At 39.9% G+C, this 115343-nt stretch carries 96 protein-coding genes and 1 pseudogene (1 of these 97 only partly in view); 11 read left to right on the forward strand and 86 right to left on the reverse strand.

Going from position 1 to position 115343, the window contains the following annotated elements; all coding sequences use genetic code 11:
- Positions 1 to 154: 154 nt before the first annotated feature.
- The 10 genes from tpiA to DW005_RS04540 form a co-directional block, all read right to left on the reverse strand.
- The gene (gene tpiA / locus DW005_RS04495) at positions 155 to 901 is read right to left on the reverse strand and encodes a triose-phosphate isomerase (protein WP_117478336.1); all 747 of its coding nucleotides are present in this window, start codon (positions 899 to 901) and stop codon (positions 155 to 157) included.
- A gap of 123 nt (positions 902 to 1024) precedes the next feature.
- Positions 1025 to 2221, reverse strand: a complete 1197-nt coding sequence (locus DW005_RS04500; protein ID WP_022378099.1) for a phosphoglycerate kinase — start codon at positions 2219 to 2221, stop codon at positions 1025 to 1027.
- 98 nt (positions 2222 to 2319) lie between these two features.
- Positions 2320 to 3336 carry a type I glyceraldehyde-3-phosphate dehydrogenase gene (gene gap, locus DW005_RS04505; RefSeq protein WP_117478337.1) on the reverse strand — a complete coding sequence of 339 codons (1017 nt, stop codon included), beginning with the start codon at positions 3334 to 3336 and terminating at the stop codon, positions 2320 to 2322.
- Between the two features lie 121 nt (positions 3337 to 3457).
- Positions 3458 to 4894 (reverse strand): glycogen synthase GlgA, encoded by a 1437-nt coding sequence (gene glgA, locus DW005_RS04510; protein WP_117478338.1) that lies wholly within the window; start codon positions 4892 to 4894, stop codon positions 3458 to 3460.
- Between the two features lie 80 nt (positions 4895 to 4974).
- Positions 4975 to 5769, reverse strand: a complete 795-nt coding sequence (gene spo0A, locus DW005_RS04515; protein ID WP_117478339.1) for a sporulation transcription factor Spo0A — start codon at positions 5767 to 5769, stop codon at positions 4975 to 4977.
- 185 nt (positions 5770 to 5954) lie between these two features.
- On the reverse strand, positions 5955 to 7181 hold the full coding sequence (spoIVB, locus tag DW005_RS04520; protein ID WP_181974941.1) for a SpoIVB peptidase: 1227 nt from the start codon (positions 7179 to 7181) through the stop codon (positions 5955 to 5957).
- Positions 7182 to 7277: 96 nt separating this feature from the next.
- Entirely contained in the window at positions 7278 to 8960 is a 1683-nt protein-coding gene (gene recN, locus DW005_RS04525; RefSeq protein WP_117478341.1) for a DNA repair protein RecN, read from the reverse strand.
- An 18-nt stretch (positions 8961 to 8978) separates the two neighbouring features.
- The gene (locus DW005_RS04530; RefSeq protein WP_181974942.1) at positions 8979 to 12938 is read right to left on the reverse strand and encodes an Ig-like domain-containing protein; all 3960 of its coding nucleotides are present in this window, start codon (positions 12936 to 12938) and stop codon (positions 8979 to 8981) included.
- Between the two features lie 93 nt (positions 12939 to 13031).
- The gene (locus tag DW005_RS04535) at positions 13032 to 13562 is read right to left on the reverse strand and encodes a GtrA family protein (RefSeq protein ID WP_242989366.1); all 531 of its coding nucleotides are present in this window, start codon (positions 13560 to 13562) and stop codon (positions 13032 to 13034) included.
- Between the two features lie 21 nt (positions 13563 to 13583).
- Positions 13584 to 15656, reverse strand: coding sequence for a CotH kinase family protein (locus DW005_RS04540; protein WP_117478343.1), 2073 nt, complete (start codon positions 15654 to 15656; stop codon positions 13584 to 13586).
- Positions 15657 to 15811: 155 nt separating this feature from the next.
- Here DW005_RS04540 and typA point away from each other — a divergent pair, with 155 nt between their 5' ends.
- Positions 15812 to 17659 carry a translational GTPase TypA gene (typA, locus tag DW005_RS04545; RefSeq protein ID WP_117478344.1) on the forward strand — a complete coding sequence of 616 codons (1848 nt, stop codon included), beginning with the start codon at positions 15812 to 15814 and terminating at the stop codon, positions 17657 to 17659.
- 99 nt (positions 17660 to 17758) lie between these two features.
- Entirely contained in the window at positions 17759 to 18847 is a 1089-nt protein-coding gene (locus DW005_RS04550) for a bifunctional glycosyltransferase family 2/GtrA family protein (RefSeq protein ID WP_207658726.1), read from the forward strand.
- A gap of 89 nt (positions 18848 to 18936) precedes the next feature.
- Here DW005_RS04550 and DW005_RS04555 read toward each other — a convergent pair whose 3' ends face one another.
- Together DW005_RS04555 and DW005_RS04560 are read right to left on the reverse strand one after the other, a co-directional pair.
- A complete protein-coding gene (locus DW005_RS04555; protein ID WP_117478345.1) occupies positions 18937 to 20502 on the reverse strand; it encodes a hypothetical protein in 1566 nt (521 codons plus the stop codon).
- Between the two features lie 52 nt (positions 20503 to 20554).
- The gene (locus DW005_RS04560) at positions 20555 to 21523 is read right to left on the reverse strand and encodes a glycosyltransferase family 2 protein (protein WP_022378111.1); all 969 of its coding nucleotides are present in this window, start codon (positions 21521 to 21523) and stop codon (positions 20555 to 20557) included.
- A gap of 140 nt (positions 21524 to 21663) precedes the next feature.
- Here DW005_RS04560 and DW005_RS04565 point away from each other — a divergent pair, with 140 nt between their 5' ends.
- The 5 genes from DW005_RS04565 (at position 21664) to DW005_RS04585 (ending at position 28440) form a co-directional block, all read left to right on the forward strand.
- The gene (locus DW005_RS04565; RefSeq protein ID WP_117478346.1) at positions 21664 to 23736 is read left to right on the forward strand and encodes a CDP-glycerol glycerophosphotransferase family protein; all 2073 of its coding nucleotides are present in this window, start codon (positions 21664 to 21666) and stop codon (positions 23734 to 23736) included.
- The gene (gene kdsB, locus DW005_RS04570) at positions 23733 to 24473 is read left to right on the forward strand and encodes a 3-deoxy-manno-octulosonate cytidylyltransferase (RefSeq protein WP_117478347.1); all 741 of its coding nucleotides are present in this window, start codon (positions 23733 to 23735) and stop codon (positions 24471 to 24473) included. The genes DW005_RS04565 and kdsB overlap by 4 nt, the downstream gene beginning before the upstream one ends.
- A gap of 70 nt (positions 24474 to 24543) precedes the next feature.
- Positions 24544 to 26268, forward strand: a complete 1725-nt coding sequence (locus tag DW005_RS04575; RefSeq protein WP_117478348.1) for an Ig-like domain-containing protein — start codon at positions 24544 to 24546, stop codon at positions 26266 to 26268.
- 25 nt (positions 26269 to 26293) lie between these two features.
- A complete protein-coding gene (locus tag DW005_RS04580; RefSeq protein ID WP_181974943.1) occupies positions 26294 to 27910 on the forward strand; it encodes an aldolase catalytic domain-containing protein in 1617 nt (538 codons plus the stop codon).
- Between the two features lie 23 nt (positions 27911 to 27933).
- Complete coding sequence (locus tag DW005_RS04585; protein ID WP_022378116.1) at positions 27934 to 28440, forward strand: HAD-IIIA family hydrolase; 507 nt, start codon at positions 27934 to 27936, stop codon at positions 28438 to 28440.
- On the opposite strand, the gene DW005_RS04590 is transcribed toward DW005_RS04585, so the two are convergent.
- The 16 genes from DW005_RS04590 to DW005_RS04665 all read right to left on the reverse strand — a co-directional run bounded on the left by DW005_RS04590 (position 28412) and on the right by DW005_RS04665 (position 47889).
- A complete protein-coding gene (locus DW005_RS04590; protein ID WP_117478350.1) occupies positions 28412 to 29518 on the reverse strand; it encodes an acyltransferase in 1107 nt (368 codons plus the stop codon). The two genes, DW005_RS04585 and DW005_RS04590, sit on opposite strands and share 29 nt — an antisense overlap.
- Positions 29515 to 31047: a glycosyltransferase family 39 protein gene (locus tag DW005_RS04595; RefSeq protein WP_117478351.1), complete on the reverse strand. Its 1533-nt coding sequence runs from the start codon at positions 31045 to 31047 to the stop codon at positions 29515 to 29517. Before DW005_RS04595 ends, DW005_RS04590 begins: the two co-directional genes overlap by 4 nt.
- Entirely contained in the window at positions 31004 to 32446 is a 1443-nt protein-coding gene (locus DW005_RS04600) for a glycosyltransferase family 2 protein (RefSeq protein WP_181974944.1), read from the reverse strand. Before DW005_RS04600 ends, DW005_RS04595 begins: the two co-directional genes overlap by 44 nt.
- Before the next feature lie 8 nt (positions 32447 to 32454).
- The gene (locus tag DW005_RS04605; RefSeq protein WP_022378120.1) at positions 32455 to 33480 is read right to left on the reverse strand and encodes a ribitol-5-phosphate dehydrogenase; all 1026 of its coding nucleotides are present in this window, start codon (positions 33478 to 33480) and stop codon (positions 32455 to 32457) included.
- 6 nt (positions 33481 to 33486) lie between these two features.
- Positions 33487 to 34200, reverse strand: coding sequence for a 2-C-methyl-D-erythritol 4-phosphate cytidylyltransferase (locus DW005_RS04610; protein WP_117478353.1), 714 nt, complete (start codon positions 34198 to 34200; stop codon positions 33487 to 33489).
- A 56-nt stretch (positions 34201 to 34256) separates the two neighbouring features.
- On the reverse strand, positions 34257 to 35267 hold the full coding sequence (locus DW005_RS04615) for an acyltransferase family protein (RefSeq protein ID WP_181974945.1): 1011 nt from the start codon (positions 35265 to 35267) through the stop codon (positions 34257 to 34259).
- Between the two features lie 20 nt (positions 35268 to 35287).
- The gene (locus DW005_RS04620) at positions 35288 to 36322 is read right to left on the reverse strand and encodes a CDP-glycerol glycerophosphotransferase family protein (protein WP_117478355.1); all 1035 of its coding nucleotides are present in this window, start codon (positions 36320 to 36322) and stop codon (positions 35288 to 35290) included.
- Entirely contained in the window at positions 36315 to 39146 is a 2832-nt protein-coding gene (locus DW005_RS04625) for a CDP-glycerol glycerophosphotransferase family protein (RefSeq protein WP_117478356.1), read from the reverse strand. Before DW005_RS04625 ends, DW005_RS04620 begins: the two co-directional genes overlap by 8 nt.
- Positions 39143 to 40105, reverse strand: a complete 963-nt coding sequence (locus DW005_RS04630) for a glycosyltransferase family 2 protein (protein ID WP_022378125.1) — start codon at positions 40103 to 40105, stop codon at positions 39143 to 39145. Before DW005_RS04630 ends, DW005_RS04625 begins: the two co-directional genes overlap by 4 nt.
- A gap of 22 nt (positions 40106 to 40127) precedes the next feature.
- Complete coding sequence (locus DW005_RS04635) at positions 40128 to 41615, reverse strand: DUF6056 family protein (protein WP_117478357.1); 1488 nt, start codon at positions 41613 to 41615, stop codon at positions 40128 to 40130.
- Positions 41616 to 41675: 60 nt separating this feature from the next.
- Entirely contained in the window at positions 41676 to 43148 is a 1473-nt protein-coding gene (locus DW005_RS04640) for a hypothetical protein (protein WP_117478358.1), read from the reverse strand.
- Between the two features lie 66 nt (positions 43149 to 43214).
- Positions 43215 to 44717, reverse strand: coding sequence for an LCP family protein (locus tag DW005_RS04645; RefSeq protein WP_117478359.1), 1503 nt, complete (start codon positions 44715 to 44717; stop codon positions 43215 to 43217).
- Positions 44718 to 44770: 53 nt separating this feature from the next.
- Complete coding sequence (locus DW005_RS04650; RefSeq protein ID WP_022378129.1) at positions 44771 to 45889, reverse strand: CDP-glycerol glycerophosphotransferase family protein; 1119 nt, start codon at positions 45887 to 45889, stop codon at positions 44771 to 44773.
- Positions 45890 to 45893: 4 nt separating this feature from the next.
- A complete protein-coding gene (gene tagD, locus DW005_RS04655) occupies positions 45894 to 46286 on the reverse strand; it encodes a glycerol-3-phosphate cytidylyltransferase (protein ID WP_022378130.1) in 393 nt (130 codons plus the stop codon).
- 12 nt (positions 46287 to 46298) lie between these two features.
- Positions 46299 to 47051 carry an ABC transporter ATP-binding protein gene (locus DW005_RS04660; protein ID WP_022378131.1) on the reverse strand — a complete coding sequence of 251 codons (753 nt, stop codon included), beginning with the start codon at positions 47049 to 47051 and terminating at the stop codon, positions 46299 to 46301.
- Positions 47052 to 47076: 25 nt separating this feature from the next.
- Positions 47077 to 47889, reverse strand: a complete 813-nt coding sequence (locus DW005_RS04665; protein ID WP_117478360.1) for an ABC transporter permease — start codon at positions 47887 to 47889, stop codon at positions 47077 to 47079.
- 173 nt (positions 47890 to 48062) lie between these two features.
- Between DW005_RS04665 and DW005_RS04670 the strand changes: the two genes are divergently transcribed.
- On the forward strand, positions 48063 to 49577 hold the full coding sequence (locus DW005_RS04670; RefSeq protein ID WP_117478361.1) for an acyl-CoA carboxylase subunit beta: 1515 nt from the start codon (positions 48063 to 48065) through the stop codon (positions 49575 to 49577).
- A 60-nt stretch (positions 49578 to 49637) separates the two neighbouring features.
- Here the strand turns inward: DW005_RS04670 and DW005_RS04675 are convergent, their stop codons facing one another.
- The 52 genes and pseudogenes from DW005_RS04675 to DW005_RS04925 form a co-directional block, all read right to left on the reverse strand.
- The gene (locus DW005_RS04675) at positions 49638 to 50909 is read right to left on the reverse strand and encodes a CdaR family protein (RefSeq protein ID WP_117478362.1); all 1272 of its coding nucleotides are present in this window, start codon (positions 50907 to 50909) and stop codon (positions 49638 to 49640) included.
- Positions 50887 to 51765, reverse strand: a complete 879-nt coding sequence (gene cdaA, locus DW005_RS04680) for a diadenylate cyclase CdaA (protein ID WP_022378135.1) — start codon at positions 51763 to 51765, stop codon at positions 50887 to 50889. Before cdaA ends, DW005_RS04675 begins: the two co-directional genes overlap by 23 nt.
- Positions 51766 to 51782: 17 nt before the next feature.
- Positions 51783 to 52787, reverse strand: a complete 1005-nt coding sequence (locus DW005_RS04685; RefSeq protein ID WP_117478363.1) for a hypothetical protein — start codon at positions 52785 to 52787, stop codon at positions 51783 to 51785.
- Positions 52784 to 53191 (reverse strand): hypothetical protein, encoded by a 408-nt coding sequence (locus tag DW005_RS04690; protein ID WP_117478364.1) that lies wholly within the window; start codon positions 53189 to 53191, stop codon positions 52784 to 52786. The genes DW005_RS04685 and DW005_RS04690 overlap by 4 nt, the downstream gene beginning before the upstream one ends.
- 132 nt (positions 53192 to 53323) lie before the next feature.
- A complete protein-coding gene (locus DW005_RS04695; protein ID WP_117478365.1) occupies positions 53324 to 55039 on the reverse strand; it encodes a methyl-accepting chemotaxis protein in 1716 nt (571 codons plus the stop codon).
- A 594-nt stretch (positions 55040 to 55633) separates the two neighbouring features.
- Entirely contained in the window at positions 55634 to 56068 is a 435-nt protein-coding gene (locus DW005_RS04700) for an Rrf2 family transcriptional regulator (protein ID WP_117478366.1), read from the reverse strand.
- Positions 56069 to 56083: 15 nt separating this feature from the next.
- A complete protein-coding gene (gene trxB, locus DW005_RS04705; protein WP_117478367.1) occupies positions 56084 to 57004 on the reverse strand; it encodes a thioredoxin-disulfide reductase in 921 nt (306 codons plus the stop codon).
- Between the two features lie 15 nt (positions 57005 to 57019).
- Positions 57020 to 58291, reverse strand: a complete 1272-nt coding sequence (gene hemL / locus DW005_RS04710) for a glutamate-1-semialdehyde 2,1-aminomutase (protein ID WP_022378141.1) — start codon at positions 58289 to 58291, stop codon at positions 57020 to 57022.
- A 17-nt stretch (positions 58292 to 58308) separates the two neighbouring features.
- A complete protein-coding gene (gene cobA, locus DW005_RS04715) occupies positions 58309 to 59799 on the reverse strand; it encodes a uroporphyrinogen-III C-methyltransferase (protein ID WP_117478368.1) in 1491 nt (496 codons plus the stop codon).
- Between the two features lies 1 nt (position 59800).
- Positions 59801 to 61249: a hydroxymethylbilane synthase gene (gene hemC, locus DW005_RS04720; RefSeq protein ID WP_117478369.1), complete on the reverse strand. Its 1449-nt coding sequence runs from the start codon at positions 61247 to 61249 to the stop codon at positions 59801 to 59803.
- Between the two features lie 55 nt (positions 61250 to 61304).
- Positions 61305 to 61718 carry a M67 family metallopeptidase gene (locus tag DW005_RS04725; protein WP_117478370.1) on the reverse strand — a complete coding sequence of 138 codons (414 nt, stop codon included), beginning with the start codon at positions 61716 to 61718 and terminating at the stop codon, positions 61305 to 61307.
- 20 nt (positions 61719 to 61738) lie between these two features.
- Positions 61739 to 62545 (reverse strand): thiazole biosynthesis adenylyltransferase ThiF, encoded by an 807-nt coding sequence (gene thiF, locus DW005_RS04730; RefSeq protein ID WP_022378145.1) that lies wholly within the window; start codon positions 62543 to 62545, stop codon positions 61739 to 61741.
- Positions 62545 to 62754 (reverse strand): sulfur carrier protein ThiS, encoded by a 210-nt coding sequence (gene thiS / locus DW005_RS04735; RefSeq protein WP_022378146.1) that lies wholly within the window; start codon positions 62752 to 62754, stop codon positions 62545 to 62547. Before thiS ends, thiF begins: the two co-directional genes overlap by 1 nt.
- A gap of 14 nt (positions 62755 to 62768) precedes the next feature.
- Positions 62769 to 63086 (reverse strand): thioredoxin domain-containing protein, encoded by a 318-nt coding sequence (locus tag DW005_RS04740; protein WP_117478371.1) that lies wholly within the window; start codon positions 63084 to 63086, stop codon positions 62769 to 62771.
- 10 nt (positions 63087 to 63096) lie between these two features.
- The gene (locus DW005_RS04745; protein WP_022378148.1) at positions 63097 to 63342 is read right to left on the reverse strand and encodes a sulfurtransferase TusA family protein; all 246 of its coding nucleotides are present in this window, start codon (positions 63340 to 63342) and stop codon (positions 63097 to 63099) included.
- Entirely contained in the window at positions 63335 to 64195 is an 861-nt protein-coding gene (locus DW005_RS04750) for a 4Fe-4S binding protein (RefSeq protein ID WP_117478372.1), read from the reverse strand. Before DW005_RS04750 ends, DW005_RS04745 begins: the two co-directional genes overlap by 8 nt.
- 21 nt (positions 64196 to 64216) lie before the next feature.
- A complete protein-coding gene (locus DW005_RS04755; protein WP_117478373.1) occupies positions 64217 to 65437 on the reverse strand; it encodes an aminotransferase class I/II-fold pyridoxal phosphate-dependent enzyme in 1221 nt (406 codons plus the stop codon).
- 11 nt (positions 65438 to 65448) lie between these two features.
- Positions 65449 to 67089 (reverse strand): GTP-binding protein, encoded by a 1641-nt coding sequence (locus tag DW005_RS04760; RefSeq protein WP_117478374.1) that lies wholly within the window; start codon positions 67087 to 67089, stop codon positions 65449 to 65451.
- A gap of 1 nt (position 67090) precedes the next feature.
- Positions 67091 to 67990: a sulfate adenylyltransferase subunit CysD gene (gene cysD / locus DW005_RS04765; protein ID WP_117478375.1), complete on the reverse strand. Its 900-nt coding sequence runs from the start codon at positions 67988 to 67990 to the stop codon at positions 67091 to 67093.
- A gap of 29 nt (positions 67991 to 68019) precedes the next feature.
- A complete protein-coding gene (locus tag DW005_RS04770) occupies positions 68020 to 68334 on the reverse strand; it encodes a ferredoxin family protein (protein WP_022378154.1) in 315 nt (104 codons plus the stop codon).
- Positions 68303 to 70021 (reverse strand): adenylyl-sulfate reductase subunit alpha, encoded by a 1719-nt coding sequence (locus DW005_RS04775; RefSeq protein ID WP_117478376.1) that lies wholly within the window; start codon positions 70019 to 70021, stop codon positions 68303 to 68305. Before DW005_RS04775 ends, DW005_RS04770 begins: the two co-directional genes overlap by 32 nt.
- A 15-nt stretch (positions 70022 to 70036) precedes the next feature.
- Positions 70037 to 71101, reverse strand: coding sequence for an ABC transporter ATP-binding protein (locus DW005_RS04780; protein ID WP_117478377.1), 1065 nt, complete (start codon positions 71099 to 71101; stop codon positions 70037 to 70039).
- Entirely contained in the window at positions 71092 to 71940 is an 849-nt protein-coding gene (locus DW005_RS04785) for a sulfate ABC transporter permease subunit (protein WP_117478378.1), read from the reverse strand. The genes DW005_RS04780 and DW005_RS04785 overlap by 10 nt, the downstream gene beginning before the upstream one ends.
- A gap of 13 nt (positions 71941 to 71953) precedes the next feature.
- Positions 71954 to 72808: a sulfate ABC transporter permease subunit CysT gene (gene cysT, locus DW005_RS04790; protein ID WP_117478379.1), complete on the reverse strand. Its 855-nt coding sequence runs from the start codon at positions 72806 to 72808 to the stop codon at positions 71954 to 71956.
- A 16-nt stretch (positions 72809 to 72824) separates the two neighbouring features.
- Positions 72825 to 73826: a sulfate ABC transporter substrate-binding protein gene (locus tag DW005_RS04795; RefSeq protein ID WP_117478380.1), complete on the reverse strand. Its 1002-nt coding sequence runs from the start codon at positions 73824 to 73826 to the stop codon at positions 72825 to 72827.
- 11 nt (positions 73827 to 73837) lie between these two features.
- Positions 73838 to 74776 (reverse strand): cysteine synthase A, encoded by a 939-nt coding sequence (gene cysK / locus DW005_RS04800; RefSeq protein WP_117478381.1) that lies wholly within the window; start codon positions 74774 to 74776, stop codon positions 73838 to 73840.
- A gap of 335 nt (positions 74777 to 75111) precedes the next feature.
- Positions 75112 to 76233 (reverse strand): leucine-rich repeat protein, encoded by a 1122-nt coding sequence (locus tag DW005_RS04805; RefSeq protein ID WP_117478382.1) that lies wholly within the window; start codon positions 76231 to 76233, stop codon positions 75112 to 75114.
- 46 nt (positions 76234 to 76279) lie between these two features.
- Positions 76280 to 77470 carry a leucine-rich repeat protein gene (locus DW005_RS04810; RefSeq protein WP_117478383.1) on the reverse strand — a complete coding sequence of 397 codons (1191 nt, stop codon included), beginning with the start codon at positions 77468 to 77470 and terminating at the stop codon, positions 76280 to 76282.
- A gap of 16 nt (positions 77471 to 77486) precedes the next feature.
- Entirely contained in the window at positions 77487 to 78596 is a 1110-nt protein-coding gene (locus DW005_RS04815) for a leucine-rich repeat protein (protein WP_117478384.1), read from the reverse strand.
- Between the two features lie 91 nt (positions 78597 to 78687).
- Positions 78688 to 79641, reverse strand: a complete 954-nt coding sequence (locus DW005_RS04820; RefSeq protein WP_117478385.1) for a hypothetical protein — start codon at positions 79639 to 79641, stop codon at positions 78688 to 78690.
- Complete coding sequence (locus tag DW005_RS04825) at positions 79638 to 80435, reverse strand: hypothetical protein (RefSeq protein ID WP_117478386.1); 798 nt, start codon at positions 80433 to 80435, stop codon at positions 79638 to 79640. The genes DW005_RS04820 and DW005_RS04825 overlap by 4 nt, the downstream gene beginning before the upstream one ends.
- A 48-nt stretch (positions 80436 to 80483) precedes the next feature.
- Complete coding sequence (locus DW005_RS04830) at positions 80484 to 81674, reverse strand: leucine-rich repeat protein (protein ID WP_117478387.1); 1191 nt, start codon at positions 81672 to 81674, stop codon at positions 80484 to 80486.
- 82 nt (positions 81675 to 81756) lie between these two features.
- Positions 81757 to 83904, reverse strand: a complete 2148-nt coding sequence (locus tag DW005_RS04835) for a S8 family serine peptidase (RefSeq protein ID WP_117478388.1) — start codon at positions 83902 to 83904, stop codon at positions 81757 to 81759.
- A 3-nt stretch (positions 83905 to 83907) separates the two neighbouring features.
- Positions 83908 to 85089, reverse strand: coding sequence for a hypothetical protein (locus DW005_RS04840; protein ID WP_117478389.1), 1182 nt, complete (start codon positions 85087 to 85089; stop codon positions 83908 to 83910).
- A gap of 3 nt (positions 85090 to 85092) precedes the next feature.
- Positions 85093 to 85347, reverse strand: a complete 255-nt coding sequence (locus tag DW005_RS04845) for an acyl carrier protein (protein WP_181974946.1) — start codon at positions 85345 to 85347, stop codon at positions 85093 to 85095.
- Complete coding sequence (locus DW005_RS04850) at positions 85328 to 86737, reverse strand: AMP-binding protein (RefSeq protein ID WP_278286504.1); 1410 nt, start codon at positions 86735 to 86737, stop codon at positions 85328 to 85330. Before DW005_RS04850 ends, DW005_RS04845 begins: the two co-directional genes overlap by 20 nt.
- A 110-nt stretch (positions 86738 to 86847) precedes the next feature.
- Positions 86848 to 87711, reverse strand: a complete 864-nt coding sequence (locus DW005_RS04855) for an EamA family transporter (RefSeq protein ID WP_117478432.1) — start codon at positions 87709 to 87711, stop codon at positions 86848 to 86850.
- A 4-nt stretch (positions 87712 to 87715) separates the two neighbouring features.
- Positions 87716 to 89074: an MATE family efflux transporter gene (locus tag DW005_RS04860; protein ID WP_117478392.1), complete on the reverse strand. Its 1359-nt coding sequence runs from the start codon at positions 89072 to 89074 to the stop codon at positions 87716 to 87718.
- Positions 89071 to 89634 carry a histidine phosphatase family protein gene (locus DW005_RS04865; RefSeq protein ID WP_117478393.1) on the reverse strand — a complete coding sequence of 188 codons (564 nt, stop codon included), beginning with the start codon at positions 89632 to 89634 and terminating at the stop codon, positions 89071 to 89073. The genes DW005_RS04860 and DW005_RS04865 overlap by 4 nt, the downstream gene beginning before the upstream one ends.
- 69 nt (positions 89635 to 89703) lie before the next feature.
- Entirely contained in the window at positions 89704 to 90909 is a 1206-nt protein-coding gene (locus DW005_RS04870) for a cation:proton antiporter (RefSeq protein ID WP_117478394.1), read from the reverse strand.
- A gap of 471 nt (positions 90910 to 91380) precedes the next feature.
- Entirely contained in the window at positions 91381 to 92214 is an 834-nt protein-coding gene (locus tag DW005_RS04875; RefSeq protein WP_117478395.1) for a Cof-type HAD-IIB family hydrolase, read from the reverse strand.
- A 157-nt stretch (positions 92215 to 92371) separates the two neighbouring features.
- Entirely contained in the window at positions 92372 to 95614 is a 3243-nt protein-coding gene (locus DW005_RS04880) for a glycoside hydrolase family 43 protein (RefSeq protein WP_117478396.1), read from the reverse strand.
- 108 nt (positions 95615 to 95722) lie between these two features.
- Positions 95723 to 97483 carry a 1-deoxy-D-xylulose-5-phosphate synthase gene (locus tag DW005_RS04885; protein ID WP_117478397.1) on the reverse strand — a complete coding sequence of 587 codons (1761 nt, stop codon included), beginning with the start codon at positions 97481 to 97483 and terminating at the stop codon, positions 95723 to 95725.
- A gap of 14 nt (positions 97484 to 97497) precedes the next feature.
- On the reverse strand, positions 97498 to 98118 hold the full coding sequence (locus DW005_RS04890; protein ID WP_117478398.1) for a TetR family transcriptional regulator: 621 nt from the start codon (positions 98116 to 98118) through the stop codon (positions 97498 to 97500).
- 16 nt (positions 98119 to 98134) lie between these two features.
- Positions 98135 to 99139, reverse strand: a complete 1005-nt coding sequence (locus tag DW005_RS04895) for an aldo/keto reductase (protein WP_117478399.1) — start codon at positions 99137 to 99139, stop codon at positions 98135 to 98137.
- A 124-nt stretch (positions 99140 to 99263) separates the two neighbouring features.
- Complete coding sequence (locus tag DW005_RS04900) at positions 99264 to 99566, reverse strand: Dabb family protein (RefSeq protein WP_117478400.1); 303 nt, start codon at positions 99564 to 99566, stop codon at positions 99264 to 99266.
- Positions 99567 to 99613: 47 nt separating this feature from the next.
- Entirely contained in the window at positions 99614 to 100573 is a 960-nt protein-coding gene (locus DW005_RS04905; RefSeq protein WP_117478401.1) for an Rpn family recombination-promoting nuclease/putative transposase, read from the reverse strand.
- 138 nt (positions 100574 to 100711) lie between these two features.
- Entirely contained in the window at positions 100712 to 101359 is a 648-nt protein-coding gene (locus DW005_RS04910) for an Ig-like domain-containing protein (RefSeq protein WP_181974947.1), read from the reverse strand.
- Positions 101360 to 101457: 98 nt separating this feature from the next.
- A pseudogene (locus DW005_RS14150) lies at positions 101458 to 101768 on the reverse strand (hypothetical protein); the annotation flags it as partial.
- 16 nt (positions 101769 to 101784) lie between these two features.
- Positions 101785 to 102084: a metallophosphoesterase gene (locus tag DW005_RS14155; protein WP_207663913.1), complete on the reverse strand. Its 300-nt coding sequence runs from the start codon at positions 102082 to 102084 to the stop codon at positions 101785 to 101787.
- A 1-nt stretch (position 102085) separates the two neighbouring features.
- On the reverse strand, positions 102086 to 102388 hold the full coding sequence (locus DW005_RS14160) for a hypothetical protein (protein WP_242989367.1): 303 nt from the start codon (positions 102386 to 102388) through the stop codon (positions 102086 to 102088).
- 309 nt (positions 102389 to 102697) lie between these two features.
- Positions 102698 to 104056: an MATE family efflux transporter gene (locus DW005_RS04925; RefSeq protein WP_117478404.1), complete on the reverse strand. Its 1359-nt coding sequence runs from the start codon at positions 104054 to 104056 to the stop codon at positions 102698 to 102700.
- A 412-nt stretch (positions 104057 to 104468) separates the two neighbouring features.
- On the opposite strand from DW005_RS04925, the gene DW005_RS04930 reads away from it, so the two are divergent.
- Both DW005_RS04930 and DW005_RS04935 read left to right on the forward strand, forming a co-directional pair.
- Positions 104469 to 106130, forward strand: a complete 1662-nt coding sequence (locus DW005_RS04930) for an aryl-sulfate sulfotransferase (RefSeq protein ID WP_117478405.1) — start codon at positions 104469 to 104471, stop codon at positions 106128 to 106130.
- On the forward strand, positions 106127 to 107707 hold the full coding sequence (locus DW005_RS04935) for an aryl-sulfate sulfotransferase (RefSeq protein ID WP_117478406.1): 1581 nt from the start codon (positions 106127 to 106129) through the stop codon (positions 107705 to 107707). Before DW005_RS04930 ends, DW005_RS04935 begins: the two co-directional genes overlap by 4 nt.
- Positions 107708 to 107847: 140 nt before the next feature.
- Here DW005_RS04935 and DW005_RS13775 read toward each other — a convergent pair whose 3' ends face one another.
- Positions 107848 to 108009, reverse strand: a complete 162-nt coding sequence (locus DW005_RS13775; protein WP_181974948.1) for a hypothetical protein — start codon at positions 108007 to 108009, stop codon at positions 107848 to 107850.
- Positions 108010 to 108113: 104 nt separating this feature from the next.
- Between DW005_RS13775 and hcp the strand changes: the two genes are divergently transcribed.
- Positions 108114 to 109706, forward strand: a complete 1593-nt coding sequence (gene hcp / locus DW005_RS04940; protein WP_181974949.1) for a hydroxylamine reductase — start codon at positions 108114 to 108116, stop codon at positions 109704 to 109706.
- Between the two features lie 4 nt (positions 109707 to 109710).
- On the opposite strand, the gene DW005_RS04945 is transcribed toward hcp, so the two are convergent.
- The 5 genes in view from DW005_RS04945 to DW005_RS04965 are tightly spaced (at most 26 nt apart) and all read right to left on the reverse strand, a layout consistent with a single transcriptional unit that may run on beyond the window.
- On the reverse strand, positions 109711 to 110241 hold the full coding sequence (locus DW005_RS04945) for an isochorismatase family cysteine hydrolase (RefSeq protein WP_022378189.1): 531 nt from the start codon (positions 110239 to 110241) through the stop codon (positions 109711 to 109713).
- Positions 110219 to 110677 carry a hypothetical protein gene (locus DW005_RS04950; RefSeq protein WP_117478407.1) on the reverse strand — a complete coding sequence of 153 codons (459 nt, stop codon included), beginning with the start codon at positions 110675 to 110677 and terminating at the stop codon, positions 110219 to 110221. Before DW005_RS04950 ends, DW005_RS04945 begins: the two co-directional genes overlap by 23 nt.
- 26 nt (positions 110678 to 110703) lie before the next feature.
- Positions 110704 to 112242, reverse strand: a complete 1539-nt coding sequence (locus tag DW005_RS04955; protein ID WP_117478408.1) for a DNA methylase — start codon at positions 112240 to 112242, stop codon at positions 110704 to 110706.
- The gene (locus tag DW005_RS04960) at positions 112217 to 113575 is read right to left on the reverse strand and encodes a diguanylate cyclase (protein WP_117478409.1); all 1359 of its coding nucleotides are present in this window, start codon (positions 113573 to 113575) and stop codon (positions 112217 to 112219) included. Before DW005_RS04960 ends, DW005_RS04955 begins: the two co-directional genes overlap by 26 nt.
- Positions 113576 to 113596: 21 nt before the next feature.
- A protein-coding gene (locus DW005_RS04965; protein WP_117478410.1) for a DegV family protein crosses the window boundary here: on the reverse strand, positions 113597 to 115343 show its 3' portion. Its footprint extends 929 nt past the window's final position; 1747 of the gene's 2676 nt are visible here — the last part of the coding sequence; its start codon lies beyond the right edge, outside the window; the stop codon is at positions 113597 to 113599.

Here is a 115343-nt window from a genome sequence, read left to right on the forward strand (position 1 = left end):
CCGCGGCCCCAACCTTGGCAAGGTTGTGCTCTACCAACTGAGCCACTCGCGCATATATCTCATGTCCGTCTTTCTGACAGACACAAGATATATTATACATATATACATATCACTTGTCAATAGCGAATTTTATTTTTACGAATTTTTTACGAATTTATGCATTCACAATCTGACCAAAATCCGGTTTCAAAGAAGCGCCGCCAATCAGTCCGCCGTCAATATCCGGTTTTGCCAAAAGCTCTGCGGCATTCTTGGCATTCATAGAACCGCCGTACTGAATACGAATTGCATCTGCAGTAGCTGCATCATAAATCTCACCGATACAAGCACGAATTGCTGCACATACTTCTTCTGCCTGGTCTGCTGTTGCCGTCTCACCGGTTCCGATTGCCCAGATTGGCTCATAAGCAATAACTGCTTTTTTTGCCTGATCTGCCGTTACATTCTGGAATGCAATTTTAATCTGCATACGAATCCAATCCACATAAATACCCTGTTTTCTCTGAGTCAATGTCTCACCACAGCAGATAATCGGGGTAATGTCATGTTCAAATGCTTTCAAAACCTTTTTATTTACCGTCTCGTCAGTTTCTGCAAAATACTCTCTGCGCTCCGAATGTCCGATAATGACATATTTAACTCCGGCATCTACAAGCATGTTCGGAGAAATTTCACCGGTATAAGCACCGCTTTCTTCAAAATAAAGATTTTCTGCCCCAACATTTACATTACTTCCCTTTACCGCCTCAACAACCGGTACAATGTCAATTGCCGGTACACAAAATACAACATCAACATCATCATTTTTCACCAACGGAAGTAATTCATTTACAAGGGCAACTGCCTCACTTGGTGTTTTATTCATTTTCCAGTTTCCTGCGATAATTCTTCTTCTTGACATAAAAATCACTCCTTATACAAAATATCTTCTCAATCTGCTCATAATGTGTAATTATTGTTTTTTTCTCCAAAAATTTCTGTGGTGGCATACAAAACACCACCACAGAATCAAAATCTTATATTATTATTTGTCGTTTGCTGCTGCAACACCAGGAAGTTCTTTTCCTTCCAAGAACTCAAGTGAAGCACCACCACCGGTAGAAATATGTGTCATCTTGTCACCAAATCCAAGGTTGTTGCAAGCAGAAGCACTATCACCACCACCGATAATCGTTGTAGCGTCTTTCAAATCTGCCATTGCCTGAGCAACTGCAATCGTTCCTTTTGCAAAGTTTGGCATTTCAAAACATCCCATCGGTCCATTCCAAACAACTGTCTTTGCGCCTTTGATGGCATCTGCAAACAATTTGCATGTCTTAGGTCCGATATCCAGACCTTCCATGTCATCCGGAATACCACCGCGCTCAACAACTTTGAAGTTTGCGTCGTTTGAGAAATCATCCGCTACTATATTATCTACAGGAATCAAAAGTTTAACACCTTTTTCTTCTGCTTTCTTCTCCATGTCAAGTGCATACTGTTTGTAATCCTCTTCCAAAAGAGATTTACCAACCGGCTCACCATGAGCAGCCATAAATGTATATGCCATTCCACCACCGATAATCAAAGTATCTACTTTATCCAAAAGGTTCTCAATTACCGGAATCTTGGAAGAAACTTTGGCACCACCGAGGATTGCAACAAATGGTCTCTCCGGATTATTTACTGCATTTCCAAGGAAATCAATTTCTTTCTGCATCAAGTAACCAACAACAGCAGTATCTACATATTTGGTAACACCTACATTTGAGCAGTGTGCTCTATGAGCAGTACCAAATGCGTCGTTTACGAAAACATCAGCCAAAGAAGCAAGTTCTTTGGAGAAATTATCTTCGTTCTTTGTCTCTTCTGCACGATAACGTGTATTCTCAAGAAGAATTACATCGCCATCTTTCATAGCAGCAACAGCAGCTTTTGCATTTTCACCAACTACGTTATCATCTGCTGCAAATTTTACTTCCTGTCCCAAAAGCTCAGAAAGACGAACAGCAACCGGTGCTAAAGAAAGTTCCGGTTTCGGCTCTCCTTTTGGCTTACCAAGGTGGGAGCAAAGAATAATTTTACCGCCATCGGCAATCAACTTCTTAATTGTAGGAAGTGCTGCTACCAGACGGTTTTCATCTGTAATCTTACCATCCTGAAGTGGTACGTTAAAGTCACAGCGTACTAACACGCGCTGACCTTTTACATTAATATCATCTACTGATTTTTTATTTAACATAACAAACCTCCATTTTAATTATTTCTATGAAAAAGGGTCCGGTCCAACCGACCGGACCCTTTTTGGGATCAATTTCAAACCTTGTCCTAAATCAAGACTTATGCTAACTCGCTGAAGTATTTGATTGTACGAACCATCTGGCTTGTATAAGAGTTCTCGTTATCATACCAAGATACAACCTGTACTTCGTATGTGTCATCGTCAACTTTGCAAACCATTGTCTGAGTTGCATCGAAGAGAGAACCAAATCTCATTCCTACGATATCAGAAGAAACGATTTCGTCTTCATTGTATCCGAAGGACTCTGTAGCTGCTGCTTTCATAGCGGCATTGATACCATCTACTGTGATGTCTTTTCCTTTAACTACAGCTGTCAAAATTGTTGTAGAACCTGTAGGTGTAGGAACACGCTGAGCAGAACCAATCAATTTACCATTCAACTCAGGAATTACAAGACCGATAGCTTTTGCAGCACCTGTGCTGTTAGGAACGATGTTTACTGCTGCTGCACGAGATCTTCTGAGGTCACCCTTTCTCTGAGGACCATCAAGAGTCATCTGATCACCTGTGTAAGCATGGATTGTAACCATGATACCAGACTGGATTGCAGCATATTTGTTCAATGCATCTGCCATAGGAGCAAGGCAGTTTGTTGTACAAGAAGCTGCGGAGATGATTGTATCATCTGCTTTCAATGTCTCGTGGTTTGTGTTATATACGATAGTAGGAAGGTCATTTCCTGCTGGAGCAGAGATAACAACTTTTCTAGCACCTGCATTGATATGAGCCTGTGCTTTTTCTTTGGATGTATAGAATCCGGAGCACTCCAAAACTACGTCTACACCAAGCTCACCCCATGGGCAGTTGTTTGCATCCGGGAAAGCATAGATTTTAATCTCTTTACCATCTACTGTGATGGAATCATCACTTGCAGAAACAGTATCTGCTTTCTCATATTTACCCTGAGAAGAATCATACTTCAAAAGGTGTGCAAGCATCTTAGGGCTTGTCAAATCGTTAATTGCTACTACTTCATAACCTTCTGCACCAAACATCTGTCTGAATGCAAGACGTCCGATACGTCCAAATCCGTTAATCGCTACTTTTACTGACATGATATTTCCTCCTAAAAATAGTTAAAATTTTGGTTTGTTAAAAAATATACAAACTTCTAGAACCTATTCTACCCAATTCCGTAATAAAATTCAAGAGTAAATTCAAATAATTTGTATTTTTTTACATTCTGTCATACAACTGCTCATATTTTTTCGCTGAATTCTTCCATGAAAAATCCATTGCCATCCCGCGGTCGATAATCTTATTCCACTCTCTCTTTCTATTATAATAGACATCTTTTGCATAGCGGATGGTATTAAGCATCTCATGTGCATTGTAATTGCTGAATGAGAAACCGGTTCCTTTGCTCTCATATTCATTATAAGGCTCTACCGTATCTTTAAGTCCGCCGGTCTCTCTTACAATCGGAACCGTGCCATATCGAAGACTCATCAGCTGGCTTAATCCGCACGGTTCAAAGAGTGATGGCATCAAAAAGGCATCGCAGGCTGCATAAATTTTGTGCGAACGCTCATTGGAATAGTAAATGTTCGCCGATACACGGTCCGGATATTTCCAAGCAAAATGACGGAACAGATTTTCGTACTTTTCCTCTCCGGTACCAAGTACCACAAGCTGTGTATCTTCTGCACAGATTTCTTCGATTACATAGTCAATCAAATCAAAGCCCTTTTGGTCGGTCAGTCTTGACACAATACCAATCATAAACTTCTTATCATCCTGCGAAAGACCAAGTTCTTTCTGAAGGCCGCGCTTATTTTTAATTTTTTCTTTGCGGAATGTTCTTGCATCATAATTTGCATAAATAAGTGGATCCTTTGCCGGATTATACTCATCGTAGTCAAGGCCATTCACAATTCCGGTCAAACACCCTGACTTCGCATTAATCAGACCATCTAATTTTTCTCCATAAAACGGTGTCTTAATCTCTTCTGCATAGGTATCACTTACAGTCGTAATCTGATCTGCGTAAACGAGACCACCCTTTAGATAATTGGCATCCCCAAAGGCTTCCAATTTATCAGGTGTAAAATAGTATGCATCCAGCCCTGCCGTATCCATAACTGTCTTTTTATCCCAGACACCCTGAAATTTCAAGTTATGTATCGTCATAATTGACTGAATTCCACGGTAAAATTCGCTCTGCTGGAATGCATCATGCAGATATACCGGAATCAGCCCCGTCTGCCAGTCATGGCAGTGAATAATATCCGGGCGGAAATCAATCACAGGCAGTGTTGATAACGCCGCTTTGTCAAAAAAGGCAAATTTTTCAATATCCTGATAAATTTCTCCATAAGGCTTGCTGCCGCTAAAATAAAATTCATTATCAAGAAAATAGAATTTAACACCGTTTAATTCCATTTCAAACACACCGACATACTGCTTACGCCATGCAAGTTCCAGATAAAAATGCGTGATATAATGCATCTGGTTTTTATACTCTTCCGGTATCGCAGTGTATTTTGGAATCATAACCCGTACATCATATTTACTCTTATCAAAATACTTTGGAAGTGAACCGACAACGTCTGCCAATCCACCGGTTTTTATAAAAGGAACACATTCAGAAGCAACAAATAATACTTTCTTCAATATCCTTCTCCCCTTTCTTTTTGACACAAAATCATATTGGTATTATTATACACTAAAAAGGGAGCGGTGAAAAGATTTTTTTAGGCTTTCATTTTCTGTTCTAACCGTATCTTGTCCGCAATTAGCGCTACAAACTCCGAATTTGTCGGTTTTCCTTTTCCATTATGAACCGTATATCCGAATAATTCATCAATTGTATCCACTTTTCCGCGGCTCCACGCCACTTCAATTGCGTGTCGTATTGCTCGTTCTACTCTGCTTGGTGTTGTCCCATGTTGTTTGGCTATAGAAGGATAGAGAATTTTTGTAATAGAATTTAACATTTCTTTATCGTCAACTGACATCATAATTGCATCCCGCAAATACTGATACCCTTTTATATGTGCCGGCACCCCGATTTCATGAATGATATTGGTAACATCCGATTCAAGATTATATTTCGCCATTTTTTCATTTCTTCGGTTCTCATTTCCCGTAGCAATGAGTTTTGCCCTCGCACCCGGTTTAAATTTCTGTACATGAGAAAGAAGTGTTTCCGACTCGAATGGTTTTAATAAGTAATATGAAGCTCCCAAGGCAAATGCCGTATCCGTAATTCGTTCCTGCGAAATACCGGACACCACAATAATCTCCGGCACCTTTTTCATCTTCTGCTTTTCCTGCAGCCGCTCCATCACACCAAGACCATCTAATTTCGGCATAATCAAATCCAGCAAAAGCAAATCCGGCTCCGTTTCCTCAATCATTCCCAGTGTTTCTACTCCATCTTCTGCCGTTCCCACGACCTGAATCTCATCATCATCCATAAGAATATTCTGAATCATGGATGCCATTCTTGGATTATCATCTGCAATTAACACTTTTAATTTCTGCACAACTAGTACCCCCTTGAAATAATTATAAATTTTTTATAAACTCAATGTAATTAAAAGTATATACCTCTTTTCTCCATATTACAAGAGCAAATTCTAAATTATTTTAATTTTTTATTTATATTCTTTTTATATTTCATCATCTTTCGACTCCTAGCTTCGGTTTTTGACAGCAAATGCGGTTCTTTTTACTGCACCAACATCTCCTCAATAAAAATTCCATAACCTCTTGTCGGGTCATCAACAAAAACATGCGTAACAGCCCCAACAATTTTATCGTTTTGTATAATCGGCGAACCACTCATCCCCTGTACAATCCCGCCTGTCAGTTTTAAAAGCTTTTTATCCGTCACCCTGATTTCCATACTCTTATTATCCCTTGCATTAATTTTTATATCTTCAATTTCAATTTCATACATCCTCGCCCTGCCTTCAAGATTCGCATACAGATACGCCTTTCCGGCTTCAATCTCTTGTTTTCTGCCAACTTCATACGCCTTTCCGGAATAGGCGGACACACGCTCCTGTTTCATCTCACCAAACACCCCCTGCTCCGTGTTCTTTTTAATTTTTCCTATCGTATTTTTTGCAATCATATTGATATATCCCTGCAGTTCTCCCGGATTTCCTTTCTCCCCCTTCATAATATCGACTATCTGCGTCTGAAACAATTCACCCCCGTGTAAATTCAACAGCGTCCCGGTATCAACATCTGTAATTCCATGTCCAAGTGTACCAAATTCACCGGTCTTCGTTACATAAGTAAGCGTGCCGATTCCCTGTGTATCCTCCCGTACCCATGTTCCGATTTTATATGTGCCATCTGATGAAAGCACCGGACGCATGGCGATTTTTATCTTTTCTCCGTTTCGGCGTATTAAAACCGTAACCTTTTTATCTTTTGTCCCCTGAATTTCACGGTTTAAACTTTGAATCGTAGCAACCTTTTTCTGATTCCACTCCAAAATATAATCCCCCGGCTTTAACAAATTTTCACCGGGCGCATAAGTAAGCCCATCTTTTGCCGGGACCTCAGTCGTATCCAGCACTAGCAGCCCATTAGTCTCCACATAAATACCAATTGGCTCTCCACTCGGAAAAATCTTTTTCCTTTTCACCACTTTAACGTCCATCCTCTTTACCGGCAGCACACCAAATAAGCGGACCGATACCTCATAACTTCCTAACCGGTTTGACTTCATAGAAAAACTGCCACCCTGATTTTGCACATGCAGAGCCGGAACACTTTGCTCGGTCTTAAAAAACGCCGGCAGGTCCAGTTCCTGTTTTTCCCCGACGTAAGTCAAAACAGAATCAGGAATTTTATTTTGAATATAATCATACATCAAATATCCAATCAATAATACATCAGCCACTAATAATCCAGCCAGCAAAAAACGAACTTTTTTTCTCATACTCATTCCTCCCATAATTGGCAAAATAAAAACAGAAGGTACAAAACTTACTATTGTTTTGGTTCCTTCTGTTTAGTATAGCCAACTTCTATTTTTCTAATTCTGAAAACTATCTGAACTTTTTTGGTTTGCTAACGCTTTCATCTCTCTCGCATTTTCAAGTACCGACTCTGTAATCTCAACACCGCCAAGAATACGTGCCAATTCCTGTTCACTCTGCGACTTATCCAACGGACGAATCACTGTCTCCGAATGATTTTCATCAACCATCTTTTCAATCAAAAAATGGGTATCTGCCATTGCCGCAATCTGTGCCAGATGAGTAATGCATAGAATCTGGTGGCTTTTACTTAAAAGTTTCAGTTTTTCCGAAACCTTCTGTGCCGTACGTCCACTGATTCCGGCATCAATTTCATCAAAAATCAAGGTCTCAATATGGTCTTTTTCGGCAAAAACCGATTTAATTGCCAGCATAATACGGGACAACTCACCGCCGGATGCGATTTTTCCGAGGCTTTTCTTTGGCTCGCCCGGATTCGTTGCAATCAAAAATTCAGCTTCATCCCATCCATCCGCACCAAATGTATCTTTGCGGCTCCATGAAATTTCAAAATCTACATAGGCAAAATTTAAATCTGATAAAGCAGCTTTAATCTTTTCCTGAAGAATGGAAGCGGTTTCTTTCCTTTCTTTTGATAACTGCTCACATTTCTTTGTCAAATCCGACTCATATTCCTTTATTTTAGCAAGAAGTTTCTCCTTATACTGTTCAAAATCTGCAAGTTTTTGCAGTTTATCCTCTACTTCTTCCAAATGCGAAAGTATTTCTTCATAGGTACTTCCGTATTTCGCCTGCAAATTGTGAATCGTATCGAGTCTTTTCTCTAATTCCGAAAACTCATTGGCATCGAAAGAAAAGTCCTGCATATAATCCGCTGTTTCATGATTAAAATCATCTAAAAGTCCTTCAATCTGCAAAAGTTCTTCCTGCAAGTTCCGAATTTCATCACCAAAGCCTGTAATCCGCTGCATACTCTGTAACGCATGGCTCACAGCTCCCGCGGCCGTATCACTTGTCAAACGGTGTACCAGACCAAGCGATTCCACAATTGTCTCAGCGCCGGATGCTCTGCGGTATGCTTCTTCCACTTCTTCGATTTCACCGGCTTGTAAAGATGCCTGCTCAATTTCCTGTTTTTCGTATTCCAGAAAACTAAGTTCTCTCGCACGCTCCTCATCCGACACATCTTCATCCTGCCACTGTTTTTTCAGCGCTGTATATTCACGGTATAAAGCAGCAATCTCTTGTTTCAGAGCGACACACTGCTTGGTGGCAAACTCATCTACAATTGCTAAATGTTTATCCTTCTGCAATAATGACTGGTTTTCATGCTGTCCATGAATGTCAATGCAGAGGGCAGCCACCTGGCGAATCACACTGACCGATACATTTTCACCATTAATTCGGTTTACACTCCGGCTTCCCGTAATACGGCGGGAAATGACAATCTGTCCTTCGTCCGGGTCTACACCTAATCTTGATAATTTCTCTTTTGTCTCTTCATCTTCAATCTGGAAAACAATCTCTACCATCGCAGAGTTGCCATGCTTTCCTATGATTTCCTGCGAAACTCTTGCACCGAGCGCGATGCTGATAGAGCCAATCAAAATCGATTTGCCGGCTCCCGTCTCTCCGGTAAGAATATTTAACCCGGAAGAAAAATCAACATCAATCTCGTCTATTATCGCAAAGTTTTTTACATGTAAATTTACTAACAATAGTCTCCTCCCATTCCACTACTTTAATTTTGTAACGTTCACGCGGCATCCGAGTTTTACACCGTTGACAACCGCATAAATCGTTGTTATACCTCTCTTACGTCCGGTAACAAGTCCGGTCGATGATACGGTTGCAATGTTAATATCTCTTGAATACCATGTTACACCGGTACTAATCTCGTTTACATGAAGCTGTTCGGTATCGTATGGACGAAGAGTTACTGCCTTGCGGTTTAAATCTACAACCAATACATCACAATAACCATACAGTCCGGTCGAAGTCGTTCCGTAAATCGTAGCCTCTCCGGCACGTTTGGTCTTAATCTTACCATATTTATTTACGGTTGCCACTCTCGGATTATCGGAGTGATATTTAATCTTCGTCGTCGAATTGACCGGATTTAAGGTAATGCCGGACTGGGCAATCTTTCCTTTCGCCACGGTAATCTGGCTGTTTGCCACAGTAATTCCCGTTGCCTCAATCGGCTCAACAACATGAAGTATGCAAGTTGCTGACTTACCGGAACCATCTTTTGCCGAAGCTTTAATCTTTACAATACCCTCGCCGGTTCCCAATACTCGTCCGGTACTGCTGACTGTTGCAATCGATTTTTTATTCGTCGTCCACTTCACGGACTTAATCGTCGCATTTTTCGGAAGAACAGTTGCTTTCAGTTTCAACGTACTTCCAACAAGCAGTCTGCCCGAATAGCGGTTCAGTTTAATTTTTTTCACTTTACGAACAACACGCACTTTACATCTGGCGTACGCACCGGAACCATCCTTCGCTGTCGCTTTAATATAAGTCGTTCCTAATTTCTTTGCCTTTACCTTACCGCCGGAAGTCACGGTTGCAACTGATTTTTTGCTGCTCGTCCATTTTACCTTTTTATTACTTGAGCCGGTAACTGTGGCTGTCACATAGAATGACTTGCCTTTAGCCAAATATTTGGTTTTCGGCGATACCGTCACCTTCGTATCATTTTCTTTCTGTTTTGGCAGAATCGTAATCAGACAGGATACAGAAAATCCACCATCTGTCGTCGTACCGGTTACCATCGCCGTACCGGCTTTTACACCGGTTACTTTCAGATTGGAAACTCCTGCCGCCTCAATTTTAACATTACTATTTGAAGCCTTCCACGTCATCGCCTTATTAAATGCCGACGCTGGATTAAAAATAGGTATCAGTGTAACGGAACTGTCCACACGAACCGTCTTTTCTGATGAGTCTAAGGAAACTCCTTTCACACCATCCTGCACAGTAACCATAATAACAGTCATTGGTCCTGCTGTTTTTCCATTGTAGGCTCTGGCCTCAATAAATGTTGTTCCTGCCTTTGCTCCTGTAACACGTCCATTCACATCTACCGTTGCCACACTATTATTGTAACTTTTCCATATAATAGTGTCTGTCGAATTTGCCGGTGTAAATACTGCCTTTAAATCAGCACTGTCACCCGTTCTTACCGTTAACTCCTTTGGTGTCACACTCAATGCTGTCGAAGGCTGTTTCACTGTAATCTTTAACACTTCCGTTCCGGTCTGCGGAGATGTAATGTTAAAATAGACTACTCCCGGTGATTTTGCCTGGAACGAAGCAATTCTTCGTTCTTCATCATAGGGAAGCATCGTAACACAATCTTTATACTCACCCGTTGGCGTCCATGTTAACTCTGCTGTCGTATTAATAGGCTCAAAATCAAGTTTCACATCTTTTGTATCCCCTACATTCATTGTAAGTTCATTCTCGCTTAAAATAACCTTATCTGCTGAACCTAATATCGTTAACAAGCAGGAAGCCATAACACCATTTGGATTATTTACCGGTCTGACGGTAATCAACGTCACCCCGGCATTTACAAAAGTAATATATCCATCATCATCCACGGTAGCAATTCCCGGGTCCGAACTAGTCCATACAAGTTCTGTATCCGTTGCATTTGCCGGCGTGTATGACACATCGTTTTTCCCCATATTATAGCCATCTTTATAACGTGGCACAGTCAATTCTGTCTGTTTCAGGGAAATTGCCTGTATTGCTGATCGGACTGTAATACGGATCGTCTTCTTATCACTTGGATTCACAGTGTTTGTGACTTCTAAATCTGCCACACCCGTTCCCACTGCTGTAATAACCGCACTCTTTCTATCATCTGACGGCATCACCGTAAAAATCTTCGAATTTACAGTAGAACAGGTCCATGACAACGGCGGATTCTTAATTGACTGGTTGATAATCGCCTTAATTGTCTGTACATCTCCTACATTCATTGTCATTTCCGTCACATTTGGTTCAAGTGTAAATGATTTCAATGCAGCCTGTACCACAACAAGACACTCTGCGCGAATAGTCTTACCAACTGAGTTTGTCAAAGATGCTATTATCTTAACATCGCCTTTTGTATTCTTTACTGCCGTCACTAAACCATTATCATCAACTTTAACACAAGACGGATCCGTACTTTCAAATTTTACAGTTCCATCATAAGCACCATTATATGTAGCAACCAGCAAAAATTCTTCTTTTTCGGAAAGTGTAAGTTCCGTACGATTTAAATGCATGCGATCCTGTAATGTGATTGTTACCTTAAATGTCATTGGCATATTAGCAAGAACATCTTTATCCTCGCCGTCCAGCCCAAGCAGCTCTGCCACTTGCTTTTTATACGCCGGTTTCACATTTACAGAATCAATTAATACACCTTCGGAAACTGTAGTTTTTACCTGAAGCTCGCTTGTTGCACTATCGTAAGTTGCATAATTATAAATTGAGCCACCATCTTTCGTCCAGTTATTGGATACAAAATACTTAACAAAATCCTCTCGCGTCATGCCAAAAGCATCTGCCAGGTTTATGGAATCTCCCGGTCCTAATGTTTCTTCTTTGTCACCAATTCCGGCGGTAAGTGTAAACGTAATAACCGTTGGATCATATGCATCCGTATGATTGCTCTCACTCAAGTAGGTTCCATTTGTATAAAATTCAATTACGTACTTTCCTGCCGTTCCTTGAATCTTCAGCTCGTTTTCATACATACCGGAAGGAATAACCTGAATAACATCCGATTCTCGTCCAAGTGAGTCTGCCAATACCTGAGGATTACCTTTACCATCATCTTTCTTCACCACCCAGATAATCTTGTTTCGTATTGCCTGTGTGTTACTGGTAAATACTGTATCCGTGTAAATATTCGTTCCGGAAGAAATCTTCTGATTAACCAATGAATTTGTATACCCACTGCCTTTAGTAAGCGAAATTTTAGGTTTTACATACACATTCAATAGTGCCGTATAGGTATCACTTTCACCTTTCGGCGTATAGCTGGCTGTAATCTGTGTTCGTCCGGCACCAACCGGAGTCACAATACCGGTGTTCTTTTCTACCTTAACCACTTCATCATTCGAACTAATCCACTGAGCATCCTTCGCATCGCCAAAACTTAAGCCTAACTGAACCGGGCTGTCATCCGCATACATAACAAGAGAACGCTCTGTATCTGATTCATTCACAAAACGGTATAAATTTGCATCTTTCGATGTATCAATAGCAAACATAACATTAATGTTACACGTAGCACTTCCAAGAACTGCATTACCATTCATGCTGTCTTTCACCGTTGCGATAACCGTTACAAGTCCGGGTGAAACTGCTCGTACTGTCGCTACCATCTTATTAGTAGAACTTTGTTCAAGTGTTGCAAATCTAGTTGCCGCACTATCTGAAAAAGACCACTCAACAATATACTTATCCTCATCATAGGCGGTTCCTGTTGTTTTTAATACAAGCGGAATACTTCCTGAAGTCATCTGCAGTGTTTCCTCAGGGTTTAACTGCTGGTCATTATAGGTAATAAATATTTCATCTGCTGCATGGCTATACTGCTTGCTGTATAAAAAGACGGCAAAAATAACCACCGTCACAAAAACAGCCGCTGCTGATATACCAATTCTTTTTTTTACTCGTCTCATATCCATAACCATACCTTTCTATATCATCTATCTAAAATCTGATTCTAAAATAAACATTCGCATCCGTAATCTGTATATCGGACAAATTCAAATTAAAATTTAGTCTTGATTTTCAAAAGGTGCCTCTTTTGTTCCCTTAAACACAAATAATTTGCTGATAAAATAATTAATTATAATAACCAAAACCTGAGTCAAAAGTTTCGCCACAAACAAAAGTGTGTTAGAATCAGGGAACAATATTACAGCAAGCTGAACACCGCCAAGTTCGATAATTAAAGTGGATACACGGCCACCAACAAACTTAATAAATTCAACCAAAAGTTCTTTCATTCCTGTTGTTTTCGACGCAAATACAAACTTTTTATTTGTCACGTAGGCAAACAAAATAGCAGACACAATTCCAATTAAATTTCCAAGGAACGTGCCCAGTGCAAATTTCCCGGCATACCACTGTTCCCACTTCAGGCCATACCACAATCCATATGTAATCACAAGATTAACAAGTGTTGTACATCCTCCAAAAAACAAATATAAAAGTTTGTCCTTATTTTTTTTATAAAAAGGCCACATAAATCGAAGCAACTTCCAATTCATAATACGGTCAAAAATATCTGTAATTTCCGGTTCCATCCTTGTTCTCCATTCTTTTTATTATTTTACTGTAATTGAAAGGGATTCCTGAATATGCTTTTTTATCTGGCTTTTTCGATTTGCCATAAAACTCTTCATATCCCTTACCCGGCTGTCCACATCACCGTTGCCAAAACGCTTTTTATACTGCTCCATCAACGGGCGGTAGACGGCTGCCATGGCATCTAATTTCTTTGCAGCATCGGCTGACTTAAAGTTTTTATCTGCCAAATCCATCAGCGTATCGGCAAGTGACTGTTTAAAGGAGTCATTTTTACAGAGTGCATCAAATAATGCATCCTTATTTCTTGCTTCCTGCAGACGATTCGTATTTCCGTTATTATCCTGTCCCCACAAATTCATCGAGTATTCGGTGTCGTAGAGCATATAACGCCACTTCGTATCGCCATAATCACTGCCGTCATCCTCTCTGGTCCGCCATAACTGCACATTATTATCCGGCCAGTCCTTGTTACCAATATAAATCTCAGTCGCATAATAGTCAAGATAACTCTGTATATCCACCATTTTCTTAAATTTCTCATAATTATCGGTCAAAGACATGTCAAGGTCTGCCATTGCCTGCAGTTGTTCATAGAGAGCGAAATCTTCTTCTTTTCCCTCATCAAGTTCATCATTTTTTATCACAACCACATTATCTTTATCAACGCCAAACTCTTCCTCCAAATAATTATCGGAATAGCGTTCCATTAGATTATAAAGTCCCCAGTACTCACCGTTTAAGAATAAAACGCATGGGCGTGAACTCTGCGTCGTAAATGCACGGTCACTCACAAGACTCTGGATAAAGACATCCTGCATTTTACTGTAGGCATATTCGTTACCGCCATTTCTCAAGATAAAACGTTTATACTTTTTCGTCGGCTTTCCGTCCGCATTGACAGCTCCCGGAATCAACTGATAGCCTTTGAGATTTTTCAGTCCTAATTCTTCACGGAAATAAAACCGCAGACTCTTCTGCCCCCAGCGGCGTGTATAATTGCCATGAATCCGCATCCCCATCGTCGTCTCAAACGGTATCGTGCCATCTTCCTCAAAATACGTCACTGCCGCCGGTCTCTCCCATTCAGCACCACTGTTTTCCCAGTTGCCATAACGGTAGATTCCTCTTTCTTTACTAAGAAGATTATCCGGATCCGTGACAACGGAAATCACAGAAGCATTCTTATAAACCTCTGCCAAATCCTTATCTACAAAATAAGTTTTTGTCACCGTCTTACTCGTATTACCCTTTTCATCCACTGCCATTGCGCGAATGATGGTTGCTTTCGGAACTGCACTGACTTCCGGATAAAATGGCCCATTATTATAATAATCTGTTGGGTCATACATATATGGAATATTGACTTTCGAGCAAAGCCTGTTTTCATCATTATCCCGATTTTTCACTGTAATTGCCTGCTTATACTCATTGGTCGGAAGTTTTGCCGGTACGGTATCTTTTACACTGCCGCCCACACTACTGACATCCGGCTCACTGCCATCTGTCGTATAATAGATTTTGCTTCCCTTTGGCGCATGCAAAGATAGTTCAAATGATTTATCATAACTTCCGCTTTCTTTTGAAAATACCGGTTCCGGTTTTGAAGTATCAACCGGTGTTGGCGTTGGCGCAGCGGTTGGCGTCACTACCGGCTCTATCGCAGGGGAAGCAGAAGGCTTATCGGTTCCTCCCGGCGTCTGCGTCACCTGTGGTGCAGGTTTCTTTTCTCCCTGTGGTGTTGCCTCTGCCGTAGTAATAACTCTTTTTTTCTTCGCCTTCACAGTCAGTCTGCAGACAAGTTTCTTTCCTTTTACTTTTGCCGTAATCTTTGTCTTACCGGCACGTTTTCCCTTAACAACTCCTTTTTTTGAAACTGTCGCAATCTTTTTCTCCTTTGAAGACCACTTCACCTTTTTCTTTGTTCCCTTTACTTTTAGGCGAAGTTGACCGCCAACATAAATCACGGCTTTTTTCTTATTTAGAATAATCTTTTTCTTAGCCTCAGCTTCTCCACCGGCACTTCCCATCATGCCAATAACAAGAGAAAAAATCAAAATTCCCAGTAACCGCTTCTTCCTTTTCAGCCCCACAAGAGCACCTCCTTTTTTATATGAATTCTATTTTACCATAAAAAAACAAAAAAACCTAGCATTTTGTTAAGCGTTTTACGCCCGAACTTGCCACGCAAAAAAAATCGTGCTATAATACGATTTTGTGGTTTTTGCATGAATGAATGGAGGTTTCTATGAAAACAACAAGAGACGATATCAGAAACATCGCCATCATCGCACACGTCGATCATGGCAAGACAACCTTAGTGGATGAATTATTGAAACAAAGCGGCGTATTCCGCGCCAATCAGGAAGTTGCCGAACGTGTCATGGACTCAAATGATATTGAGCGTGAACGAGGCATTACTATTTTATCAAAAAATACAGCCATTACCTATGAAGGTGTGAAAATTAATATCATCGACACACCGGGACATGCCGATTTCGGTGGTGAAGTAGAACGCGTTCTTAAAATGGTAAATGGTGTCATTTTAGTCGTTGACGCTTTTGAGGGTGCAATGCCTCAGACAAAATTTGTGTTAAAGAAAGCACTGGAGCTGTCTTTGCCGGTTGTTGTCTGTGTCAACAAAATCGACCGTCCGGAAGCTCGTCCGGAAGAAGTTGTCGATGAAATTTTAGAGCTGTTTATCGATTTAGATGCGGATGAATCCCAGTTAGACTGCCCATTTATCTTTGCCTCGGCAAAAGAAGGTGTAGCATCCTGCGATGTCAACAAAAAAGGCACCGACATGAAGCCGCTCTTTGATGCGATTTTAAATTATATTCCGGCACCGGAAGGTGACCCGGACGCCGACACACAGGTCTTAATCAGCACCATTGATTACAATGAATACGTTGGCCGAATCGGCATCGGAAAAGTCGATAACGGAACCATCCGCGTCAATCAGGATGCCGTTATCGTCAACCATCATGACCCGGATAAAAATGAAAAAGTTAAAATTTCCAAATTGTATGAATTTGAAGGACTCAACCGTGTGGAAGTCGAAGAAGCAACGATTGGCTCAATTGTAGCCATTTCAGGTATTGCAGACATTCACATTGGAGATACTCTGTGTAGTCCGGAAAATCCACAGGCAATTCCGTTCCAGAAAATTTCGGAGCCAACGATTGCCATGCATTTTATGGTAAATGACAGTCCGCTTGCCGGTCAGGAAGGAAAATATGTGACAAGCCGCCATTTGCGTGACCGTTTATACCGCATGTTAAATACCGACGTATCCCTCCGTGTGGAAGATACCGACACAACCGAAGCTTATAAAGTGTCCGGCCGCGGGGAACTGCATTTATCCGTTTTAATTGAAAATATGCGCCGTGAGGGATATGAATTTGCGGTTAGCAAAGCGGAGGTTCTTTATAAAGAAGATGAAAATGGCAAAAAATTAGAACCGATGGAACGTGCTTATGTCGATGTGCCGGATGAATTTACCGGAAATGTCATTGACCGCCTCAGCCAGCGTAAAGGGGAATTACAGGCAATGACCCCATTAAATGCAGGCACGACACGCCTGGAATTTATCATTCCAGCCCGTGGACTGATTGGATACCGCGGCGAATTTATGACAGACACCAAAGGAAACGGTGTTATTAATACAGAATTTGAAGGCTATGGTCCATTTAAAGGAGAAATCCCTTATCGTAAACAAGGCTCTCTCATTGCTTTTGAATCCGGCGAAACAATTACCTACGGTCTTTTTAATGCACAGGAACGAGGCACTTTGTTTGTTGGTCCCGGTGAAAAGGTTTACGGCGGCATGATTGTCGGCGAACACGCAAAAAGCGATGACATTGAGGTCAATGTATGTAAAAAGAAAAACCTGACGAATACCCGTTCTTCCGGTGCGGATGAAGCACTGCGTCTTACACCGCCGAAAGAATTAAGTTTAGAGCAGGCACTGGATTACATTGACACTGACGAATTACTCGAAGTTACACCGGAAAATCTTCGTATCCGTAAAAAAATTCTCGATGGAACGGAGCGTTACCGTGCCAAACGAAATGCGGCAAACGCAGCAAAAAGCTAATGTAAAAAAAGAATGTCAATCACGAATGCTTGATTCTGAAACGATATAGGCTTATACTTACAGTATTATTTCGATTTCAGAATTACAGGGGGAAATGTTTTGGGTAATTATAAAGAAAGTATTGCCATCATCATTCCGGCACTGGACCCGGATGAGCGCATGGTATCACTCGTTGGACAATTGCACGACGATGGCTTTTCCAATATCATTTTGGTCGATGATGGAAGTCTTATTGCCAATCGAAAGTATTTTAAAACATGCAAAGAGACTTGCCACTGCAAAATAATCCGCCACGTCGTAAATTTCGGAAAAGGAATTGCACTAAAGTCTGCGTTTAACTATATTTTAGAGCAGCGCCCGGATATCAAAGGTGCTGTAACCGTGGACTGTGACGGTCAGCATGTACTTCCGGACATTAACACTTGCGCAAAACTAACCTATGAGCATCCGGATTCTTTGATTCTTGGCTGCCGTCAGTTTAACGACAAGGAAATTCCTCTGAGAAGCCGTTTTGGAAACAAGTTGACTCGGCAGATGATCCGGCTTTTATGCGGCATACATGTTTCTGACACGCAGACCGGACTCAGAGGACTTCCAACCCCTCTCATAAGAGAGCATTTTGCAAATGTAAAGGGAGAACGGTTCGAATATGAAATGAATATGCTGATTGCTGCGAAGGAATACCAGATTCCAATTGAAGAATTTCCGATTCAGACAATTTATCTGGCAAATAATGAAAGCTCGCATTTTAATCCGTTCATTGATTCGATTCGGATTTACAAAGTGTTTTTGAAGTTTATGCTAAGCTCTTTATCCAGTTTTATTATCGACATTGCTTTGTACTGGCTGCTTGGCTATCTGCTTCGTCCGATCATCTCCGACAAATGGATGCTTCCGTTTTTCGATTTGTCCGTGCTTATATTAATGCGGACTGTGATTTCACGTTTTGCCAGTTCGCTATTTAACTTTTTTGTGAACAAAAATCAGGTGTTTAAAAATGACTCAAGCTCGCCATTTCTTTTCGTAAGATATTACACATTGGCAATTGTTCAGCTTTTGTTGTCTGCTGTTTTAGTCAATCATCTGCTGACATTTATTACTTATTCGACACTTCGCAAATGCATTATCGATACCCTGCTTTTTGCAATCAGTTTCCAGATTCAAAGAGAATGGGTGTTCAAGAAATAAAAAAAAGAAGGATTAGTAAATCAACTCGAAACAAAGGATTCGCTTTGCGAATAAAGTTTCTCACTGATTTATTAATCCTTCTCTTCTATCTATTGCAAATGACATTTTCTATCTTTTATCATCTTGACTTTTTCCTGCATATAGAAAAGGCCAAGCATAGCCGCTGTAATATAAAACGGAACAAATACAAACAAATATCTGGCACGCACTTCAAATATCATAAGGAACAAATTAATCCCAGTCAATGTCATCGCAATGAAAAGTGCTCTTTTATTCCTATTATCAAAAAATATTGCAAAGAAACAAACCAAAATCTGTATAGAAACCCATATACTCTGCAAAATATTATAAATCATCTTATTATCCTGTGCATAATAAAAAGATTGTAATTTTTGTGCAAATTCACTGTGCAGTCCACGATATTCACCAAAGAAATTTCCTTCCCAGCCCCATGCAAATGAGCCATCATCATTTGCAATTATCAATTTCTGCATATAAAACTTTATTGTGCCCCAAATGCCTTTCTCACTTATACGTTGTCTCCACACCTCAATTTGCATTTCCTTTCTCTTCTCCGAATCGGATATTCCCCATGAACGCTCCCTGTCAACGCCAAAATAAGAGCCATATGTTTCCTCATTTGCCCCCATCATCAGATAATGCTGCCATGTCATTTGTGCATCTGCATTCCGCTGGTCATACACAGCATCACTCAAACTATTTATCAGACCCAAAACAATTATGGTTCCTCCTGCAACAATTAAACATTTTGCGGCAATTTCCTTAATTTGGCACTTTCGCAAAAAAAATATTTCTGCCAGAACAATTGCAAGCAAAGCAATCACCACCGTCGGCTTGATTTTTATCCCCAGCGAAGCCGCTATCACAATTCCTATCCATGATGCATAACCCTTTTTCTCATCTTTCATGGAACAATAAAAATACAAAACCGCACTCAAAAAAGGAAGTACATATGTATCTGAATAAGGGATTATAATCCATGGGTTGAATCCTAAAAAAACTGTGCAAATGATTATAGACAGGAAAGTCACTTTTCGACTATGCGTTAATTTCCAAACAGTCATCACAGTAAACACAATGGCAGCATCTGTGGAAATCACCCCTGCAACAATCGTAGGAAAATAATTATCTACACATCCAAATAAAGATGACAGATATTTTATTCCGGCAAAAATAATCGTCAAAAAAATATTATTCGGATAAGCATTAAAATAATTCTGAGAAAACGAATCTCCTCTTTGGCTGATCCAATCCTGAATTGTTCCACCATGTGTCACAATATCTGCTGCCGACTGCAGTATACCGACATCCCACGTCGTATAAAAATAGATACATTTACACAGATACATCTGCATCACAAATATAATTACCGCATAAAATACGCAAAACATAACAACTCTGTTTTTTTTGCAAACACAACTTGCTATTTTTCTCGTGCAGCATATAAAAAAAAGGAGGGAAATTGCTGTCAACCCAATCAATGCCAGCAAAGCATTCAACAATTGATAATGTAACGGAAACACATCACCTGCAAGTCTTCCGAACTCAAGCAAAATCATAACCACAATAAAAATGTGTAAGCAAAGAAATATCTTTTTCGCTGCCACACACAAAAAATTTTGTATTTTTTCCACTATCACTTTCTCTTTGCATTCCTTTCCCCGTCAAAACAAAATCTCTGAACTCTTACTCGGCCCGGTCTACATCATTTAGAATATCCTGTATAGCAAATCTCGGACGGCCTTTCGTCTCTAGATACATCTTTCCAATATATTCACCGACAATACCTATCGCAAGAAGCTGCAAACCGCCAAGCGCCCAGATAGAAACCATAAGACTGCTCCAGCCAAGTACCGTTGCACCCATTGCATGGCGCACAATCGAATAGATCAGGATTCCAAGGCTTGCCAAGAAGATGACAAGACCAAGGCTTAATATAAAGCGGATTGGTTTGACACTAAATGAAGTGATGCCGTCAAATGCAAACGACAACATTTTCTTCAGCGGATATTTGCTCTCTCCTGCAAAGCGCTCCTGTCTTTCATAGTATACGTTGTCTGCCGGATATCCGATTAACGGTACAATTCCGCGTAAAAAAAGATTGACTTCCTTGTAATTTTCCATCTGCATTAAAACACGCTTACTCATCAAGCGGAAATCTGCATGATTAAAGACAATGTCAACCCCCATCCATTTCATGATTTTATAAAATCCTTCTGCCGTAAATTTCTTAAAAAACGTGTCTTTTTTTCGGCTGCTGCGCACACCGTAAACAACATCAATTCCATGATTAAATTTATCTACCATCTCATCAATAGCATGAATATCATCCTGTAAGTCAGCATCCATTGAAATCGCTGCATCACAATGATCCTTCGCATACATAAGGCCGGCAAGCACAGCATTCTGATGTCCGCGGTTTCTGGAAAGATTCAATCCACTGACAAGTGTATATTCTTCATGCAGACGGCAGATAATCGGCCATGTCTGATCTTTTGAACCATCATTCACATAAAGAATCCGGCTTTTTTCACTAATCTCACCTGCATCGATCAATTTTTGCAATTTATCACTTAACTGTTTTGTCGTCTCATCAAGCACCTCTTCTTCATTATAACAAGGTACAACCATATAAATTATTTTACCCTTTGACATACCTGTCCTCCTATATTATCACATTATTATGGGCATTATACCACAGTTTTCATATATTTGCAAAACATTTGACTTTTTACCTATAAATCGTTATAGTATATGAGGTATCTATTAACACTTGGGGAAAGGAACATACAACCATGAACAAGCAGTCTCGTTACATGCTAAGACAAAATTTGTCCTACTATAAAAATCGGATAAAATACGGTATTACAAAACTGCACTCGACAGTCTCTGACAACTATATTGTCTTTGAATCCTATGGCGGAAAAAAAGCCACTGACAGCGTGCGTGCCATATATGACGAGCTGCAAAAGGATGAAAAATTCCGCTCGTTTTATTTTGTGTGGGCATTCACTGACCCTGCAGCGCATTTTGATTTACTGGAAAACCATCATACCATACTGGTGAAGAAGGGAACTTCTGCCTACCGCAGATATTATGCCAGTGCTCGTTACTGGATTAACAATATCACAGTTGCTGATTATCTAAAACCACGAAAAACCCAAATCTATATCGAGACTTGGCATGGTACACCATTAAAGAGACTCGGCTGTGATATCGAAACAGATTCCGATCCTCGTCAGACACGTTCTCATATGCACAGACGATACCGGGCAAAAGGGAAAAAAGTAACCTTTTTTCCATCTCCGTCTCCTTATTATAGTGAAAAAATAGCTTCTGCTTTTGCAATCGGAGATCCTTCTGTAAAATTTGTCGCAAGTGGATATCCTCGCAATGATAAACTTTTTCATTATACAAGTGAGGAAATCCAAAAGAAAAAGGAAGCATTACATATTCCGGAAGGGAAAAAGGTTCTTCTCTATACACCAACCTGGCGTGACTCATCACTGGATGAAAATGGGGCATTTTCCTTGCCGGATGGTTTTGATGTCAATGTACTGATGGACATGCTCGGCAGCGATTATATTCTTTTATTTCGCGCCCATCACCAAATTGGAGCGGCAAAAATAAAAGATAACCCTGTCATATATGACGTAAGTGACGTAGAGTCGGTCAATGATTTGTATTTAGTCAGTGATTTAATGATTACGGACTACTCTTCCACCATGTTTGACTATGCAAATTTAATGCGTCCGATGGTTTTTCATATGTACGACGCAGATTCCTACGAACAAGATGTGCGTGGTCTTTACCTGTCGCCGGAAGAATTACCGGGACCAATCACAAAAACGGAACAGGAACTGGTTGATGCCATCCACCGTCAGGAATGCGAATTTCCTTATCGAGACAAGCAATTGGAATTTAACCAAAAATTTAATCCATATGAAGATGGGAATTCCGGCAAACGAGTGATTGATATGTGTCTTAGGGCACTGCCTCATAAGAGAACCCTCTACGAACGTTTTGTACGCTATACAAAAAAAACGCTCAACCGAATGCGCATTTTATGGCTGTTACTGCGTTATAATGTTCTCGGATTTTTCCGCTCTCACGGAATGTTCCATAACAATAATAGTTTACGCCTCGAGCGTTTGAAGGACAGTCACAAAGGAGAACGGTGTTTTCTCATTGGAAACGGTCCCAGTCTGACCGGTGAAGATTTACATTTATTGAAAGATGAATACACCTTCGGTACAAACATGGTATACAAAATTTTTGACAAAACCGACTGGCGTCCGTCATTTCACTGTGTATCTGACACAATTTACGCATCCAAGCTTGGCATCGAACTTTCCAAAATGGTAAAGGCTCCTCTGTTTACAACAGAGCGCACCTATCGCCGCATGCGCAAAAAACCGGTCGATACCACTTACGTCCATACCATTCCAACCGAACGCTACAAAGTCCGCGGAAACATTCAGGCATACTGCATGATTAAGGCAACCGTACTTTCTCTAGCTGCCGAAATGGCGTTTCATATGGGCTTTAAAGAAATTTATCTGCTCGGTGTGGATTGTACAAACCCTCATGATAAAGGTGGACATTTTACAGATAATTACACAACAAAAGAGGTAGCAGAAACCGATATTAACCGAATCAAGACAAGAATGCATGCAGATACTTTAACAACCAGGCAAATTGGGGAGCACATCATAGACCGCTCCATGGAAGTATATGCACTTCTTGATTCATATGCAAAGAAACATAATATTCATATCTATAATGCCACACGCGGTGGAAATCTTGAAATCTTTCCACGCGTAAAACTTGAAGATGTTTTGAGTAAAGAAATGGAGGAATCAAAATGAAGATAATCGGTGTTATTCCGGCACGTTATAAATCCAGCCGTTTTCCGGGAAAACCATTGGTTGAAATCTGCGGAAAACCAATGATATACTGGGTCTATCATCAGGCTATGAAAGTCAAGGAACTTAACGAAATTTATGTTGCCACAGATGACGAAAGAATTCGTGCAGTATGCGAAAAATACGACATGAATGTAAAAATGACAAAAGATACCCATCAGACAGGCTCCGACCGCGTAGCAGAGGTTGCCGAACACACGGATGGTGATTTGTATATCAACATTCAGGGCGATGAACCTGTCATTAACCCGGAAATGATCCGAGAAGTGATTTCCATTTTTACGGAAGATGAATCGGTTTATTTTGGCAGTTTAAAAAAGGAAATCACAGATCCTGATGAAATCCGTGCCACAAGCACAGTAAAGGTAGTAACAAACGACACGGGAGATGCAATGTATTTCTCCCGCTCTGTTATTCCGTCCAATATAAAAGACGGTCAGTTAGCACGAGTTTTTCGCCATGTCGGAATCTATGCTTATAAAAAAGATTTTTTGTTGAAATTTGCAAATATGGAGCAGACAGAATTGGAAAAAGGTGAAGGTATTGAACCACTGCGTGCCTTGCAAAAAGGATATCACATGCGTTTAAAAGAAACAACCTATACCTCCATTGGCGTGGACTTACCGGAACACGTTGCCTTGGTTGAAAACATAATAAGAAAAAACAATGTGTCCATTTGACATATTTTCTTCACATATCTTTTTTATTTTATAAACCAAAGGATTTTTAACAAAAGGAGATGCTATTATTATGACTATAACAAAAAAAGCCTTATTTTTCTTGGGTGCTGCATTTTTTTTAACATGCAGCAGTACTTATATCAAAGTACAGGCAGCTCAGGATATGCCTGATAAATCCGTACAAATCGGAAAAAAAACTACAATGCAAGTGAAAGATTCAACACTTTCAACGCAAAACAAAGCCGCTTGGATATGGAAAAGCAGTGATTCCAGCATTGCTTCCGTAAACAAACATGGAACCGTCACCGGAAAGAAAAAGGGAACCGTTACAATTTCTCTCAAAATTCCCGGTAAACCAAACGATATTACAGCTTCTGTACGTGTCGTTTCCTATTTTCGTACCAAATCAATCAAAATAACAAACAAACCAAAAGAAGCCATGGCAACCGGCGATAGACTGGAATTGAAAACATTGGTAAAACCCCATAATGCGCGTTTTAAGAAAGTAATTTTCACCTCCTCAAATAAAAAAGTTGCGTCTGTTTCAAAAAAAGGCATTGTAAAAGCCAAAAAAAAAGGTTCTACAACCATAACCGCTTCGGTAAAAGGAACAGAAAAGCACACTTCATTTAAATTAAAAGTAAAAAAACGCATCAAGATAAAAAAAATCACACTTTCCGGAAAAAATACCGCACTTGTTGGTGAACAAATGGCACTGACAACTACTCTTTCTCCAAAAAACACAACGGATGATACCCTTGTTTTTTCGTCAAGCAATCCAAGTGTTGCCACAGTCAATGAGGATGGTGTTGTCACATCCCACCATGCAGGAAAGGTTACTATAACAGTTCGCGTGAAAGAAAGCAAAAAAAAGGCAAAACATCATATTACTATTGAGGATATACCATATACCTCAATAGAATTTGCAAAGAACAATCCTGTTTCGTTAGAATCCGGAACATCACATAAAATGCAGTTAGTCACAGGTCCGGCCAACGCAACGGATCATCGAATCAAATGGACATCCAGCAACAAAACCGCTGCAACCGTTGATGAAAATGGTACAGTAACTGCCCTTCGTCCAATTGAAACTGTTACTATTACTGCAGTATATAAGACAAATCCAGCTCTTACATGCAGCTGGAATCTTAAAATCACTCGTACAAAAGGCTACATTACGAAACAAATGTTAGATAACCTTGACTTAACTGCCATAAAAAAAGTGATGATTACCGCACATCCGGATGATGAGACACTTTGGGGCGGCGGACATCTTATAGAAGGTGAATATCTCGTTGTCTGCATGACGCATGGCTGGAATCCAAAACGAAGAACAGCCTTTGAGCAAACAATGCGTACAACAAATGACAAATACCTGATTTTGGATTACCCGGACGTCCGAAAAACATTTAGTAACGGAAAATATGAAACCGATATGCTTTCCACATGTAAAAATGCTATGCAGGAAGATATTAATCTTATCTTATCCTACAAAAAATGGGATTTGATTGCCACTCATAATCCTTTTGGTGAATATGGAAAGTTTTTACACAAAACGATTTCCCAAATGGTAACACAATGTTATAATAAGATGACCAATAAATCTGCTACACTATATTATTTTGGACGCTATTACAATTCAAGCAACAAAATTCCGGGAGAACAGATTGCCCTGGAACTTCTTGCAATTAAAAATAGCATGGTAGACCGCTACTATCCAACAGCGAAAGGGGCCATTGTCGCATTTGGACATATGATACCATATGAGAATTGGCTTCTTCCATCAGAATGGTAGTATCAATTTTAACAGGGAGGTTTTTATGAAACGAGTAAATATATTAGATTGTACACTGCGCGATGGTGCATACCTGATTGACAGTCAATTTGGCAATACCGCAATAAAAGGAATTATTGAAGGTTTAACAGAAAGCGGCATAGATGTTATTGAATGCGGATTTCTGAAAGACGAACCACATCGGGAGGGCACAACCATCTTTAATAATGCTACACAGCTCCGCTCATTTTTACCTACAGACAAAAGGCATTCATCTTATGTCTGCCTTGCCGATTACAGCCGATACCATATTGATAACTTAGAGCCTTATGATGGCACTTCGATTGATGGTGTACGTGCCTGCTTTTTTAAAAACGAACGTTTTGAGGTTATTGATTTTTGCAAAGCAATCGTCAATAAAGGATACAAACTTTATGTGCAGCCTGTTGACATATTAGGATATACAGATGCTGAACTTTTAGACTTGATTGAAAAAATAAATGAATTGGAACCATATGCTTTTTCCATCGTCGATACCTTCGGTTCTCTGTATCGTGAGGATTTACAGCGTGTATTTTATCTGGTTCATCATAATTTATGGGCAAATGCTAAAATTGGATTCCACTCACATAATAACCTGCAGATGTCCTTTGCTCTATCTCAGGATTTTATCGATATGAGCCAGGGACTCCGCGATATTGTTGTAGACAGCACAATGGCAGGCATGGGACGTGGCGCAGGAAATACAAATACAGAACTTGTCATGCAGTATATGAACCGTAAGTTTAATAGTGGTTATGATATTGATATTGTTTTAGATCTTATAGACAATTATATCGACGGTTTCCATAACAGTTATGAATGGGGCTACTCCATCCCATATTTTCTTGCCGGTTCGCACAGTGCGCATGTAAACAACATCTCCTACCTTTCGGCAAAGGCAGGAATTGCAAGCCGCGATATTAACTTTTTACTAAACCGTTTGGACCCGGTGGAGCGAAAACGGTACGACTACTCGCTTCTCGAAAAGACCTATTTGGATTATCAAAATACACACTGCGAGGATGATTCTGCCATTGCATCACTTCAAAATGCACTCAGTGGGAAAGATATTTTGGTTCTTCTTCCCGGTCACACGATTAAAACATGCCAGGGACAAATTCAGCATTTTTATAAAGAGAAGAATCCTATTGTAATTAGCGTTAATCTTCTCACCGATTGTTATCCGATTGATTTTGCATATTTCAGCAACAAAAACCGGTACCAGTATTGGCGTAATGAAGCGGCTTTTAATAAATGTAAAAAAATTGTGACATCAAATGTAACGACAAGGAAAGATGATAATCTCTTTATTATCGATTTTCTGCGATTGGTAAAATGCGGTTGGGAGCAGCTCGATAATTCTGGCGTGCTTCTTCTTCGTCTGCTAGACCTGATGAATGTGAATAGCATTTCCATCGCAGGTTTTGATGGTTACAGCCATAATAGTGAAAATCCGAATTACGTTGAAAAAGCCATGGAAAAAACCAGAAATACATTAAATGCTGAAGAAGCAAATAAAGATATAAAAAGCATGCTTGTTGATTATAAAAATACGAGAAAATCAAGTTGCCCTATCTCATTCATTACACCATCTTACTTTGAAACGGTAATGGATGAATAATTACTAATACCGGAGGTACTCACATGAAAAAAGATTTTTCAAATATTAAATTGTTTGCAATGGACGTCGACGGAACATTAACCGATGGAAAAATTTATATTGGTAATGACGGTGAGGTAATGAAAGCATTTAACGCAAAAGATGGATTAGGTATTAAACTCTTAATAAAAAAGGGTATTGTTCCTATTATCATCACCGGCCGCCGTTCAAAAATTGTCACCAGACGATGCGAAGAAATAGGGATTACCGTGCTTTATCAGGGTGTTCGCGATAAAGCTGATATCTTGAAAAATGTAATGGCGAAATATGACTGCACTCCTGAACAAACGGTATATATTGGTGATGATATGAATGATCTGTCTGCAATGCAAACAGCCGGCATTACCTTTGCACCGGCTGACTGCGCTGCCGCATTGCTTCCATATGTTGATTTTGTTCTGACTCAAAAATCCGGCGACGCTCCTGTACGTGAGGCCATTGATATAATTTTGGAAAACAGACTTACACTGTCCGATTATGAAAGCATCTGATTTTCTTGACTCCTTTGGATAATCCGGTAAAAAGCCAGTAAACAGCTGCTGCTGAAGCAAAAGAAACCACTGTCAGCACGATAAAAATTAATATCGGATTTCCGAAGGAATATATAAATTTCTGTCCAAATTGAAACACGTAAAAACTATGAATCAACCAAACAAAAGTAATATATCTTCCTGCCTTTTTTGACACCCAGATAACTCCCGGAATTTTCTTAATAAGCATAACACACGCATAAATCATAGGTCCAACCAGGAAAAAGTCATAAGAAGATCCAATTTTATAACGCATATAAAAACCTGCAGCCGCAACAAATAATAATACAGGGTAACTTAATATTCCTTTCGGTAATATCTGATGATAATACGAGAATACCTGATACTTTGCAAAAATCATACCAAATAGATAAATTGGAAGTAGGTAAACAACGTTGCAAAGCAGAATTCCCCATACTGTCCCTTTAAAGTCAATCAACATATCATAACTCATCAACCTAGGGATACCATACAAAGAAAACAAAGCAATCCCCAAAACAACGAGAAAATCTGTAAAGAAATCAGCTTTTTTTCTCTTTAAAAACCGAAGCATAAGCGGCGTCATCATAAGTAAAAATATGTATGGCATAACAAACCACCACTCACCATTATACTTTTCAAATCCAAGCATGCTAAGAATAATGCTTTCAAAATCATATTGAATTGTCCATGAGGATGTAAGATTTACCTTTGTCACACCTAATATAAAATCAATTGGAACAAAAATAATCATAACCTGCCATATGTATTTTAAAAACCGAAATATACGATTTGCAATCATTTTCGAAATTGATTTACTTTTACGCATACTCAGATATGTTCCATATCCACTAAGGAACAAAAAGAACGCAACACACACCTTAAAAGAAGCACAGATTGCTGCTTCTATAGGCTGCCCGCGAAACATATATAAACTCTGGTACATATTCTCAGGCAAAATCCGATCCGTAAATCCAAATAAGTGATGCAAAAGCATCAAACTAATAGCAATTAATTTCGCAATTGATGTGTCGGATTTTGAAAAATGATAGTGTTTCACTTTATCCTCTCCCCTCTAAGGTAATCTCTCCATGCAAAAAAGCCATCGGCAGCTAACAAAATCATAATAGGAATAAATACAACTAAATATCTTGAATTACATTCCCAAATAGTCTGAAACAATGCTATTCCAAGCATCGTAATACTTGAAGCAAAAATCGGCATATCCACCGCTTTTGCATCAGATTTTCTTTTTACTGCAAATCGTGCCGATAAAAACATCCCAACAAGTATTAAGCCATAATATAGCGTCATATACAAAAGAGCTATCCAGTATTTGCTTCCTTTTAATGTCACAAATTGTTTTAATATATTGTCAGGCTCCTGTGGGCCTTCAGCTAAATATACACAGCTGGCAAGTGTAGCATCTCCCCATGTTCTAACTTGTTTATCATAACCAAAAAATTTAAAACTTTCATGGAAAGAACGTGCCTTCAATCGTTTCTTAATCTCTTTTATATTAGCTTCTTTTTTCTTTTCATATGAATTAAATGAAATGGTAAAATCGACATCCTCCTGCTGATATCCCCCATATCCAAGTGCCATCATAATCCAATGGGTCAGCGGAAATTCATAGGCATCGCAATACGATTCTTCTAACGGAATTACAGAAGACTTTACATAATTACACAATCCATGACCGACTCCAAACGAAATTGCTACAATGACAATACCGGCAATAATCTTTTTCCATGATTTTTTTTGAAGTAATAAGCAGGCGAAAACTGCAATAAAGAGAATAAACACAGTAACTTTAACTGAAAATGCAGCAGATGCAGCCACTCCAAATAAGCACAACCAGCAAAAAACTTTCCAGCCGGGTTCACTCAAAACAGCCTTCGTGTAGCAATACAGCATAACTACCAGCAAAAGCATTCCTGCTATATCCGTATAAGCATACATAGCCCATAACCACAACGGCATACAAAACCATGTCATTAAACCAACAAAAAATGCCTTCTTTTCATTCCAAATAAGAACCGCTATGTGATGAAGCAACAAGATAGATGCCACTGTCATAACACATCCAAGTGCTATAGACGCTAAATAAAATTCATTTAGCCCCGTCTCCGGCCATATAAAATGAACCATTCTGAAAAAGAATGTCAAAATACAATACCAAAACTGATTATTCGGATATCTTGCAAAGTACGTAGTATCTGTCAACTTATCTGTTAATGTATACTCACTTGCAGAACGAATTACTTTTCCCCAATCCCATGAAAAAATCTGCACACGCACGGAATAAGCAACAAAAAACATAAACACAGCAAAAACAATGCTTATGACATAAAAAACAATCTGATAATTTATCTCTTTAAAGGCAATTCGTTCTCTCATAAAAAAATGATATATTCCATAAACAACAATTGGCAGTAAAATCATCGCAAAAAAAGATTTTTGTATCAAACTGCTAAAGGCAATCAAAGCAATGCCGTACACAAACACAAACCAAAACCATTGCCCCGCTTTAAAAAAATGATCTTTACATGTCTTTTTCATCATCTCTGTCGATTTCGAATTCATCATGTTCTTCTGTTTCCCCTTCAAAATAAATCAGCCTTACCTCATTAAATACAATCTCATTCATCAAAATATCCGCATCTGCTTCTGCAATATGAATTCCAAACACAGCACGATCCCATTCTTTCGGAATCGCAATGGCAAACCCTGCATGATAGTAGCATCGCAGACGTTTTCCAAGAATATAAATTTGTTTACGGCAAATAAATTCTTCTGAATTAATCCGTACACCGTTATGCTCGGCAAAGATATAATCTTCTTTTTTCATAGCGTAAATCGGTGTGCAGAAACGCCCTCTCCACATACCGTTAAACTCCGATTCCTCATCTTCTATGATATGGAACAATTTAACGGAACGCTCAGACATTCTGGCTAATTCAACGCCCTTATACATAAGTACACAGTCATTGTCCTTGTAGACACGTTTGGCACGCACCTGTTTTCCGGCACGCATTGAGAGCATTCCCTCAATAATCGGAAGTGACGTCGGAATCTGTAAAATGTATTTCACTTTTATCTTTTTTAATACCTTCTGCACATCATCTCTGAGTGCCGCCAACTCTTCTTCCGATAAAATTTCTTCGATAATGCTCTGCTTACTTTTCATCATCATAAGCCGCATATGATACGCTACCATGTACTGCACATAAGGAATAATACGATGGTGCTTTTTCCTTGAGTAGGCAAATAACTGTCCATAACCGGACGATAACAGCGTTGTATAACGCTCTTTTTTATGCCATGCCGTATCGACAAGAGAGGATTCATCTTCTCTCTTTCTATAGTAATAATGCGTTCCGGCAATCAATCCGTATTTTCCCTGAGAAACAATCACCTGATTCACAGCCAGCGCATCTTCCCAAAAACTCAGCGACTCATCAAAATGCAGTTCATCAAGTACCGCATGCCTTAAAAACACGCCGCCTACATAATAATGAGGATACGTATAATCCTTTTTAATATCAACAACATCCGTCTTTTCAAAACGCCAGTTTAATCGCTGCTCACCTTCATAAGCATCAAAATAACGAATTCCTATAGCCGCCACAAAGACATCTTCATGTGCATCAAAATACTGCACCGCTTTTTCCATTGCATCATCCGCTAACTTGTCATCCGAATCTAAAAAAGTAATAAGTTCGTCACCCATCTCTCCCGCAATCCGTACGCCTTCATTGCGAAGTGCAGAAACACCCTGGTTTGTGTCATAGTGCTTTACTAAAATCTGCTTTGGATACTGCTTCTGATACTGCTCACAAATGGCAAATGAGCCATCTGTACTGGCATCATCTAACAAAATCAACCGGATATGCTCTGCAAAAGACAGTGTCTGGCAAATGACACTGTCTATTGTTTCCCGTAAATATTTTTCTGTATTATAAATTGGTACAATCACTGCTATCATAAGATACCTCATTTCTCCCAAAGCATAATCGTCTTTCCAAAGGACTTCTGAATGTCCATCTCAAATGCTTTTTTCATATCAGCTATCGAACGAACCGGAATTACCGCACCTACAATATTAGACAGGTAATTGATAATTTCCGGATGCTCTCTATATAATTCAACCGTCTTTTCAAAATCCACTCTTCCGCTTCGGCTGCTTCCGAATACTCTCAATCCTTTTTCCAAAATCATGCGGGTATTAATCGGTACCGGATACTCCGATACTCCTAATATAGAGATCGTTCCCTCAGGCTTAATAAAATCAATAATCTGGTCGATTGCCTTTCCGGAACCGGCTCCACCCACACACTCAAAAGCATGATCTAATTCCATATTCTCCGGAATGTCACTTACCTGATACGTTGCGTCAGCAAATGTAAAATCAGAAAGCTTGTCTTTGCTGACACCAAAAATATACAGTTTTGTATCCGGGAACATTGTTTTGAAAAATACAGCCGTAATATAACCTAAATTACCATCGCCCCAGATACCTACCACATTTCTTCTACCATGTGCAAAACGGTCAAAGCGTGAAATCGCATGAACACTGACACTGACAATTTCCGTAAATGCCGCTACTTCTTTGTTGATTCCCTGTGGCAGACGAACTAATCTGTCCTTGCGGATTTTAACATATTCCTGCATAAATCCATTAAATCCGCTGGCACGGAATTTACTCGAACGGAGATAGTTCTCCGCAATAAACTCATCTTCTTCTACCGGTGTATTCGGTATCATCACAACTTCTTCCCCCGGCTCAAACTCGCCACTTGGGTCACGAAGTACAACACCAATCCCTTCATGAATCAATGCCATCGGCAGTTTCTGACGAAGTACATGTTCTTCCCTAAGCCCCTGATAATATCTCTGGTCTGCATTACAAATCGAAAGATGTGTCGGCCGAACGATAATGTCATCATCCTGCAATCCGATGTTTTCATAAGTGACCTCGAATTTACGAGGAGCCACCAACTGGTATACTGTATTAAGCATTCGCTCTTAATCCTCCTGCTCCGACTGAATCAATGTTTCTGCCACACGCAAATCATAAGGATAAGTTATCTTAATGTTTGATACTTCTCCTTCTACGAGATATACGTCTTCGCCCTTCATAACAAAAATCTTCGCTGCATCCGTAAGAATTTTCTTTTCCTCATCGGTCAAAGATTCATACAGCGATTTCAGTTTCTTTAAGCGGAATGTCTGCGGCGTCTGTCCCTGATACATCTTACTGCGGTCCGGCACAGATGAAATCACCTTGCCATCTTCACTCTGTACAATCGTATCAGTCGCAGCTACCGCCGTATCGCAGGCACCATACTCCAGTGCATAACGAATATTTTCCTCAATAATTCTATGTGTCACAAATGGACGGACAGAATCATGAGTCAAAATAATCGTATCATCATCCACTTCATAGTTTTCTTCAATATAAGAAATGGCATTCATAATCGTCTCATTTCTTGTTGTACCACCTGCCATCACAGCAATACGGTTTGTCTCCCCCAAATATTTTTTTATAAGATTCTTGGTGTGTGAAATCCACTGTTCCGGACACAAAACAAGGATTTTTTCAAATTTATCATTCACAAAGAACTTTTCAATTGTGTGAATAATAATCGGTCTGTCACCAATATTCATATACTGTTTCGGTTTCTCTACATTTCCCATGCGGCTTCCAACACCGCCTGCTAACAATACTCCAAATATCATAATCTGCTAAAACCTCCAAAAAAATTCGTTGTTTTTATCATATCACAGATAGTTTGTCATTTCAACTCATCATCGAGGCGAAGTTTCCATTTACCGGACAAAATCGCACGGCAGCATGCATCAAATGGTTTCAAGCAGCAAATCAAGGTCACCACAATTCCAAGTAAAACAAGTATAATTTCCCATGTATTTGGGAAATTATGATATAGTGCCTTGTACCAACAAGAATGCACAAAAAGGTTAATGAAATTATAATGAAATACATAAACACCCAAAGTTCTCGTTCCTAATTGAGAAAAAATATTCTTTCCTTTTGGAATAATGCATAAAAAAGCGAACACAAGCCCAAAGGATAACACATACGTAAACAACCGTAAAATACCACCATAAAATGCACCATGCGTAAGTGCCTCATAACTTCTTCCCGTCAACAGAAATCTCGCCCAAAATAATTTATCAATTCCGACATAGCAGACTAAAAAATATATCAGGATAACTGCCACAGAAACTATTTTCAACTTTCTATTTTCTGTCCATTTCGTAATTGTATCCATTGACAATGCATATCCAGCATAAAAAAATGGATAAAAAATTGCAATCCTCAACCAGCAGAAAAGATTCGTATCTATATTGGAGTAACCTGCTGCCATTGAAACAAAAACAGATACAATCAAAACATAAGCAGGTCGAAATTGTTTGGTATAAAACGTAATTAAATACATGAAAAATAACGCAAGAATAAACCAAGCGGCACCCGGTTCCCTGAAGAAATCAACCGATATAAATGTTCCTCCATTCATAATACCGGATACAAAATAACCAAACATTTTCATAAACAAATAAACCAGCAGATATGGTACTACTTTTACAATTTTTCTTTCCTTCACAGTTTTCTTGGAAAACATACCGGAAATCAGAAAAAAAGCCGGCATGTGAAACGTATAAACGGAGAAGAACAAGGAATTTACCAATTTAGAACTTCCTAAATAATTTTCGTAAAAATGGCAAATAACAACCAATATTATTAACACAAATTTTGCATTATCCCATTTTGCAATTCGATTCATCTTTTTCCTCTCTTTCTCATTCAATCTAACAAGCATTTCAACGTTTGATCATATACATTTTTCTCAATACCATATGACATACTTGCGTTAAAATCCGCCTGTGCTCTATTGCACACATCCACCTGATATGCTGCCTCACACAACCTCCCGGCATTTTCAAAATACATTTCCGGATATTTTAAACTAACATATTTTTCAAAATAATTTTTGTTGTAGTGGCAAACATATAAAGGCTTTTCTAAAATTGAAAATGCAGAAGCCAAACGTCCGTTATTTGTCACCAAAACATCTGTAACATACAACAAATCCGGAACCGGGAGAATCCGGTTTACATAGCCAAAGCTTCTTTTGTATTGATTTCCCATAGAAAATGCATTTTCCATCAAAATTTCACTGTTTGTAAAAACAAACCATTCTTCCCCAAGCTCTTTCATCCATTGCTTTACATCAATAGTTTCCCAATCCTTCCTTTTCATCTCTTCATCACCATATACAATAACAGAAAGAATCTTTTTGTCTCTTGCATGCGGAAAGTAATAATAAATCAGTTCCGAGACATTCTCTCTTCTTTTAGCATCCCCTATATCATAGGCAAACGGCAGGGAAACACCCTCGATTATTTCTTTATCTTCTAAACGGTACGCCCGTTTTAACAAATCTGCCGTAAATGGAGAGCCAGGAATGATGTGCGTAAATCTTGCAAAGGTATTTAAATTAAATTCTTTTCCTTTTGACTCCATTAAAAACATATTCTTAAACTGGTAATCATACGGAACACCCAGTAAAATCCGACTGCCTTCCGGTGCTAAGTTATTAATTTTAGTTGATAGAGAAGCATCCACACAGACAACATTTGTCATACCCTCCATAAAATCCTTTTTCGCACGGCGGTAACCATGTGCTGCCAGTGGATTTTTATGTCTTTCATTATTCAAATAATAGCGGAGCTTTACATCCTCTCCGGATTGTTTCGCAAGATAATCTTTCAAAAGCGCAAGGTCATTACTCAGCCCACGTCCGCGGCTGCTCAAAAATGTAATTTCTGTCTCATTCATGTTTCGCTTCCTCCATATACTGATTAATCATAGCGGCAATCCGCTCACTGCTGTGTCCGTCACACGCTCCCATATATTTTTCAATGAACTGGTCATATTTTTCTGTCAATGTATCTTTTTCCGGTGACTTTAGATACGCTGTAAGTGCCTGCTGCGTCTCATAAACATCCCCCGGCAAATCATCCGGATAATTCAGATAAAAGCCCCGGTTATAATTGAGTAAATCATAACAGTAAAATGCTATTGGTTTTCGCAAAAGCGCATATTCAAAAATAACAGAAGAATAATCCGTTACCAGCAAATCCGATACCAACATCATATCATTTGTGGAGAAATCTCTGATAACTTCGATATTGTCATAAGACTTCTCTACAATTTTATTTTTCATGACCGGATGCGGGCAGATTACAAATATCTGATTTGGCAGTAAGTCTTTTGATAATTTATCAAAATCCAAATCCGGTTTAAACTGCGTTCTGTCATCCCCTATATCACGAAATGTCGGTGCATATACAATAACATAGCGGTCTTTGAATTCCGGATGTGCGGCATATACTTTCTGCTTTGTCTCATCCATCAGCTTTTCATCATAAAATGCATCCGTTCTCGGACATCCCAACGCCTTTACCTTGTGCACATCGATATCAAAGGCATCCGCATAAATACTTCTTATTCTGTCACTGCTTACCGTCACCATATTGTACTGCACATGATAAGCATGATCCGCAGCAATCGACATGTTGGTTCCCCGCTGTCCGAATTTCTTAAACGCACCGCAGGCATGCCACAACTGTACAACACGCTGGCTCTGACGCAGCTGGAAGTGACGCAGATAACGGTTATAGTCATCCGTCACAATAACACGGCTTGTAATGTTTTTATAGTACATATAAAGTTTCGTAAAAGGATTATGTGGCAGACGCTTGGCACAAATCACTTTCTTTCCTTTGACATACGGATATAGTGCTTTTGCATTACCCTCTAGTTCACCGTCTTTTCGCACCGTAAAAAACAGCACCTGCTCTTTTACCGGATAGCGTCGCAGGAAATTTACCATCTTACGGAACAAAATCTGACCGATGTTTTCAGACGGGAAACGAAGCATCTTCGGCATAATCTCATTTAAATCCGGAACAATCTCCGGGCTGTTCAAATCTGCTTTTCTATCTACCAAATATTCCTTCATCATCGGAATGGTTTCCTTCGTTCCAACATAATCCACATATGTTGCTTCCAAATCCTCATAGAATACAATACGGTCATTCATAAACGTAAAATATCCTCTATGGTACCACTTTGTCAGATGTGACAGCAGACTTTTTGACTTATCTAGGGTTTGATTTTTCAAAAATTCCGTCTTGAAAAATTTATTGGCAAGTGTGTAATCCATACCCATGTATGGGTTATTTTCATAGCCTGTCTTTACGGAATTCAATGCCACCGTGCTGAAAAGTACCGCCTGCATATCTCCAAAATTGCGGTGATATATCAATTCTGACATAAAATCTGCCGGTGATTTGATAAAGTTCTTAACCACATACTTAAATGCATTATTCGCATAACTGACTTTGGCATCCGCAAAAGTAATGTATGGCGTCTGTGCCTGTTCCAATGCCTGATAATACAGTTCATCTCTTGTTTTTACATCAAAAAACTCCATATTATCCTGTAAAAATCCGGCTTTTTCCACTGTCTCTTTCCAGAAAAGCGGCATTATAATCCGAATGGCAATCAGATTTTGCAGTGTCAGACTCTGAATACTTAACAAAAATTTTTCTTCCTGTTCTTTCTCCCCATAAAGGGCAATGGTAAACCACGCATGAGAAAGCAAATCCTCTTTGTCTACCGCCAGATTGTCAAGTGCAAATTCCGGGTGAGAATCTTTTAACATCGAAATATCACGCATATCCAATGTTGAAATTTTATCATTCATTTCTGAAACCAGATGCGTAATTGTCTCCTTTGGCAGTGTCCAGTATTTCGCATAAAACTGATCCAACAGAATCTGCACTTCTTTTCGGCTGATTTCATTTAAATATTTGTGAATATCGTCATTATTCTCTTTTACTTCCTCAATATCTTTGTACTGTGGGAAATCAATTAAAATACTTTCTTTTGCCGACTCCAAAATCAGCCGGTGTGCCTCAATGTAGTCTTTGATTTTCCAAGAAGAAATCGAAGCCGTAATCGACTCCGCCTCACCATCAAACATTCTGCGGTAATGGAAAATCACACGGTCAAGTCCGGTAATTCGGTTCGTACGGTATACATAACGCATCAAAAATGCCCCATCCTCCGAATAGGAAATCGGTGGAAGACGCAGTTCATACTGCTCAATAATTGAGCGTTTAAATAATTTATTACACAGCGAAAACGTCCACAGAATCTGCGGCTCATATTTGTCTATTTTTTCCATCCGCACCAAATCATTGATTCCATTGACTGCAAAAGTCTGAAAACGATTAAAAATATCATACTTAGCAATAACTAAATCTGCCTTTTTTTCTTTTGCACGCTCATACAGTGCCTCTAAGGCGTCTAACTCTAAGACATCATCTGCATCAAAGAAGTATACATACTCTCCTTTTGCCAAATCCAGTCCGCGGTTTCTCGCCGAAGAAGGTCCACCATTCTCTTTGTCCACAACTGTTATGTTGTCATAACGGCTTTCATAATCCCTCAAAATGTCAATCGTGTGGTCTTTGGAACCATCATTGACTACAATAATTTCATAATCGTCGATACTTTGATTGGCGAGACTTTCCATCGTCTCTGTTACATATTTCTCTGCATTATAAGCAGCAACAATTACCGAAACTTTCACTCTTTCTCTCCTCCATGAGTCTCTTTCTCTTCCTGATAAATATCTCTGACAATATATATCGGTCGATCCTTAATTTCCGCAAACAAAACGGCGATATATTCTCCTATAATTCCAATTACCATAAGAACAACCGCAAACATAAAACATAAAACTACAATGATTGTAGAATACCCCGCCGGTGCTCCATTGACAATTTTGTTTATAATAGTGAAAATCATCAATATAAAACCACACAGAGCCACAAATACACCTGAATACATTCCCAGTTTCAATGGCAAATCCGAAAAGCTGCACAGTGCATTAATGGAAAAATGCAGCAGTTTTCGAATGCTGTACTTACTTTCCCCTGCCTCTCTCTTCTGTGCCTCGAACTCCAATGTTGTTTTTCGGAATCCAACACTCTGCACATATCCTCTCAAATAGCGGATTTTTTCTCTATAGTCCTTTCGCAGAACGCCTGCTACATTTTTGCTGATAGCAAAAAAGTCAGAAGAATTATTTTCAAATTTAACCGGCGACATAAGATTCAAAACTTTATAAAAGGCACCTGACGTAATTCGCTTAATAATTCCGGCATCGGCATTCTTCGTTCGAATCATCGAAATCACTTCATAACCATCCTCAAACTTAGCAATTATGTCCGGAATACATGCCGGCGGATGCTGCAAATCTGCGTCCATGCACACAACTCCATCCCCTTGTGCATGATCAATACCGGCAATCATCGCTGCCTCATGTCCAAAATTACGTGAAAAATCGACCACCTTAACTTTGGCATTTTCCTTTGCAAAACCTTTTAACAATTCAATACTGCCATCTTGGCTGCCATCATTTACGAAAATAAGTTCATAGTCCCAAACACACTTGTCCAAAACACTTACTGTTGTCTTATAAAATTGGTTCAAAGACAATTCCTCATTATATACGGACACGACAACTGAAATTTTTTTTCTTTCCATAAAACATTCCTCCGTAATCTTGTTATTTTTTCTTACTGTATTCCCATACTGCTTTTATTTCCAAATCCTCAGGCAAACCATAAAACAGTTTGTAACGCTCAATCCATGGCTCCCATTCAGGAGTGGCTGTCCATAAATAAGATTCGTATGGCAAGTGCCGAATTTCCACGGACGTTTTACCTGCCTCTACCTGTCTCTCAATTCTAGCCAATCGTTCTTTATCCACCTGATAGATTGAGGAAAAAATATTAAGATAAAAGCCTAATCCGAAAATGGACACAACTGCGCATGTCTTACAAAATGTCTTTGTAAAAATCCGGCTTTCTTTCTCTTCTCCGTCTAAAAGGATAAGCAGTTCCAAAAGGAGCATCAAAAACAGTATATACGTGGCAAAAAAGCATCTCTCACCAATCGGATTTACAACAAGCAACGGCGCGGCAACACAAACAATTCCCGCATTCCAAAACAAAACTTTCCATAAACATTTTTTTTGACTGCCAATAATAATACAATAAATAATAAGTGCAATCATGTAAGCTGCCACAAAAGCCGCTTCAAAATATAATAACCGGTTCTGTTTTGCAAATGTACTGATGCCAAAGGACGACAACAAAGACCATGTCGTAAATCCTGCCATAACTATCAGACAAATTTTTGCTAATAACGCACTTCTGTTTTTATTTACGTCAGAATAGATTTTTTTATAAATCATGGCACATACAATAACGATTGCTAAATTCATCCAACAATTATTCAGGCAAAGATGCTTTGCAATTTCATTGACATAATTGTCAAATGCACGACTGATTACTCCTCCCTCTGCCATTTGACGATACTGATCCTGATTATTTGCGATCGTATGATATGCCGAATTTGAAAACATATAAGCAGCCCCTGCCACACTTCCAATTAAATATGCCACATGAGAAGCAACCACCTTGCGATGAACACAAATTGTATACACAAGCACACCACAAGCCAAAACCACATTATAAATTGTCAAATGCTCTACAATTAATGCATTTATTACCGCTAACACAAAGAGCGGCAGACAATGCCAAACTTTTCTTCGTGGCATTGTCTCCTGAAAAATAGGATAAACATACGCTATAAATAACAATGTGAAAAACATTGAGGTTACGTAGTTTGCATAACCTGCCGTCCATACAACGGCCTGACGAAAAATCAATTTAGGTATCAAAACAAGTGCAACACAACTTACATAAAAAACCCATTTTCTTTTAAATATATACTCGCAAAGTGCTACAATTCCTGTTAAGCAAAATGACATAATAACTGCCTTTAAAAGGTTTGAGCGCGTCATTGCCAAAACGATAAGATTTCCCACATATCGTCCGTTGTAATTTTCAAACCAGTTGTTTAATCTGTCGATACCGATTTTACTTCCCCATGCCCAGTCATCTCCGGTATATGGAAACAAGTAGCATAGAATGGCAATCAGCCCAAAACATATGATATAACGCAACCATATTTTATTATTTTCCTTCATGTTTTTCTCCTATCCTTCAATCATTTTTTTATACTAAGACGTTTACATGTCAAAATTATATCATGCCTCGTCCTCTAATTCCTGTAAAAATTTATTATTTGGTACTTTTTTCACAAATAAATCACCAAATGCAAACCAGTACGCAAATGCCGGAAATACTTCAAACGGCAGAAACAAACATTCCGTCAGTGTAGCAATAACAAATCCGATACAGATTGCCGGTATCAAAAAAGCATATGTTGCATTTTTTCTTCTCTGTGTCAGGTAAAATTTCAAAGAAAACGCTACCCCTAATAACGTAATCACACCATAGAAAAACATACTGAGAAGTCCATAGGTGTAACCAAACTGAATCCAGTTGTTATGCGAATGGTTTTTCTTTTCCCCATCCACTACCATTGAGGTGCTGGCATGTCCTTTAAAATTCATTTTATCCCAATAGGCAAGATAAATATCAATTCTTCCATTCGTAATGGCATTCAAGCCCTTTGAATACTTGATGTTATACCAAATGCGTTCCCACATATTGCGTGGTGCAATCGTATCTTTCTTGTTTTGTGTCTCCTCCACATCTTTATACTGTGGCACCACAACATCGTCCGGCTCATCCGCTTTTTCTTTATTCCCCTGAAATTCACTTGTATAATACAAAGGTTTTCCTTCAAACACAATCGGATGTCCAACAATATTTGGCAGATGCAAAAGGCAGATTAAAAACAGAGGATACAGCACTACGGTGAATACTGCCATACAGCCTAAGTTTCCTAAAAAGGTCCGGTAATTTTTTGTCTTTTTGGCCAAATAAAACCGCAGTACAATCCAAAGCAGCACAATTGCTGCAACCGCAATCAGTGAAGTTCTCGCCTGACTTTTTTCCAGATAGAAAAAGCATAAGGCAAGCGAAACATACGTTACAATGTTTTTCCGGCAAGACCGGCCGGTCTCCACACACCAGTCCAAATCCGACAAAAATACAGCGATAATAATATACAAATACAATCCAAACGTATTCGGATTTGTAAAAATGCCGGCATACCTGCCTCCCTCATACAGAGGACGGAACAAAAAGGAAATCACCGACATAACGGCAAACGACCATTTTATGGCATTCTTGAAGCACTGCCACAACAAATCTTTTCTCGTATGATTCTGCCACACAAAAAATACAGCGGTAAAGACAAAAGCTAAAATCAGACCCAGTCCACACATTTTTTTCGGCACCAGAATATCCGAAACGGTAAAGGAAATGCACATACCAAACCAAGCAATCCAAAGAGAACGTCTCCAGTGGATATGAACCAATGTCCGGTCAAGCGATAATATGGCAATGGCAAACATAACAAAAATACCACAAACCGTATTATAAAAATAGCTTTCCTTATGAAGTCCGTAGCGGACGATACAAAACAAAACAAGGTCAATTACAAAGCACAGCGTAATCAGCCGGTACCTTACCTTGTCTTTTATTCTTCCCACAATCGGAATCCATGGATCAAGGAGAAGAATAAACAAATCCTGTAATTTCGTAATCAATTTTATTCCCCACTTATTCACGACAAACGACCGCTAAAAAGCGGCCGTTTTATCTCGTGTAATGTCTTACTTAATAACGTCATTCTTATCGGAAGCCGAGCTCTCGTTTTCTTTCGTTTCCTTCATTACTTTTTTCATTCTCTTTGTAATCTTCTTCACGGAATTGTAGTTTGGCTCACAAACATACAGCGCCGTTGAGCGAATCGAGAAGGTCGTCTTCTTAGCTCCTGTACCCTCGGCATTCGCATAAGCAATCTTCCATTTTGCCATATCATTCAACTGCATATTGCAGAGCGATACAATCTTGTCCTTTGACATACTTGTCTGGAACATGGACTTCGATTCTTTCAACAAACTTGAGAAATTTGGCAGTACGGAAGGTGACATCACCTTGTTCAAAATTGCCTCAATCATATGCTGATGGTCACGTCCACGCTGGTAGTCACCATTTGCGAAGTGGTGTCGCTCACGGCAGAATGCCAATGCTTTCTTACCATTTACTTTGTTATAACCTTTTTTGAACTTATAATGTGTACCGGCACCGTGTGGACCCCAGTCAGAAATGAAGTCATAATCCGAATACACTTCTACACCGCCAAGCAAATCAACAATCTTTTTCAGACTGGTGAAATTGACACGTACGTAGTAATCAATGTCAATGTTATACAATTTTTCCAGTGTATTAATCGAGCAGTCAACACCATAAATACCGGCATGAGTCAGTTTATCCGGCATACCTCCGGAATACGATTTACCGCCCTTACTGTACAGCGGTACATAGTAATCACGAGGTGTAGATGTCAGTAATACTTTCTTTGTAACTGGATTAACCGTCGCAATAATATTTACATCACTTCGGCTTGTCTGTCCAATCTTACCATATACATCAATACCACTGATATAAACATTAAATGGTTTTGTTGTTACATCGGTATCAACCAATTCTTCTACTTCTGACTCAATCTTGCTTGTATCCAGCTCTCTGGTGTCCGTAGAAAATGTCTTATACTGGCTCTTAACCGTATCTACAAAACTTTTATTCATGATAATTGCCTGCACTTCTTTTGCGTACAAGGCATCTACCATTGTCAACGGATCATCATACTCAACCGTGTTCAATGTCTTGTTCAGTTTCTTACTTGCATCCTGAACTGCTTTGTCCGTATTCTCACGGTCCTGCTGTCTTAGAATACCAAAAGAGTAATTTTTAGCATCTGCTAATGTCTTTGCTGCATCGTCCTTCATGACGTAGAAAGAAATAACATCAACCTTTTTGGTTGCACCACCGACATTCTGGAATGCTGCCATACTCTCTCTCACATAGTTCGCACCAACAAGGAACACGGCACAAAACAGAACGGCTAACACACGTCCAAATATATAACTGGAGTTTGTCAGCTGGCTCATCACCTGATAGACAAGCAATACAACCATAATGACTGCAATCGCAACCATGTACTTAACCGGTACAAGCCCTGTTGTTCCAAAATAAATACAAACTAACAAGGAAACTAAAAACTGCAAAATAATTACTACTAAACTAATCTTTCTCTCTAATAATGTTTTCACTCGTAACCCTCCGTTCTCAAATTAGCCTAATAATACGCTCACAACATTATATCTTATTTCTTGTCAAAAATCAAACATAAAAGTCGATTTACGGCATTTTTATCCTGATACTTGAAAATGCGCCTGCAAAACTGCTCTCGTTGTGAGTCATCCTCGTAAGCCGTATGCCAGTTTTTTTCCAGCTCCGGCTGCGTATATACAATCATTCCCGGCACAAATTTCTCATAGTCCTCGTAAAAATTTCTACCATCTTTCTGAAATACTTCATAGTCATACGCATAAAAAATCATTTTTCTTTCCAAAAGGCAGTACTCATAAATAATGGATGAATAATCCGTAATCAATTGGTCTGCCACAGATAACAGCGTAGCCACTCCCGGATAATCGGAAACATTTCTTATTTTATCCGGATACATATCCCATATACCGACAGGACAATGCTCTGCCACGTGCGGATGCAGACGGATAAGAAGCACCTCATTCTCTTCCATACATTGATTAAGGGAATCAAAATCCAAACAAATTTCCGGATTTTCAACCTGTGAATCTCGGAAGGTAGGTGCGTATAACGTAATTTTCTTTCCCCTCAAATCAGGATATTGCTCAAAAAAACGCTCCTGCATCTTCTGCCTCTTAGAATCATCTAACATCAAATCGGTGCGCGGCAGTCCAATCGGGAAAATTTTTTCATCGTCTACACCAAACGCACTTTTATACCATTTTGCCGTACATTCGGAACTGACAATCAAGTGCGTAATATTTTCATTTGCTTTTTTTGCTAGTCTTTTTACTTCCCCGGTATCCGAATCCAAGCCGAATTTCTTAATCGTACCGGTTCCATGCCACAACTGCACCACTTTCACATTTTTATTAAATTTCATATACGCCATCGGCATGAACTCATTATCGAGAAAAATCACCGATGCCGTTGCCATATGAAACGCTTTTCCAAAGAAAAACGAAAATGGTCTTCGTATGCCGTCTTTTTTTGTCAGATACACCATTTTCATGGATGGAAACTGATTTTTTATAGCATCTGCCACAATGCCGATATTTCCCTCTTCGCTGTCATCATGCGTTGCGACAAAAAATACTTTCTGCCGATTTATGGGTAATAGGCGGAACAGATAGAAAAAGAAAGCAAACAGCACATAGCCTGTTTTTTTAATCATTTTCTCAGTCTTTCATATTCAAATCATTTTTAATTTTTGTTGTGGAAATTCCTTCGGTACGCGGCAGGTAAACAACCTCGCAGTAGTCTTTGAGGAAATCAAACTTGCCCTTCCAGTCATCTCCCATAACAAAAACATCGACATTATTATTTACTACATCATCAATCTTCTGTTCCCATGTATATTCCGGCAGCACTTCATCCACATAACGGATTGCTTCAAGAATTTTTTTGCGGTCTTCAAAAGAATGATACGCTTTTTTGCCCTTGCCGGCGTTAAATTCATCTGAGGAAACAACAACAATCAGATAATCCCCCAATGCTTTCGCGCGGCGAAGTAAATTAATGTGACCTACATGAAGTAAGTCAAACGTTCCATAAGTAATCACTTTTTTCATTTTCTTTTCCTCCTATTCGTTCTCACTCATCTTTGCTTCGTATACACTTACTACGTCTTCAACATCCCCCTGTGCAATCAGACGGCCCTGCTCCAAAAGAATGCCCTTGTTGCACATTCTTAAGACCTGACTGGTTGAATGTGATACGAAAATGACGGTAACACCTTTATCAAACATGCTCTGAATACGATTTTCACATTTTTTACGGAATTTCGCATCTCCAACACTAAGCACCTCATCCAGAATCAAAATATCCGGCTCAACAATTGTTGCCACGGAAAAACCGAGTCTGGCACGCATACCGGAAGAATAATTCTTTACCGGCACATCGATAAAACTGCCAAGTTCCGAGAACTCTACAATTTCGTCGTAACGTGCTTCCAAAAACTCTTTACTGTAACCAAGCATCGCACCATACAGATAAATGTTCTCAGCACCGGTATACTGTCTGTCAAATCCGGCTCCCAGTTCAAGAAGCGGTGCAATCTTGCCATTTGTTGTAACCGTTCCCTGTGTGGCTTTTAACACACCGGAAATTACTTTTAAAAGAGTACTTTTTCCGGCACCATTCAATCCCATAATACCAACACGGTCACCTTTCTGAACTTCAAAGCTGATATCTCTGAGTGCCCAAAACTCCTGAAACATCAATTCCTTTTTTATCATTTTAATAACATATTCTTTGATGTTATCAACTTTTTCAGAACTGAGATTGAACTTCATACTCACATTCTCTATTTTCATTGCTAATGACTTCTTCGCCATAATAACCTCCAATTTGCCTTACACCTTAAATATTCAGGATAAAGGAATCCTGTTTCCGATAAAATACAATCATACCAATAACCAATGTTCCAACCGCAAAAACGGATGTATACAGCAATAATCTCATATCAAAAGGCTGTCCAAAAAAGGCGCGGCGGAAATTGTCAATCACGCCAAATAATGGATTCAATTTTACCAGTTTTTGTGTATCACCACTCATGTTGCTTGCGAAATAGAAAATCGCACTGCAATACATGATGAGCATTAACATAACGCTCCACAAATACTCAATATCACGGAAGAATACACATAAGGTCGATAATATCATGCCGACTCCCGTTGATAGGATAAACAAATTTAAGAGCGGAATCACCGTCATAACCATATAACCGTTAATCGGTGCATGGTACTGACCGGTTGCTAAGAAAAATACCATTACACCAACCAGTACAACAAGCGAAATCAAAAATATAATGAAGTTTGCCAAAATGCCGGAAAACGGATAAATGTATTTTGGTACGTACACTTTCTTAATCATAGCGCCGTTTGTACGAATAGAACGCATCGCACTGTTGGTTGCTGATGAAAAGAACGAATACAGCAAACGTCCGGTCAAGACATAAATCGGGAATGGCACGCCTGCAAATGCAGCATCGGTACTGTTTCTTCCTAACAAACTGCCAAACACAACCGACAATACAATCATTGTAAGCAGCGGCTCAATCAGTGTCCATAACATTCCTAAATAAGAACGACGGTAACGAAGCTTGATATTTTTCTTCACAAGCTGTCCCATAAGATACTTGTACTTTAGGAAATTATTAAAAAATTGAATCATTCTCTAGTCCATCCTTTTTATTTTTTCAATCATTTGATTATAGCACCCAAATACGCATTTCGTCAACTATTCTACAAAAAAAGCCAACATAGGATTGACATTTTTTCTTTTTATGGTATATGATAGGTTTCGTAGTTTCAAGTGATATTTTAAGAAAGAATGGAGAATGAACAATGTCAACTTACAATATGGAGAAGCAGCACAAGCTTGGCAAACTTCACGCTTTAGAGCGTATTTGCATGCTGCTAGATGAAGATTCATTTCGTGAAATTGGCTCGAACATTACGAACTTAGAAGATGCTTTTAACATTAAAAAGGGACAATTTCCTTATGATGGCGTAATCACCGGTTACGGTACCATCGGCGGACAAAAAGTCGTGATTTACTCTGAGGATTTCACCGTTATCGGCGGTACTCTTGGTAAACAGCACGGTTTCAAAATTGCCAATGCAATTAAAATGGCAATCGAGAGCCGCTGTCCGGTTATCGGCATCAACGATTCCGGCGGAGCCCGTATTCAGGAAGGTGTAAATGCCTTAGCCGGATATGGTGAGATTTTCTACTATAATACAATGGCATCCGGATACATTCCGCAGATTTCGATTATTGCCGGTAACTGTGCCGGTGGTGCGGTTTACTCACCGGGTATTACCGATTTTATCTTTGTCATTGATGAAATCAGCCAGATGTTTGTTACCGGACCAAAAGTTATCAAAAGCGTAACAAATGAAGATATTACAGCAAAAGAATTAGGTGGTGCCAATGTGCACGCATCCAAAAGCGGTGTCGCTCATTTTCATATGCCAAACGAAAAGGAATGTTTCCGCCGCGTGAAGGAATTGATTTCAATTATTCCTCCGTGCTATGAGGATGGCTACCTGCACACAAACCGTCCGGCACTTCCTAAATACAACGAAAATGTTACTTTTAATGAGAATTTAGCAAATATCATTCCAAAAGAAAGCAATCACAGTTACGACATCCACGATGTCATTAACGGAATTGTAGATACAGACTCCTTTATCGAAGTTCAGGAAGAATTTGCAAGAAATGTAGTCGTTGGATTCGGACGCATTAAAGGAGTTGTCATCGGTATCATTGCTGACCAGCCAAAATTTATGGCAGGCGTCCTTGACTGTGACTCTTCTGATAAAGCAGCACGATTCATCCGCTACTGTGATGCTTTTAATATTCCGATTCTTACATTAACGGATGTGCCGGGATTTTTACCTGGTAAAGACCAGGAATATAAAGGAATCATCCGCCACGGAGCAAAATTACTATATGCCTACTCTGAGGCCACAACAATTAAAATTAATGTTATCCTTCGTAAAGCTTACGGTGGTGCTTACATCGCAATGAGCAGTAAACACCTGCGTGCTGATTTTGTTTATGCATGGCCAACCGCTGAGATTGCTGTTATGGGTGCCGATGGTGCCGCTGATATTTTGTATGGTAAACAGATGAAGAATATGAACCCTGCAGAAAAAGCAGCTTTCCGCAGCGAAAAGATTGATGAATACAATGAAAAATTCATGAATCCAAGTATTGCTTCCATGCACGGTTATGTGGATGAAATCATTAAACCGGAGGCAACAAGAGAACGTGTTTATGCCGACATCTTAATGCTTGCAGATAAACGCTCGATTGATGTAATTCATAAAAAACACGGAAATATCCCATTGTAAAAAATATCAAAAAAATCCCGGCAGCTGCTCCTTGGCAGTCCACCGGGATTTTTTTAGTTTCTACTCCACTGTCGGAGTTGGTGTGCTTGGTGCATCTGTCACCTCACCTTCCTGACGTTTTAGTTTGACTTTAATCTTGATTTTATTTTTCACCTGCACGCCGGTCGGCAGACTATATTTTAATTCAAGCGTATGCGAGCCATCCGATAATCCGTTCAAATCCACATAAGCTCCTAAATCTCCTACATTTACATCCGCTAACGTCGCATCTTCGCCTAACAATTCTACGGAATACTTTCCGTTTTCCGGCTCAAAATTCATTGTATAATTTTTCGGCAGATTTCTCACGGCAATATCCGAAGATGTAAGTCCCAGCACACGCTGTCCATTCTTCTCAATATCACAACGGACGGAAACCGTCGTCGTCTCCCCTACAATCGACAGCCCTGATGGCAGGTACTCCCTTAAATCAATTTCCTTTTCGATGTCCTTTTTTGCTCTCGCAATCGATATTGGCACCTTAATTGAGACTTCTTTCTCCAGTGCTTCTTTCGTTCCCGAAACCTGGATACTCTCGGGTTTATAATCAGTCTGAACCAGACGATAGCCGGATGCCGGTGCACCTTCTGTCTCCACATAAACCGGTATTTCCTTGGTCGATAAGACCTGGGTTGACACCTTAATTGTATCATTGCTAAAGCTGACATTTGCATCATTTAAAGCATCCCCATTCGCGTCATATAATACCGGCGAATATTCAGAATCAAAGTCTTCGCTTTGACCTTTTAAGCTGACCATAACACCTACATGATCAATTTTCTTGAATTTCGATTCTCCGCAGGATACTTCAATCATATTTGGCTTTGCTGTCATCTCACCGAGTACGTAATTCTCACTCAATTCACCCTCGTAATCCACCTCAACTTTGAAACTCTTTGTGATGCGCTTTTCAAGGGCCACTTTAAGAACAGCATTATTCCAATCCACATCAACACTGGAAGTTGATTCCTTATTTAGCTTTACATTAATACTGACTGCATTTACTTTTGACAATTCGCTCAAATCAGCCGTTGCTGTAAAATCAGACTCCTTTAATGTCTCTACAAAACTTCGTTTTCCTTTTACCGTAACCTTAACCGTATCACCATCCACAATATCATAGACTTGATTTGCCGATGTGATTACATTTTCATTTAATATTTGTACCGGTATGTCATAAAATGTTTTTGATGTCGTCGGGTCCGTTATATTAATGATAACCAGCCAAAACAAAAAAGCGACAATCACCGATACAATTTTAAGCATTAATTTACTGGTCAGTTTCTTTTTCATCTTTTTTGCGCCCCTTCCACCATTTCATTTTTCCTTCATCCGGATTTCTTTTAGCAGCTTCCTGCAAACGTATCATCAGTGTGTCCGCATCCACTTTCCGATAAAGTTTACCATCACAAGCCAATGAAACAAAACCTGTTTCCTCCGAAACAATAATAGTAAGAGAATCCGACACTTCGCTGATGCCAAGACCGGCACGGTGTCTCGTTCCCAATTCCTTGCTTACTGCCAGATTGTTAGACAGTGGCAAATAACACGTCGCTGACACAATCCGGTTATCGCGTAAAATCACTGCTCCATCATGAAGCGGTGTATTATGCTCAAAAATATTTACTAATAACTGACTGCTGATTTTTGCACCAATCGGAATTCCGGTTCTCTCATACTCGCGGCACTGGATTTCTTTCTCCACAACAATCAATGCGCCCGTTTTCACACGTGCCATATCATAAACAGCCTTTATCACGGCTTCAATGCTTTCTGCCGAATATCTCTCATTTTTCGACTTTTGATTATCAAAGGTCAGTGAGCTTAAAATCTTTTTTCTTCCAAGCTGCTCCAGAGCATTTCTAAGTTCCGGCTGAAAAATGACAACAAGTGCCATAATTCCGACTACCATCGCATTCTGGAATACCCAGAGCACAACATTCATTTCCAACACAAGTGCCACTAAGAAAATAATTCCAAGAATCACCATACCTTTTAGCAAAACCCATGCTCTCGTATCTTTTATCCACAAAATAATGTGATAAAAGGCAAAGGCTATGATGGCAATTTCAAGTACATCTGTAATCGTAAAGTCGGGAATCGTAAGCCACGCCACATAATCCCTAAAAAAACTAATGATTGTGTTCATCCGCCACACGCTCCAATCTATTCAAAATTATTAAAATCATTTTCCAATTCTTTCTCCAATTCACTTCTTAAATCCTGATTTTCATCATCCTCGTCCGGGACAATTCTTGTCACTGTCTTATCAACGGCGGCAACTTTAATCTTCGGAACTGCTGTCACATAATAATAATATTCATCATCTTCAAACTGTAGCTTACGTGTTCCATGGTAATCCAGTGTCAATCGAAAAAACTGTATCATGTAAGCAACCAGCATACAGACGACAATAGATACAACCATCGGCAGTAAATCCACATTTAATTCTAAAAATATATTAGCAAAAAGCAAAATGGATAAGTTTAATATGGCTCCTACCAAAATTGCTATCTGCGAAGCATACTGTATCTTACTTCTCCGAATCAGATACACACAAATAAATGTCAGCACAAATGCCGCTAACAATGTGTACAAAAGTAAATTTCCCCGCAAATAATCCAAAAGATACTTCAGCGGTTCAAAAAAAGTACTCTCCTGCGTCATACGTGATGCCGCCAGTGCATATTCCTGCACACCGCACAGTACAAAATAGAAAAATACGCTGGATATCAATGCCGGAATCATCACCGGTGAAAAGAACAAGCCGCCCACAATCGGAACCAAATAGCTAATCTGAAGGACACTCAGCACCGGAACCGATGCCAGCACTACACTCTGGCGATTTGCAAGCCGTCCAAACAACAAATAGTAAATCAGTAAAATCAGTAAAATGGCAACCGCAATCAGTTCAGAAACCTGAAATACTTCTATTTCCGTCACGAGGAAAACACACAGAGGCGATACCATATCCGGTGTAACCGCACAAATCACGGCAAGAAGAAGCACAATCCAGTGATTGGCAAGAAACGCCTGATAATTCAACTGACTGGTGATAATCATCAAAGTTATAATCATTAAAACAGCCTTTCCAAAGCACCTCAAAATCCGGTAATGCTTTTCGAAAAACCCCTTTAACCTGCTTTTCAGGGTAAGCAAAGCCATCATCATAACGTTTCCTCCTCTCCCTCTTTTTCATATAGTTCCTCTAATTCCATCAACGTAACATAATATTCTTTTACTCTTGCACGCGATTCATCATACGCACGCCCGGCAATTCTGGCAGTAAAAATCACAAAAAGAATCTCCGCCGCCACAAATACAATACCGCCATAAATAAGTATCGTCCGGTAAGGAAGCTCCCAGACATGCTGCATAACGTAATCCATGTGGTATAAAACTGATAAAAGAATACCCAAAACAAAAGCAACGAATACTGCCAATATTGTCTTCAATATCTGCATACGCACATAATCCATCCGCCAATAGTGGGTTCGCTTCAAATCAGAGCTGCCTATTCCCTTTTCATAATCCGCCAATCGTATCATTTTACGAATTCTTTCTTCACTTAGCAAATAAACACCTCCTGATTCATATTTTATCACAAAAAATAGTGATAGAAAAGTGTCATTTTAATGGAAAAACAAAAAAACAAGGAAGCCGCAAAGGTTTCCCTGTTTTTCGTTTTTATTTCATCTTTTTCGCGTTTAAAGGTCAAAATGTTTTGTATTTTCAGCCAATTCTTCTGACAGTTTGCGAAGTTCTCCGGTCGCTTTATTGCACACCGAAAGAATTTCATTAAACTCAAGCATGGATGCTGAGGTTTCTTCCGTGCTGGCTGCATTTTCTTCTGCAATTGCTGCCAATCCATCAACAATTGATGTAACCTTATTTTTCTTATCTTCTAGAGCTTCTGCCTGCTTACGAATCTGCACAATGGCATCTGCCACTGTGCCAATCTCATTATGTAACAGATTGAACATCTGGCTTGTTTCCGAAAGCTTGTCATTTTGAACACCAATCTTATCCATTACCTTACTCATCGTCTGAACGCTTGTATCAGAATTCACCAAAAGTGTATCCACAATTTCAACAATCTTTTCTGCCGACTGGCGGGACTGCTCAGAAAGGGCACGAATTTCATCTGCCACAACAGCAAATCCTTTACCGTGTTCACCTGCTCTCGCCGCCTCGATACTCGCATTTAAGGACAATAGATTCGTCTGAGCAGCAATATCCGTAATCAATTCAGTTGCTTCTTTAATCTGTTTTGCCGACTGGTTCGTTAAATCGGTCTGCTTCTGTACTTCAATAACTGACTGCTTCGTCTGCTCACTAATCGCATTTAATTCTTCCAGATTACTGCCGGCGGTCTCATTATATTCTTCCATCTTCTCAGAACTAGCATGAAGGTTCTCCACATTTGCCGAAGTCTCCTCCAACGCCTGTCCCATCTCAGCAACCTGCTGGTTCGCACTCATCGTTTCATCCGCCTGGCTGGTCGCACCGGAAGCAATTTCCTCAACTGCCGTATTTACACTGTCAACCGAATCCGTAATATTCGCAAAGGATTCCGCAAACTGATTTGAAAAACCATCCAGTGCTTTCGCAGAAGATGTAATGTTTGTAAGAATCTCGCGGAGCGAATGAATCAAACTCTGAATCGCTCTTGCAATATCACCAACCTCGTCGCCTCGTTCCAAAAGTACCGGCTTCATCTCAAACTGAAGGGCACCTTTTGCCACATTACCAAGATTTGACACGGCACCATCAATACTCTTTACAATACGTTTCACCATAAAAAGTACAATAATAAATGCCGCCAAAAAAATTGTCAACATAACAACCGCCATTGATATAATGGTATTTCTGAGACTCTGTGTCACCTGATTCTGGGTACGTCCGCAGAATACACTACCGGCAACCTCTTTCGTACCCGGCTGGTAGAGTGGCACATAATAGCCATAATAATCTGTTCCCAGCACATCTATATTTGTTGCAAAATACTCTTCACCTTTTTTCAAGGTATCATAAACCTCGGATGACATTTTTGTATTAATTTCACGTTTTCCGGATTCATCTTTTAATGTTGTCACTTCTCTGACATCACCAAAAAACAATGATACTTCAACTTCCTGCTCATTTTTTAGCTGGTCGACCAGTTTATAATTTCCACTCAACATCGTATTGCCCTTATAGAGATTATCCCCCTTCATGACAAACTTTTCATTCCCCTCAGTTGCCAAATATGTCTGTCGTAAACTTCTGGCAATACCGCTTATCTCTCGTTTTACTAAATCTTCAGATAAATCACTTTGTTTATATGCACTCAGCAAAATTCCGGCAATCGTTATCAGAAAAATCGGAATAACCACCGTCAGACTTAATTTTAACGCAAGACGTGCACCTTTTTTTTGATTCACAAGAAATTCCCCCTTTTAATAAAATAAAACTATAATATATAAATATTATGCTATATTATTATAACATCTTTCTCCTTTTGGTACAAGAGATAAGTTGTTATTGTTGCGTTTTGAATAATCAAAGTACGCAGGAAAAGTTGTTTGTGTCAAGTGTTCGTTGGCACTTTTTTGTTTTCCGTAATTCCGTAGAAAAGCGTTGCGTCTCGTGGGCGCTCCCGCTAATTGAGTGCGTAGCGGTATGGGCACTGAAATTACCAGTGCCACATACCGACGTACTCAAACCCACGAGTCACAAAGTTTTTCTACGAAATTACTGGAATTCAAAGCAACTGACCGCGAACATTTACCACAAGCCAACCATCCATCCCCCACAATTGGTCTATAGCAAAAGTTTTCCTACATTATCTAAAAGGATGATTTTTTTCAGCACACCACAATCGGCAGGGAAAAGTTTTGAGTGGAATGCGTTATATGTGCGTGGGTATCTGATATGCGTATTGTGCATATCGATACCCCTACGCACATATCAGCGGGAGCGGCGCATGACACTCAAACTTTTCCCTGCCGACTGTGAAGTCCTGAAAAAATCTCCTCCTAAATAATGTAGGAAAACGTCTCTCTCTCATGATACTGCCGCACCAATTCAGCGAGTGTAACTCTCTCAAGCACATCATCTACAGCATGATCCACTTCCTGACCCAAATCGCGAACCAGTGCATTCATCGTGCGGTTGTTTTCACTTTCTCTGTAGCCATCCAAATCCACGGCATTTCGCTGTCCCTCAATGGCACCGACCACATCTTTAGCGGTACATCGTCTGGTTTCTTCCGGAAGATAATAGCCGCCCTTGCTGCCGCGAATCACGCGCACAATCCCGGCGTGACGCAGTTTAGAAGCTACCTGTTCCATATATTTCTCTGACAAATCGTATTCCTTAGCCACCTGTTTGACCGTCACCGTACTGCCATCATGCAGTGCAAGGTCAATCAGAAAAAATAATGCATACTGGCCCTTTCTCGTAATATACATAACAACCCCTCTTTCCTAATTTCTATCCTGCTCCAAAGAAGCAATTGCCACGGCACCATCGGAAACCGCTGTAATAACCTGACGAAGCGGTTTGGTTCTCACATCGCCTGCCACATAAATTCCCGGCACATTCGTCCGGCAGTCCTCCCCGGCACAAATATAGCCGGCATCGTTTCTCTCGACTACATCCTTCACAAATGCTGTCTGCGGCTCCATGCCAACAGCAATGAAAATACCGGATAACTCAATTTCTTTTTCCTCCCCGGTCTGGTTCTGTGTAAGAATCACTTTCTGTACCATACCGTCTCCGGCAATTTCTTTCACTTCATAATAAGGAAGAAATTCGATATTTTCCGCTGCCATCACTTTTTCGGAAAGTTCCTTAGCCGCGCGAAGACCTTCCCTGCGGTGAATCAAATACACTTTTTCACAAAGATTTGCCAGATACAGCGCATCCTCTAACGCCACATCACCACCGCCGACAACCGCCGTCGTTTTATTCTTAAAAAATGCACCATCGCAGGTTGCACAGTACGAAACGCCTGCACCGGTCAATTCTTCTTCCCCTTTTACGGAAAGTTTTTTATGCCCTGCACCGGTTGCCACTAACACATTTTTTGTGCGGATGGTTTCACCGTCTTCTAAATGCACTTTTTTATATTCGGATTCATTTTCCACGGAACTCACTTCTGCGTCTATAAACGGAACAGAAAGTGCATCCGCATGTTCTCTGAATTTCATTGCCAGCGAATATCCGGATTCTCCGTAAAGTCCCAGATAATTGTCCACGCGTTCCGTCGTCACAATCTGTCCGCCGCTAAATCCTGCCTTCTCAATGACAACAACATCTAACATTGCACGTTTTGCATAAACGGCCGCTGACAAGCCCGCCGGTCCGCTTCCTATAATTACCAAATCTTTTACCTGTTCTGCCATCGTATCCCTCCTAATCTACTTCTGATTGGCAAACTTTCTAATCTGCTCACATGTCTTTTCGATATCCTTATCCGTATGTGCCGCTGACACAAACATAGCCTCAAACTGAGACGGTGCCAAATAAATGCCCTCTTTCAGCATCGCCTTAAAATAAGCCGAATAGCGATTTGTATCCGAGGTCTGCACCGTATCATAATCAACCACTTTTTCACCGGTAAAAAACAAACTCATAAGAGAGCCCACCTGATTTACACAGACCGTTTCTCCAAATGTTTCACGCATCACTGCTGCCAGTTTTTCTGCCTTTTTCTCAATGGTTTCATAAATCGTATCCGAATCACGCAGAATTTTCAATGTCTCAATTCCTGCAGTCATTGCAATCGGATTTCCCGAAAGCGTTCCTGCCTGATACACTTCCCCAAGCGGTGCAACGCACGACATAATTTCTTTTCTGCCTCCATATGCGCCTACCGGCATACCGCCGCCAATGATTTTTCCAAGTGTCGTCAAATCCGGTGTCACGCCGTAATACTCCTGCGCACCTCCTTTTGCTAGACGAAAGCCTGTAATGACCTCATCGAAAATCAAAAGAGATTGATACTTTTTTGTAATCTCCCGTAAAAAAGGCAGAAAACCTTTTTCCGGACAAACCACACCCATATTGGCTGCCACCGGCTCCACAATAACCGCCGCAATGTTATCACCATATTTTTCAAACAATGCTTTTACCGATTCCGGTTTATTATACTCAGCAATCAATGTTGTCTCTGTATAACCCTTTGGCACACCGGCACTGTCCGGCACAGCCTGCAAAAGTGCCGCAGAACCTGCCTTTACCAAAAGTCCGTCTGAGTGACCATGATAACAACCCTTAAATTTTACAATGTAATCTTTGCCGGTATATCCTCTCGCCACACGGATGGCGCTCATCACCGCTTCCGTTCCAGAATTTACCATACGCATCATTTCCATCGATGGCATCATGTCATGAATTAACGACGCAATTTCATATTCTTTTTTCGTCGGCGCCCCAAAGGTAAGTCCCTGTTCACATGCCTGTTTCACCGCTTCAATCACAGCCGGATATGCATGTCCCAAAATTCCCGGACCATACGAACAAACATAATCAATATAATCATTCCCATCCTCATCCAAAATATGAGAACCTTTTCCACTTTTTACAAATACCGGCGTCCCGCCCACATTGCGGAATGCACGAACCGGCGAATTTACACCACCGGGCAGAAAGTGTTCGGATTTTTCAAATAACTGTTCCGACTGTGTCATAGCCTTACTTCCTTTCTCTATTGATAAAACTGCTCAAGCGCCCTGTCTAAATGTTCTAAATCGCATTGCTCTGGAACCACATCCACATCGATTCCATACGCCTGCAGTCTTTTTTTCGTCACTTCACCAATCGCCGCAACCGCAACATGCTCTTTTTTGCGGTCACGCTCCCATTCTCCTATCTTGTCCTTACCCATCCGGGAAACAAACGCCTCAACGCCGGATGCGCTGAAAAATGCAGCCACGTCCATATTCTTCCACATGGACAAATCCTCTGAAAAAGTCCCCTCGACATCATAAAAAGGGATTTCCGTAATCGTAACAGACTTCTTTTGCAGTTCTAAAACAAGTTCTTCACTTGCCTGCAAAGCCCTTGGAAGAAGCAGATGTTCTCCCGGTTTCACGACATCTGTAAGCCCTTTGGCAAGTGCCTCTGTCGTAAACTGTTTTGGCATATAATCCGCATAAAATCCATACGTTTCCAGTGCCTTTTTCGTTCCGCTGCCAACGACAGCAAAACGAACCTTCGCAAACTCCCGTCTGTCAATTTGTTTCTTATCTGTCTCAGCAAAAAATAAATGAACCGCATTCTGGCTTGTGAAAACAATCCAGTCATATTTTTTTATCTGAGATAATTCATCCAAAAGTTTCTCTGTGCCATCCGTACGGACAACTTTCATTTCACAAAGAGGAAAAACAAAAGCCCCTTTATCTTCCATCATTTCACGCAGTTTATTATGCAGTTTCTGCGTTGCTGTTGTACCGATTTTTTTCCCGGCAAGCACACCAAAATCCTCACTGATAAAATGATATTTTGCCGTCTGTCCCACAACAAAAACCGCCGGGGAAGTAATTTTATTTTTAATTACTTTATCCGCAATATCAAAAAGTGTTCCATAGACACGTTTCTCATCCGGCATCGTTCCGTGGGAAATCACCGCAACAGGTGTAGATGCATCCTGTCCCTGTTCCATCAGCCGGTCTGCAATCGTACGGATATTTGCGACACTCATCAAAAATACACTCGTGCCATCCTGTTTCGTAATATGGGAAAAAGATTGCTCTGCCCCCTCTTTTGTGTGACCGGTAAACACATGAAAACTGCGGCTTTCCTTACGATGAGTCAAAGGAATTCCGGCGAGCTCACTCACTGCCACTGCACTTGTCACCCCGGGAACCAAAGCAAATGGAATTTTCTCTTTCTGCAGTGCTAAAACCTCCTCGCCGCCGCGTCCAAAAACAAACGGGTCACCGCCTTTTAAGCGGACAACATTTTTATACTGTTTTGCCGTCTGAATCAGAATCTCATTAATCTCTTCCTGCTTCTTTGCGTGGCTCATCGGTTTCTTTCCCACATAAATTTTATGGCAGTTTTCAGGAACCACAGAAAGCAGTTCCTCCGACAAAAGCCTGTCATATATGACCGCATCGCATTTTTGCAGCAGACGAAGTCCTTTTACCGTAATTAACTCCGGATTTCCGGGACCCGCTCCGATTAAATAAACCATACTATGATTTCCTCTCCTGACACAATTTTTCTACAAGATTTTGCCAATCTCCTCTGTCCCCCTGCACCGACCGCCGGATTACTTCTCCCTCTTTTTCTTCCATCAGAGAAAGATTCATCCTATGTCCATCGAGGGTACACAAAACACCAATTGGCTCATGGCATCCGGCATTTAATTTCGTGAGGACCGCGCGCTCTGTCCGCAGACACTCTGCTGTATGAACATCCGAAATTTTTTCGGCAAGTTCATTAGCAAGCGTTCCTTTTTTTGTCTCCATCGCAATCACTGCCTGACCTGCCGCCGGAAGCATCTCCTTTACAGAAAGATACTCGTAAACAAAATCCGAATCGTTATCAATACCCTGCCGCCTAATTCCGGCAGCCGCCAACACAATCGCATCGTACTCGCCTGCCCGCAGTTTATTGAGCCTTGTGCCGATATTTCCTCGAAGACTTTTGCAGACGGCATTCGGATACATCTTTTTAATCTGGCACTGTCTGCGCAGACTCCCTGTTCCAATGGTAAAAACAGAATCCTTTGTAAAGGAAGTTTCCTTTTTGTAAATGAGTACATCCTGCACACAGGCACGCTCCAAAACACCGGCAACCATAAGTCCGTCTTTACACGGGTTTGGCATATCTTTTGCACTGTGCACCGCCAAATCAATCGTATCGTCTAAAAGCGCCTGTTCAAATTCTTCAACAAACACAGCTTTTCCACCAAAGGAAGGAATCGGCGACTCCTTTTCCTTGTCGCCCCTGGTCGTCATATACACAATCTCATATTCGTACTCCGGAAATGCCTCCTGCAATTTTGAAACAACCAGTCCGGTCTGAATTTTTGCCAGTTCACTTTTTCTTGTACCAATCCGAATGACTGATTTTTTCCACTCTTTTTTTACCATGTCCAACATAATCTCTTTCCGTTTTTCTTCCTCCGGCTCTGTTTTCAAAACCTCATTTCTTTTTTCAAGAAGCGTCTTTGCCATATCTCCGCAGTTATCCGGCAGATGGCTCTTAATACTCTTTTTTATCTGAGAAGCTAACGCCGGAGCACTGCCACCGGTCGAAACCGAAACTACGACGTCCTCCTGCTTTATAATTGCCGGAAAATAAAAACCGCAGTCTTTTTTGACATCCACTACATTGACAAGAATCCGTTTGTCCTTACAAATGGCAGCGATATGGGAATTGACTTCACTGTCATTCGTCGCCATAATCACCACATCGGCTCCTTCGATATCACCATCCTCAAATGGTCTTTGAACCAATAAAAGGGCATCTTGTTTCGATTCAATTTTCTGCAATTCATCGCAAATTTTTGGTGCAATCACCGTAACACGTGCCCCAAACGACAGCATCATAGAAACTTTTCGGTATGCCACTTTGCCACCGCCGCCGATAACACATAACTTATCCTGCATCTGAATCATAAATGGGAAAAATGCCATTTCGACCTCCTCGATATAGAAGAAAGAAGGCAGACGCTACCTTCTTTCCTTTTTATTACGAAATTACTAATTCCTCTTTTGTCACCTGTTTTTCCTCATCGACACGGAACGCATTCAATACCGGATTGTCTGCTTCCATCAACGATAAAATCAGATAATTTGCCTTGGAATCATAGGCAAGCCGTTTGTCCTCCTCCGATGGTCTCGATGGAGACTCCGGATGAGAATGGAAATTGCCAAGCGGCACATAGCCATTTTTACGCATATCTTTGACTGCCGCAAGCTGCTCTTTCGGATCCATGGAAAAATGCTCGTTGCTCTCATCCATGTTTGTCAGAAGATAAACCTTTTTCACATACTGTTTTTCCCCTTCCACAACACCGCCAATCAAACCACAGGCTTCATTCGGAAGACCTTCTTTGCAGTGAGCTAACATTTTCTCATAATCACTTTTTGTCAAAAATAACATATCCTTTTCTTCCTTTCCGCCTACTTTCCGTCACACTCTACCTGCTCGTAATCAATTAACTCCGTAATTGTCGGATGATCACCGCAGACTGCGCAGGTGCCATTTGCCTTTGGCAGTTTAATCGTGTGAAATTCCATCTTAAGGGCATCATAAGTCAAAAGTTTTCCGGTCAGCAAATCACCAACACCAATCAGATACTTAATTGCTTCCATCGCCTGCAAACTTCCGATAACACCGCCCATAGCACCGATAACACCGGCCTGTTTACAGGTTGGAACAGCATCCTTCGGAGGCGGATCCTTGAAGACACAGCGGTAGCATGGTCCTTCTCCCGGAACATAGGTCATAAGCTGACCCTTAAAGCGGATGATTCCTGCATGGGAAAATGGTTTCTTTGCCATTACGCAGGCATCGTTAATCAAAAATTTCGCCGGGAAGTTATCTGTACCATCAATGATAAAATCATAATCCGCAATCAAATCCATAATATTTTCCGATGTTACAAACTCGCGGTATGTATTTACTACCACATCACTGTTCATCGCATTCATCGTCTCTTTTGCCGATTTTACTTTTGCTTTGCCTACATCTGCCGTGCCATGAATAATCTGACGCTGCAAGTTCGACAAATCTACCTCATCCGCATCGACAATACCAATGGTTCCAACACCGGCTGCTGCCAGATACATTGCTGCCGGAGCACCAAGTCCACCGGCTCCGATAATAAGGACTTTGCCGTTTAACAGCTTTTTCTGTCCTTTCACGCCTACTTCCTGCAAAATAATATGCCGGGAATAGCGCTCCATCTGCTCATTTGTAAACGCCATTAATTTGCGCCTCCTCCCATGAAATAAAGAAATTCTACGACATCATTTTCTTTGAGTGCCGTTGTAGCAAAATCTGTGCTTTCCACAAATTCATCGTTCACTGTTACGGTTACATAATCCGGGTTTTCCACTTTCTCAACCTCAATGAGTTTTGCGATTGTCAAACCCTCATCGTATGTTTTCTTTTCTCCAGCTACGGTTACTACCATTTTCATATCCTCCTTTATAAAACTTCCTCTACAGCTTCTTCTAACTCTTTCCGCTTTACAAGACCTCGGATTCGGTTTACTTCTTTTCCCTCTTTGAAAAACAAAAGGGTTGGGGAAGCTGCTACTTCATATTTTTGTGCCAGTTCGGCATCAAAATTCACATTTACTTTGACGACGATAAGTTTATCCTCATAGTCATCTTCAATTCCGCCTAAAACCGGCGATAATTGTTTACATGGAATACAGCTATCCGAATAAAATTCAACGATAACCGGAAGAGACGCCTTAAGAACTTCGGCTTCAAACTCTTCTGCATTCACTCGCTTTGCCATGTCCTGCCTCCTATTCTTCTACCTTTTTAACAATCAAATCATAGGTGCCATTTTCATTGTCAATCAATTTCAGAACCTGCTGTCCTTCTTCCTTAAAACTTCTTGGCACATTCTGAACCGGTTCTCCATCATTCATCGTAACCGCTAACACCTGTCCGATTTCCAACTCTTCCATTGCCACTTTTGCCTTTACAAATGTCATCGGGCAGACAACATCCGTAATATCTACTCTTTCATCTACTTCAAACTCAGCCATGATATGCCTCCTTCATCTTTTCTATAAATTTATCTTCGCCAACTCTCTCGATTGTGAATCGGAAACGTTCGCTTGGATTTGCGTTATCATCAAAAAACTGAATTGCTGCGTCCGTTACACGGAACAAATCTTCCTCAGATTCAATCACCGGCAAAATTTCCTCGCCCTTGTAAATTCGGTTACCAAACAATCCGCCAAACGATACGAGATAACCGCTTTTTGCATCCCATGCATCCGTCGGACAGGCTTTCACACAGCGTCCACAGTAATTACATTTACTCTCATCCACTTTAATTTTATTATCCTCAAGAGTAATCGCACCGGTACGGCATGCCTTAACACAGACACCGCAGGAAATGCAGGCATCTTCTTTCCACTGCACTTTCGTTGCGCCCTTGATACCAACATCATTTTCCTCTGCTTTTAAGCAGTTGTTCTGACATCCGGTTACACCAAATTTGAACTTATGTGGAAGTTCTCTGGCGAAATATCTCTCATCCAGTTTTTTTGCAATATCATATGTGTCAATGTTGCCGCTTGGACAAATCTGATTTCCCTGACAGGAAGTAATCGTACGAACACGTGGTCCGCACACACCCGGCTTACAGCCACCTTTTGCCAAATCTTCTTTTACGGCATCAATATCATCTAATTTGATAAATGGAATTTCCACGCTCTGACGGGAAGTCAGGTGAACATGTCCATCTCCATATTTGTCTGCTACTTCCGCAATTGTCTTCAAATTCTCTGCGGTTAAGTTTCCTCCTACGACTGCCAATCGAAGAGAAAAACAATTTTTTTGTTTCTGGCGCATAAATCCGCCCTTTTTCAGTGTACTGTAGTCTACTGCCATTTTCTTATCCTCCTGCTCTTTCTACTTGAGTGCGTGCTTAAAATCTTCGATTAAATCTTCCACATCTTCAATTCCAACACTAATGCGAATCAAATCATCAAAAACACCCGCTTCTTCTTTTTCTTTTTGTGTACTGTGTGCATTCAGCGTTGATTCCGGATGAATGATTAACGTTTTCGTATCGCCAATATTCGACACTATTTTCGGTATTGTCAATGTGTTAATCAAATCAAACGCACGCTCTTTGGAGCCAACTCGAATTGTAAGAATTGCTCCATATCCATTTTGCAGAACTTTCTCTGCCTGTGCATGCCATAAACTGTCACTAAGTCCCGGATAATTCACTGTTACATCCGGATACGTATTTAAAAATTCAGCCAGTTTTTTCGCATTATCGCAGGCCCGCTCCATGCGCAGACCCAGAGTTTCCATACCTAAGAGATTATAAAACGCTGTCTGTGGAGACAAACAGGCTCCCGTATTACGGAACAGACCGTTTCGCAGTTTCGCCGTGAAAGCAAATTTGCCAAACTTCGCATACTCTGCCATGCCCGGATATTTCTCCTTGTCCCAGCGAAAAGCACCGCTGTCGGTAATCACACCACTGATAGCATCACTGTTGGCATTGATGTATTTCGAGGTCGAATTGACTACAATGTCCGCTCCTTTTTCAATCGGGCGTACCAGATATGCCGTTGCTACCGTGTTATCCATCACAAGTGGCAGATTATGTTTGTGTGCTGTCTCTGCTAACTTCTCAATATCCACAACGTCAAGTTTTGGATTACCAATCGTCTCTGCGAAAATCACGCGGGTCTTTTCATTGATGGCGGCTTCCACCGCCTGCTCATCGTGAATATCCACAAATACTGTTTTAATGCCAAATGCCTCAAAATCATGAAACACATCGATGGATCCGCCGTACAAACTCGTACTCGCTAAAATTTCCTCGCCCGCACGGACAACATTTAACAGCGCATTCGTAATCGCTGCCATACCGGATGCACAGGCAACCGATGCAATTCCACCTTCCAATGCTGTCATTTCATTTTCAAAAGCTAAAATCGTCGGATTATTAATTCTCGTATAGGAAAATCCGTTTGCTTTATTATGAAACAACTTTTCATGCTGTTCTGCCGAAGACTGGTAAAAAGCACTGGAATGATAAATCGGAGTCAGTGTAGCACCGGTCTCCTTATCCCCTTTTTCTACCTGATGCAGTAGTGCTGTATTAAATCTCATGGCGTCCTCCTCTAAATGTAATCACCGCGTTTTGCTTCATTACCCAAAAAGACGGACTGCTCACGGATATAATCCGCTGCCCACTTCGCATCTGCGCCCTCGTCAAGCCAGTTACTTAAGTACGATTCACTCTTATTCTGAATGGTATCTGCCTGCTTTTTATCAACTAACAATAATACAACAATACCGGCACGATGTAAATGTTTAATCACACAGTCAATATCATCATTTTTTCCAGGGGCATACAAATATGTATGTCTGCCATCCAGATTCAGAATTTTCTCGACGTCTTCCACAAACGCACGGTTTATCTTCTTGTCATCTTTTACAAACTCAACCGTAATTGCCTTCTGTCCATTGGTTGCTGCACGAACAGTTCGGTCCACACGACCTTCGTAGACACTGTGCTCTTTCTCATGCACTTCTTCCACGACACCGCAGGCAGAAGTCATATTCGTCACACGGTCAATCAAAATGAATTCACCCATCGTTTTATGATTCTTAAATTCATCGATGACAATGCGGTCTGCCAGTGAAATTTTGCAGCTTGCAATCTCATTTTTAGCAAGATTTTTTACATCCTTTTTCTCACCGGTATTAACATCTACCGCATAAGAAATTTCTGTCACAGAACAAGGAATTGTTTTCGTTCCGAGTTTAAAGAAGAAGTTTTTGCCACGGAACAATTCGTCATCGTCCATCCACAAAATCGTGGCAGTCAGAGTCGATGCCGTTTTCACACCAGAATCTACCGTAAGTACACAGCCGCGGGAAACATCCACTTCCCTGTCTAACTGAATGGTAACCGGCTGGCCTTTTTTCGCCTCTTTACTATCCTTATCACCAACATAAATACTTTTTACTTTTGCCTTTTCATTGCTTGGCAGCGTTGTCAGCTCGTCTCCCACATGGATATTTCCATTTTCTACCTGTCCCTGAAAACCACGGAAGGTATGGTCTGGACGGCACACACGCTGTACCGGCATATAAAATCCTTTTTCATGAGAATCCTCTGCCACATCCACATCTTCCAAATAAGAAAGAAGAGTCGGTCCTTCATACCAGTCAATCGCATCGGATTTCTTTGTTACATTATCTCCTTCCGTTGCGGAAACCGGAATAATCTGAATTGTCTGAAGATTCAGTTCACCGGCAAGTTCTTGAATCTGTTTTTCGATTTCATCAAAACGCTCTTTACTGTAATCAACCAAATCCATTTTATTAACAGCAAATACAAACGAATTGATTCCCATCAACGCACAAATTCTCGCATGACGTCTTGTCTGAATCAAAACACCCTGTGTGGCATCAATCAAAATAACTGCCAAATCCGCAAAGGAAGCACCTACTGCCATGTTTCTTGTATACTCTTCATGACCCGGCGTATCTGCTACAATAAAACTTCTCTTATCTGTCGTAAAATAGCGGTATGCCACGTCAATCGTAATTCCCTGCTCTCTCTCTGCCATCAATCCGTCAAGCAAGAGCGAATAATCAATCGCACCGCCGCGGCTTCCGACTTTACTGTCAAGTTCCAACGCTTTTTCCTGATCGGCATAAAGAAGTTTTGAATCATACAGGATATGACCGATCAAGGTTGATTTTCCGTCGTCCACGCTTCCGCATGTAATAAATTTTAATAATCCGCTCATCTTAGAAATACCCCTCTCTCTTTCTTCTTTCCATACTTCCTGCTGCCTCATTATCTATTACTCGTGTTGTTCTCTCTGACGATACGGCACTAAGTGTCTCATCAATAATTTCATCCAATGTAGTCGCCGTTGACTCGCATCCTCCGGTCAGAGGATAGCATCCCAATGTACGGAAACGTACACTCTTATGCTCAATTTTTTCACCCGGACGTAATTTCATGCGGTCATCATCCACCATAATAATGTTGCCATCGCGGTAAACAACCGGGCGGACTTTTGCAAAATACAAAGAAGGAATCTCAATCTTTTCCCGTCTTATGTACTGCCAGATATCCGTCTCTGTCCAGTTAGAAAGTGGGAATACTCTCACTTCCTGATGTTTCTGAATCTGTGAATTATATAATTTCCACATCTCCGGACGCTGGTTTTTCGGATCCCAGGCATGATGCTCATTTCTAAAAGAAAAGATTCTCTCTTTCGCACGGGACTTTTCTTCATCTCTTCGTCCGCCGCCAAACGCTGCGGTAAAACCATATTTATCAAGTGCCTGTTTCAATGCCTGTGTCTTCATGATATCGGTGTAAGCAGAACCATGATCAAATGGATTAATACCCTGCTTTACTCCTTCCTCATTGATATATTCCAGCATTTCGATGCCAAGTTCTTTCGCTCTTCTGTCACGGAACTCAATCATCTCTTTAAATTTCCATGTCGTGTTTACGTGCAAAAACGGAAATGGAGGTTTCTCCGGATAAAAAGCTTTCATTGCCAGATGTAACATAACCGAACTGTCTTTTCCAATCGAATACAGCATAACCGGTTTTTCACATTCCGCCGCAACTTCGCGAATGATATAAATTGCCTCTGCCTCCAGTTCATCCAGATGTGATAATTCACTCATATCGTTTTCCTTCCTTTCTTCTCTCCTCGTTAATATTTGTTGGACTCTTTCGTATTTAGAACAATCTGCTCGGTTTCGCCATCCTGTCTGTGTATCTGCCAGTACAGCTTGTCTCCTTTTTTGTCGACTGTCATTTTGCTTCCCATACCGCCGATATCGGCTCCTAAGTAGAGGGAAATCGCACCGAAGTGACATTCTTTCACACAAGAGGAACATCCCCAGCAGTCCTTCGGGTACTTGATATAGGCTTTCCCTGCCTCATTCATTTTAATAAGACTTCCCGGACATACCTGCTCGCAGGCTTTACAGCCTTTACAGAGCGCCTGATTCATCGTGATGCTCATAATGCTCCTCCCTTCCAACTAATTTACGGGTAAATACGGTGATTTTGCCATCTTCCATTTTGGAATTAACATACTTTAACCAGTCACCGCTCTTTTTAGGATAATCTAAATTTTCATCAAAACTGTGCCATCTTGTCTCTTTTCTTGCAAAAAGATGAGCAATTACCGATTTGCACACGGTAAGACGTTCTTTCAATTCATACACAAACATCAACTCATGCATATCACCGGCGTTTACATTTTCAGCAAGTTTTTCTATCTTTTCAATCTTTTCTTTCGCAAGCGCAAGCTGTTTTTCATTGAATTGATAATGAGTAGAAATACCTCCGGCATACTCATCCATTACCTTCTGCATTGCCTCTTCCAACGCTTCCGTCTCATACATACCGCCTTCATTTGATAAATAGCGGTTGTACTCCGTAATCTTTGCATCAAGAGCTTTTTTCTCTGTACTCTCATCAGATGCCTTCTCTTTATCTCTTTCCTCATTCAATTGAGAAACTATTTTCTTGGCTGCGATTTCACCTTCAACCATCGCACCGGTCACATATTTCTGCGGACATCCGCCTGCCACATCTCCTGCGGCAAACAAACCATGAATCGTAGTCTCTCTGTCGGTATCAACCCAGTAGCCGCTCGCTGTATGGCCACCGACGATATAAGGCTCAGTGCCCTCGATTTCGACATTCTGCTCACTCGGATTTTTACCCGATTCAAGCCATTTGAGTGTCTGGCTTGGTGCCATGTTTAAGTACGCTTTTTTCAGCGACTCATCCCGCTCTGCGGTAATGCCCTCTGTTCTCAGATAACACGGTCCGCGCCCCTCTAAGTTTTCCATCACCGTGCCGTAGACACGCTCCGATGTAGTCAGACCGTATTTATCTTCGTATACTTCTCCTTTGGCGTTCACCTGCTTCGCACCAACGCCCTGAGCAATCGTTCCGGTCGGTGCAATTGTATCTTTACAGCGAAGTGCGATAAAACGCATTTCAAATGTTGTCATTTCTGCTCCGGCACGAATTCCCATCGCATAACCGGCTCCGGTATTAAACGGCGGATACCACATTTTGTGACGGGAAAATCCCGGATTATTCGGCCGGTACAAACCTGCCGCACCGCCGGTCGCACAGAGCACCTTCTTTGCCCTTATCTCATAGGCGGTACCTTCTTCAATCGAAAACCCGAAAGCTCCTTTGATTTCATTCTCCTCCACAATGTAATCGGTAATGTTAATCCGGTTTAAAATTGTGACATCCTCTAACTTTTCTACCGCCTTTGCCAAAAGCGGCTTCATATTTTCTCCATTTATTTTTATGTTACGGTTTCCTCTGGCAACATAGTTTCCATTTTCATCTTTTAAAATAACAAGTCCTAAGTTTTCCATTTTATGTGTCACACGATTTAATCCTTCGGACATCGTCATGAGCAAATCTTCTCTCACAATGCCGTCCGCATCTTTTTTTGCATACTCCACATAATCCTCCGGCTTTCTTCCATCCACAATGTAAGCATTAATGGCATTAACGCCGGCCGCCAGACAGCCGCTTCGTTTGATATTTGCTTTTTCCGCAATGACAATCGAATAATCGGACTGTTCACGAATCGTAAGTGCCGCATAGCATCCTGCCGTTCCGCCGCCAATGATAAGAATGTCCGTATGCAACATCTTTTTGTTCTCAATCTGCATGGTGTATCCTCCCCGTTAAATGTAAAATACATCTTCTCTTTCCTGCATCTCTTTATTTTCCATCAAATAAGTCTGCTTCGAATCAAAGATATATAATCGGTAAATCAATACATGAACCGTCTCGCCAACCAAAACAAAATCTTTTTCCAAAGAACGTTCTCCAACAACCAAAATACCATTGATGTCCACGGTAACATCCATTCGGTTTCCTCGGAACACGACATCCGTTACCACACCGGTTTCAGCGGCACTGATATATTGGTCCAGTTTTCCACTCTTTGAGATTTTCACAAATTCCGGACGAATGACCGCCTGATTGGCATGTTCAATCCGCTCGAAACCTTTTAATTTATCGTAATCCTCAACAACCGAAGACCTGCCGATAAATCTTGCTACAAACGGTGTTGCCGGACTTTTATAAATTTCAACCGGCGTTCCCATCTGCTCAATCGTTCCGTGATTGGTAATAATAATTTCGTCTGCAACCTCGACCGCTTCCTCCTGGTCATGGGTGACAAAAATACTTGTAATACCAAGTTTTACAACCATCTCTTTCAACCACGAGCGAAGTTCGGTACGCACTTTCGCATCAATCGCAGCAAACGGCTCATCGAGTAAGAGAACTCTTGGATTTGGTGCTAGCGCTCTCGCAAAAGCAACTCTTTGTCTCTGTCCGCCGGACAACTGATTCGGATACCGTTTTTCCATCCCTGACAAACCGGTCATCGCTAACAATTCCGTAACCCGTTCCTTAATCTGCTTTTTCGGCATCTTCTGAAGCACCAGTCCAAATGCCACATTATCGTATACCGTCATATAACGGAACAGCGCATAATTCTGAAAAACAAAACCAATCCCTCGCTTGGCAGCCGGTACATCATTCACCCGCTTGCCATCAATGTAAATATCTCCTTCATTCGGATTCTCAAGTCCTGCAATCATCCGCAGTAAAGTTGTCTTTCCGCTGCCGGACGGTCCTAACAGGGCAACTAACTTTCCTTTTTCCACACCAAGACTTACATGGTCAGAAGCAAGAAAATCACCATATTTTTTTACAATGTTTTTCATTTCTACATACATACTTTTTTCTCCTTGTCATCTCGGTGTTCTAATACATTTCTCACAAACAATATGACGATTGCGATAATCACTAGCAGTGACGATACCGCAAACGATGCTGTCACGGATGTGTCGGTTCCCGACATATATAACGCATCGATTTCAAGCGGAAGGGTAAAAGTTTCACCCCTCGTTTTCGACAAAGCGTTTACCGCACCAAACTCACCAAGTGCTCTCGCCGCACATAAAATAATACCATAAATCAGTCCCCATTTCATCTGTGGAAGTGTAATTTTACGAAAAATTGTAAAACCTTTGGCACCCATCAGAGCCGCCGCTTCTTCCTCATCTTTGCCCTGTGCATTCAGCACCGGAAGAATCTCTCTTGATACAAACGGGAAGGTAACAAAAATGGTTGCGAGCACAACACCCGGTATTGCAAATGTAATTCGTATATTCGTACCAAAGAACTGGTTAAATGCCCGAATCGCCGGATAAAACCATCCCAGTCTTCCAAATGTCATCAAATAGGAAAGACCTACAATAACCGGAGAAATGGAAAATGGTATATCAATCAACGTCGCTAAAATCTGTTTGCCCCGGAACGAAAACTTCGTCAATAGCCACGCCGCACAAATTCCAAAAAAGGTATTTACGACAACCGCAATCACCGTTGCTAACAAAGTAACAAGCAAAGCACTTACCACATACGGTGTTGAAATCGCCTGCACATAAAATCCGATTCCCTCTTTCAGCGAATTAACAAGAACCGAAAGAAGTGGTGCTGCAAGCATGAGCAGAAGAAATAAAAGGGTAATCGTGATTAAAATAATTTTTGTTATTTTCTTTCGTCGTTCCATCCTTTTTTCCTCCTCATAACAGATTTGTTCTTGCCGCCTGCCGTGCCTGTACGATATTGACAAACAATAATAACACGAAGGACAGCACTAACATCACAAGGGCAATTGCCGTCGCACTCTCATAATCAATGTAACTTAATTTCTGCATAATTACATAGGAAACAACCTGTGTCTTTTCTTTTGCACTGTTGCCCGATATGTAAATGACACTGCCGTATTCACCAATTCCTCTGGCAAGTGCCAGACCAAATCCGGTTAAAATCGCAGGTGTTAATTCCGGTAAAATCACACGTCGAAATGTTTTCGATGGGCTTGCACCTAACATATAAGCCGCTTCTTCATACTGTCCATCCAGTTTTTCAAGGACCGGCTGAACCGCCCGGATTACAAAAGGAAGTCCGACAAACACAAGTGCGATAACCAATCCGGTTTTCGTATAAGTCACCTTAATTCCAATACCCGCTAACATTTTTCCAAAAAATCCGGTTTCCGAATATAATTTGGAAAGTGTAATTCCGGCTACGGCTGTCGGCAGTGCAAAGGGAAGTTCAATCAGCCCGTCCACAATCCGCTTGCCCGGAAAATCATATTTTACTAAAGTCCATGCCACGATAACGCCAAACACCGTATTGATTCCTGCCGCCACGAGCGAACAGCCAATACTTGTCAAAAAAGCATTTCTTACATTTGATTTCCAAAGAAGAGAGAAAAATTCTCCCGGTGAAATTTTCAAGGAATACACAAGCACTGAAGCCAGCGGAATCAGCACAATCAGGGAAAGCATTAACACAACAATTCCAAATGTGCAGCGAAATCCGGGAATCACCCTTGCTTTTTTCACTCTCTTTTGTCTGACCGTATTCCTCATCCGAAAAACTCCTCTTCTAATAGTTATAAATCTCATCAAACATGGCATCATCATCAAAACATTTCTGATATGCTTTCTCCCAGCCGCCAAAATCGTCAATCGTCCATAATTTTATAGACAAATCAAACTCATTTCCAAATTCCTGCAAAATTTCCTTGTCGGTTGGGCGGTATCCGCTTTTTCCAATTAACCGCTGTGCCTGTTTCGTATAAAGAAAATCCAAATACCGTTTACTCACTTCTTCTGAGCCATTTGCTTTTGCATTATCATCCACAATTGCAACACTTGGCTGTGCTAAAATACTGACAGACGGATTTACGATTTCATACTTGCCGGCATAGGATTTCATAGTTACAATTGCTTCATTTTCCCATGCAATCAGCACATCGCCTTTACCATTTTCCACAAACGTCGTTGTCGCACCCCTGGCACCGGAGTCCATAACCGATACATTGTGATACAACTGCCTCATAAATTCTTTCTGCTTGTTCTCATCGCTCCATTTGGTCTTTGCATAACCAAGAGCTGCTAAGAAGTTCCAGCAGGCACCTCCGCTGCTTTTCGGATCCGGTGTAATGACCTCCACACCTTTTCGCGTTAAGTCATCCCAGTCGTGAATCTGCTTTGGATTTCCTTTTCGCACTAACAGCACAATGGTCGATGTATAAGGGGCAGAGAATTTTGGAAATTCTTTAATCCATCCGGCATCAACAAGCCCCGTCTTCTCAATTAGGGATATGTCATGCTCTAATGCAAGTGTAACAACATCCGCGTTACACCCTTCCACAACCGACCTCGCCTGACTGCCGGAGCCGCCGTGCGACTGTATCACCTGAACTTCCTTGTTATAAGTCTTCTTATAATATTCTTCAAACATCGTATTATAAGATTCATAAAATTCTCTTGTCGGGTCATACGAAACATTCGTTATCGTGATAACATCTGACTTCGTTCCACAGCCGCTAAGGATAAGCACAAGTACCAGAAAAAGAAGGACACTATTCTTTCTTTTTCTCATCGCCTGCTCCTTTACTCTTCTACTACAAACAAAGAAGTGGACAAATATCTCTCACCGGTATCCGGCAGTAAAACAACAATATTTTTTCCTGCATTTTCTTTGCGTTTTGCTAACTGTGTAGCTGCATAAAGTGCTGCACCGGAAGAAATTCCAACTAACAATCCATCACTCTTTGCTACTTTTCTTGATGTTTCAAAAGCATCATCATTTTCAACCGGAATAATTTCATCCAAAACATCTTTATCCAAAACATCCGGCACAAATCCGGCCCCAATTCCCTGAATTTTATGTGGTCCCGGCTTTCCTCCGGACAATACCGGTGAGCCTGCAGGCTCAACAGCCACGACTTTTACATCCGGATTTGCTTCTTTTAATCCCTGTCCGGTTCCGGTAACCGTTCCGCCAGTTCCAACTGCTGATACAAAAATATCAACTTTACCATCGGTATCTTTCAAAATTTCCTGTGCGGTTGTCTTTTTATGAATTGCCGGATTTGCTTCATTTTCAAACTGCTGTGGAATAAATGCATTTCCATATTCCTCTTTCAACTCTTCCGCCTTTTTAATCGCACCTTTCATACCATCGCGTCCCGGTGTAAGAACAATTTCAGCACCTAACGCCGATACAATCTTGCGTCTCTCTACACTCATGGTGTCCGGCATCGTAAGAATCAGGTGTAATCCCTTTGCCGCTGTCACAAACGCAAGTCCAATTCCTGTATTACCGCTTGTTGGCTCGATAATCACGGTATCTGAATTAATTTTTCCATCCGCAATTCCCTGCTCAATCATCGCATGAGCCACACGGTCTTTTACACTTCCCAATGGGTTAAAATACTCCAATTTTACAATCAGATTTGCCTCTAACTCATTTTCCTTTTCATAATTTGTCAACTCCAGCAATGGAGTATTTCCGATTAATTCTGTCAACTGTTTTGCAATCTTTGCCATCGCTTTCACCATCCTTTTCCTACTATTCATGTAGGGTTTATATAATTTAACTGTGCCTATCATATCACCTATTTCCTACTAAGTCAATAGGATTTGTAAAGTTTTTTTGAAAAAGTTCAGCCATAAAAAGGAACCGGTCACAAATGTGTGCACGCACACAATTCATGACCGGTTCCTTTTTATGGGCTGCAGCGCCCGATTATGAGCAAAACAAATGATAGAATCGATAGTCATTACTCTTCTCATCTCTCCCTATCATTTCAACAATCTGCGACTCCATGGATGAAGATATATATGTTTTTTCTAATTCTATCATTTTGTTTTCCTTTCCGATTTTACTTTTCTACAATTTTCAAATCTAAATCATATTTTTTAAATTTTTCCATGGCTTTTTTATACGTTTGTTTTGTTCCTTTAGGAACGCAAAAAGTTTGCGAACTCATCTCAAATCTACTTAAAACAGGTGGCTTTTTAGACAAAAAACAATACTCCTTTACATGATACTCTCCTGTTGCGTTTACATTTGCTACTTCTTTAACAGATGCAGGTATCACCATCTTCTTCACTCTTTTAGCAGCAAAATGCACCCTATTCAAATATTTAATTTCTTTTGGTACAACAAACGTATCATTTTTCGTTACACCAACAACAAGATGTTTGTTTTTCTTATTGTAGATACAGCCATTAGCAACCCCGTATTTCTTATTTTTCGGCGAAATATTAAACTTCACATAATGATCGGACGCAAACAAACACCCTATATCATCCTGTGTCAATGTTTTCGGAATATAAATTTCAACAGTATCTTTACTGTAACAGCAACTGCCATATAAATTTTCTATCTTTGTTACACTTTTAGGAATACTCAATTTCTTTAATGGCCGAACGGTAGTGTACATCGTTTTGCCATTCTTTGATAAAAGCACCCCATTTTGTACTTTATACTTTTTGTTTTTTCCTGATACATTAAATTTTCTCCATTTTACATCTTTACATATATATTCCACATTTTTCCTAAGGCCTTTGGGAATATTTATGCTCTTGCCATCTTGTAACCCCATAAAACAATATTCAGAAATATCAACAATTGTATCTGGCAAAACAATCTTTTTTATTTTCGCAGTCTGTTTAATAATCTTTTGCGGCACAAAGTTACTATTCTCATCATCAACGTATATCCCAAACAAATTATCTGCCCCAACAGGTTCTTCTTGCTCACTGCATAATTTATAAACCGGTTTACCATCCAATTTGGATGGAATTACCAGTTTTGTAATTCTTTTTGCATTACATATTTTCACCTTTTGTATCCGAACCTTACTGTTTGCATCAATCTTGTATATAAATTGAAAACTGCCAATTTTCTTTGACTTTGCAAATATGTGTCTGTTATTTCCCACGCTAATCCCTATTATGCATAGTAAAATTAATGTAAGTATTCTTCCTGTTTTTTTCATATAAGTCTCCTTATAATTGGTTTATTTACTTATGCTTTTCTAAAACTTATTGCTCAATAAATGTGAATTTAATTCTTTCTGAGCTCACATTACTTTTATCGATTACCCATGTTTTTTCATAAGCATCTTTGCATCCTTTTGGAACATATACCTTAACGTTTACCTCGTCGCCAAGACCAACTACCGAATTCGTCTGTTCTTTTAACAAAGTCGGTGGTTCCTTTCCATTGCACACAATTATTGGAGCTTTAATGCCACAATACTGCACGATATTTGACACCTTTTTTACGCTCGCCGGGATAATGATTTTTTTTGCCTTTCCATATGTACCAAAGTCGTATGGTATTTCCTTAACCCCGTCTGGAATATTGTATATACCATCTGTCTGATATAGCCATACCAACGTGCCATCTTTTTTACTGTATACCGAACCGTCCTTTGACGCAAAATACTTACTGGCAGAATCCACTTCCACTTTCATCATTGAGTAACTAAAAATACTAATTTTTTTTACACTCTTTGGCAGTACTAAAATCTCACAACCCCGAAATGACATTCCATGATCTCCTATAGAATTTTCTACGGTATCTCTAGTATCTGCCGTATTAATCTCTGTTACCGTTTTCGGTACAACCACCCTTTTCTTCTTATATACAAGGCCATACAATATCTTGCCATTCTTGGAAAGAAGGCAACCGCTCTTTACTTTATACGTTTTGTTCTTTGACGATATTTTTACTTTCTTCCACTTCACCCTCGTAAACTGATTTGCAACCTCTTTCTTCACACTCTTTGGAATATTAATTTCTTTTCCATCCTGCACATAATAGAAACAGCTTGGCGTTATTGACATAATCGAGGATGGTAATTTAATCTTCTTGATTTTGGCTATTTTTTTGTGTAATTTAGGATTTGATATAGTAAAATCCCCTATTCCTTGAGGATCACACATCATAATTCCAAAAAGGTCTCTAGCCTCGTCCGACGTGTGATAGTTGTCCTTTGTGTCACCCAACTTTACTACTTTCTTGCCTTTTATCTTAGCCGGAATATCAAGCTTGCTGATTCCCTTGGATGATAACGGTGTAATCTTAGTTATCCACACACCTTTTTTTGTATTCTTATACTGGTATTTAAATTTTCCTGCCTTATAGGACTTTGCCTCTGCTTTCTCAGCATTTCCACACATCATTGTAATCGCGAGAAAAAACATGGCAGCATATATTATTTTTTTCATATGAAGCTCCTTCCTACTACTTTTCTACAATTTTCAAATCCAAGCCAAATTTTTTCATGGCTTTTTTATACACTTGTTTTTTCCCTTTTGGAACATATACAACACCTCCATATGGCAAATACGCATCACGTTCACGCACTGGCGGCACCTTGGATTTAAAAACAAGTTTTATGTCACTGGCACTTACAAGCGAAGTATTCCAATAAGAGCAAATCTTCTTTAATGTCTTTGGAAATATTATTTTGTCACACTCTCCTCCTGCAAAGGAAGTACCTTCTTTCAGCACAGTTACCTTTTCCGGAATTGTTATTACTCCTTTTTTAGCAGTCGCCACAACAAGACGTCCGGTACGCCGGCTAACCACACATCCTTTGGAAACAAAATAGTATTTGTTTTTAGAGGCGATTTTTATCTGTATTTTTTTCATATAACTAAATGCCTCACCTTTGATTTTCGTAACTGTTTTTGGAATGTATACAGACTTAAGGTTCTTATTAGCATACAATGCCCTTTCTGCTATTGTCTTTACTCCATTTGGAATTTTTACGCTTCTTTTTGTTTCCAAATAACTGTAAAATGTTTTTCCCCTCTTTGAAAGAATACAACCACTTTTCATTTTATATTTTTTATTACCTTTATTGATTGTAACCTTTTTCCATTGTAAATTATAAAGTGCGCTTATATCTTTTTCCAGAGTTTTGGGAAGAGAAATCGTCTTTCCCTTTTGAATACTATGAAAACAATTTGGCGTCAGTTCCTTTAATCCTGACGGGAGAACTATTTTCTTTATTTTGGCAACATCTGAAACAATTTGTTTTGGTACGAGATTATTATCTTCCTCCGAAATACTCATACCAAAAATATTATTGTAAAAATTGTCGTCTGTATCGTCTTTTGCTCCCAATTTTATCACTTTGTTTCCATCGATTTTGGACGGAATCTTTAGTGTGGATATATCACTGCCTGTAACCGGCGCAATTTGAGTAATCCATATATCGTTCCCGTTTGGAGCACTGTCATATTCATATTTGAAGTTCCCAATTTTCTTTGTCTCGGCAGATGCTGAGACTCCCATACCTAATGCAATAACAAATAATACTGCACTAAACCACAATACTTTCTTCATAAGAATACCCCCTTTTTTTGTGCAATTTACACTCTTTACTTATCTAACGATTTGGGAGACAAAAAAGTTGCAGTTTTTAGAATAAGTTTTCTCATCTTAATTGTAATCCTCCTTCGCAAAAATCCCTCTCAAGCTCAATCAGCTTCTTCGCCGCATCTAACATAGCTGCAAAAGAAGATTCCTGAAGATTGGAATTATAGTATTTTCCCAAAAGCATCACCTTGCGGCTAGTCTTTATCAGTTCTTTAGCCTTGTTCAAATCAGACTCTTTTATTGGAACACCTTCCTTTTTCATAAAATCTAATCTTTTTTCAAAAAGCACCTTGTGCTCATAAATACAATATAAAGAAGGTACATGAACCGGAACACCTAATCTTAAATTAGCAAAAAAAGATAAAATTGCATTCAAGTCATATCTTGTATCTTCACAGTCGTTTTTCGAATTTCTCTTATAAACATTTAATTCCCGAATCATTTTTGGAATATTGCTTTCCCATTTATAATCTGGTATTTCACGATACCCAATCAAGGCAATTTCACCCTTTTCCGGGCAATATGAAAGAGCCTCGTAAAAAATTTCAAATGGGATTTGTGCATGTTCCCAGTTTTCATTATCAAAATATCCTTGTGTATAAAACACCTTCTTATCCTTGTCATAACCGTATACGAAGCATCCATGCTCGTAAATTCCCGGATTTTGTTTTTCATATAAATAATTAGTAATTATGGTTTCGTTCCACAACGCAAAACAATACTCGCCCTCATCAAGCATTTTACAGATATAATCACAAAAAATAGTTTCACTGCAAAAATCATAAGGATATTCAATAAAAGATTTAGCAAATACACCTTGAGCAGATACAAAATCATAATGCTCATAATCGGCATACTTAATCTGACTATCATACGACGTGTATTCCAAATGTATATATTTATCATACACCCATCCACTATTGAAAGCCTGCTCATCAATAATACTATAACAGCAAGCCAAACCCAGATAGGCACGAATTGAAGGCTGTACATTTTTTAATATCTTTTTCATTTTTCCTCTCCCATTATATAATCAGATGCATTACTTAATATCTCACAGTATCGTTTTAACTTCTTCCCAAGATTTTTACTCTCACAAGAAAACAATTCATAATCAGACTGCACAAGGGGTGACTGATTCATAACGCCCTTTTCTGCCAAATATGAAACCGCGTTCTGAAAAACAACAAACCATTCTCCCAGAACTTTTTCCATATTCATCACTTTCTTCATGCATTTCCTCTGCTCCCAAAAACTAAGTTTAGCGTTCTCCCAATGTTCTCGAATCTCTTTTCTATCTACTTGCCCTGTCTGTTTTACAATATCAAAAATATCAAAACGTACCAAATGTTTTTGAATACTTTCCGATAGAAAATCATCTGCATATTCCTCAAACGACAAGGTCTGCTCTACTATATCCCCTGTCAATTTTTTATAACGAATCGTTACCAATCGTTTCTTTTCGTCAATGGCAACAATTAAAATAATATCTTCACAAACTTTCTTTTCATCTACAAAATTTACTATGTACGCGCCCTTACTAAGATATTCTGATAATGATTTCCAAACATGTATCATAGTTGTAGGCGATTTACATGGATATTCTAAATATCGTTTTACTGCAACACCACTTCTCCAAATCTCTCGAAGAATTGGAAACCTCAGTTCCTTCTTTGTTTTGTCAAAAACAAGAGAGGAAAACAAATGATAGAATCGATAGTCATTACTCTTCTCATCTCTCCCTATCATTTCAGCAATCTGCGCCTCCATGGATGAAGATATATATGTTTTTTCTAATTCTATCATTTTGTTTTCCCCCTTCTACTTGTTTTACTTTTCTACAATACTACTACGTTATTGCTCAACAAATGTAAATTTTATTCTTTCTGATCCTACTCTGCTTCTATCTATTTGCCACGTTTTTTCATATGCATCTTTACATCCTGTAGGTACATATACCGTAATATTAATAACTTCGTCTCTAAGGCTTACTACCGAATTAGTTTGTTCTTTTGACAAAGTCGGTGGTTCTTTTCCTTTGCATACAATTACCGGATCTTTAACATAACAATACTGCACTATATTTGCCACCTTTTTAACACTTGCCGGAATAATGATTTTTTTTGCATATCCGTATGTTCTAATAGGTTCCGGTATTTCCCTGATTCCATCCGGGATATTAAATATTCCATCGGTCTGATACAGCCATACAAGTCTGCCGTCTTTTTTATCGTATAACGATCCGTCCTTTGATACAAAATACTGACTGCCAGAATCCACCTCCACTTTCATCATTGAATAACTAAAAATACGGACTTTTTCTACGCTCTTTGGAAGCACCAATGTCTCACATCCTAAAAATGCCAATCCGTGAACTGTTTCACTATGTGCCGTATCTCTGGTGCCGTCCGTTTCAATCGCTGTTACCGTTTTCGGCACAACTACCCTTTTCTTCTTATATACAAGACCATACATCACCTTTCCATTTTTAGAAAGTAGGCAGCCATTCTTTACTTTATACGTTTTGTTCTTTGACGATATTTTTACTTTCTTCCACTTCACCCTCGTAAACTGATTCACAACCTCTCTCTTCACACCCTTTGGAATATTAATCTCCTTTCCTTCCTGCACATCAAAGAAACAACTTGGTGTTATTGATACAACTGAGTCCGGAATCCGAATCTTCTTTATCTTAGCAACTCTTTTATGCACTTTAGGATTTGATGGGATATGAATACCACCTTCCTCATAATATCCAATTCTAACACCAAAAAGATTTAAAGTAGTATAATCAGTAGTATCTTTGTCATTCGTATTTCCCAGTTTGACCACTTTCTTTCCCTTTATCTTAGCAGGGATATTAAGCTTACTGATTCCCTTGGAAGAAAGCGGCGTAATCTTGGTAATCCACACCCCTTTTTTAGTATTCTTATACTGGTATTTAAATTTTCCTGCCTTATAAGACTTTGCCTTTGCTTTCTCAGCATTTCCACACATCATTGTAATCGCGAGAAAAAACATGGCAGCATATATTATTTTTTTCATATGAACCTCCTTATAATTGTTTTATTTACTAATAATACGATTGAAAAGAGTATTTAGTTGCATTTTTCAAAAATTCATTCTGTTACTTTGTACCATGTGAATTTGAATAATCAAATGTATAGTGAACCTCATTTCCTACTTCTTTCATATAATCGGAATACTTATTCAACTCATAATTGCGAGTATAATTACCAGGCACTTCAAGATCCGTAACACGTAATTCCTTTTTCTCACTATACCGTAACATCATCCGTCTTGCCACAGTAGCAGCATCATCATATCGTTCTTTTATATACTCTTTATCATCTGCGCCATTTTTTATGCCAGTTGATGGATGTATAATATCACCACTCCTTGTTCGAGCGCTATGAGCATATACGTCCGTTGCTGAATGAATCGCCATTCCCCAAATAACAGCACGCTTAAATCCATTTGAATTACTTTGTTTTTTTGCCTTAGAATTATTTTTTTTCAAATCATACAGAATATAATTCCAGCCTTTCTGTGATGTTTTATAAAGTTCTTCAACTGAATCTTGCATTTTTTGTGCATATTCATATTCGAATGAAGATTCTGTTCTGGCAATCGTATTATACTTATAGACAGCCTCCGCAATGTATGTAGCATATAAGACTGCTTTCACATAATTTGTTGTATAATACCCATGCCAGCATGGATTTGGATTCATTCCAGCAAATTTTCGTCCTTCTGTTCCATTTTCCCCACTATGTTCTGTCCCCATATCAAACGAGTAGCTTACATTATCGTATGTCACTGTTAACTTATCCTTTAAATCCGGGAATCGTACTCCTGCTCTTACACAATAATATTCTTCTTCTACCATTTTCTTATGCGCTCCCTCTGTCCAGCTTCCCTCTACACAGCCAGTATCCTCAAAAGTTTCAACTTTACGCTTGTTTACTTTTACTTCGACCCCATTCTGTGTATTAATTTTTGTATAGTTTTTACTATAATTATCATACTGTGCTAAAGCGTATTCAGCATCCAAAAGTCCACTTCCATATGCATCGGATTCACCATACAAGTTAGCAGTTTCATTTAAAAGACCACGGACAAATTCCGGCGAAGCATTCAAATTTTTCTCCATAATCAATGACGCTGCTGCCGCAACCTGAGGTGCAGCAAGACTTGTTCCTGAAACCACCTCTTCTGAACCAATAAAACCGGTTGTCCGAACAAGTTCACCCGGTGCCACAAGATCAAGTTCCTCGCCCTTTGCGCTATATTGCTCTACAGAACCATCTTTATCCACCGCACCTACTGCCATTACCTCGTCATAAGCAGCCGGATACTGCACGCCTTCACTTCCTGTGTTTCCTGCTGCGGCAACAACCAAAATTCCTGCATCTGTAGCATCCTGTACTGCCTTTTCCAAAGCTTCCGAATACTCGCTGATTCCAAAACTCATATTGATAATATTTACTTTATGGTTAATTGCCATATAAATTGCTTCAACCACTCGGCTTATCGGTGCTTTATTCCCATCTCCTAATACACGATACGAATAAATTTCGGCATTTGGATTAATTCCTGTAATTCCCTCGCCATTATCTTTTGCTGCAATAAGACTAGCCACACTGGAACCATGACCGGAACCATCCATAAACATCTGTGTCATTTCTTCTTCTCCCGGAACAAGACTTGTCTGATAGGCAAGATCGATATCATTCCCCCAGTCAACTCCGGAATCCAAAATAGCTATCTTTACTTTGTTATTTGATTTCTTTGCCTTGTTTTCAGCATGAATCATCTGAACATTCCATTCTACCTTGGATTCATTTTTCTTATGTCTTTTCTCCACCTTCTTATGCTTTTTCTTATCTTTTCCCGCAAAGTATTTCTCACCACAAGCAGAAACTTCTTTATCTTCCTCTACAAATTCAACATTCTGATTCGTTTCCAGTTGTTCTGCTTCTTTACCGGAAAGTTCCAAAGAAACCAATTTGTTTTCTTCCAGTTTATCCTCTCCATTTTGATTAATTTCCGTGCTTTCCTCATAAGTTTTTGTGGACTGTTTCATCGCCGCTTTCGTTTTAAACTTAACGATGTAATCTTTCTTTCCTTTTTGCTGTGTTCTCTGTCCGGTTACACCACTTTCATTTGCAGGTTCAGCTGCTCGAATATTAAGCATTGGCCCTACATGATGCATAACGAGCGCAGCCATTGCCGTCACTGCACAACTCCTTCTCATAATTTCTCTTACTCTCATAAATTAGACTCCTTTCATTGTTGAACAAAACCAAGCTAATTTCCCGGTTTTTTCGCTTGGATACAAATAATCAACAAAGGAAAAAGTAAACTCTCCCCTTATCTGATCTTTATCACACAGTTTCTTAAATAACATCTGAACCTCAGGAATATCTTCCTCGTCATCTACCACCATATAAACATCAAATTTTTCATAATCTGTCTGAATAATTTGAAATTGTAATATTGCCATTTCGAGCATCAAATTGATTCGCTCAATTACTCCAAAAAGGCAATCATAATGTGCCACACTTCCATCTGCCTTTTGTATTAGGTCATTATCTCTTGCCATCTCCAATTCCAAAATCGGTTCCTGACTTCCGCAAGAACAATTCCTATCTGTGCAAAGACGTCCTCTATCTCCAACTTTATATCGCACAAATGGCATCACCCGGTTATGCTTTGATGTAATACAGATTTGATTATCCTCCACAATTTCCACATAAACATTTTCTGTCATCACATGCAGCTTATGAAAAGGACATTCATAAGCAATCGAGTTTACTTCATAACACCCATATTGGCTGGCAACTTTACAGTTAAAAAATGCTTCCACCTCCTCTTTCCAGTCATTTGTAATCCGTTCTCCCGTTACTTCAATGTAACTTATCGAGGTAATTGGTTTACACTGATATTTCTTTACTAACTGCATAAATAAGATTAATAGTGACGGTTGTATGATAATCCACTTGGGTTCAAACGCTTTCATTTTTTCATAAATTTCTAACAGTTTTTTTGAAGACAAATCTGCCTTGCAAAATCCCAGTCCATGCTCCGTTTTTTCCACTTCAATTTCCTTACCGCCCACAATCTTGGTTGTAAAGAAATAACATCTACGGTCACTGGGAACGATTCCATAGTATTTTTTTCTTTTCATCCAAAGGGATGTCAGCGATTTCATACTATCCTCTCGTTTCCAATATATTTCCAAACAATCACCGGAAGAACCGGAAGTCAACACTTTTTGCAGACGATTGGCATACAAATCACCAATATACTCTGGAGCAAATAACATATTTTGCTTGTCAACAATCATTTTCTTATCAATGACCGGATATTGTTCCCAGTCAGTTACCGGTTGCTCTCTCAATTTCTGATAAAAAGGTATATTTTCATAGGCATATTCCGCCATTTTCTTATAATCCATCTTCTATTCACCCCCACACAGATTTTCCAAAAACGTTACAAACGAACTTACAGTTTCCATTTCATCTAACAACTCCGGATAGTCCGTAAGACTAATCCCCCATTCTTCTTCCACCTTGCTGACAATATCCAAAGCAGCTATCGAATCAATTTCCAAATCTTCAAATAGATTTGTATCATCCTGAATTTCGCTCGCTTCTATTTTGGAATCCATTTCCTCAAGAATCATTCGAATCACCTTATCTCGCGTTGTCTCCATATCTTTCCCCCTTACAGAGTTTTCCATTTCGGTTTCTCAAAAAACTCTCCACTTTTTTAAATTTAATGTGTCTATGTGGCAAATGAATCTCTCCACGAATTTGTTCCTGTTTGAGAGAAACCACTTTCTCCCATTGTTCCTCATACAAAATCGTAATTCCATCATCCTGCGCCCGAACAATTACTTCAAAGCCAAACTTTTCGTCAATCATTCTTTCAATGCTGTTTAAATTTATTCTCTTACCAAACAGTTTTACAAAATCATTTCGACGCCCTGACAAATAAAGAAATCCTTCTTTGTCCAGATAACCATAATCCCCCGTTTTTAAAACTCCTTGATTATCGTCACCACGTGCTAAGTCATCAACTCCATAACAATATCCCATACTCACATTTTTACCGGCATAAAAAATCTCGCCTTCTACTTCATTATGTAAGCCATCGTCAATCCATAATTTACCACCACAAATCACCTTTCCTGCACTTCCCCTTTTTCTTTCAATTTCCTGCCAGGGCAGCACAGTCATCCTTGCTGTCGCTTCGGTCTGACCATACATTATCGTAAATGTCTTATCATTTTCTTTACAATACTTCGCAAATTTATCACGCAAATTCAGCGAAAGCCTTCCACCTGCCTGCGTGTATTTTTGAATCGAATTATCCTTTTGTAAATGTCCGCTTTTCTCTAATAATTCATAGGTATAGGGCACACCGGCAAAACTGGTGGCACCATTTACATTTGCAAATTCAAAAAAACTTTTCTGAACCACACTTTTCCCTGTAAGCAGAACCGTCCCATGTCGCAGCAAATGTGTATTCAGCACGGAAAGACCATAAGTATAGGAAAGCGGCAGCGATGTTATCGCAACATCTGTACTCTCAATCTCCAATGCACGACAGATATTTTTTGTATTATCCAAAAGGTTTCTTCTACTGATACGAACCAATTTTGAAACACGTGAAGTGCCTGAAGTCGGCAAGAGAATTGCCAAATTCGGATTTATCTCTTTTTGCACCTTCACTCTTTTTTCAAACAGAACACGTTTGCTGCCAATGTCTACTACTTGATAGCCTGTCCTCTCCAAAATCAATTCATTTGTTCCCTTTGACAAAAACAAATACTCCGGCTCAAATTTTTCAATATACTCGGATAATTCAAACTCTGAAAGATTCTCATGTACAAGAATAGCTACAGTTCCTCGAAACAAACATCCAAGATAAAAGATAACAGAATCCATGTTATTTCCCATCTCTATCACGACCAGTTGTCTAACGCTTAAATGTCTTCCCACGTCGATTATTTTTTGCTTTAGTTCCCCATAAGTAACCCGCTGCATGGAATCATCCATCAATGCGGTTTTCCTGTCTTTTGAATCTCCCCAAACCTTAATCGCTTTCTCCTCCTTTTATGCTTTGCCAAATATTAAATTCATTTTACCTTTTTATTATAAAATTGTCAATCTTTTTATTTTTAAATAAATTTATTTTTGACAGATTCAACCTACTTCTTCAAAAGCAATAATGTTCCTGCCACCAAAAGCACCAGCCCCACTCCTGATTTTTTGGTAAGTTTCTCACCAAACACAAAATACGAGAAAAAAATCGTAACCAGAATACTTAATTTATCAATCGGCACAACGACACTTGCCGGTCCTATTTGCAGCGCACGGAAATAACAGAGCCACGACGCTCCGGTTGCCACACCGGACAGCACAAGAAACACCCCATTTTTTCTGCCAATTCCATGAATTGTTTTCTGTTTTCCGGTTGCAAATACAACAACCCACGCCATTACAAGAACAACGGCGGTACGGATAGCCGTTCCCAAATTTGAATCGACATCCTGCATGCCAACCTTTGCCAAAATCGAAGTCAGACTGGCAAACACTGCCGACAATAGGGCATATAAAAGCCACGTCTTTTTTGTTTTTTTCCCCGTTTCTGTTTCCTTCTTTTGAATCATCAGATACGTTCCGGCTCCCATCAAAACCATTGCACAAATTTGAACCGCTCCAACCGTCTCCCCAAAAAATAAGAACGCAAGAATCATCGTCAAAATGGTACTGGATTTATCAATCGGTGTAACCCGGTTCACATCTCCAATCTGAAGTGCATGAAAATAGCAGAGCCACGATGCTCCGGTTGCTGCGCCGGATAACACAAGAAACGTAATGGTTTTTCCGGATAAATGAAAAATTCCATTCTGCACTCCCATGACAAAAACCAATACCCACGAAAATATTAATACCACAATCGTTCGGATGGCAGTTGCCACATTCGAATCCATATTTTCAATTCCACACTTTGCAAGAATTGCTGTAAGCCCTGCAAAGAGAGCAGATAAAAAAGCAAATAACAGCCACATCATTTTACGCCCATTTCCTTTCAAGCACGCGTTTTTTCACAATTTCGTATGCAATCATCATAATCAATCCTGTAACAACCCACGAAATTGGGTAAATAATAAGAAGAACCCAAAATTCATGAACCATCTTACACGCTGTCGCAATCCAAATCAGCCGCAGCACGCAGGAACCTAAAAATGTAATTAACGCAGGCGTCAAAGAACGTCCAAGCCCTCTCATTGCTCCCGCGCTGATTTCATACACGGATGTTAAGCACTCTAACGTTGTCGCAATGACAATTCGCTGTTTGGCATACAAAAGAACTGCCGGGTCTGTTGTATAAATCTGCAGAAAAAAGTTTCGCCACAAGACAAACACCAGTGACAGCAGACCACAACACACAAGGGATAATACCATCGCCGTATGGAAAATCTTCCGACACCGTTTCGGCTCACCGGCACCAAAGTTCTGGCTTGTAAAGGTCACAGTTGCCTGTGCAAATGCGTTGACAACAAAGTAAGCAAAAAATTCGTAATTCAATGCCGCCGCAGAACCTGCAATGGCATCCGACCCAAAACTGTTAATTGCACTCTGGATACACACATTGGCAATGGAAAACATCATTCCCTGAAGTCCTGCCGGAATCCCGATAACTAGTATTTTTTTCAATTCTTTTGGTACAATTTTTAACTGTTTTCTATCAATGCGGATAACCGATGTTTCATGCATCAAAATGTACATTACTATGCTGGCACTCGTCAGATTGGATATCACGGTTGCAATCGCAACCCCGGCAACGCTCATCTGAAACACAATCACAAGCAGCAGATTCAATCCGGTATTAATAATTCCTGCCGCAATCAAACTGTACAGCGGTCTCTTACTATCACCAATACTTCGCAGAATCGATGAGCCAAAATCGTAAAGCATGATAAATGGCATTCCCAGTAAGTAAATCCGCAAATACTGTACCGCCAAATCAATCACATCGTCCGGTGTTCCCATCAGCGTAAGTACAGGCTTTGCAATTAGTTGTCCAAATATCATAACAAAAACACCGCTGATAAGTGCCACGACAATCGCTGTATGAACAGCCGCCTGCACATTTTCCTCCGACTTCTGACCGATATATTTTGCAATGACAACATTGGCTCCCAAAGAAATTCCAATAAATAAATTTATCATCAAAGAAATCAATGAGCCATTGCTTCCCACTGCCGCCAGCGCTTCACTGCTTGCAAACCGACCGACAACGGCTGTATCCACCGAGTTAAATAACTGCTGCAACATACTGCTTGCTGCTAACGGAAGTGCAAACAATAAAATTTTATTCCAGATAGTCCCCTGCGTCATATCCATGCCGGCTTTTTTTCCTGCACTCATGCCTTAGCGCCCCCATTTTCCTCACCCGAAAATTCGTACTGCAAAATCGCACAGTTATCCACACCAAACGCCGCATATTCTTCATTTGTCATTTCATAGAAATAGGACTGCACCACTCTCGCAATTCCGTTGTGCGCCACTAAAATACAAGTCTTGCCGGACGCTTTTACCTCATCTAACAGGTTATACACGCGCTGTGCCAGCTGAAGCATCGACTCACCGCCTTCATATCGTTCGACAAACTGCTTTTTTGCCTCACGAAACTTGGCACCATCTCTTGCTGTCGATTCGTACTTTCCGAAATTCTGCTCCTTTAAGCGCATTTCCTCTTTTGCCGGAATCCCGGTTATTTCTGAAATATGTAATGCGGTATCTTTTGCCCGCACCAGCGGAGAATATAAAATCACATCCGCCTCTATCTTTTTCTCTAAAATCTTCTTTCCTGTCTCAATCGCCTGCTCATGTCCAAGAGCAGTAAGTTCTATATCTGTTGCGCCGCAAATTTTATTTTCCACGTTCCACACGGTCTGTCCATGGCGCACGAAATAAACACTCTTCATGTTGTTCCCTTCTTTTCTCATATTCTCTTATTCATTTAAGCACACAAAGTTGACATTTTCAAGACGTTTTCAGTTATTTTCCTCCCGTGCTAACAATTTTTTATACGTCAAATCCATCCCCAGTGCGCCAAGCGGTGCGGTTATTAAAATCGCCAAAACCGCCACCGATAAAATCATCTTTCCACAGCCTAATCCTGCAGCAAGCGGCACCGAACCAATCGCCGCCTGAACCGTCGCTTTTGGCAAATATGAAATGGCACAAAACAGTCTTTCTTTCCATGACAGCCCAGTACCCAAAACGCAAACAAACACACCTGCCATACGAAATATCAGTGAAAGGAAAATTACCAGCACAGCAAATCCACCGGCAGCCGCCGTGTAGCGTAAATCGACCGCTGCTCCAACTAACACAAATAAAATAACTTCTGCCGCAATCCACAGTTTTCCAAATTTCTCCGACAGCCGCTTAGATACCGCAGGAATACATCTTGCCTTAAGCACACACGCCATACTGACAACTGCTAAAAGTCCTGACACGGCAACTTTTCCATCAAGCCATCCCTCCACTGCTGTCAGAAGAAACGATACACCAAGTACGAGAATAACTTTTGTACTATTTCTCACGTAATTTTGATGTTTATATGCCGTTTCAAAAAAACGATACAAAACATAGCCAATTACCGCTCCCAAAAGGATTCCAAGAAGAATCGAAACCGGTACATTTACAAACCTTAACAAACTCACTTTTGCCCCCTGCGCCATTCCCAAAAAGGTTGTAAACAAAACAATGACAAAAATATCATCACACGATGCCCCCGCCATAATCATCTGCGGAATGGACTGTTTTGTTCCATACTTTTCTTCCATCAGCTGCACCATGCGTGGCACAACAACCGCCGGTGAAACCGCAGCAAGCACTGCCCCCATCACCGCAGCATCAACCCGTGAAATTTCCAAAAAGATAGGTGCAAACAGTACATATCCAACAATCTCAAATGATGCCGGCACAAAAGCCAGTAAAACTGCCGGTCTTCCCACCTTTTTTAAGTCATTTAAATTTAACGATAAGCCTGCCTTAAGCAAAATGATAATCAATGCCATCTTGCGGAGTTCTGCAGAAATTGACAAAATAGATGAATCCAGAAAATCCAGCACATATGGCCCAAGCACCATTCCGGTCACAAGCATTCCAATAATGCGCGGAAGTTTTAATTTCTGGCATATCGCCGCCATACAAAGTCCTACTAAAAAAATCAGTGCTAATGATGTCAACATATTTTTTTCCTCCTTCAATGGGTTTTGTTCTCTTGTTTTTTCAGTTTCCATAATTTGTGTTCTGATTGTTTGCCCTTTGTGTGCCGCTTTCGCTTAACAAATACGCAGGGGTATCGGCAGGTAGAAAACACCTGCCAGATACCCGCGTATTAATAGCACACAAAAACCAAACAATCGGAACACAAATTACTGGAATCCTGAAAAGCCTCACCGATGCTCCATGAGGTGTTAGTTATTAAAAAACTTAGTTTTGAATGATTCATATACCACAAATAAAATATTCTTTTCTAATTTTATTTGATTCCAAAGAAACTGACATTCAAGCGCGCTAAATATTTTTGGAGTTCAGACAAATTATTAAAAAAATTGTATTGCAGGCGCTACAAACACGCGGGTATCCGGCAGGTGATTTTGACCTGCCGATACCCCTGCGCGTTTGTCAAGCGAGAGTGGCGCATAAAATACAATTTTTTAATAATCTGCTGAAGCCAAAAATCCCCCTACTCCATTTTCATTATTACTCCTTGTCACAAAATCAGCCGCTTTCAAAACCTCCGGCTCTGCATTTGCCATGGCGACACCAATTCCTGCCATTTTTATCATGTCCAAATCATTGCCGCTGTCGCCAAACACCATCATTTCTTCTGGAGCAATTCCAAGTTTTTTCCCCAGATACAAAAGACCACTTGCTTTCGAAACGCCCTTTTTGGTAACCTCAATATTTTTCATACCACCGGATACCGCATTCACATCCGGATACTTTTTAAGAACCTCCCAGACCGCATCGTAATCAATGCGGTGACCGTCCTCATCATAAGCAAAGTTAATTGTCAGTTTCTCAACATCTTCACCTCGCTCACGCAAGTAGTCCACTTGGCTTTCTACCACCTGCCGTGACGACAAAATATAATCACGGATTTCTTTCGTCAAACGCATTCTTGGCAAAAGGTCACGTTTTCTCTTTGTCATAAGCGCACCGCCCTTTAAAAAGGTATCTGCCATCACATCGTAAGCCTCCACTTCGGCAAGCATTGGCAGATAGGCAGATAACGGAATTGCATCCTCATAAAGACAAGTTTTTGAATCCCTTTCATAAATACCGGCACCATTTGTCGTAAGAACATACTGTACACCCTCTAATTGATATATTTCATCCGAAATACCACAAAATGGCCGCCCGGTCGCCGGCACAATTTCAATACCGGCACGGGCCGCCTGTTCAAGAGCTTCTTTTGTTTCTTTTAAAATCTTTTTCTCATCATTTAAGACAGTTCCATCCATATCAAAAGCAATCAAGCGAATCATATATCATTCTCCTTTGTGAGCCTAATTGTAAGAAAAATGGTACCATACTACGCATTAAATTGCAAATTTCAATTTTTTCTTATCAAATAGAAAAGAAGGATTTTGACATTCTTTCAAAAGTTTGTCAAAATCCTTCTTCATTTGGAATCAAATCAAGCTATTTTTTTAGTATCACTGCTTTAATGATAAATCCAGCACTATCACATGCATTTCCAAATATTTTAAATTGATATAAATCTTTTGTCTTGTCTAACGGTATCTCCACCTCGTGAGCATCCGGTGCAAATGCGCCACTCACAGTTGCCCATTTAATATTTACATCCGTTGACTTGTTATCTGTGTAACGAGACGCGTAACCAAAGCTGTCCTGCTCGGTCAGACGATCGTATTTAATAATGATTGATGAAAACTTCGTATCGGACAAATCCCCTGGCATATTTAGGAATGCATCCGGATATGCACCATCATATGTTATGGTAGCCGTCTTAGCATTTGTATCTACAGACACCTCCGTGCCATTTCCCTTTACAACCGTTTCTTCCGTTAATGGAAGCGTATATTCTGTTTCATCCGCATTCCATCCGTAAGTTACATCAATTGGTGCTGTGGTAGGAAGTGCTGTCGGTTTTGGTGTCGCTGTCGGTGCAGTTGCCCCTGCCTCGCGTTTTAACACAACCGCCTTAATAATTAATTTGGCATCTTTTAAATTCTCAGCTGCAAAAATCTTTATTTTCGCAAATTTCTTTGTGAAATCTAATGCAATTGTCTTTGTTGTCTCACCTGATGCAAATGGACTTGAACCCGGCCATATGATTCCCTCATCACCTTTCGATGTTGCATATCGAATCGCTGCACCAAAATCAGCATCTGTGGCCTGATTCTCATAGGTTATCTCTACTGTCTGGAATTGATTATCCGTAATTTCTGCCGGCAAGTTTACCCAAACACCTGGATACTGACCATTATATACCAGAGAAGCTGTTCCATTATATTGGTCTACTTCTGCTACTGCACCGCCTTCTGCAACAATATTTTCCTCTGTAATCGGAACAGCGTATTCCGTTTTATCCGCATTCCATCCTACTTTTACATTTGGATTCATTGTTGGAACTGGTTCTACCGTTGGTCTTGCAGAAAGGTCCGGAAGTTCTGGATTTGTTTTTTCTGAAAATGCCCAGGAAGCCACATTATAGCCTGTTCCTCGGAACACAAAATACACATCATGAACACCTTTCACTTCACGAGCAACATTTGCCGTGCTGAATGCATACAAGCCCTTGGTATCTCCCAATGTAATGGTTGCAATTCTGTTTTTTGCAGCTGTAGGAGCATCCAAATATACCTCAATCTGGCCTTCTCCTGATGTTGCTGCAATTTCTGCGCTAATTGTTTTCAATCCATTGGTTCCAAAATCAACGCCACTAATCTTAGTCCAGTCACCGGTATCAATCTGATCTAGTACCATCGGTGATCCATTATATGATTTTACAACAGTACGATCATCTCGCAAAGATTTCACTCCTGCACTCTTAGCACTTGTTGTTGCATTAATATATTTAACCGTGCCATCCGCATTCTTATATGGATTCACATTTTCAATCTGTTTTGCCCCCTCATAGGAAGGCTCAATCGTAATCTTATCATTCTTTGTATCAATATCAATTTCATTTACATGTAAATTTCGATATTGTTTGCTATCACGATATAATGTATTACTAAGTACAGTTGAATGATAAAAGATGTAATTATGTCCTTTGAAATTCTGCATATGATGATGATTGTTATAAGTCTCACCATACAATTTACTTGGATTATCTAAAATAGTACCAAGATAATTATGTTCTACATTTTCTTCATCCGTAAATTTGGTTTTTCCAATTTTATCTGGGAAAAAGCAGATATTCATAGGGTCTGAAGATACGTATGCCGCAATCTGAACGGCTCCAACATATGGCGTATCTTCTTTTACATCCCAGTTCGTACAGTAGGAATAAATGTATTTACCGTCAATCTGGTTAATTTCTCCATCTTCAAAGAAGCAGAATGTATCCAAGGTCTTTGGTATACCATCCGGAGAAACAATTCCTGTGCCTTTTTCAAATTTTAATTTGCACACACGACCGGTCTGAACATATTTTTCTTCGTCATTTCCACCACCAAAATAAATATATGCATTCCCCTTGTCATCTGCAAGAACTGCCGGGTCAAAACACCATTTTACTCCCTCGCATCCTTTTGACTTTGAGGTAAACATTTTCTGTCCTAAATCATCATGCCATGGGCCAACCGGTGAATCACCACGAACATATCCTATTCCTCCGCCATCGGTATAAAAGATATAATATTCATCCTCACCATCTCCATCGCCATCGATTTTGAGAGCTGATGGAGCCCATGCCTTTGTTGTCCAGCCATTCTTTTCCTTTTTCTTAGCAGAAGCTGTACTTGGCAAATTATTCAAATTCGTATTATCCATCGTCCCTTCATCGGTCCAGTTCACCATATCAGAAGTAGAAAGGATACTGAGTGAATTATTGGAATAAGAGTTTGCAGCCAATTTACCGTCCGCATAATCAAATCCTTCATTTGTTCCGTATACATAAAGTTTTCCATCGTTATCCGAATTATCTAATGCAGTCGGATCAGCAATAAAATCATAATTGGTAAGCATGCTGTTAATATCATGTACCTTACCGTCTTCTGTTGTATACTGTAAAGGTGCAGTCAATTTAATATTATCTGCATTCCATTTATTATCTGCAATTTGGCTTGCAAAAATATTATCTCCATAATTGTTATACACTTTGGCCCCTGCTTCTTCCAATGACATCTGCTTACCATCTTTATAAGCAACAATCTTCTTATTATCTTTATCATAGCCTAACGTATAGTCATCAAAGAAACTGTAGTTGCTCTTACTCTCTACTGCAGGTGTTGCGCTTACGACACTTTGCGTCGGCACTGCAGTTGGCTGACCGGAAGGAGAAACCGGTTTCTTAGTTGGAGCAGTCGGCTGCTTGGTTGCAATTTTGTTTGCCGTATTTTTCGTAACTTTCACTTTACACTTCATCGTTTTCTTTTTCTTCCCAACCTTATAAATGGCACGCAACGTAGCGGTACCCTTTTTTGCACCCTTAATTACAGCATACGCCTTTTTGCCCTTTTTCTTTGATTTTACAATCTTAACCACTTTCTTATTTGATGTCTTCCATGTTACTTTGGCACCTTTTTTTGCGTTTTTGATTGTAATCTTTTTCGTTTTGCCAACTTGTATGCTGACTTTTGTCTTGCTTAATTTGACCTTTTTAGCCGCTGCTTCTGACGTAGGTGCAATACTTCCCGGAATTACAACGGAAAGTGCCATCAACACGGCCAATGTTTTTTTCTTAGTCCTTGTCATTGTCGTTTTCCTCCTAATTATATTATTTTTGAATATATCTGTATTATACAACAAGGCATAATCAAAATCACTGCATTATGCGGATAAACAATTGACATATCTAGCATTTTATGCATGTAATAGTTTCATAACATCTTTCATAATCAGCTCTTTGGTTAAATGATTTTCTTTCAAAAGCTGTTCTGCATCGTAACGGTCGTAGAACTCTTTTTTCAAGCCAAAATTCAATACTTTCATATCGGAAGTGCTATAATAACCGGCAACTTTATGTCCAAAGCCGCCCTCCAAAATACCATCTTCCAATGTCACAACCACACGATGATTTTCTTTCAAATCCGAGAGCAGTTTTTCATCCAGACCAGATGCAAAACGTGGATTAATCAATGTGACTTTTTTGCCGGTTTCTTTTTCAATACTTCGTGCAGCCTCTTCACCCAGCTGGAAGAAATCGCCCAAAGCAAGAACCGCAACTTCTTCTCCTTTTTCACATACCTGATACTCATTCAATGGATCATAGGATGAAGCCACCGGATATTTAGCCGGATGAACACCATTTCCCGGCATGCTGATTACAACCGGATATTTATCCTGCTCCACACTCCAATCAAGCATTGCTAAATATTCCTCCTTACACGTTGGTGCAAGATAAACAAGGTTTGGAATATTACTAAGCATAGATATCGTGTAAAATCCAAGATGTGTCACATCATTCAGCCCAAGTACAGACGAATAATTCAAAATTGTAGTAACCGGACTTTGATTGATACATACATCCTGTGAAAACTGGTCATACGTTCTCTGGATAAAAGTTGCGTTGGTACCAAAGATTGGTTTTCCGCCATTTTTTGCAATTCCGGAACACATTGCTACCGCCTGCTCTTCCGCAATTCCTACATCAATATACTGGTTTCCCGCTTTCTCACGATTTTCTTTTGGAAAACCAACATTACTTGGAACTGCCGCAGTCACAAATACAACCGATTTATCTTTTTTCATTTTATTTAAAAGAAGTTCACCGGTTAACACACTGTAATCTTCTCCTTCAAAATTCTGCAATGGCTTTCCGGTCGTGCGGTCAAACGGCATACACCAGTGCCAAGCTTCTTTATTCTCCTCTGCCGGCTCATACCCTTTTCCTTTCTGCGTATGAATATGCACAGCAATCGGATGGTTAATGTCTTTTACTTTCTGAAAGAGCGCAATCAATTTCTCGATATTATTTCCCTCTTCTTCGAAAATATAGTCAAGTCCCATTGCACGGAACAAATTATTTGGAGCCTCGCCGTTTGACTCTCTAAGTTCCGTAAGATTTTTATAAAGACCGCCGTGAATTTCTGCAATCGACTGCTCGTTATCGTTGACAACCACAATCAAATTCGAGGTCATTTCACCGGCAAAATCCAATCCTTCCAAAGCCTCTCCGCCACTCAAAGAACCATCACCAATTACAGCAATAATATTTTCTTTGCCACCAACGGCATCTCTTCCTTTCGCAAGTCCGGTCGCAAGGCTGACAGACGTTGAAGTGTGTCCAATAGTAAAAATGTCATGTTCGCTCTCCGATGGTTCCGAATACCCGGAAATTTCGTGAAAACGATTTTCATCCAGATAACCATATGCTCTGCCGGTAAGCATCTTATGCGGATAGGTCTGGTGCGACACATCAAAAACAAATTTATCTTTTGGTGAATCAAATACATAATGCATCGCAATTGTCATTTCCACCACACCGAAGTTTGGTCCAAAATGCCCACCTGTCTTCGTCAAACGATGAAACAATGCTTCTCTCATCTCACCTGCAAGCACATTTAATTGTTCCATTGATAATTTCTTTACATCCTCTGGTCCATTAATCTTCTCTAAATACATATTACTTTTCTCCTTTACTCCAACAATTTTTTCGTCATTGCAAAAGTCAGCTCATAGACCGTATGTGGCATGCAATTCACTTTTGCTTCTTCCATAGCTTTTTTTTGCTTATCCGTAACAACAGAATATGGGTAAATGCCAAACATAAACGGAAAAAAAGCGTAGATAAAATCCTGTCTTTTATTCTCATCAAATTCTTTGCGAAATTTAATTAATAACTGTTCCATCGCATTCAGCGCTTCCCCATACATGAGCTTAAATTCAACTAACATCTCTGTACGGCTGTTTTCTTCTAAATCGTAATGATTCATAGATAAAATTTTTAAAAGCTGCCATCTTTTTTCAAGTGAATCTGCAATAATCCCTGCAAGTTCCTCCACCGTCAATTTTTCATACTTCTCCAGCACATCTTTTAATTGCTCTACCCACATTTTGTACTCTCTCGTTAATAGAGCAAGAAAAATTTCTTCTTTTGTCTCAAAATAATTATAAATTGATGTCCTTGAAAAAGAGGTAACCTCTCCAATCTGCTTGATGGTTATTTCTTTAAAACTCATCGTTTGGTATAATTTTTCACATGCGTTTATGATTTCTTCTCTTCGAGCATTCGTTCTTTTTTCCGATCCTGCCGGCATAAACAAAGTCCTTCCTTTACTTTTTCTCAGCAAGCAGCACAACATCTGCCTCTGGATTTTTATCAATTGCACCAACAATCGGATGTGGCATATATGCTTCTTCCAAATATTGCATCTCATCTGCCGACAATGAAATAGATAAAGCCTCCGCCGCATCTTCTAAATACTGCTCTTTTGTCGCTCCAATGATTGGTGACGAAATGCCTTTTTCCCATTCCCATGCAATGGCTATCTGAGACATTTTACAATGATGTCTTTCGGCTAGTTCAGACACTTTCTTGACAATTTTAATATCTGTCTCTTCCATCCGATCGTATTTTCCTTTTGCCACGCAGTCTGTACGTCCACGCAGAGAATCCGACTGCCATGTTGCCCGTGTCAAATGCCCGGCAGCAAGCGGACTGTATGGCATAAGCATAACATTCATCTGCTTGCAAATCGGAATCAATTCACGCTCATCTTCCCGGTATAATAAATTATAATGATTTTCCATTGCCGAAAACTTGGTAAATCCATTTTTCTCTGCCGCCATTTGCATATTATAAAATTGATATCCATACATAGCAGAAGCGCCAAGCGCTCGAACCTTTCCGTCTTTTACCAAAGAATCCAAAGCTTCCATCGTTTCTTCCACAGGAGTCTCATAGTCAAACCGATGAATAATATATAAATCCAAATAATCTGTTCCCAGTCGCTTTAATGTTCCATCAATTTCACGCCGGATTGCCTGCTTCGACAATCTTCCTTCATTAAAATAAACCTTCGATGCAAGTACAACTTCCTCTCTTTTTGCGTACTTTCGAATCGCACGTCCAAGATACTCTTCACTAGTTCCCAAAGAATAGCAGTTCGCTGTATCAAAAAAGTTGATACCAAGCTCTAATGCTTTATTCACCAGCTTCTCACTCTGCTTCTCATCTAAAGTCCAATCATGCATCGTACCTGCCTTGCCAAAACTCATACACCCTACACAAAGTTTTGATACCCGAATATCGGTATCCCCTACCTTTACATACTCCATCGTAAGATCACCTCCTGGATTTTCAGCCAATCAAATATATAAACTGACACCGTGTCACAATGATTACTATAAATCAAAACTGACACGGTGTCAATCCCTCTTCCATCCATTTTGCATTACCTTGTTACACTTCGAAATCCATACATGCCCTTGTCGCTGTATAAGGTCTCACTTTGCCATCCGCTACCGCCACATGTTTCGGATGTGTACTATAATTTTTCAGTGCCTCAACACTTTCAAAAGTTGAATCCAGCATAACATCTACCGTTGAGCTTGCCAAGCAATCCGTGCGGACTGAAATTTCCATAAGCCCCGGTATTTGTCCGGAAAGGCTCTCTAGTCCTTCCTTAATTCCCTGTTTGATTGTGTTCTTCTCCTCATCTGAGAATTCATCTTTAAGTGTCCATAAAATAATATGCTTCACCATAACATATTCCTCCTTTTCTTTCAAAATCTTTAGCCTCATTTCTTTAATTAAGAATAAATATGTGAAAACTTGTGTACAACCTCTTCAGAAACACATAGTTCTTCTGCGATTTCATTTTCTGTCATCCCTATTCTGGATAATTTTAGAATATTGAATGCTACGTCCAGTCCATGTTCCATTCCCTTTTCCATACCTCGTTCTTCATACATATCCAATAATACACACATAGAAATCGTACCTCCTTCATCTTCTTCATCCCATTTTATCAGTTTTTTTGCCATTTTATAACCAGTATCATGCGTCATGACTGACATCCAATCTAAAAAAGCATTAGGATGATTTAACTTGAACTCTGTTTCATGAAAAAAACGGTCTAATTTAACCTTGTCACCTTTACATGCCAAATATTTCACAATATACCGAAAATCAGAACAATATTGTTTACATTCTTCTTCTCCCTGTTCAGCCAAATTAATAACATTAATTTGATGATTTGTTATCCACGGTTCTAAATATTTTTTATATTCATTTGGAATATCCAATAAGTCATATAAGCATATCGGATTACTCCATGATTCATTTCCATAGTTTAAAACAAGTGTAATTACTGGCTTTAGCTTCTGATTATCGTGAATTACTTTTGTAATAGGACTTGGATAATTATTGTTCTTTTTATTTTTCTTCTGCCACAACTTTATCTGATCCGTATATTTCACATACTGATACCCCATGTCTCTAACCGGCATAATATTACATATATCACTTTGGTTTTCCATACATATAAATACAAAATCCGTACCTGCTTTTTTACATTTCATTGGTACATCAAGGAACAACTGTCCTAAATTTCCATCTACCGGTGATTTAAAAATAAGTTCAGTCTGTTCTTCCACAATATCTTCTTCTGCAAGTACCTTCTCACCATGAAACAAATTAACATTTGCAACATCCGAAAAAACATCCTTATAACGCAAAAGATTCTTTTCTGTCAAATCTGCTTTTCCCATAGTATCCTCTCCCTTTTTCTGTATAGGAAAGAATCGATTCTTTTACCAAAGACTAGCACACCGTCTTTCAAATGTCAATATATTTTCTTGCAAATGTCGGGCGTTTTCCAACTTTTTTAAGCGTATCACAACTCCTTATCATTGATACTGTTTTAATAACTGTCCCAGCTTTTCTGAAATATCCGATGAAATCTTATATTGTTTTCCATCAATCACAAGATTCTTTCCAATCGTAAATTCCATATTCGTTCCATCATTAAATAATAGTTTAAGAGTAATTCCTCCCACAAATGGCTGGCTTCCATCCGTTATTTCCTGAACATCCATCGCTGCCAGCAACTGATAAATCTCATAAATTCCCTTTGGCGAGATGACCTCCTGCTTCACCACAAGTCTCTGAATTTTGCTTATCTTTTGATATACATTCCTCGTAAATATTGCGTTATTTTCTTTCATGTTTGCAACCTTTACCGGTGCTTTCACTGTCACCTTGCATTTGTATTGTTTTTTCTTATATTTTGCATAAACAACTACACTGCCTGTTTTCTTTGCGGTCACTTTTCCCTTTTTGTTAACCGTTGCTTTTTTCTTATTTTTTGAATACCACTTTACAGCCCCTGCCTTTTTGTTTAACAGTTTAAGTTGTACAGTTGCCCCCTGCAAAAGAGAAACCTTTGTTAGATTTAACTTAACTTTTTTCGTTTTTGCTTTCGGAGCAACAGGAATCTGCGCCAGACATAACGCAAATAATAAAACAATAGCTACCCTTTTTTTCATCTTCATCATAATTTTACCTCCCATAAAATTTAATAACATAATATTACCATATTTCCCCTATTATAGCAACAAATATTTCATTTTTTTACACAGGTATTTTTTTGATGTCAACCAAACTGTCCGCTGACATATGCTTTTGTTTTCTCCCTCTGCAGATTATTAAAAATCTGCTCCGTCTGTCCATATTCAATCAAATCACCCATGAAAAAGAATGCTGTTTTATCTGCCACACGCGCAGCCTGCTGCATATTATGTGTCACAATAATTACCGTATAATTCTTTTTCAGTTCTACCATAAGTTCTTCCGTTTTCTGCGTCCGTGCACTCCGTGGTATTTTGGCGCATAAGCAATATTATCATAAATGCTTGCTGGAAACGGGTTTGCTTTTTGGAACACCATACCGACTTTTTTTCGCAATGCAGCAGCGTCTACTTTAGGTTCTTGCATAACTATGGTCATGACCGGTCAGGCAGACATCAATATCACACTTATCCATAAGCGGTGCAAAAATTGTTCGCAAATTTGCTCCATCAAAATCGGAGTGTGGCTGTCCGGAACCATAAATATCATGGTGGAAGGCTACCACTTTCCATTTCGCATTTGGTGCGCTTTTAATTGCCTTTTCCATCAGTTTGCTGTGCTCTGCCGCATTACGGTTATTACTATTCAAAACAATGTATAGTACATCGCCATAGCTGAAGTAGTAATCACTTCCGGAGTTCGTTGCTCCCAAATTACAAATTATCCTCTGTATTTGGGTTGTTATAATGATACTTGTAATCCGTTCCTTTGCTCTCATGGTTTCCGATGGAAGAAGCAAGCGGCAGATTACGAAGTACCGACGGATATAAGAAACCGGCATACTCGCTCTCTCTTACATTCTTTGTATCTGCTTCATCCGCTGCAGCATAATCAATCTGGTCACCTACCAGCCAGATTTTGTAAGAAGAAAAATCTTTTGTCTGATACTTTTCTGCCTTACTCCATGTCGTTCCGTCATCGGAATAGCTGTAGTAATAAGTAGTGTTTTTCTCCAATGCGCCTTTTATGGATACTTTGTTGGAAGCTTTGTAAGTCTCCACACTATTGGAACGGTTGATTCGGTAACTGTGCCGTCATATACTTTGGCGTCGGATAAATCTTCTTTCTTTCCTAATTTTACTTTTGCTAATCCTTTTGTTTTGGAATACCAGCAAAAATTCAAATCTTTCTCAGTTGCGCCCGGTGTCAATACAATTTTACCGGAATCAATGCTGCCAACGCAAAAAAGTACATCAAAAAAAGCCCCTAAACTGCCTAAAAATTCATTTTCAAGGCAATCCGAGGCTTTCCTTTTGTAAAATCCTTTAATTTAGCTTTGCAAGTATTTTCTTAAATTGAATCGTAAACAAAATAGCAGTAAAAGTAACGGCAAACACGTCCGCAACCGGTTCTGCCAGATACACCGCAAAGGTCTGGTCCACAAGTAACTGCGGCAGAATATAAATGAGTGGAATTAACAAAACAAATTTTCTCAACACCGCTACAATAATTGAACAAACAGCACTTCCAATTGAGACAAATGTCATCTGGCAGGCAATCTGGATACCGAAAATAAACAGTGCCCCACAGTATACACGTAATGCCTGGGAAGTAAAATCAAGCAAGGTGGCATCGCTTGTAAACATGCCCACAAAAAGACGCGGGATGACTAAAATAAATGCCCACAAAACAACAGAGTATATCAAACTAATTGTTAGCAGCAAACGAAAACTTTTTTTCACACGCTCACGATTTTTCGCTCCGTAATTATAACTGGTAATCGGCTGCGCCCCTTGACCAAGCCCTTGCAGCGGAAGCATCGCAAACTGCATCACACTTGTTAAAATTGTCATCGCGCCGACCGCCAAATCCCCTCCGTAAGCAAGTAACGACGAATTAAAACAGACCGAAATGACACTCTCACTTGCCTGCATGATAAACGCAGAAAGTCCCAATGCCAGGCACGGAAGCACCAAACCAAAATCCACTCGAAGATTTTTTCTTTTGAGGCGGAGAATCGTTTTCTCACCACATAGAAAATGAATTACCCACACACAGGAAATTCCCTGCGATAAAATAGTAGCAAGTGCAGCTCCTCTTACTCCCATATGAAACCCATAAATAAAAACAGGATCCAATATAATATTAGCCACTGCACCTATCATTACCGTAAACATACCGGTCTTTGCAAATCCCTGTGCCGTAATAAATGCATTCATTCCCAAGGTCAGCTGTACAAAAAGTGTGCCAAATGCATACAAACTCATATATGAATTTGCATACGAAATTGTATTTTCACTTGCTCCAAAAGCAAGAAGCAAATCTTTATTCCAAACCAGAATAACTACCGTCAAAATAAGAGAAATCACTACCTGCACCGTAACGCAGCCGCCAAGAATCTTCTCTGCCGACTCATGCTCTCCCTTTCCCATCGCAATCGAAGCACGCGGTGCACCACCGGAACTGATTAACGCTGCAAACGCTGACACAATCATAATCAATGGCATGCACACACCAACCCCGGTCAGTGCAAGGCTTCCGTCTCCCGGCATATGTCCAATATAAATGCGGTCAACAATGTTATAGAGCATATTCACAAGCTGTGCAATAACCGTTGGCACTGCCAGTTTAAAAAGCAGTTTTCCCACCGGCTCCGTTCCAAGAAAAGTTTTGTCCTGTTTCATATTGTTATATTTCCTTCTTTCTATCTTTTTTGTAATAGAACTAATTGTAGACAAAAAATGGGTGACATGCAAGATATTTAATGAAAAAGTTTGTATCAAGTGGTTGCTGGTATTTTTAGTTTCCGTAATTTAAGTAGAAAAACTTTGCGTCTCGCAGGCGCTCCCGCTCGTTGAGTGCGTAGCGGTATGGACACTGAAACTACCAGTGCCACATACCAACGTACTCAAAACCCGCGAGTCACAAAGTTTTTCTACTTAAATTTCTGGAATCCTAATAAAGAACAGTAAACATTCAATACAAAATTTTTACTCCTTAATGTTGTTCTCCGTTGTTTTATACAATATGACGCAATTGTTTTGACATAATTATTTTTTACACTAAATTTATCATTACATAAAAAGGAGTACACGCATGAAAAGAAAAGCACTTTGGATAAGCATCATTGGTATTCTTTTAATCGGTTTTGTCTGCCTATTCTGCTATCGGCATTATATAAGACAAAAACAAATCGAGCAAAAAAAACATACCGGTTTAGTCAGTGAAGATTTTCCGGTTCAGGATATCAAACACCAAAGCAAAAATATTTATGAGGATGCTTACCAGACAGAAGCAGACAACCAGCTTCAAAATATGAGAAACAATAATTCCTACACAATCGAAGATCCACTTGTTGTCTGGAATCCATATGGGACAAATACCGGTTCCTTTTATTATTACGGCGTATCGGAACAGGATAGTTATGTCGTCTGTGAAGTGACCTGTAACAATGGCAGCGTGATAAAACACCGCTTGAAAAATGATTCCGATTCTGGCGTAACAAAAACACATGAATACTTAATTACCGGACTGGCACCGGGACTTGAAAATCATTTTTCCCTTGCTTTTTATGACGCAGGAAACAATTTGATTCATACCTATCAATATACTGTCACACTCAAAAAGGATAAACAGATTCCTGCCATTACCAAAGTGGAAAAGGGGAATAGCAAATCTTCTTTGACCGATGGACTTTTTGCCGTTTTGGGACATGATAAATCTAAGGCAAAAAATATTTATTATTATGACAATAACGGTATCTGCCGGGGAAAAACACCATTGAATGACTACCGCACCGACCGTATTTTAACGATTGATGGTAAACTTGTCTACTCCTACAGCCTCACAGACATTGCATTTGTCAACCGACTGGGAAAAGTCGAAAAGACACTTTCTCTTGGCAAATACGAACTTCATCATGACTTTATGTACGATGAAAAACGAAATGAGCTTTTATGTCTTGTCAACGATACCGACAAAGACACAATTGAAGATGTTTTGATTTCTGTCAATATTGAAACCGGAAAAATAAAAAAACTGGTCGATTTTGAGAAAATGATGAAGTCCATGAGAAAGCGCTCCGTACAACGCAAAGGCGGAAAAAATACATATGGCGGAACCGAGCTTGACTGGCTTCATTTGAATTCTCTGGATATGATTAATGATAAAGATGCCGTATTCAGCAGCCGGGAAGAAAGCGTAATTATTAAAATCAATAATATTTACGAGAATCCTTCCATTGACTACTTAATCCACAGCGGCTCTCTTTATAAAGGAACCAAATATGAAAAACTGCTATTAAAACAAAAAGGGAACTTTGTCGGACATGCCGGTCAGCACACGATTACAGTAGAACACGATGCTTCACTGCCAAACGGACAATATTATTTGTTTATGTACAATAATAACTTTGGCAGTGCCAAAACACTCCCTCAATTTGACTGGAGCCTCTATCCGGGCGTCGGCACTTACCGCAAAGGAACTGCCTCCTATTTTTGCAAATATTTAGTCGATGAAAACCAAAAAACATACGAATTGGTTCAGCAGTTCTCTGTTCCGTATTCCAGTGTGGTCAGCGGAGTGAATTATATTGGAAATAACATCACATTCAGCAGCGGCATGGATCACACTTATGGCGAATACGATAAACAAGGAAACATGATTTGTACATATACTTATGCCGCAAAACGATACGCTTACCGCGTAATAAAATATGATTTTACTGATGTATACTATGAAAAGGAGACCATCCAATGAAACAAAAGAAACTACTGGTAAGTATGTTTTTCCTTCTGTTTTGCGGCACCCTCGTTTGTGCCACAAAATCTCAGGCAAAAATACTTACTATCAAACACAGTACGAAAAACGTTTATACAACCAAATACCAAAGAGAAGCAACTTCTTATCTGACCAAATGGAAAAAGGGGAAAAGAACTTTGGATGCCCCTCTGTTAGTAAAAAATCCATATGGCACACTGAGTACCTCTATTTACTTTTATGCGGTTTCTACAGAACCACTTTACGCCAAGTACACCATTACAGCCAAAGGTGCGGAAACGGTTTCTGGCACTTTAGCAGGCGGATCGGAAGCAAATGTGCGCCTAACTCACGAATATCTGATTCCGGGACTCGCTGCCGGCAGAAAAAATACAGTAGAAATTAATTTCTACAATGCAGCAAATGAGCGGAAAAAGACTGTTCGCTTTTCAACGACACCAAAAAAGGAAAAAGCGATTCCGAAAATCAAAAAAGTGAAAAACGGAAAAAGCAAAACTGCCGTCTCGCTCGGCTTCTATGCCATGTTTGGACACGATAAATCAGATGCCACCAACATTTACTATTACGATAACAACGGTGCAAGCCGCGGCTTGACACCACTGAATGGCTACCGCACCGACCGAATTCTCACCGTAGACGGCAACTGGATTTTCTCTTATGATATTGACAAACTTGCCGTCATGAACCGCTTAGGGCATATCGTGAGACAAATCTCTCTCAAAGGTTACGAACTCCACCACGATTTTATGTATGATGCGGCTCATAAAAAATTACTGTGTCTTGTAAATGATAAGAAGAAAAAAACAATTGAAGACGTTGTTATTTCTGTTGATATTAAAACTAAAAAAACAAAAAAATTAGTTGATTTTGCAAAACTTATGTCGGCTTCCAGAAAAAAACATGTTCAGCGAAAGGGTGGTAAAAACACCTACGGAGGAACTGAACTTGACTGGCTCCATTTAAATTCCTTAGATTTAATTAATGATGGAGAACTAATTGTGAGCAGCCGGGAAGAAAGTTCTTTGGTAAAGGTCAGCAATATTTACAAAAAGCCGAAAATCAAGTACATCATCCACTCCGGCTCCCTCTACAAAAAGACATCGCTTGCAAAGTATCTTCTCAAGCGGACCGGTGTCAAATTTGTCGGACATGCCGGTCAGCATACGATTACTGTAGAAAAAGATGATACCCTCCCAAATGGGCAGTATTACCTCTACCTGTACAACAACAATTTCGGCAGTGCAAAAACACTTCCAAAATTCAGTTGGAAAAGTTATAAAGGCGTCGGCTCCTACAAAAAAGGAAAGGCTTCTTATTACTACAAATATCTGGTGGATGAGAAGAAAAAGACCTACCGGCTTGTAAAAAAATTTGCTGTTCCTTATTCCAGTGTTGTCAGCAGTGTCCAGCATTTTGATGAAAACATCACATTCAGCAGCGGCATGAACCACACCTACGGCGAGTATGACAAAAACGGAAAAATGATTCGTACCTTCACTTACCAGTCCAAACGTTACGCCTACCGCGTGATGAAATATAAATACGATATTTTCTAATACCCTCAAAAAACTGCCGATTCCTAGAATTCTTGTTCTTAGAACCGGCAGTTTCTTTTCCTCTTACCTTACATTGCAAGCCCATCCTGTAATTGCTTTGCCAAGGTACGGATACGTGCTACCATCTTGTGTGCTTTCATTCATGCTATCAATTTCTGATGTGTTTGTGCTGAAATTTGAAAGCATTCCTGCCGTACATTTACAAAGCATCGTAAAGTATCCGGCAGCGTTTCCAGCACAAAGCCAAGCCACTGTCCAATCGATACGCCGATACACCAGCCACCGACAAAACCGTAATCCAAATATTTCCTGTTAAGCGTCAAAAAAACGTGGTTATAACAACATATTTCTTAATTAAATTTTTTTATAATAAGCTCACAATAACAAATCAAAGGAGCGAAAACGCATGACAAATTCAATGTTTTGTTTTCAATGTGAACAGACCGCAGGATGTGCCGGATGCACCGGTTGTGCAGGCGTATGTGGTAAAACTGCCGAAACTGCCAATCTTCAGGATGAATTAACCGGAGCACTGATTGGCTTGGCACGTGCCTGCGAAAACAATAAAAAAACGGAAAATACGGATCAGATTATTATAGAAGGTCTTTTTACAACCATTACAAATGTAAACTTTAACGATGATACGCTGCGCGAAATGATTCAGCGGGTAAATGAAGAAAAACACATCATTGTACCGGATTGCAGCGTATGCAAAAATCCATGTGGAAACACCGACAATTATGACATGAAACGAATTTGGGAAGCAGATGAAGATATCCGCTCATTAAAATCCCTTATCCTTTTTGGCATCCGTGGCATGTCAGCCTATGCATACCACGCAAAAATGCTTGGCTATACAGATGAAACCGTCAATCAGTTCTTTTATAAAGCACTTTGTGTAATTAGCTATGATTTTGATATGGAGCATCTTCTCCCGGTTGTTATGGAAACGGGTGAGGTAAACCTCGCATGTATGGCACTGTTAGACCGTGCGAACACAACCTCGTATGGCACTCCGGTTCCGACAAAGGTTTCTCTGACTGTTGAAAAAGGACCTTTTATCGTTGTAAGCGGTCACGATTTGAAAGATTTGGAATTGCTTCTTAAACAAACGGAAGGAAAAGGAATTAACATCTATACCCACGGAGAAATGCTCCCTGCCCACGCTTATCCGGAATTAAAAAAATATCCTCATTTGAAAGGAAATTTTGGAACAGCATGGCAGAACCAGCAAAAAGAATTTGACAATGTTCCGGCAGCCTTTTTATTTACAACCAACTGCTTAATGCCTGTGAAACCTGGTTACGCTGACCGCGTTTTCACAACCGAAGTCGTTTCTTACCCAAATGTCACACACATTGGTGAAGACAAAGATTTTACACCGGTTATCGAAAAAGCACTGGCACTTGGCGGCTATTCAAAAGACAAAGAAAATACCGGAATTAATGGCGGCCACTATGTCATGACCGGATTCGGACACGGAACCGTCCTTGGTGTTGCAGACCAGGTGATTGATGCTGTAAAAAACGGCGACATCCGACACTTTTTCTTAGTCGGTGGATGTGACGGTGCACGACCGGGAAGAAATTATTATACCGAATTTGTAAAACAGACACCAAAAGACACCGTTATTTTGACACTTGCCTGTGGAAAATACCGTTTCAATGACTTAGACCTTGGTGAAATTGGCGGACTTCCCCGCATCATGGACATGGGACAATGCAACGATGCCTACTCTGCCATTCAGGTTGCTATCGCACTGGCAAAGGCATTCGACTGTGATGTCAATGAACTTCCTTTGTCGATGGTTCTGTCCTGGTACGAGCAAAAAGCTGTCTGCATTCTGCTGACCCTGTTACACCTTGGTATCAAAAATATTTATCTGGGACCAACACTGCCAGCCTTCCTCTCAAAAAATGTGCTGCAATATCTGATTGATGAGTATCACATTTCCAAAGTATCAACCCCGGAGGAAGACTTAAAACAGATTCTTTCATAATCACTTAGTGTGAATTTTTTATCTGAATCTGACACATTTTCATGGACGCCAGCGCGTTTTCGTGGGACTCTTTTGTCACTCCCGCGCAGCACGCTGCGTCCACGGAAATAACAGTTTCCGGAAATACAGTTTTTAATCCCATTGCATTTGAAATTACACAGATATCCGTACATAACCCAATCAATTCGATTTCATCACCAAAAAACAATTCCGGTTGTGCCAAAACCGCCTGCGACCAATCATATCCAAATGTATTTTTATCAAACACCATATCGTCCTCACTAAAACCAATCTCATCTGAAATCTGCCACCCAAAAGTTCCTTCGATACAATGCTTCACCGGCAGATTTTTTCCCTCCTGCGTATCCAGATAATCCTCTCCATGCGTATCACGGGTGAAAAAAACCGGATTCCCTGCCTCCCGGTATTCTTTAATTTTATCCTTTACAAATGGCACAATTGCCTCCGCCTCTTTTGTTCCCAGCGCTCCATTAATAAAATCATTCTGCATGTCAATCACAAGTAATGTCTTCATTTGAACTCCTTTCCAGCCAGTCGGCCTCAATATTTACAATTTGGTGCATTGGTATGACCGTATGGTCGTTAAAAACCAATTCGCGTTTATATTCATCCATTTTCTTTACCACACCGGCATAACTTTCATATCTCCCGCCTGCCTTCTTCTCATCCGGCAGAAAATATGTGATCGTCACCTCCGGATTTTCACTCATTTTGGCTTTTATCTGCATAAAAATCCAATCAAGCCGCTCCATCACATCTTCACCAAGTGCTGCTTTTTCATCCGTCAAACGAGCCGTCTCGGAAATTGCCTCCTCATGTCCGGTCAGTGCTGCAAATGAGGAAAACTGCGCCGCCCGGTCTCTTCTTGCCATGCGGGGATGATTTTTGGAATTGGGATGCGGCATAGAAAGAATGTCATCGTATTTATGACTAATTTCATTATTCAGCATTTCCTGACCTCCTTTTTCTGATCCGATTATGCCTTGTGTCCGCCAATCTGTGAATTTCTATCTTTGGCAGTTGCACCTTCTTCCAGATTCATTCCTTTTAAAATTGCATTTTTTCCAAACTTTTTCTTAATATCAAGCATCGCATGCTGGATTCGTTTTTCTTTTTCAAGAGCAGCCTCTTCTTTCTCGCGCTCCCGTTTTACCTCTTCATAATCCGTAAAAAGCTGCAACTGCTCATAGCTTTCTTTCTGCTGCACCAAATCCTCACTCACCAGCTTATTCGCGGTAATGGTAATCCGGCGAATCAATAACTTTTTATCTACAATCCGGTCATACAATTCCATTACCGCATCCATAATTATAGCAGTAGACGAAGTCTGCCTTTTCAAATTGGTTGTCCCGTGTGCATGTTTTGGCACCTTTCTTCCATAACGGTCCGTCGTCACAACTCCTTTGTAACTTCGATTTCTCGATGGGTCTGTCAAATTCACAATATCATACCCTATCGTGAGTACAATCTGATCTGTAACAAGTCTTTTGTCGACCAAATCAAGCACCATCAAATCCGTCATTTCCTTTACCACCAGTTTCGCTTTATCAAAATCATAAGGGCACTGCAAAACCTGACCGGAACTTACACTATTTGTCTCCGGCTTATACGCCTTAACATCCTGAATTGTGCACGGCTCATACCCCCATGCATGGTCAATCAAAAGTTCCGCATTCACCCCAAATAACTGATACAAAAGTTCTTCATTGTATAACTCATCCGGTCTTCCAATGGAACATTTGGCAATATCCCCCATCGTATAAAGCCCATTTGCCTCTAGTTTTTTTGCATAGCCTGGACCCACACGCCAAAAATCGGTAAGCGGCCTGTGATTCCAGAGGAGCTTCCGATACGACATCTCATTTAACGCCGCAATCCGCACCCCGTTTTTATCCGGATCCATATGTTTTGCCACCACATCCATCGCAATTTTGCAAAGATACATATTGGTACCAATTCCTGCTGTCGCTGTAATCCCGGTTGTTTTAAGAACATCCTGTATCATTGTCATGGCAAGTTCTCTTGCCGTCATTTCATAGGTAGAAAGGTAATCGGTCACATCCACAAACACCTCATCCACTGAGTAAATATGCATATCCTCCGGTGCAATGTACTTCAAATAAATATCGTAAATTTTTGTGCTGTACTCCATATAATATGCCATTCTGGGTGGTGCCACAATATAATCAATGGCAAGAGTTTTATTTTTTTTTAGTTCCACGCTGTCATCCGAAGCACCGAGAAAGGTTCGATTCGGTGCCTGATACCGGCGTTTACAATTTGCCTCTTTCACCCTTTGAACCACCTCAAAAAGCCGTGGCCGCCCTGGTATTCCATAACTTTTAAGAGCAGGTGAAACAGCAAGACAAATTGTTTTTTCTGTCCTTGTTTGATCTGCCACCACAAGATTTGTAGTAAGTGGGTCGCGGTTTCGTTCTTTACATTCCACTGAAGCATAAAACGATTTTAAATCAATTGCAATATAAGTTCTATCGACTGATGCACGCGATGTCATAATCGATCTGCACCTCCTGATGCGAATACATTTTATAAAAACAATCCAAAATACGATCCGCAACCATACTTCCATTTACTTCGTCCGTATCCATAAGAATTACCACAATCTGTTTACTGGAATATCTTGTCGATACATCCGACCTGCGTAAAGACGTATAAATTGCTTTCTCTAAGGTCTCCAAAATCAATTCCATCTCTGTCACATCAATTTCCTGATTTTCCTCATTCACCGTAAATAACACGGTTTGAACATCCTTTTCGTTTCTCTTTACAAAACGGCAGATAAAATTATAAACATGATGAAAACTGTCTATATCAAGAAAATACGCACCTTGTCCATCATCTGCACGGCTCATTAAACTGTTAATATACTTCAGATCAACAATTTTTCCGGCACGGCTTTTTTCCTTCTGTAACTTATCACTGAAAAAATGATATGCGTTTTTTCCGTTCTGCTTCACATAGTATAACGCTTTATCTGCTGAGTTGTAAAGTTTATTAAATTCCATTCCGTCTTCCGGTGTCTGCGCAATGCCAATCGAAACGGAACACTCGGTTTCAAAATCAAATTCGGCAAATTTCTTTTGAAAACCGGAAATAATCTCTGCTGCACGGCTGCCCAGTTCACTTTTTTCTGTAACATCCTTTACAAAAATCATAAACTCGTCACCGCCAATCCGACAAAGAACATCCCCTTCTCCTGCAAATTTCTTTAAAGTGCCAGCAAATATTTTAAGTGTTTCATCCCCGGCAATGTGACCGTAATTGTCATTAACTGCTTTAAAATTATCCATATCAAGCATAAAAAGAGCACCTTTTTTCCCCTGTGAAATCATTTCATTTACAGCATTCTCTGTATAGGCGCGATTCCAAAGACCGGTCAGGGCATCCTGATAAGATTTACTTTTAATATCCGATACTTCACGGGTTTTCTTCTCTAATTTATCTGCAAGACCACGCCGAAGTTCTTCTAATTCAAGTGCTCTTCCAATCCTTGACTGCATAACAGCCGGCACAAAAGGTTTTACAATAAAATCAATGGCCCCCTCTTTAAAACAGCGGGTCTCCGTCTCGGTATCATTGTCAGCCGTAAGAAAAATCACGGGAATGTCCTTACCGTTCTCCATCATCCGAATTTTTCTAAGCAGTTCAAAGCCATCCATTTCCGGCATACTGATATCCAAAAGAATCATGTCACATTCCTCATTTTCCAAATAAGACAATACCTGTGTTCCCCTCACAACAGGGATTACCTTATATTCGCCACTTAACACTTTCCGCGCTGCCGAAAGATTTAGTTTATCATCATCTACAACTAATATTGTTTTCATCTTGCTATCACCTCATACGTTTTATTCATCATCCATCTTTGCAAATAACAGTCCAAAGGTACCAGGTCCGCAGTTAATGGCAACCGCCGGAGATGCCTTTTGATAAATAATGTTCTCGATTGCATCTTTTTCTCTTACTTCTTTTGTAATTTCCTTTAACTCATCATTCGTTAGTCCTGCATAGGTAATAAACAGCATCTTTTTATCCATATGAAGCTCTTTATTAAACGTGGAAGCAATGTATTTCTTCCATGCCGTTTTTCTTCTGCCAACATAAATTTTCTTTATTTTCATCCTGCCATTTTTTAGAACAACTACAGGATGGAGCATAAATGCCTGACATAGTTTATGAACCTTTTCTGAAATTTTTCCTGCCTGCATCAGATATCCCGTCTCGCTTACAATAAAACTTGTCTGAATCTGTTTTTTATAAGCCTTAAGTTTCTGCACAATATCCCCGGCTCCCATTCCGCCGGCAGCACAAGATAGGGCATACAAAACGATAAGTCCCATACCACTTGACAATTGTCCGGAATCAATAACCATAACATTATCAAACGCCTTTGACGCTTCCAGCGCATTCGCAAATCCGGGACTAACACTTTCTGCCATAGAAATATGGACAACAAACTGCGCTTTCGTAAGCTGTTCGGCAAAAAACTCTTCGTAATCACTTACTTTTGGTGCCTCCGACTGCGCCATTTCACCACGCTCTTTCATATAGGCAAGGATACCATCTGTCTCCGTTTCCACACCATCTAAAAATTCACCACCCTCTGTTTTCACGCGATAGGGCATCACAGCAGCTAAATTTTCATCTATGAGATAATCCGGTAAATCGGATGTGGTATCCGTCGATATCATAACCGGCACTTTTTTCCTGTGCTCTAAAATCGGTGCCTCTATCATTCCCACGGTTCCTTCCGCATTGAATTGCCTGAAAAGATTTTTAGGAAGATGACGAATAAGTTCTTCCTCCAATTGTACACCACTGACCGGTTTTAACAAATACCCATCAAATCCTTCGCGAAAATAAAGTGCTTTATTTTCACTTCCGGCATTTGCTGTCAGTGCCACAACCGGCGTATTTTGATTGAAACCACCCATCTGGGTCCGAATCGCATGCAGACATTCAATACCATCCATTTCCGGCATCAGATGATCCATAAAAATAACATCATATCTCGTCTGAAGACTTTTCTTTAAACACTTTTCTCCACTTTCTGCCGTATCCACCATAACTTTTGTGTCACGAAGCAGTTTTTTTGCCACCATCCGGTTCATTTCATTATCGTCCACAATTAAGACGCGTGCTTTTTCTGCCTCAAAACTTTGTTTGTACGATTCTCTTTGATTTGTGCCATGTCTTGTCTCCAAATCCAGTTCACCGATCTCTTCATTGCTTACCACTTTTTGTGGAATTGTAATGATAAATGTGGAGCCTTTTGTATACACGCTGTTTACGGAAATGTCACCTCCCATAAGTTCTACTAACTGCTTCACAATCGAAAGTCCCAGTCCGGTCCCCTCTATATAGCGGTTTTCACTCTCGTCAATGCGTTTGAATGCTTGAAATAAATACGGAATACTTTCTTTTTTAATTCCCATTCCGGTATCCGTCACCGAATAAGAAATTAATGCATTTCCGTTCTCCTGCTCTTTGCACTGAATGGATAAAGTAACAGCCCCCTCTTTTGTATATTTAACCGCATTATTTAGTACATTAATGAGAATCTGTTTAATCCTCACTTCATCACCAAACAGCTGG

Origin of the sequence: Clostridium sp. AF36-4 (genome assembly GCF_003435975.1) — a bacterium.
GTDB lineage: Bacteria > Bacillota > Clostridia > Lachnospirales > Lachnospiraceae > Eubacterium_F.

Excerpts from the sequence above, each read along its gene's own strand:
- DW005_RS04835 (WP_117478388.1), bottom strand. The coding sequence starts at position 83,904 with ATGAGAGTAAGAGAAATTATGAGAAGGAGTTGTGCAGTGACGGCAATG.
- typA (WP_117478344.1), top strand. The coding sequence starts at position 15,812 with ATGAAAACAACAAGAGACGATATCAGAAACATCGCCATCATCGCACAC.
- DW005_RS04950 (WP_117478407.1), bottom strand. The coding sequence starts at position 110,677 with ATGCTGAATAATGAAATTAGTCATAAATACGATGACATTCTTTCTATG.
- DW005_RS04810 (WP_117478383.1), bottom strand. The coding sequence starts at position 77,470 with ATGAAAAAAATAATATATGCTGCCATGTTTTTTCTCGCGATTACAATG.
- DW005_RS04795 (WP_117478380.1), bottom strand. The coding sequence starts at position 73,826 with ATGAGAAAAAGAAAGAATAGTGTCCTTCTTTTTCTGGTACTTGTGCTT.
- DW005_RS04780 (WP_117478377.1), bottom strand. The coding sequence starts at position 71,101 with ATGTATGTAGAAATGAAAAACATTGTAAAAAAATATGGTGATTTTCTT.
- DW005_RS04895 (WP_117478399.1), bottom strand. The coding sequence starts at position 99,139 with ATGGAGTATGTAAAGGTAGGGGATACCGATATTCGGGTATCAAAACTT.
- DW005_RS04585 (WP_022378116.1), top strand. The coding sequence starts at position 27,934 with ATGAAAAAAGATTTTTCAAATATTAAATTGTTTGCAATGGACGTCGAC.
- DW005_RS04855 (WP_117478432.1), bottom strand. The coding sequence starts at position 87,711 with ATGTGGCTGTTATTTGCTTTTTTATCTGCTCTCTTTGCAGGGCTTACA.
- DW005_RS04560 (WP_022378111.1), bottom strand. The coding sequence starts at position 21,523 with ATGTCAAAGGGTAAAATAATTTATATGGTTGTACCTTGTTATAATGAA.
- DW005_RS04670 (WP_117478361.1), top strand. The coding sequence starts at position 48,063 with ATGTCAACTTACAATATGGAGAAGCAGCACAAGCTTGGCAAACTTCAC.
- kdsB (WP_117478347.1), top strand. The coding sequence starts at position 23,733 with ATGAAGATAATCGGTGTTATTCCGGCACGTTATAAATCCAGCCGTTTT.
- DW005_RS04905 (WP_117478401.1), bottom strand. The coding sequence starts at position 100,573 with ATGGGAAAAGCAGATTTGACAGAAAAGAATCTTTTGCGTTATAAGGAT.
- DW005_RS04620 (WP_117478355.1), bottom strand. The coding sequence starts at position 36,322 with ATGAATGAGACAGAAATTACATTTTTGAGCAGCCGCGGACGTGGGCTG.
- DW005_RS04770 (WP_022378154.1), bottom strand. The coding sequence starts at position 68,334 with ATGAGCATCACGATGAATCAGGCGCTCTGTAAAGGCTGTAAAGCCTGC.
- DW005_RS04845 (WP_181974946.1), bottom strand. The coding sequence starts at position 85,347 with ATGGAGACAACGCGAGATAAGGTGATTCGAATGATTCTTGAGGAAATG.
- DW005_RS04830 (WP_117478387.1), bottom strand. The coding sequence starts at position 81,674 with ATGAAAAAAATAATATATGCTGCCATGTTTTTTCTCGCGATTACAATG.
- hemC (WP_117478369.1), bottom strand. The coding sequence starts at position 61,249 with ATGGCATTTTTCCCATTTATGATTCAGATGCAGGATAAGTTATGTGTT.
- DW005_RS04610 (WP_117478353.1), bottom strand. The coding sequence starts at position 34,200 with ATGATATTTGGAGTATTGTTAGCAGGCGGTGTTGGAAGCCGCATGGGA.
- DW005_RS04960 (WP_117478409.1), bottom strand. The coding sequence starts at position 113,575 with ATGAAAACAATATTAGTTGTAGATGATGATAAACTAAATCTTTCGGCA.
- DW005_RS04880 (WP_117478396.1), bottom strand. The coding sequence starts at position 95,614 with ATGACAAGGACTAAGAAAAAAACATTGGCCGTGTTGATGGCACTTTCC.
- DW005_RS04575 (WP_117478348.1), top strand. The coding sequence starts at position 24,544 with ATGACTATAACAAAAAAAGCCTTATTTTTCTTGGGTGCTGCATTTTTT.
- DW005_RS04725 (WP_117478370.1), bottom strand. The coding sequence starts at position 61,718 with ATGTTATTTTTGACAAAAAGTGATTATGAGAAAATGTTAGCTCACTGC.
- cysK (WP_117478381.1), bottom strand. The coding sequence starts at position 74,776 with ATGGCAAAGATTGCAAAACAGTTGACAGAATTAATCGGAAATACTCCA.
- tagD (WP_022378130.1), bottom strand. The coding sequence starts at position 46,286 with ATGAAAAAAGTGATTACTTATGGAACGTTTGACTTACTTCATGTAGGT.
- DW005_RS04885 (WP_117478397.1), bottom strand. The coding sequence starts at position 97,483 with ATGTATTTAGAGAAGATTAATGGACCAGAGGATGTAAAGAAATTATCA.
- DW005_RS04675 (WP_117478362.1), bottom strand. The coding sequence starts at position 50,909 with ATGAAAAAGAAACTGACCAGTAAATTAATGCTTAAAATTGTATCGGTG.
- DW005_RS04945 (WP_022378189.1), bottom strand. The coding sequence starts at position 110,241 with ATGAAGACATTACTTGTGATTGACATGCAGAATGATTTTATTAATGGA.
- DW005_RS04805 (WP_117478382.1), bottom strand. The coding sequence starts at position 76,233 with ATGAAAAAAACAGGAAGAATACTTACATTAATTTTACTATGCATAATA.
- DW005_RS04740 (WP_117478371.1), bottom strand. The coding sequence starts at position 63,086 with ATGGCAAAGCGAGTGAATGCAGAAGAGTTTGAAGCCGAAGTTCTTAAG.
- spoIVB (WP_181974941.1), bottom strand. The coding sequence starts at position 7,181 with ATGAGAAAAAAAGTTCGTTTTTTGCTGGCTGGATTATTAGTGGCTGAT.
- DW005_RS04700 (WP_117478366.1), bottom strand. The coding sequence starts at position 56,068 with ATGTATATTACGAGAAAGGGCCAGTATGCATTATTTTTTCTGATTGAC.
- DW005_RS04650 (WP_022378129.1), bottom strand. The coding sequence starts at position 45,889 with ATGATTAAAAAAACAGGCTATGTGCTGTTTGCTTTCTTTTTCTATCTG.
- DW005_RS04875 (WP_117478395.1), bottom strand. The coding sequence starts at position 92,214 with ATGATTCGCTTGATTGCTTTTGATATGGATGGAACTGTCTTAAATGAT.
- cobA (WP_117478368.1), bottom strand. The coding sequence starts at position 59,799 with ATGGTTTATTTAATCGGAGCGGGTCCCGGAAATCCGGAGTTAATTACG.
- DW005_RS04760 (WP_117478374.1), bottom strand. The coding sequence starts at position 67,089 with ATGAGCGGATTATTAAAATTTATTACATGCGGAAGCGTGGACGACGGA.
- DW005_RS04820 (WP_117478385.1), bottom strand. The coding sequence starts at position 79,641 with ATGAAAAAGATATTAAAAAATGTACAGCCTTCAATTCGTGCCTATCTG.
- DW005_RS04775 (WP_117478376.1), bottom strand. The coding sequence starts at position 70,021 with ATGCAGATTGAGAACAAAAAGATGTTGCATACGGACATTCTTATCATT.
- DW005_RS04660 (WP_022378131.1), bottom strand. The coding sequence starts at position 47,051 with ATGGCGAAGAAGTCATTAGCAATGAAAATAGAGAATGTGAGTATGAAG.
- DW005_RS04630 (WP_022378125.1), bottom strand. The coding sequence starts at position 40,105 with ATGGAAAGAAAAAAAATTTCAGTTGTCGTGTCCGTATATAATGAGGAA.
- trxB (WP_117478367.1), bottom strand. The coding sequence starts at position 57,004 with ATGGCAGAACAGGTAAAAGATTTGGTAATTATAGGAAGCGGACCGGCG.
- DW005_RS04745 (WP_022378148.1), bottom strand. The coding sequence starts at position 63,342 with ATGGCTGAGTTTGAAGTAGATGAAAGAGTAGATATTACGGATGTTGTC.
- DW005_RS04605 (WP_022378120.1), bottom strand. The coding sequence starts at position 33,480 with ATGCTTAATACAGTATACCAGTTGGTGGCTCCTCGTAAATTCGAGGTC.
- DW005_RS04930 (WP_117478405.1), top strand. The coding sequence starts at position 104,469 with ATGAAAAGAAAAGCACTTTGGATAAGCATCATTGGTATTCTTTTAATC.
- DW005_RS04535 (WP_242989366.1), bottom strand. The coding sequence starts at position 13,562 with ATGGAACCGGAAATTACAGATATTTTTGACCGTATTATGAATTGGAAG.
- DW005_RS04815 (WP_117478384.1), bottom strand. The coding sequence starts at position 78,596 with ATGAAGAAAGTATTGTGGTTTAGTGCAGTATTATTTGTTATTGCATTA.
- hcp (WP_181974949.1), top strand. The coding sequence starts at position 108,114 with ATGACAAATTCAATGTTTTGTTTTCAATGTGAACAGACCGCAGGATGT.
- thiF (WP_022378145.1), bottom strand. The coding sequence starts at position 62,545 with ATGGCGTTTACAAATGAGCAGATGGAGCGCTATTCCCGGCATATTATT.
- DW005_RS04615 (WP_181974945.1), bottom strand. The coding sequence starts at position 35,267 with ATGAATCGAATTGCAAAATGGGATAATGCAAAATTTGTGTTAATAATA.
- DW005_RS04935 (WP_117478406.1), top strand. The coding sequence starts at position 106,127 with ATGAAACAAAAGAAACTACTGGTAAGTATGTTTTTCCTTCTGTTTTGC.
- DW005_RS04580 (WP_181974943.1), top strand. The coding sequence starts at position 26,294 with ATGAAACGAGTAAATATATTAGATTGTACACTGCGCGATGGTGCATAC.
- DW005_RS04595 (WP_117478351.1), bottom strand. The coding sequence starts at position 31,047 with ATGATGAATTCGAAATCGACAGAGATGATGAAAAAGACATGTAAAGAT.
- DW005_RS04955 (WP_117478408.1), bottom strand. The coding sequence starts at position 112,242 with ATGACATCGCGTGCATCAGTCGATAGAACTTATATTGCAATTGATTTA.
- hemL (WP_022378141.1), bottom strand. The coding sequence starts at position 58,291 with ATGACACAGTCGGAACAGTTATTTGAAAAATCCGAACACTTTCTGCCC.
- DW005_RS04825 (WP_117478386.1), bottom strand. The coding sequence starts at position 80,435 with ATGATAGAATTAGAAAAAACATATATATCTTCATCCATGGAGGCGCAG.
- DW005_RS04860 (WP_117478392.1), bottom strand. The coding sequence starts at position 89,074 with ATGAGTGCAGGAAAAAAAGCCGGCATGGATATGACGCAGGGGACTATC.
- gap (WP_117478337.1), bottom strand. The coding sequence starts at position 3,336 with ATGTCAGTAAAAGTAGCGATTAACGGATTTGGACGTATCGGACGTCTT.
- DW005_RS04685 (WP_117478363.1), bottom strand. The coding sequence starts at position 52,787 with ATGATGATGGCTTTGCTTACCCTGAAAAGCAGGTTAAAGGGGTTTTTC.
- DW005_RS04750 (WP_117478372.1), bottom strand. The coding sequence starts at position 64,195 with ATGGCAGTAGACTACAGTACACTGAAAAAGGGCGGATTTATGCGCCAG.
- DW005_RS04600 (WP_181974944.1), bottom strand. The coding sequence starts at position 32,446 with ATGATAGCAGTGATTGTACCAATTTATAATACAGAAAAATATTTACGG.
- DW005_RS04910 (WP_181974947.1), bottom strand. The coding sequence starts at position 101,359 with ATGATGAAGATGAAAAAAAGGGTAGCTATTGTTTTATTATTTGCGTTA.
- cysT (WP_117478379.1), bottom strand. The coding sequence starts at position 72,808 with ATGAGGAATACGGTCAGACAAAAGAGAGTGAAAAAAGCAAGGGTGATT.
- DW005_RS04530 (WP_181974942.1), bottom strand. The coding sequence starts at position 12,938 with ATGGATATGAGACGAGTAAAAAAAAGAATTGGTATATCAGCAGCGGCT.
- thiS (WP_022378146.1), bottom strand. The coding sequence starts at position 62,754 with ATGGTAGTAACCGTAGCTGGAGAAAAGAAAACATACGATGAGGGTTTG.
- DW005_RS04900 (WP_117478400.1), bottom strand. The coding sequence starts at position 99,566 with ATGGTGAAGCATATTATTTTATGGACACTTAAAGATGAATTCTCAGAT.
- DW005_RS04865 (WP_117478393.1), bottom strand. The coding sequence starts at position 89,634 with ATGAAGAGTGTTTATTTCGTGCGCCATGGACAGACCGTGTGGAACGTG.
- DW005_RS04665 (WP_117478360.1), bottom strand. The coding sequence starts at position 47,889 with ATGATTCAATTTTTTAATAATTTCCTAAAGTACAAGTATCTTATGGGA.
- cysD (WP_117478375.1), bottom strand. The coding sequence starts at position 67,990 with ATGAGTGAATTATCACATCTGGATGAACTGGAGGCAGAGGCAATTTAT.
- DW005_RS04890 (WP_117478398.1), bottom strand. The coding sequence starts at position 98,118 with ATGCCGGCAGGATCGGAAAAAAGAACGAATGCTCGAAGAGAAGAAATC.
- DW005_RS04925 (WP_117478404.1), bottom strand. The coding sequence starts at position 104,056 with ATGAAACAGGACAAAACTTTTCTTGGAACGGAGCCGGTGGGAAAACTG.
- cdaA (WP_022378135.1), bottom strand. The coding sequence starts at position 51,765 with ATGAACACAATCATTAGTTTTTTTAGGGATTATGTGGCGTGGCTTACG.
- DW005_RS04635 (WP_117478357.1), bottom strand. The coding sequence starts at position 41,615 with ATGAAGGAAAATAATAAAATATGGTTGCGTTATATCATATGTTTTGGG.
- DW005_RS04500 (WP_022378099.1), bottom strand. The coding sequence starts at position 2,221 with ATGTTAAATAAAAAATCAGTAGATGATATTAATGTAAAAGGTCAGCGC.
- DW005_RS04870 (WP_117478394.1), bottom strand. The coding sequence starts at position 90,909 with ATGTTGACATCATTAGCACTGATTTTTTTAGTAGGACTTTGTATGGCG.
- DW005_RS04755 (WP_117478373.1), bottom strand. The coding sequence starts at position 65,437 with ATGAGATTTAATACAGCACTACTGCATCAGGTAGAAAAAGGGGATAAG.
- DW005_RS04565 (WP_117478346.1), top strand. The coding sequence starts at position 21,664 with ATGAACAAGCAGTCTCGTTACATGCTAAGACAAAATTTGTCCTACTAT.
- tpiA (WP_117478336.1), bottom strand. The coding sequence starts at position 901 with ATGTCAAGAAGAAGAATTATCGCAGGAAACTGGAAAATGAATAAAACA.
- DW005_RS04785 (WP_117478378.1), bottom strand. The coding sequence starts at position 71,940 with ATGGAACGACGAAAGAAAATAACAAAAATTATTTTAATCACGATTACC.
- DW005_RS04840 (WP_117478389.1), bottom strand. The coding sequence starts at position 85,089 with ATGGATTATAAGAAAATGGCGGAATATGCCTATGAAAATATACCTTTT.